This window comes from Paraburkholderia lacunae (assembly GCF_003353175.1).
Classification (GTDB): domain Bacteria; phylum Pseudomonadota; class Gammaproteobacteria; order Burkholderiales; family Burkholderiaceae; genus Paraburkholderia; species Paraburkholderia lacunae.
Window position 1 is genome coordinate 227633 of sequence record NZ_QHKS01000005.1, and the last position, 115343, is coordinate 342975.

Here is a 115343-nt window from a genome sequence, read left to right on the forward strand (position 1 = left end):
GCGAGGTCGATTCGGTTGCTTCAGCCGTTATGGACATCGCACGGAGGGGCGACGGCAGATCAAACGGGGCTGTGAATGTCGGCCACAGTGTGACACTGGCTAACGCCTATCTGAAGCTTGACGTTGTATCAGGCGTGGTTGGCGGCGCTACCCGGTTTGACTGGAATGATCGTGGTATGTGGGTGCCTGTGTTTCTCGCGCCTTCGGCGGCTACGTCGGGTGTGGATACCAGGCAACTCGCATGTCATCCCCTATTTTCAACTCCTTTTTGTTTGGATGAACGGCAGTCGTGCCTTGCGGGGTGTCTATCGGGACCACGGTGCGATTGCGCGGAGAATCGGGTCCCGGTCGGTGATGGTCGTGCTCCGGAGCATTGGGAAATTGAATCGGCGGACGCGAGGTGCGTGCGGCTGAGAACCGCAGGCACCTTGCGGAAACCGTATCACGCCACTCAGGCGTATCAGATCGACGGACCGACGCTGACGGTGACGATCGAGATCGAAAACAGGGGGCGTAGAACACTACCGTTCGGGATCGGCATTCGTCCATTTCTGGTACGTGATGCAGATACCGGACTGTGCGCGCCGGCTAGCGGCCTGTGGCTCGCGAGGGATGAGTGGGAGGCGCCGCGGCACGTTCCGACCCCGCCCGCCTGGCAATTCGGTGTGACCTATCCGCTGCCGCGGTCGCTGGTCAATCACGTGTTTACCGGTTGGGGCGGCCGCGCGCTCGTGGAGTGGCCCACGCGCCAGTTCTCGCTGACAATTTCCGCGAACACTGCCAACTACGCGCTCCATACACCACGTCAGGGGAGCTTCTTCTGCTTCCAGCCGGGTGACGGCCGGCCTGGTGCAGTGTCTCTTCCAGGGAGGGGCGGGGCAAATGGCCTGACGATGCTCGCTGCCGGCGAAAGACTGTCTCGCCGCTTCAGTTTCACTGCGGAACGTCTGGGATCGCTGGCAAAAACTGTACGACAGTGATTGGACGCCTCCTTGGGCGACCTTGCGCGGGGACGGTTCGCGCGATGCGCACGGCGTGCCACGTGGCACGCAACGAAGTTGTGCTGGACGGACGCGGCTCGTAAAGGCAGTGGGGCGGTGATTGAGGCGGTCGTGTTCTCGAATATGTTTTTGCGGAGGTGACGGTCTGTGCTGTCGAACAAGATGAATGGGGCTGGGAGGGTGAAGGTTGCCTCCTGGGGTACGTTGCCCGATGGGAGGACCGTACGGACGTTTACGCTCACGAATACGAACGGTGTGAGTGTCCGGATTAGTGATCTGGGTGCGGCGCTTGTCTCGTGGATAGCGCCGGACGGGGACGGCCTTCCAGGCGAGATCCTCTTAGGTCATGACACACCCGGTGAGTATCAGGCGTCCGGCGCGTATATGGGCGCGCTTGTCGGTCGATGGGCCAACAGGATTGAGGCAGCAAGGTTCAATCTGGACGGTGTCGAATATCCGCTGATTCCGAACGAAGGTCAGAATCTGCTGCATGGCGGGGCTAACGGATTTCACCAGATCCTGTGGGAGTCCGAACAGGATGGTGACTCGGTCATCATGCAGCTCGATTCTCCTGATGGCGACGGCGGGTTTCCAGGCAACCTGCAGGTGCAGGTCCGCTATACATTGAGTGACGATAATGCACTGGCGATTGAATACGTGGCACTCACGGATCGTGCAACCCCGGTTAACCTTACGAGTCACCCGTACTTCAACCTCGCGGCCCGGCCAGGTTGCGACATCCGCGCACACCGGATGAAGATACAGTCGGACGCCTATTTTGAGGTCGACGCAGCGCTTATCCCTCGCCAGTGCGCACCGGTGGACGGCGGGCCGTTCGATTTTCGGCACGAAGCTTCCATTGGTTCGAGGCTCGATGTTCGCCATCCCCAGCTGGAGCTCGCTCAGGGTTTCGACCACTGTTACGTGCTGCGTGACGGGGCAGACATACCGACGAATACGTTGGGCCCCGGACTCGTGGAATCATCGCGGGTGCGCCCGGTAGCAACAGTCGTCGACCCGGAAAGCCGACGCATGCTGACCGTATCGACCGACCAGGCCGGGTTGCAGTTTTACAGCGGAAACCGGCTTGGCGGAGCACAGGGACGAGCTGGTGTGCCCTATCGAAACCACGCCGGCTTTTGTCTGGAGGCAGGCGGGTTTCCGAACCAGATCAACATGCCGGACAGTCGTGCGGTCATAGCGACGAGCGAGGTCCCGTATCGTCAGGTGACGGTTTACCAGACTGGCGTGCTAGCGAGGCAGACAGAGCAGTAGGGGATCGGGCATGGCGCTCTGGCCGTGGTGTCGACTGGGGTCGGATATCACGGACTTGTTTATTCACAACAAGAACTCACCGCATTATTGCAGGTGCGGTAAACGATCCTGGCCGAGTTACACACTTTGTCGCACGATTCGCCAGGTCGCTACATAACGGGGCGAGCATGTTCAAAGGTTTGACCATTCGCGCGGGTTTGACGCTCGTGATCGCAGTATTCGTCACGATTCTCGCCGTCGAGAGCATTGCAGGTATCGGGGCGCTGAAGCTAGGCAATGACGCGCTACGTGAAATGTACGAAACCGATACGAGTGCTTTGCTCGCGCTCAAGACCAGCGATGCACTGCTTCAGCGCGCTCGCGTTTCGCTCGATAGCTACCATGCGCTATACGGGTTAGGGGATCCCGAACCCGCACTGCTCGACGCGGCACGCCTGGATATTCGCGAATCGGATCGCCAGTTCTCCAGTTTCCTTTCGTTGCAGTCCCAATATGCGGAATCACAGCCCGCCACGCAGTTGAAGACACAACGTCGCGCGGTCATCGACAAGGCGGTGCTGCCGGAATTGGAGGCGCTCGAGCACATGAACTTCGGTCGCTTCAAGGAACTGCAAGGCAAAGAAACCCAAGCGTCCGTCGATGCCTACCAGCGCACGATGAAGGAGAATGAGAATGCCGTCATTAACGGCCAGCACACGCGCTATGCACAAGCTCAGACGCGCTTCCGGATGATGGTTGCGATGCTTGCAGGAACGGCGCTCGCGGCGCTTGCGATCGGCATCTTCGCGCGGGCAATGCTGGTCGGAATTGTGGTCCGTCCCGTTGCGCAGATCATGGAGCACCTGCGGCGCATCGCGTCCGGCAACTTGAGCGGAGAGGTGCTGATTCAGCACCGCAACGAAATGGGGGCGCTGCTCGCCGACCTGAAGACGATGCAGGAGGCGCTGGTTCAGACCGTGCGAAGTGTGCGGACGAGCACCGAGTCAATCAACTGCGGCGCTCAGGAAATAGCGTCCGGTAGTGCGGATCTGTCGCGCCGCACCGAGCACCAGGCTGCCTCGCTCGAGGTTACGGCGGCACGCATGAAGCAATTGACCTCCACGGTGAAACAAAACGCGGAGAATGCTGACAAGGCGAGCAGGCAGGCGTCGAAAGCATCGCAGACGGCGTCCGCTGGCGGACAGGTCGTCGACGACGTTGTCAGAACCATGCAGGGCATTTCGGTTCATTCCAGCAAGATTGCTGAGATCGTGGGCTTGATCGACAGCATCGCATTCCAGACGAACATTCTTGCCTTGAACGCTGCTGTGGAGGCCGCGCGGGCGGGCGAGCTGGGGCGAGGGTTCGCCGTGGTCGCGAGCGAAGTCAGAAGCCTCGCCCAGCGCAGCGCCCAGGCAGCGAAGGAAATCAGACAATTGATCGATGGCACGGTTGGAAAGATCGCCGAAGGCTCGGCGCTCGCCGAGCGTGCGGGCCGTACTATGACCGACGTCTTGTCGTCGGTGACGTCAGTGAGCGAACTGATGATCGAAATATACGAATCCGCTCAGGAGCAAAGCCGAGGCATCGAAGAAGTCAGCAAGGCAGTCGTGCAGATGGATACAACGACGCAGCAAAACGCCGCGCTCGTCGAAGAGGCCAGTGCCGCTGCACAGTCGCTCGAGCAACAGGCCGTGCTGCTGAGCAGCGCCGTAGCCACGTTCAAACTGGATTCCGATGGGCATCGTCGAGAGCGCGTCCTTGATAGGGGGTGAGTGTGACGCGCGAGCAAACCAGCGCCCATGTGCAGTGTGTTGACGAACGGAGGGCCGCCGAGCGCCGCGATGCGAAGCGGACCGGCGACCCGTTGCGAGCGTTAGTGCAACCGCGGCGCGCGCCGCAGAACGATCGATACCGGAACATGCAGTTCGTGGCGATGCACGATTACCGTGATGACGTCGCGCTCGCGCCACGCACACCGGACCACGTCTTCGACGGCGTGCTCGCAGCTTCGGAACGTATGCTCGCAGCCGTCCTCGGAAAGGAGCCGGAAGCCGTCGAAGTCTCCGAAGCGATCGTAGCCGATTGAAGAGACCTTGCCGGTAAATTCGCGCGTGTGCTCGACGTGGACGTGAGCCGGCTTGGGTGGCACGCCGAGCGGCGAAGGTTCGATCGAGCCCGCGTTCCCGCCCAGTCCGTTCACTCGCCCCGCCAGGTACGAGATATAGCGTTGCAGCACCGGATACCACCGGTCGGATGGCGCCGTCTGGCTGAGGCGCCACTTCATGATCGCGAGCGTGTTCTCTTCAGGCTCGAGCAGCACGTCGTGCGTCGAGACCGGGATCGTCACCTGGAAGGTGCCGACGACGTAGCGCCAATTGAGCATCGCTTTGTCTCTGCCATCGCCGTTGACACCGACGCGCGCGCGGGTGCCCGGTTGTTGCGCGTTGACGGTCCGCTCGCTGACCTGCCGCGTGGACACGCGCCGCACGACGATCCTGAACGCCTGTCCCTTTACGACGGTAGGCGGCAGATCCACCGTGAAGAGCCCCGCGAAGTTCTGCCCGGCACCCGGGGGAATCGGCACATAGGTCGCGCCCGCCGTCACCGGACATTGCAGTGTGTGGGCGTCGCTCGCCGACAACTGGTGCACGGGATACATCCGCGTCGCCAGCTTGAGTACCTTCGCCGCATCGACCTGTGGCCAGTAGATGCTCGCCGTGCTGCCGACGGGCGTATTGCCCCAGTCGATCATCAGCTCGTCGGGCAGGTCGAGCAGTTCGCTCGAGCCTGCCAACACGGGGCGGCTCGGGCGCAGGTCGAACGTCTGCGGGATGCGGTGCGTCGCGCTTGCGCCGGGATTGTCGGAGGCCGTCACCTGCAGGTTGCGCTGAGCGAGCTTGTCGGAGTTCTCGGGGCTCATCGTAACGCCGTTCGTGTTGACGATCGGCGCGCCGTCGTAGGCGATCTCGGCGACGATGCAATGGTGCGTGCCCATCAGCCGCGACGGAACGGACTGGTTGTTGACGACGTTGTTCGTGTCGTACACGTTCAGGAAGCAGCCGAAATAGGCCCATACGTGGCCGCCCGCGCCTGCGCTCACCGGGCGGTTGTTGACGTTGAGGCCGGCGTAGTCGTTGATGGACGGATAGTTGCCGGTGGCGAAGAACGGAATCGTATCGGTCGCCGCGTCGGACACCGGCGACCCCGGACGGCCCTGCGCGTCCGGGTTGCTCGCATAGGTGGTGGTCGGCTGGAAGTCGGTGTCGTTCGACTGGGTCAGGAACATCCGGAAAAACACGCGCACGTTGGACGCCGTCGAGCCCGTCGGGCCGCCGGAGAGGCGCACGCGCGCCACCGCGAAGTTGTAGTTGATGTTGCCCGACGCATCGTGCGGCGTGACGGACGAGTCGCCCGTCAGCGCACCGCTCTGGTTCGGCAGAACCGAGGCGAATGGGTCGGTGCCGCCCGGGTCGCTGTAGCCAGAGTTCAGGTTGGTGATGAGCTGCTGGACGAATGCGTATCCGGCGTTTGCATCGAGCATCGTCGGGTTGGCGGTCGACAGCGTTGCACCGGCAACGGACGGCGGATTGGTCCCCGCGGTCAGGGTAAACACACGCAAGTCCTGGCTGAGCCAGAAGACGTTGTCCTGCGTGGGATCGACGTTGTTGAAATACGGGTCGGCCCCCGCGACCAGTTCGATGTCGGCCTGCGCCGAATAGCTCGTACCGCCAAGCAGGATATTCGCCTGGAGCAATTCGAAGAATGGGCCGGCCGATCCGGTCGGGAACGCGCTCAGTGCGGACGCGGGGAACTTGATCGTGCACGGAATCAGGATACGTTGTGGCATCCACTGGGCGGCCATGTTCTCGAACACGGGTGTGCCGGCAATGATGCCACTCGCGCCGACGATGCCTGCGAACGCGCCCGAAAACGTCGGTACGGTGCTGCCCAGCTCGCTCGGCGAGAACCCGTCCAGCACGACCCAGAACGCATCGCCGTAAGTCTTCGTTTCCTCGACTTCGTCGACGCCGAAGGTGCTCTTGTCCACCCACAACGAGCAGGTCTTCGCCAGGCGTGAGAGCCACATCACCGCGTTCACGTAGTACGCGAGCATGCCGTTGAGCGCGTCGGGCGGCAGCCCCAAGTTCGAGTTTGTCGGGCCGACGCCGGGGGTCGTGCTCGCGCTCGTCGGATCGCCGGTCACGTTGATGTCCATATAGTGATGGAACGTGGAGCCGGTCAGCACGCGTCCGACCCCGGCGTTGTAGCCGTCGTATGCGCTGATCGCGCCGATCGTCTTGGGCGGAGTGTCGGTCGCCACGCTCGTGTATGCACCGCCCTGACCGACGGTCGTGTGGCCCGGAATCTCCGTGACCGTCGCGACGACGCGCGGCGTCTCCTGATGGCCGGCGACGTTCGGGTACTCGGTGAAGCTGCGCGTGCCGAGCGTCGCGCCGTTGTACGTGATCTGGGGACCGGTGAGAAATGCCGCTGGCGCCGTGATCGCTTCGCCTTCGTGCATGTGATCGGGGAACTGCGTGATCGTGCCGCTCGGTCCCTGCAAGACGGGATGCACGGGCGCAATCGCGGTGATCGGCTGTGGCGTGGGGTCCGACTGGCCGTAGAAGTAGAACTTGCCGTCGGCACTGTCCGGGCGCAGCGTATCGGTCCTCGGCAAGAGGCGCGTTTCGCCTCCGACAATGCCGCCCGTCGACCAATTGGAGGGAAAACCCGCGCGCGGATGTTCTGCCTCGTACCACTTGCGCATGGTGCGCACGCGCGGGATGTCGCCGCACATGTACGCGCCGAGGCCGTCATGGTCGCCGACTGCGAAAACCCCGCCACCGCTTTCCATGAAATCGGCGATCGCAATCAGTTCGTCGGGCATGAGAGGCGACGAGCCCGGCTCGAGGCCGCCGTCGTTGTAGCCTTCGTCGCCGAACAGGCACATCACGTCGTAGCTCGTGAGGTCCGCAGGCGTGAACGTGAAATTGCCGGGAATCGTCACGTGCTGCTCATGGTTGGTGGCGCCTCGGCGGTGTGCCTTGGCAACGGTGAAGACCGGATCGGTGCTCGCCTGAAGCGCACCAATGAAGGCGTTGATCGTGAAGACGCCTTCGGTGGTGGTGCTGGTCGGATCGAAAGTGAAACGGTTGCCGTCGGCAACGATCAATACGTTGATGGCAGACATGTCGCCCCCTTGAAGCGGCCGCGTGATGTGACGGCCGAATGACCGACCCCGGCGAGCCTCGCGCGACGCAACGCGGATCGCCTGATGGTTTCGGTCCGGGTACGGCTCTTCGGGGTTATTCGTCTGATAGAACGAGGTGTCGCGGCGAATTTTTCAACTTCGGCTCGCGCGCTCGTTCAGGTTCGGAATGAGCTGTTGGCCAATGGCCAACAAACCACGGACACACGTTGGCGTTTATCCGGCGATTACTCGGCTGAACCGGCTCCAGGCACTTCAGCCTTGATCGCGATCCATCGTGGAATTTCCCGTCGCCACAGGTGGTTACGCTCCGGCTGGGAGAGCGCGCAGGCCACTGGCACGCTGGTTGCGATTACTTGAATGAGGAGGCGGCGTGCGCCTCATTCAAAGCCCACAAACTTTTTAGCGAGGTAAGCAACCATGTCTGACGTCAAAATCAAAGATCTGTCACCGGTCCCGTTTTTCGCGCATTTTCTGGAAGGTCAGTTCTCCAGGGAACTCACTGGGGAGGAGATGAAAGCTCTACGCGGCGGCTCAGCCGTGACGATGGCCGCCCCTTCCGACCAGGAGGGCGTGCCGATCGGGGAGTTGCCCGATATTCAGGCACTGCTCCGGAGTGGGCTTGCTCCCGTTCAGAATAACTCTCTCACGCCACACCCGGTGACGATGGCGTATCCCTCAGACGGGGAAGTCGCCCACGTCCCCCGCTAGTCTCTATGAATCCGTGGCGAGATAGAACCTGGCGTTAAGTGGCCGGCGCGATGTTCTCGCGTCGGCCACATGATCCAGTCAACTGCTCCGGTGTTAGTTGAGCATCCGAGGCAAAGTTAATCCTTTAGCGGCGGGCCTACAGTATGTCCGATCGGCATCGACGGCCGGTGATTCTGATTATCACCCATAGCAACGACAACGAGAGTATTCCGCTGGTGATGGATGCCGTAGCGGAACAAGGTGGCATCGCCTATCGGTTCGATACCGATGAATTTCCCACCAACGTTCAACTTAGCAACCGGTACAGCGGCGACCAGGAACAGCTGGTGCTCACATGCGACCGCTACGAACTGGACCTCGGCACCGTATCCGCTGTATGGTACCGGCGCGTGGCCATCGGTCAGCGCATCCCTGAGACGATGGACCCGCAACTGAGACGGGCCGCGATCGATGAATCGCGAGCCGTGGTGCAGGGTATGATCGCCAGCCTCGACGCCTTTCATCTTGATCCCGTCTACCGTCTGCGCCGCGCCGAGAACAAACAGCTCCAGTTAAAGATCGCCAGAGAGGTCGGACTGGAGATTCCACGCACCGTGATCACCAATGAGCCAGAAGCGGTGCGTCTGTTCGCACGCGAATGCAGCCAGGGAATCGTCATGAAAACCTTGTCCTCGTTTGCCATCTATGAACGAGGCGAACAGAAGGTGGTCTTTACCAACTCTGTCCAAACCAAGGACCTTGAACACCTCACCGATCTCAGTTACTGCCCGGCCACCTTTCAAGAGCACGTTCCCAAGGCCCTGGAACTCAGGACCACAATCGTCGCTGACCGGGTGTTTACCGCCGCCATCGATTCCCAGCGTTCGGAAAAATCCCGTATCGATTGGCGCCGTGATGGCTTTGGACTCATCGATCAATGGGAACCGTATCAGCTTCCGGCCAAGGTCGAGGAACGACTTCTGCATCTCATGCGGTTCTTGGGCCTCAACTATGGCGCAGCAGATTTCATCCTCACCCCCGATGGTCATCACGTCTTTCTGGAGGTCAACCCGGTAGGCGAGTTCTTCTGGCTGGAAAAATACCGAGGATTGCCGCTCTCCGGCGCGATCGCCCACCTCCTTGTTTCGAACCAAAGAGGTCGGTGACACACGCGCCTGAATGCGACCGCGAACCGTCACCGACTTGACCTCTCGCGTCCCGGGAACGGAACAAGAAATACGCAGTGGGACGACAAGTGGCTTTGTCGCGGTAAGGATCAAGGGACGAGCAGGGGCGATATGAGAAGTAGTGCCTATATTGCGAGGTCGTAGTGAGATGCTGCGTCAGCGGCACCGGCGAATGCGAGTGTCGCGTCTGCCAGCGGCGACATCAGAACCTCCAGAAGAGGAAGTGTCGATGCCGTCGCGCATGGACCGTGCGAGGTGACCGGGTCTCGGGGTCGAACTGCGCATCCGGATCAATGACTCTCGCGCGCAGCGCCATGTCGTAGAACGCGCCCACCATCGGCAAGGCACTGTGCGCGCCCTCGCCCCAATAGTCGTTGCCAAGCGTCACGCGCCCATCGTCGAAACCCACCCATGCGCCCGCGACCAGTTGCGGATGCATCAGGATGAACCAGCTATCCGTGTTGTCCTGCGTCGTGCCCGTCTTGCCAGCCACGTCGGCGCGAATCCCGAAGCGCGTCCGGATGCCCGCGCCGGTGCCCCGGCTCACGACGTCGCGCATGACGTCTACGAGCGTTTGCGCTGCGCCGGCGGGCAGCGCCTGTTCCGGCGACGCGCTCGCGAATTCGGCAAGCACCTTGCCGTCGTGATCCTCGATGCGCGTGACCATGCGCGGTTCGATATAGGCGCCGCGGTTCGCGATCGTGCTGTACGCCGACACCATTTCCTTGAGTGTGACTGGGCTCGTGCCGAGCGCGAGCGACGGCACCGCTTCGAGCGGACTCTCGCGCACGCCCATCGCGCGCGCGAGCTGTGCGACCTTCTCGGGGCGTTCTTTTTGCATGAGCTGAGCGGTGACGCGGTTGCGCGAATACACGAGCGCGTCGCGCAGCGTCATCGGTCGGTCCGTGGGCGGTTCCGCGTCGGTCGGCCGCCAGATCGCATGGCCGGTCAGCGCAATGGCGACGTTCCGGTCGACGATCGTATCGCTCGGCCGCGCGCCGTCCGCAAAGGCCGCGCCGTAGACGAACGGCTTGAACGTCGAACCCGGCTGACGCCGCGCCTGCTGCACGTGATCGAACGGTTCGTTGCTGAAGTCGCGGCTGCCGACCCATGCCTTGATATCTCCGTTGCGCGGATCGATCGCGACAAAACCCGCCTGGATCTGCGTCTTGCTCCGGCAGAGCGCGCGGACGAACGTGGGGTTCGTGCCGAGCTGCCTGAGCGCGGCCTGATCCGATTGACCAGCATCGCGTACGGCGTGGTAGTCGGGCGTCTGCCGGATGAATGTCTGGAACAGGTCGTTGCCCGGCCAGCAGCCCGTGCGTTCGTTCCATGCGTCGTTCGCGATCCGTTGCAACTGGTTCGTCTGCCAGTCCATTGCCTGCGTCGCCATCGTCTGCAGACGGGAATCGATGGTCGTGCGCACGACGAGCCCGTCGCTATAGATGTTGTAGCCGTTGCGATCGGCCCACGCGATCAGCCACTTGCGCAACTGCGCCGAGAAATGCGGCGCGGCGCCCGGCGGCGCGGTCTGCAACTCGAAATCGACGTTGAGCGGTTGGCGCTTTAACCAGCTGTAGGCGTCGGGCTCGAGCTTCCCATACTTGTTCATCTGCCCGAGCACTGTGTTTCGCCGCTGCAACGCGCGCTCGGGATTGAGCACAGGGTTGTAGGCACTGTTGGCCTTCAGCATGCCGACGAGCGTCGCGCTTTCGAGGATGTCGAGCTGATCGGCCGATTTGCCAAAGTAGGTGCGTGCGGCCATTTCCACGCCGTAGGCGTTGTACAGGAACGGCACGGTGTTCAGGTACGTCTCGAGGATCTGATCCTTGCTGTACACGGCTTCGATTTTGTACGCCGTGATCGCTTCCCTGAGTTTGCGCGTGAGGGTCGGCGCGCGGCCAATTTCGTCGGGATACAGGTTGCGCGCGAGCTGCTGCGTGATCGTCGAGCCGCCTTGCCGGTCGCCGGAGAACGTATGCAACGCGGCCGCTGCGGTGCGCTTCCAGTCGAGGCCGTGATGCTCGTAGAAGCGTCGGTCTTCGGTCGCGATCAATGCCTCCACCATGTACGGCGAGATCTGCTTGAGCGACACCCACTCGCGATTGACCGGCTTGAACTCCTCGAGCCGTTTGCCGTCGGACGACACGATCAATGCTGGCCGATCGACGCGGGCTTTGCGGATGTCGCCGATGCCCGGCGTAAACGGCACGAGCGCAAGCACGTACGCGAGGAACAGCGCCGGCAACGCGGCGAGCGCCAGCGCGATGCCGCGTCGCGTCGGGTGGCGAAGGCGGCGCAGCGCGCTGCTGAAAACGAGTCTGGCTATCGTGCTGACGGCGGCCAGCGATTGGATGCGGGCGAGCCACCGTGCGCAATGCTCACGAAACAAGGATACATATCGACGATGCACGATGGCGGAGAGCTGGCGGAAAAGGTGGGATCGTACCAAAACGGAAGGGCGCTTCTGTCGTCAAAACAGGGCTGCGGCACGCGGCATTAACAGACGATTACATTTGTTTCGTGTGGACTATGCTCGCTGCCCGTGGCCCCGGCTTGGCGGCGGCCCGATCCTGCAGCGTTTCCTTCGGCGCCGCGGCCCTGATATTCGCGTTCGTCTCCACAATGCGGCGGCCCGGCGCGCGTTATCGGCCTTCGTCTAACGGAGGCGTCACGCCGCCTGTTTGCTTGTTCGCGTCATCACCGCCCATTACGACCCTATCGCGTTCAACGCTCGGACAGTTGCCGACGATGGCCGGGGCGTCCCCCGCCCTGCGCTTCAACTGACGCGTTACCAGGCACAGGCCGACGGCGTCCGGCCGCCGCCGCTTCTGCAAACTGGCGACGGGCGTGGCGTTCGCGCCGTCGACGTCTTCAGTCCGGAAGCGAAGGCAGATATGCCGTGCGCCTCACATTCGCCGGGCAGAATATCCGGAACTCTACCGGTCCTGGCGGGGGCGCATCCTCGACCACCCCGCACGCATGCAGCACGTGCTGCAGTGCGGATATCACCTGTCCATCGGGGTCCTGGTCGATGGCGATGTCCATCGTTTGTTCCTCGATGCATTTGCGATGCAAGTCCAGCATTTCATGGCTCACCCATACGACCTGCCCGGTAGCACCGAACTTGCGTAACGCGGCTTCGATTCCGGGTGAGCCATACCCGCTGTTGTAGATGCCCACCAGATCGCCCCGCTTCAGTGCGCTGACGACAGCGCGATAACACCTGTCCGGGTCATCCTCGGTTTCCACCTCCGAGCTATCGCAGACAAGTTCAGGAAAGGATTCAGCGAGCTGTGCCCGGCAACCGCCGATCCGGTCGATATGCGCGCGATAGTCCTTGCGGCTGCACAGCAGCAGCACCCGTCCAGACCGTCTTGCAAGCCGGCCGACGAAGTAGCCCGCAGTGCGTCCGGCACACAGGTTGTCGATGCCGGCGTAATGCAAGCGCGCCACGTCGCGGACGTCGGTGACCATCGTGACGACCGGTTCGCCGCGTTCGATCACGGTGCGCAATGCATCACGCACGCGCGGCGTGTCGTGAGTCGTCACGATCAAACCCGATCGTTTGTAGCGCGGATGAAGGATGGCCTCGGTAATCACGTCGTCATCGGCTTCAGGAAGGATCGATCGGTGAATCACGACCCGCTTGTCCAGCATTTGCATCGAGCGTTGCAGGGCGAGATTCAGACGGCCAAAGAAAGGCGTGCTGTTTTGCGGCAGGAGCACGTCCACATGCATCAGTCCGTGCCGCGTATCGGGCAGCACGCGCGGCACGGCCAATTGCCGGGCCGCCGCCACGACGCGCGCGCGAGTCGCGGCCGACACGCTGCCGCGTTCATTGAGGACCCGGTCGACGGTTGCCGGACTCACGCCCGCCGCTTCCGCAATTTCGATAAAGCGTGCCGTGCGCTTGCGCCGTAACGGCTTGGCGGCGTCGGTCATGTCGTTGTCTCCGTTTCACTTATCGGTTTTGTTCTGTGTTGTCTGTGCTGCGCTCGTGCGAATGGCGCGGCGCAGCATTATTCCGTGCTTTTTTAACGCTAGGGGATTGACGAAAAAACGTCAATCTTTTCGTTGAGAGGCGTAGGGCGGTCCCTTATCTTTCAGTCATCGCTTCGCCGCGCTCGCGACCTTCGCGACCTTCGGGACAGCCGGGAGACGCGGATCTGAAAAAGAAAGGAGACACAGGTGTCGAACTCACCTTTGAACATGCCATGCACGGGCAGCCTCGCAAACGCCGGTGTCACCGGGCGAGGTGCATCCGCCGCGCATACCGAAGAGAACTGGTATCGCCCCGACATTCCACGCCAGACACTCAAGCAACTGATGAAGCGCAGCGACGCTGAAGGCCTGAAGAATTTCGGCCTGTGGATCGCGTTGCTGCTCGCATCGGGCGCGGCGGCCTTCTATGCGTGGGGCACGTGGTGGGCGATTCCGGCGTTTTTCGTCTACGGCACGATCTACTGTTCGAGCGACGCGCGCTGGCATGAACTCGCACACGGCACGCCGTTCAAGACGCCATGGCTGAATCAGGTTTTCTACCAGCTCTGTTCTTTCATGACGATCCGCGAGGCGACGCTCTGGCGCTGGAGTCACGCGCGGCATCACACGCATACGATCATGGTCGGGCGCGACCCCGAGATTCAGGTATGCCGTCCGCCGCAACTCGTCACGATCCTGCTGGATTTCTTCTATCTGATTGGCGGCACCACCGAGATCGTCAAGACCGTGCGCCATGCATGCGGATCGATCAGCCCGGAAGTCGCCGACTTCGTACCGGCGATGGAGCGCCGCAAAATGATCTGGATCAGCCGTTTCTACGTCATCGTCATCGCGGCGGTGATCGGCTGGTGCTTCGTGATTCAAAGCGTTCTGCCGCTGATGTTCGTGTGGACGCCGCGTTTTTACTGCGGCTGGTTTCACCAGACGCTCGGCCTCACGCAACACGCCGGCATGGCCATGAATGTTGCCGACCATCGGCTCAACACACGCACCGTCTACATCAATCCCGTGTTCGCGTTCCTCTACATGAACATGCAGTACCACATTGAGCATCACCTGCTGCCGATGGTGCCGTACCACGCGCTGCCGGAACTGCACGACGCGATCAAGGCGGAGACGCCGCCCGCGTATCCGGGCCTCTGGTCGGTCTACAAAGAGATGATTCCGACCTTGATCCGTCAGAGACGCGATCGCTCTCACTTTATCCGTCGCCACGTCCCGCATCGCGAGCCGATGCGCTCGGCAACCTGAAAAACGTCCGCAACCGGGAGTATCTGAAATGGTGGATCAACGTGAGTGGGTCGTCGCCTGTCAGACCGGCGACATCGATGAAGAAGACGTCGTGCGCTTCGATCACGGCAATGCAACCTTCGCCGTCTATCGCGTCGACGGCAAGTTCTACGCATCCGATGGCTGGTGTACGCATGAGAAAGCCCATCTTGCCGACGGCTTCGTATTGGGTAACGCGATCGAATGTCCGCGGCATCAGGGGCGCTTCGATATTGCGACCGGCAAGCCGCTTTGCGCGCCGGTCTGTCAACAGCTGAAAACGCATCCGGTGCGCATCGAAGGCGATGCGGTCCTGATCGGCGTGCCGACGACGGAGTGATCATGGCAGGCGACGCACACATGGTCATAGTCGGAGCCGGCCTGGCGGGCGCCCGCGCCAGCGCCGAACTGCGCGAGGCGGGTTTTGATGGGCCGATTACGCTCATTGCCGGCGAACCGCATGCACCCTACGACCGGCCGCCGCTCTCCAAGGCGGTGCTGCTTAAGGAAAAATCACCCGATGATTGTGCGCTCTTCGGCGCTACCTTCTTTGCCGATCATGCGATCGATCTGAAGCTTGCTGCCAATGCGGTCGAAATCGATCGTGCGGACCGCGCAGTTCTACTCGATAACGGTGAGCGCATCGGCTATAGCCGACTGCTGATCGCGACCGGTGCGTCGCCCAGATTGTTGAGCATCCCTGGGTCGGAATTGCCTGGCGTGGTCACACTGCGCACCGTCGGCGATGCCCGCGATCTTGCGGTGCGGCTCCACCACGGACAACATGTTGCGATCATCGGCGGCGGCTTTATCGGGCTCGAAGTGGCGGCAAGTGCTATCGCTGCCGGCTGCGGTGTCACGGTCATCGAAGCGGGCGAGCGTCTGCTGATGCGCGCTGTGCCGCCGGAAATCGCTGCACGTATCGAAGCGCGGCACCGCGACGCCGGCGTGCAGTTCCGCTTTGGGGCGCAGTTGACCGCTATCGTGGGTGAGCGTGCCGCTGAAGGGGTTCGTTTCGCCGACGGAGAAGTCATCCGCTGCGACACGGTTGTGGTCGGCATCGGCGCCGCGCCCCGTACGGCGTTAGCGCAGGCCGCGGGACTCGACGTCGCGGACGGTATCGTGGTCGACGACCGCCTGTGCACCAGCGATTCCGCCATCTTCGCCGCGGGCGATGCCTGCTCGTTCCCGCATCCGTTGTATGGCTGCCGTGTGCGCCTCGAATGCTGGAAGAACGCTGAGGATCAAGGCCGCATTGCCGCGCGCAACATGCTCGGTGAAAACCTTCGTTACCGCGAGGTGCCGTGGTTCTGGTCCGATCAGTATGAGTTGTCGATTCAGATCGCAGGGCTTCCTGCGTTCGGTCGTGAGACCGTCATGCGTGAAACGGCCGACACGCTGTTGCTGTTTCATCTGTCGGCGGACGGATCACTGGTCGCGGCGAGCGGTATCGGCCGGGCGGTCGGCCGCGATATCCGGATTGCGCAAATGCTGATTGGCCGCAATGCCCGCATCTCGGCCGAAGAACTCGCGAATCCGTCAGTGAAGCTCAAGGCGCTGCTTGTCGCCGAAGCGGCGTGAGCAGGACTCATCGCTTCATTACAAAGAAACCATGAACCCCACTCTTCACATCGGCGTCAATATCGACGGCGTGCTGCATCGCGATGACATGCCGTCCGTCGACGCTGAAACGCAATTCCGCATGATCGCCGACGCGGACGTATTCGATTACGTTGAGATGAATCCGCCTGAGGGCGTTGCACTCGAGCGCTATGTCGAGTTGAGCGAGCGCTACGCGTTGCCGGTTCGCGTGATCGGCGGCATCTTCTGTGCGGGTCGTGACGAAGCGCATCTACGGCACGTGATCGAGTGGGCGCCGCGCTTCGGCTCGAAGGTACTGAATTGCCAGCTCTTCGCGAATCATGCCGATGGACATCGGCTCACCGATGCGGAGGTCGCGAGGTTCTACGTGCAGGCATGTGAGTGGGCCGCCCCGACTGGCTGCTTCCCGAGCCTCGAAGTTCACGTCGACATGTGGAACGAAGATTTCACCCGCGTCGCCCAGGTGGGCGAACTGCTGGCACGGGATGGCATTGCACTGCGCCTCACGCTCGATCATTCGCATCTGATCTTCAAGATCGGCAATGAGGAAGAGCTCGATGCGTCACGGATACGAACGTTGGTCGAGGCGGGCGAGATCGTGCTCGATCCTGCGGCGCCCGATGCGATCTTCAAAGAGTGGATCGCGCGCGGCTGGGTTCATCACGCCCACGCGCGCAGCGTCATACCGAACAACCCGCGCAATTCCCGCATGCGCCGCCCTGACGGCAGACCAGGCCGCGGCATTCAATATCCGTTTGTGCGTCCCGCCGCGGCTCAATGGGACGGCAGCTGGGATGAGGCAGCGCTCCTGCCGTGGAAGAACGCGGTACGGCATCTGCTCAACGCGCGCGTACAGGGCAGTGTTGCCACGCCGCAGCACATCAGTTGCGAGTTCATCCCGTTTGCCGACTACGGCGGCGGTGCGGGGTATTCGATCTTCGAGAACAACGTCGCGTGTGCCGCGTGGCTGCGCAACACATGGCTCGCGCAAATCACCGGACAAACCGCCGTAACGGCATGAACCTGAAAGACAACACATCCGTTCGCTATAACTGGAGACACACATGACATTGACGAGTGACGCAGCACTGCAATTCTCCCTGAACCGCATGAGCGCACCGCGGCTGGCGTTCGCCGACTATGCCGCGCTTTGCCAGCGCCTCGCGGTCGATGCGATCGAGATCCGCAACGACCTCGAAGGCGTCGAGATCAACGACGGCACGCTTGCCAGCGATATCAAGGCGCTTAGCGCGGCGGCGGGGCTGACGATCCTGTCGATCAACGCGCTGCAACGCTTTGAACGCTTCGACGCGAAGCGCGCGAAGGAAGCACTGGCATTGTCGCGCTATGCCGCCGACTGCGGAGCTCGCGCGATTGTCCTGTGCCCGACCAACAGCCGGCAGGATCAGCGCACGGCAAACGAGCGTCACGCCGATCTGGTTAATGCGCTCAGGCAACTGAAGCCGATCCTCGACGACCACGACCTGCTCGGTCTGATCGAACCGCTCGGCTTCGAAGAATGCGCGTTGCGCCGCAAATCCGATGCGGTCAAGGCTATTTACGACGCGGCAGGCGAGCACCATTTCCGGCTTGTGCACGATACGTTTCATCACCACCTGTCGGGCGAAGACATCTTCTTTCCGGACCTCACGGGCCTCATCCACGTTTCGGGCGTCGAGGATAGCGGCCTGCCAGTCGGACAGATGCGCGACGGACATCGTGTGCTGGTCGGCGCGGCCGATCAGCTCGGCAACATCCGTCAGCTGACCACGCTGTTTGCGCGCGGCTATCGCGGCCATGTGTCGTTCGAGCCGTTCGCCGAGGAAATTGCCCGCGCTGACGACATCGAAAGCCGCTTGCGCGACAGCATCGCCTATATCCGCGCGAGCGTCGAGTCGGCACAGGCGCGCAAGGCCGCATAGCAGGCGTGCTCACGGCACGCATAGAACAAGATGGAGAACGTGACCGCCGCATGAAAGTTTGCCGCGCGGACCTTGGCATCAGACCGATAGGCCGCGCGGGTTCAATCAACTGATAGGAGACATGTCAATGAAATTTCTCACCCGATCCCTGCTCGCGTTGTCGTTCGCAACGGTGCTGCCGGTTTCCGCTATGGCAAGCACGACGATAGGCGTCTCGATGGCGCACTTCGACGACAACTTCCTGACCACGGTGCGCGACGCAATGGCGACCGAAGGTAAAGCGCACAAAGACATCAACCTTGACTTCGAGGATGCGCAAGGTGACGTGGGACGGCAGGTCAGCCAGGTCGAGAGCTTCGTGTCGCAGCGGGTGGCGGCGATCATCGTCAATCCCGCCGACGCGGCGGCGACAAAACGAATGACCGACACCGCACGCAAGGCCGGCATTCCGATCGTCTACGTCAATCGCAAGCCGGACGAGCCGATGGGCAGCGGCGCGTATTTCGTCGGTTCGGACAGTCTCGTGGCCGGGCACCTGCAAATGGATTACCTCGCGAAGCAACTCAAAGGCAAAGGCACTATCGCCATCATGCTCGGTGAGCTGTCGACCGATGCAACGCGGGACCGTACGCGCGGGGTGAAGGATATCGTCGCGAAGAATCCGGGCATCAAGATCGCCGAAGAGCAAACTGCGAATTTCGACCGCAGCCAGGGCATCAACCTGATGAGCCAGTGGCTGAGTTCCGGCAAGAAGTTCGATGCGATCGCGGCGAACAACGACGAGATGGCGCTCGGCGCGTTGATTGCGATGAAGCAGGCCGGCGTCTCGCCGAAGAGCGTGCTGGTCGGCGGGGTCGATGCGACCAAGGAAGCTTTGAACGCGATGGCCAAGGGCGATCTCGCTGTCACCGTGTTCCAGGACGCGCGAGGGCAGGGCAAGGCTGCGGTCGATACCGCGATCAAGGTGGCCGGCGGCGACAAGAGCGTGCCCAAAGAAGACTGGATCCCTTATCAACTCGTCACACCGGACAACTACAAGAGCTTTCTGAACAAATAGGCCGCATGACCTCGGGGCGCCGCCGCGCGCGCCCCGTTTCATCCACAGAGGGAGTGCCACTATGTCAGATCTCACCATGAGAGCGCTGGCCGCTCGGGCGGAACACGCCACTACGTCGGCGGCGCGCGAACCGGTTTTCGCGGCCCGCAAGATTCGCAAAGCCTTTCCCGGCGTGATCGCGCTCGACGACGTGTCGATCGACATCCACGCCGGCCGGGTGCATGCGCTGATGGGGGAAAACGGCGCCGGCAAGTCGACGATGATGAAAATTATCGCGGGTGTTTATTTTCCCGATGACGGCTCGCTGCATTTCAAAGGCAAACCGATTGCGCTGAAGTCACCGCGCGACGCGCTCGACCGCGGTATAGCGATGATTCACCAGGAGCTGAATCTGCTGCCATACATGACGGTGGCGGAGAACATCTGGATCGGCCGCGAACCGCGCAATCTGCTCGGTCTGATCGACCATCGCATGCTGAACCGGCGCACCGGCGAACTGTTCGCGCAACTCGGCATCGAGATCGATCCGCAGGTGTTAATCGGCGAGCTGAGCATTGCGAACCGCCAGATGGTGGAAATCGCCAAGGCTGTGTCCTTCGACTCCGATCTGCTGATCATGGACGAACCGACCTCGGCGATCACCGACAGGGAAGTCGAGCATCTGTTCCGGATCATCAGCGAGTTGAAGGCGCAAGGCAAGGCGATCATCTACATCACGCACAAGATGGATGAGGTGTTTCAGATCGCCGACGATATTTCGATCTTCCGGGATGGTCACCATATCGTGACGAGTACGGCGAAAGAGTTCGACAAGCAATCGCTGATTGCAGCGATGGTGGGCCGTGAACTCACGCAGGTCTTTCCCAAGATGGAAGTTTCGATCGGTGAAGTGGCGCTTGCCGTGCGCAACTTCGGCCGCCGCGGCGCCTTCTCGAACGTCAGCTTCGACCTGCGGTACGGCGAGATTCTCGGCGTGGCCGGTTTGATGGGCTCCGGGCGCACGGAGGTGATGGAGTCGATCTTCGGCATCTATCCGGCGGACGAAGGCGAATTGCTGTTCGACGGCAAGCGCCGCGCGATTCGCTCTCCGCAACAGGCCATTGCCGCTGGTGTCGCGTTTCTCACCGAGGATCGCAAGAGCACTGGCCTGTTCCTGCAGCTTTCCGTCGGCGAAAACATGCAGATTTCGGCGTTGCGCCGCAATTGTGCGCTGGGCTTCGTCCGGCAAAAGCGCGTGAACGTTTCATGCGCCGACATGTGCCGTCAGTTGAAGGTCAAGACACCCGGCCTGCACGAAATCATCGAGAACCTGAGCGGCGGCAATCAGCAGAAGGTGCTGCTCGCGCGCTGGCTGTTGAACAAACCGAAGATCCTGATCCTCGATGAACCGACGCGCGGCGTCGACGTCGGCGCGAAGGCGGAGATTCATACGCTGATCACGCAGCTCGCAAGAGAGGGTGTCGCGATCATCATGATCTCGTCGGAACTGCCCGAGGTGATGGGCATGAGCGACCGGATCGTGGTGATGCACGAGCGCACCGTCAGCGGCATTCTGCCTCGCGCGGGCGCGACGCAGGAAACCATCATGGCGCTCGCTTCCGGCGAGCAGCCTGAATTAGCGGTAACTGCAGCAACCAACTTGCATGGGACCGGAGTAACCGCTAAAGCGGTAACTCCGGTCGACACTGGAGACAATCATGCGTAACTCAGCGATCCTCACTCCCGATATCCATCGTCCCGCTCCACGCACCTGGCGCCTGCCGCAGGAGACCAGCATCGTGCTGGTGCTGCTCGGCATTGCGCTGATCTTCGAAGCACTCGGCTGGATCGAGCGCGGCCAATCGTTTCTCTACAACCCGCAGGGCCTCCTGATCATGGTGCTGCGCGTGTCCGAAATCGGGCTGATCGCGGTGGGCGTCACGATGATCATCATCGCGGGCGGCATCGATCTGTCGTCCGGGTCCGTGGTCGCGCTATCCGCGATGATTGCGGGCAGCCTCGCGCAGACATCGGGTTTCGGGCGCACGGTGTTTCCTGGGCTCGTCGATCTGCCGGTGCTCGTGCCGGTCGCGGTGGGTGTGCTGACGGGCGGCATGTGCGGCCTGATCAACGGTTCGTTGATCGTGCGCACGGGAGTGCCGCCTTTCATCGTCACGCTCGGCATGATGGTGTCGGCCCGTGGACTGGCGCGCTACTACACGCACGGCCAGCCCATCAGCATGTTCACTGACGCGTACTCCGCGATTGGCAGCGGCGCGAAACCGGTGGCGATCTTTCTGCTGGCCGCGCTCGTCTTCCACATCGTGTTGCGCTACACGCGTTTCGGTAAATGCCTGTATGCGATCGGCGGCAATGTGCAGGCGGCGCGCGTGTCGGGCATTAGCGTCGGGCGCAATCTGGTGGCCGTCTACACGATTGCAGGGCTGTTGACGGGGCTGGCCGGGGTGGTCGTGTCGGCGCGCGCGCAGACGAGCCAGTCCGGCATGGGCATGTCATATGAACTCGACGCCATTGCCGCGGCCGTGATCGGCGGCACCAGTCTCGCGGGCGGCGTGGGCCGGATCACTGGCGCGGTAATCGGCGCATTGATCCTCGGCGTGATTTCCAGCGGCTTCACCTTTCTCGGGATCGACTCGTACATCCAGGAAATCGTCAAGGGAATGATCATTGTCGCGGCCGTGATCGCCGACCAATACCGCAAGCGGCGCGCTCGCTAGGCAACGCTATCCATTCGCCCTCTATCTCGGTGCAATCGCATATGAACCATCTCACCTCCTTCGCAGCAGACCGGCCACTGGACATCGTCTGTCTGGGGCGGCTCGCCGTCGATCTCTATGCGCAGCAAATCGGCGCACGACTGGAAGACGTCACCAGCTTCTCGCGCTACCTTGGGGGCTCGTCGGCCAACATCGCGTTCGGCTGCGCCCGCCTTGGATTGAAGTCGGCCATGCTCTCGCGCATCGGTAATGACCACATGGGCCGCTTCCTCGTCGACGCGTTGGCTCAGGAAGGCTGCGACGTCAGCCACGTGAAGACCGACATGGAGCGGCTGACGGCGCTCGTGCTGCTCGGTCTGAAAGATCGCAGTACCTTCCCGCTTGTGTTTCACCGCGAAAACTGCGCGGACATGGCGATCGATGAGGCGGATTTCGACGAAGCGTTCATCGCGTCTAGCAAGGCACTGCTGATTACCGGGACGCACTTTTCGACTGAAGGGGTGCATCGCGCGAGCATGACGGCGCTCGATTACGCCCGGCGCAACGGCGTGCGCACCGTGCTCGATATCGATTATCGCCCGGTGCTGTGGGGCTTGACGGGAAAGGCTGACGGCGAGACGCGCTTTATCGCCGACGGCAGCGTGAGCGCGCATCTGCGTGGCATCTTGCCGAAGTTCGATCTGATCGTCGGCACGGAAGAGGAGTTTTGCATTGCTGGCGGCGCCGAAGATCTGCTGCAGGCACTGCGTTCGGTCCGCGCGGTGAGTGCGGCAACGCTGGTCGTCAAACGCGGGCCGCTGGGCTGCACAGTGATCGACGGCGAGATTCCGGCAGACCTTGACGGAGACCGGCATTTTCGCGGCGTTGAGGTCGAGGTAATGAATGTACTCGGTGCGGGTGACGCGTTTATCTCCGGCTTTCTCAAAGGATGGTTGACCGGCGCTGATTATGCAACGTGCTGCGCCTATGCGAATGCCTGCGGCGCGCTCGTCGTATCGCGCCACGCGTGTGCGCCAGCAATGCCGACACCGGCCGAACTGGATTACTTCCTCGCCAATGCCGCCCGTTTGCGCCGCCCCGACCAGGACGCGGCGCTCGCGCGTCTACATCGGGTGAGCGTGCCGCGCAGGCGCTGGGATGAAGTGCTCGGCTTCGCGTTCGATCATCGCAACCAGTTCTTCGAAATGGCGCAGCGCGCCGGTGCCGATGAGGCGCGCATTGCTACGCTCAAGCGGCTCTTCGTGTGGGCAGTCGAAGAAACCGAAGTGGCCGGTAGCTACGCCGGCCGGATCGCGGTGCTGATCGACGATCGCTATGGACAGGATGCCTTGAACGCAGCAACGGGCCACGGCTGGTGGATCGGCCGTCCCGTCGAGTTGCCCGGATCGAAACCGCTGGAATTCGAACATGGGCGCTCGATCGGTACGGCGCTTACGAGCTGGCCCGGTGAACACATCGTCAAATGTCTGGTTCAGTACCATCCTGACGATGAACCGCTACACCGGCTGGAACAGGAAACCCAGCTCCGCGCGCTCTATGACGCGACGCAGGCAAGTGGCCACGAACTGCTGCTCGAAGTGATTCCGACGAAGGATCGTCCGCAGACGCAGGATACGGTGCTTCGGGCGCTCAAGCGCCTCTATAACCTCGGCATTTATCCCGACTGGTGGAAGCTGGAGCCGATGAGCGCGGACGCATGGCGCGACGTCGACGCGCTGATCGAAGAGCGCGATCCGTACTGCCGCGGCGTCGTGCTGCTGGGTCTGAATGCGCCGGTTGCCCAGTTGGCTGAAGGCTTCGAGGCGGCGCGCTCGAGCACGACATGCCGCGGGTTTACCGTGGGCCGCACGATCTTCCAGGAACCGGGCCGGGCCTGGCTTGCTGGCGAGATCGACGATCGGATGCTGATCGATCAGGTGCGCAGCAACTTCGAGACGTTGATCGACCTGTGGCGGGCTTCCCGCAACCACGTCGCGCACGCCGCGCGCGAGGAGCAAGCCGCATGACGCGCACCGTCCGACTGACTACCGCTCAGGCGCTCGTCAAGTATCTGGCCGCGCTGCGTGCGCCAGCCGACGATGAGCGCGCCGCACCGGTCCCGCTGTTTGGCGGCGTATTCGCGATCTTCGGGCACGGCAACGTTGCAGGGCTCGGTGAAGCGCTGTATCAGCAGCGTGACGCATTGCACACTTTGCGTGCGCACAATGAGCAGGCCATGGCTCACGCTGCGATTGCCTATGCGAAGGCGCATATGCGGCGCCGGATGATGGCGTGCACGTCGTCGATCGGTCCAGGCGCCACCAATCTGGTTACCGCGGCGGCGCTCGCGCATGTGAATCGTTTGCCGGTACTGCTGTTGCCCGGCGATACCTTCGTGTCACGCGCGCCTGACCCAGTGTTGCAGCAGATCGAGGACTTTCACGACGCGACCCTCTCCGCGAATGATTGCCTGAAGCCAGTGTCGCGCTACTTCGACCGGATCGTCGCGCCGGAGCAATTGCTGAGCGCGTTGCCGCGGGCGGTGCGCGTGCTGACCGATCCGGCACTCTGCGGCCCGGTCACGCTGGCGTTGCCGCAGGACGTGCAGACGCATGCATACGACTATCCGGTCGAATTCTTCGAGCCGGCCGTCGTGAATTTTCGTGCACTGCCACCGGCCCAGGATCAACTGGCTGCGGCAGCCGCGGCGATACGCGCCGCGCAGCGTCCACTGATCGTGGCCGGCGGCGGCGTGCTGTACGCACGGGCCAGCGCCGCGCTGCGCGCGTTTTGTGAGCGGCACGGCGTGCCCGTGTGTGAATCGCAAGCCGGCAAAGGCGCGTTGTGCTGGGATCATCCGCTGCAACTGGGCTCGGTCGGCGTCACCGGTTCACCAGCCGCCAATACGCTTGCTCGGGAAGCGGATGTCGTGATCGCCATCGGTACGCGCTTGCAGGACTTCACCACGGGCTCCCATTCGCTGTTCGGGCAAGCGCGCGTTGTGACGATCAACGTGAATGCGTTCGATGCGGGCAAGGCGCGCGGTGTGGAACTGCTCGCCGACGCGCGGCTCGCGCTCGATGCGCTGTCGCGTGAACTGTCCGCTGCGACGCCTGAAATGAAGAGTGCATGGCGAAGCTGTGCGGCGTGGCAGGACAGGGCGTGGACAGCGGCGGACAACTGGCGCGCAACGGTCGGCGAGATCACCGCCCGGCGCGAACTCGCACCGGAACAACTGCCGTACGACGGCGACGTGATCGGCGCAGTGCAGCGTTCGCATGCCGATTCGCGGTCGCACGATATCGTCGTATGCGCGGCGGGCACGTTGCCTGCGGAGTTGCATAAGCTATGGCGCACCGCGCGGCCGGGCGGCTATCACGTGGAGTATGGCTACTCGTGCATGGGCTACGAGATCGCGGGCGGCCTGGGCGTCAAGCTGGCGCAGCCGGATCGCGACGTGATCGTGATGGTCGGCGACGGCAGCTATCTGATGATGAACAGCGAGATCGCCACGTCGGTGATGCTCGGTGCGAAGCTCATCATCGTCGTGCTCGATAACCGCGGCTATGGGTGTATCAATCGTCTGCAACAGGCGTGCGGCAGCGCACCGTTCAACAATCTTCTGGCCGACTGTGTTCAGGGGCCGCTCGGTGCGCCGCGGATCGACTTCGCCGCCCATGCCGCGTCTCTCGGCGCGCGCGCCGAACACGTGGCGAACCTCGCTGAACTCGAACCCGCGCTTGAGCGTGCACGCGATTCCGATCGCACTTACGTGATCTGTATCGACACGGACCCCGCCCGCACGACGGCCGAAGGCGGCTGCTGGTGGGAAGTCGCGGTACCCGAAGTGTCCGCACGCGACGAGGTCCGTGCGGCGCGCGCGGATTATGAACAGAACAAGCAACAGCAAAAGAGCCCGCTATGACGAACGCCTTCGACGTAAAAATCGGCATCAATCCGATCTCGTGGTTCAACGATGATCTGCCTTCGCTCGGGGGCGAGACCCCGCTCGATACCGCGCTCACCGAGGGCCGTGAAATCGGCTATCAGGGGTTCGAACTAGGCAACAAGTTTCCGCGCGAACCGCGCGCGTTGCGCGAGGTGCTGTCGCGTCATAAGCTCGAGCTGGTTTCGGGCTGGTACTCGGGGCGTCTTGCCGACCGTTGCGCCGATGAGGAAATCACAGCACTCGGTCCTCATCTCGCACTGCTTGCGCAGGGCGGCGCGAAGGTGATGGTCTACGGTGAGGCCGCCGGCTCGATTCAGGGCGAACGGAACGTTCCGCTCTTCAAACGCCCGCGGTTTTTTACCGACGAGCAGTGGCGGCGCTACGCGGACCGGTTGGATACGCTGGCGCGGTATACGCTTTCGCACGGTGTGCGTCTTGCGTATCACCATCATATGGGCGCCTATGTCGAAACACCCGAAGACGTCGACCGTTTGATGGCGCTCACCTGCGACGACGTCGGCTTGCTGTTCGATAGCGGCCATGCGGCGTTCGGCGGCAGTAAGACGGCATTCAGCGGCGCCACGCCCCTGGCTATGCTCACCCGGCATATCGCACGCGTTTGCCATGTCCATTTCAAGGACGTCCGGCCGCAGATCGTGGAGATTGCGCGCAACCGTCAATGGAGTTTCCTCGATGCGGTGATCAACGGCGCCTTCACGGTGCCGGGCGACGGAGCGATCGACTTCGCGCCCTTGATTCGGCAACTACGTGATCACGGCTATCGCGGCTGGCTCGTCGTCGAAGCCGAGCAGGACCCGGCAGTGGCGCCAAGCCTCGAGTACGCCCAAAGCGGCTACCGGCATCTGCGTGCGCAGGTTGATCGCGTCACCGCGCAACAGGAGGGCGCGTGAACTACCCCCACGCTCACATTCGTTCGCTGCCCCCCAAGGGGGCCGCTGCCTCCCTTGGGGCGGCCCGGCGGGAGGCATGATGAACGACCCCCACGCTCACATTCGTTCGCTGCCCCCCAGGGGGGCCGCTGCCTCCCTTGGGGCGGCCCGGCGGGAGGCCGCATGAGCCTGCTCGTCAAGGGAAAGCCCACGGGGTGCGAGATTGTCACAGTGACGCCTGCTAGCGCCGGTTGGCTTCACGTTGGGTTTGCCGCTCAACGCTTCGCGCGTGGCGGGCATCTGACGTTCGATACCGGCGTGACCGAAGTGTGTGTGGTCGTGCTCGCGGGTATCGTCAGCGTCGGCACCCCGCAGCAGACATGGAAAGGAATCGGCGCGCGCCGCAGCGTGTTCGAGGCGCGCTCGCCGTATGCGGTCTATGTGCCGCCGCACACCGCGGTGACGATCGATGCTCACGACGATGCCGAAATCGCGCTGGCCAGCGCGCCGGCCAAGGGACGGTACGAAGCTCGCCTGATCGAACCTGACACGATTGCCCGTTCGGTGCGCGGCAGTGGAACGAATACGCGCTACGTCTGCGACATCCTTCCTCAAACCGAACCCGCCGAGTCGTTGCTGGTAGTCGAGGTGCTGACACCGGCGGGGCACGCATCGAGCTATCCCCCGCACAAGCACGACGTCGACGACATACCGGTGGAAAGCTACTTGGAAGAAACCTATTACCACCGCCTCAATCCGCCGCAAGGCTTTGTCTTCCAGCGTGTCTATACCGACGCGCGCGACATCGATGAAGCGCTGGCAGTCGAGGATCACGACGTCGTCATGGTGCCGCGCGGCTATCACCCGGTGGTGATGCCGCATGGCTACGACGGCTATTACCTGAACGTGATGGCCGGGCCGAAGCGTGCGTGGCACTTCAAGAACGATCCTGCTCACGAGTGGATGTTGTCGCGATAGCTGGGACGCTCAGTTCCCTAGTTGATTTATCCCCCTATGTTCTAAGGATGCCTTATGGAAGCGGCAGGAATCGGTACGTCTTTTCAAGGTGGCGTGACAGTCATCGCTAATTTTATCGGCGGCAAGCATAAGTCAGGCTCGAGCGAGCGTCTGGCGCCCGTCTATAACCCCGCGACCGGTGAGATTGCTTCGCACGTCGCGCTTGCTTCAAAAACCGACGTCGACGCCGCGGTGGCAGCGGCCGCAACGGCATTCCCGGCATGGGCGGCGACACCGCCTCTCAAGCGTGCTCGCATCATGTTCCGTTTCAAGGAACTGATCGAACGCAATCTCGACCGGCTCGCCGCGACGATTACGGCAGAGCACGGCAAGGTTCTGTCCGATGCGAAAGGCGAGGTGATTCGCGGCCTCGAAGTGGTGGAGTACGCGTGCGGCATCACCGAACTGTTGAAGGGCGACTATACCGAGCAGATCGCCAAAGGCATCGACGGATGGACGATGCGACAACCGCTCGGCGTCGGCGTGGGTATCACGCCATTCAACTTTCCGGCGATGGTGCCGATGTGGATGTTTCCGATGGCCATCGCGTGTGGCAATACCTTCGTCCTGAAACCGTCCGAACGCGACCCGACAACCAGCGTGCTGCTTGCCGAACTTCTGCAGGAAGCGGGGTTGCCGGACGGTGTGTTCAACGTCGTGCAGGGTGACAAGTCAGCCGTCGATGCGCTGCTGGACCATCCGAAGGTCAAGGCGGTGAGCTTCGTCGGTTCGACGCCAATCGCCGAATACATCTACTCGCGCGGCTGCTCGAACGGCAAACGCGTGCAGGCGTTGGGCGGTGCGAAGAATCACATGGTGGTGATGCCGGACGCCGATCTGGACCGCACCGTGGATGCATTGATGGGCGCCGGCTACGGCGCGGCCGGCGAGCGTTGCATGGCGATTTCGGTGGCCGTCGCGGTGGGGTCGATCGGCGACGCACTGGTCGATAAGCTTGCGGCGCGCGTGCGCGAATTGCGCGTCGGACCCGGAACGGCGGCTGCCAGCGAAATGGGACCGGTCGTTACCGCGCAGCATCGCGAAAAGATCGTCGGCTATATCGAATCGGGCCTAGCGGAGGGCGCGCTGCTTGTCGTCGACGGACGCGAGCGGGTGGTGCCCGGTCATGAGCGGGGATTTTTCCTCGGCGGCACGCTGTTCGATCATGTCACACCCGATATGAAGATCTACCGCGAAGAAATCTTCGGGCCGGTGGTCTGCATCGTCCGCGCTGCGGATTTCGCCACGGCATTGGCGCTCGTCGATGAACACGAATACGGCAACGGCGCGGCGATTTTTACCCGCGATGGCGAGGCGGCGCGCGAGTTCAGTCATCTGGTACAGGCCGGCATGGTTGGCGTCAACGTGCCCATTCCTGTGCCGATGGCGTTCCACAGCTTTGGTGGCTGGAAGAAGAGTCTTCTTGGCGATCACCATGCGCATGGTCCGGAGGCGGTGCGTTTTTACACACGGCAAAAGGCCGTTACGCAACGCTGGCTAGGCGGTCGCGCACACGGCGCAGAGTTTGCAATGCCGACGATGTAGGTCCGACCGTCCCCCGCGTTAAAAGACAAAGCATCGCGGCATACGACGATGCGGGCGGCGGTTTTTATACAACAAACAATCATGGTTAAGGAGACACGATGAAAAATGTATTTTTGGGTGTACTGATCGGTGCATGTTCATTCGCTGGTGCGACAGCGCGAGCACAAAATTCAGTGACGCTTTATGGCGTCGCGGACGCCGGGTTCGATTTTCTCAGCCAGGTGCAGACCGGCGTTGGCACGACTGCTTCGCGTTTGCGCGCTGAAAGCAGCGATTTTGGGGCGAGCCGGTTTGGGCTGCTCGGCAAAGAGGACCTGGGCGGGGCGCTGGCAGTCATTTTCAATCTCGAATCGGGTACGAACCTGATGTCGGGAACCGCCGGCAGTAGCGGCGGGCGTCTCTTTAGCCGCAAGGCACTGGTCGGTCTCAACAGCGAGCAGTACGGGCGGCTTCAGATGGGACGCAATCTGTTCATTGCGAACGATCAGTGGGACGCGGACCCGATGGTGCAGCAGGCCTATTCGTCTACCGCACTCGTTCGAAGCCGCAATGTGCCGATCACGAGCAACAACATCGAGTATCAATCACCCTCTATTGGTGGTTTCAGTGCGCATGTGCAGTATGCACTCGGCAATCAGGCCGGCGCATTCAACAGCGGGGCGACCGGCGAAGCGGGGCGCAGCGATGGGGTGCAATTGACATACAAGAACTCGCTTTTCATGCTTCGAGGCATGTACGACGAATTGCGGGACTCGAGCGGGCGCATGAGCAACGTATTTACCAGCTCACGGGAGTTCTTCGTCGGCGCCAACCTGTATGTGAATGCGTTCACGCTGCAGGCCGCTTACACGCATCTCAGCGCGCCGGACACGCCTGCCGGTCTCGCGCGCAGCGCGGATCACTATTGGCTCGGCGGGCAATACCGGCCGACGCCTGCGCTGACGCTCAACGGCGCTGTTTACTACATTCATGTCGGGTCTGGTGCGGGAGACGCGACGCACGATCCGTCCGGCCACGCAACGATGTTCGCGACTGGTGCGACGTACAGCCTGTCGAAGCGCACGCTCCTGTATGCGACGGTTGCGCACGTGCGCAACGCGAGCGGGTCGAATTTTTCTGTGGTGAACAACAACCCCGGTCTGAATAACGACAATCTCGACAACCCATTGCCGGGGCGTTCGCAAACCGGTGGTTATATCGGCATCAACCACTCGTTCTAACCAGGTGTGTTGACGTCAGGCGCTATTTACAGCTCTTGCCCACGGGCAAGAGTTTCATTTCGACGAAATCCATTAAACGGAAGAATACGATGATTGACATTGCTTTGTTCGGAGCCGGCCGCATCGGTAAGATTCACGCAGAGAACCTCGTACGTCAGGCGGGCGTGCGGCTCAAGTATGTGGTCGACATGCACGTGCCTTCGGCGCAGGCGCTCGCGCAGATATACGGCGCGAAAGTGACGGACGTTGAAGGCGCGCTGGGTGACCCTTCGGTCGGCGCCGTTGTCATCGCGTCGAGTACGAATACCCATGCGGATCTGATTATCAGCGCGGCGAATGCAGGCAAAGCAGTGTTTTGCGAAAAGCCCGTGGACCTGACAGTCGAGCGTTCGCGTGAGAGCGCAGCGGCGGTTGCCCGCAATGGTGTGACCTGCATGATCGGCTTTCAACGCCGTTTCGATCCGACGTTCGCGGCGCTCAAGGCGCGCATCGAGCGTGGCGAGATCGGCGACCCGGAGATGCTGATCATTACGAGCCGGGATCCGGGTGCGCCGCCTGTCGACTATATCAAGAGCTCAGGTGGCATTTTCAAGGACATGCTGATCCACGATCTGGATGTGTTCCGCTGGATCTTGGGCGACGAGGCGCAAACGCTTCACGCGACCGGCAGTTGCCTGACCGATCCGGCTGTTCAGGATGCGGGCGACATTGATTCGACTGCGGTGACGATCCGCACCGAACGCGGACTCCTGTGTCAGATCAACACGTCGCGCCGGGCCGCCTATGGTTACGATCAGCGCTTCGAAGTGCTCGGCAGCAAGGGTATGCTGCAGGCAGGCAATGTGCGGCCCACCGAAGTGACTGGCTGGTCGGCCAATGCCGTGTCGGTCGACGTGCCGGAGCCGTTCTTTCTCGAGCGTTATCGGCAGGCCTATGCCGCGGAAATGGCACATTTTGTCGAGGCGCTGACCACCGGCACACCTGTGCGTACGACAATCGATGATGGCGTCAAGGCACTCGAGTTGGCTCAACTCGCTACGCTTTCGTGGCAGAGGAAAGGCGAGACGCTTCAGGTGATGTCTGAGGGAGGCGCGTAACACCCTCTGGCGCGGCATAGCGGCGTCCTCGAAGCGCGGGAGTCGTTCATCACATCAGAGCCCCAATCGATGCGTCAGAGAAAGCGCGTTCCAAAAGAAAAACGCCCCGCAGGGCGTTTTTCAAAACCTCGGGACAGCAGGGAGCTCGCGCTTCCCGCCGACAACACGCGATCAGAACTTGTGACGGATACCGACGCGGAAGGCCAGCTGGTTGTCCGCACCCGTGCCCGACGTGCTGAAGTAGCTCGTGCTCGAACCGATCTGCGCTTGCAGATCTTGCGTGCCGTTGTGGCCTGCGGCGATCTGGTAGATACCCAGTGCGTACACGTCCGTACGCTTGCTCAGCGCGTAGTCGACGCTCAGGTCCACCTGGTTCCAGTGGCCCGTGTTGGCGTTGCTCAGGTGCATGTAGGTGTAGCCTGCGCCTGCCGTCAGTGCCGGCGTGAACGCGTACTTCGCGCCAGCTTCGTATGCAGCGAACGTCGTCGTGCCGCCCGTGATCGGCTCGAAGCGCGTGTTCGTGTACAACGCCCACAGCGTCGCTGCACCGATCGAGTAACGGCCGCCGACGCCGAACGTGCGCAGATCGCGGACGCTGCCCGTCGACACATTGGCGATGGTCGTCGAGAACGAGGGCGTGGATTGGCTCGGGTAACGGATGTCCGTGTACGCCGCGCCGATGCCGAACGGGCCGTTCGCATAGTTCAGGCCGAAGCTGTATGCGCGCGACGAACCTGCGACCGGTGCCGCGACCGTGCCGCTTGCCGGCGAACCGGCGAATGCGCCAGCCTGGTTCGAGAAGCCGTACATCGCGCCGAAGGTCAGACCCGCGAAATTCGAGCTGCTGAACTTGACCGCGTTGTTGATGCGGCTCGACGTCAACTGGTCGACGTCGTTGATGTGATAAGCGTAGTTACCCGCGACGGTTTGGCCACCGGTCGAGTAGTTGCCGCCCAGGTAGTCCGTCGAAAAGGAATACTGGCGACCGAACGTCAGCGAGCCGATGTCGTTCTTCGACAGACCGACGTACGCTTGACGACCGAAGAGCGCGCCGCCCTGGCCGAGCGTGCCGTTGCCGCTGTTGAAGCCGTTTTCCAACACGAACAGCGCCTTCAGGCCGCCACCGAGGTCTTCCGTACCACGCAGGCCCCAACGGCTGCCTTGAGCAACGCCGTCGTCGTACTTGAAGAGCTTGTCGTGGCTGGTGCCCGACTTGGAGTTGTTCACGTAGCTGATACCGGCATCGATCAAACCATACAGCGTGACGCTGCTTTGCGCATGGGCGGCGCTGGCGAAGACGGCGAGAGTAGCGGCGGTCAATAGTTTCTTGTTCAAGACATTCTCCGATGAAAAATTAAGCGATCGCGACGCCGGCTCTCCGGCAAGGTCGTGCGATGGGCCGAAATTTAAGGGAATGCAGAGTAAGGTTTGTGACAGCTTTGGTTATATTTGCGACCTGTCGTGCCAGCGCGACACTCAGCGACACTCACATAGCTTCGCTATCGGAAATCACGCAGGCCGCCCGCGCATAAGCTTTTTCGGTTTCGCGCGGCTATGCGTATGAAAAATGATTGGTTTCAGGGCGCCGCGGCCGCATGCGACGATGCGCGCCTATCCATCAGAACCGCTTGTGGGGGAACGCATGCAACGCCGGACAATCATTCAGAATCTGCTCGCCATCGCCGCCGTTTCGCTGACGGCAACGTTTGCGCACGCGGACGGCAAACAACTCAGGATCGGCACGATGAGCGGCCCGGATGCACAGATCTGGTCGGTGGTGACCAAGGTCGCCGCGCGTGAAGGACTGAATGTGAAGGTCATCGAATTCAACGACTACGTGCAGCCGAATGCCGCACTGGACGCGGGCGACCTCGACGCCAACGGCTTTCAGCACCAGCCGTTTCTCGACAGCCAGATCAGGCAGCGCGGCTACAGGATCGTCAATGTCGGCCTGACCTATGTTGCGCCGATGGGCTTCTACGCGAACCAGCTCAAGTCGCTGAAGGACTTGCCCGAGGGCGCGAAGGTCGGCATCCAGAACGATCCGTCGAACGGCAACCGCGCGCTGCTGTTGCTGCAGAAGTACGGCGTGATCAAGCTGAAGCCGGGCGTCGGCACGAACGGCGTCAACGCGACGCCGCTCGACGTCGCCGACAACCCGAAGAAGATCAGGCTGGTCGAACTCGACGCCGCGCAATTGCCGCGTGCGCTCGGCGACCTCGACGCCGCGTCGATCAATACCGACTACGCGGTCAAAGCCGGCCTGCAGCCGACCAAAGACGCCATCGCGATCGAAGACCTCAAGGGTCCGTACGCGAATCTGATCGCGGTGCGTGCGCAGGACCGCAATCAGCCGTGGGTCAAGAAACTGGTGGCGGCCTATGAATCGGACGAGGTGCGCCGCTACATCGATACGCAATTCAAAGGCGCGATCATTCCGGCGTTCTGAGCGATCCGGTTTGATTAATTGCTCAACAGCGAGCCGCTTCTGAACGCCTTCGCGCCGGCAATGCGTGCGAACTCCAGGCCGGCCGTCGCGAAGCGCGTCAAATGCCGTGCGTACAACACGCCGGCCACACCGCTCTTCAAGGTCACGACGCGATCGGTCAGCGGATCGACGATATCGGCGATTTCCGTACCCGCATCGACCCAGGTGCCGACTTCGCAGCGGTACACCAGTACGCCGCTGATCGGCGCGACGAGCGGCTCGGCGCCGGCGAGCGGCGTCGCGGCGAATTCGAGCGCAGGTAGCGGGGCGGGCGTCCCTTCGATCACGCCGCGCGAGGTCAGGTACTCGATGATCGCCTGTGCATCGCGCTCGGCGTATTCGTACGACACCTCGCGCTGGCCGCGCAGTTCGATCGTCACCGAGATCGCGCCGTTCGGAATCGGGAAGCGCTCGCCGTACCGGCCGCGCAGATCCGACCAGCAGAAGCTGTGAATTTCGTCGAACGGATTGCCCACCGAATTCAGCGCGAGCAATGACGCCTTCGCGTCCAGATAGCACGCGAGAGGCTCGACTTCCGGCCACAGATCGGGGTTCGTGTAGAGGTGCATCGCGGCTTCCCAGTCGCAATGCAGATCGAGCACGACGTCGGCGTCGTAGGACAGCTTTTGCAGCGCGAGACGCTGCGATTCAAGCTCGGTATCCGGCTCTTGCTCGTCGAGCGCCTCACGCATCGCCGCGCGGATCGCGAGGCGATTGGCGTCGATGTCCCCGCTCAGGCGCGCCTCGATGCGCGGCTGTATAAGCGCCGACAGGTCGTAGAAGTTACGGTTGAAGTTCTGCGCGGTGTTGGTTTCGAAGCGGCCGCTCAGGTGGCCGAGAAAGTGCTGATTCAGGCCGATCGGATTCGCCACCGGCACGATCACGACTTCGCCGCGCACCTTGCCGACGGCTTCGAGCGCGGCGAGCTTGCGGCGCAGCGCCCAGGACACCAGCATGCCGGGCAACTCGTCGGCATGCAGCGACGACTGGATGTAAATCTTCTGCCCGCCGCCGGGACCGTAGTGAAAACTCGTCAGGTTGCGGGCGGTGCCGAGCGTCGGTGCGATCAGCGGATGGGTTCGGGTTTGCATGGTTTTCAGGTGCGCTGGCAAGTGGGGCGGCCGCGCTATGTCGTTGATTACAGGGGGAAGATTGTCTCGTGGTCGGTTTGCGGCGGGCCGTCCGCGCGGCGCCTCGATCGCACGATCTTAGCCGATATGGCGGGGCGGATGGTTTTGCGCTGTATCGTGCGGAGGGTCTTGCAAACAAAACGGGCCCCGCGTGTGGCGGGGCCCGTCCTGGTTACGTTGCCTCGCGCGGCGCGCCTTCAGACACGCCACGCTGGGTCGGCTGCCGTATTAGCCGCCGTACACGTCGAAGTCGAAGTACTTCTTCTCGAGCTTCTTGTACGTACCGTCCTTGATGATGTCGGCAATCGCCTTGTCGACCTTCGCCTTCAGATCGGTGTCTTCCTTGCGCATGCCGATGCCGGCACCGTTGCCGAGGATCTTCGGATCTTCCAGATCCTTGCCGACGAACTCGAAGCCCGCGCCGCGCGGCGTCTTCAGGAAGCCGATGTCAGCTTGCACCGCGTCTTGCAACGCTGCATCCAGACGGCCCGACAGCAAGTCGGCGTAGACCTGGTCCTGGTTCTGATACGGCACGACCTTCGCGCCCTTCGCTTCCCAGTAAGTCTTTGCGTAGGTTTCCTGGATCGTGCCCTGCTCGACGCCTACCGACTTGCCCTTGAGCGAATCGGCCGTCGGCATGATGCCCGAACCCTTCTTCGCGACGAGGCGCGTCGGCGTGTTGAACAGCTTCGACGAGAAAGCAATCTGCTCGGCGCGTTGCGGCGTCATGGACATCGACGACAGCACGCCGTCGAACTTCTTCGCCTTCAGTGCCGGGATCATGCCGTCGAAGTCGTTTTCGACCCATACGCATTTGGCCTTCAGGCGTGCGCAGATTTCATTGCCGAGGTCGATATCGAAACCAGCGAGCTTGCCGTCCGAGCCCTTCGACTCAAACGGAGGATAGCTGGCGTCAACGCCGAAACGGATAGTCGACCAATCTTTAGCGTGTGCGCCAATCGAGACGGTGGCAAGCAGAGCGACCGTCAAAGCCGCTAGCAGTTTTTTCACTGTTTTACTCCTCGGTGTAGTTCAAATTCTCCCGCATGCGGTTGTGCCGTAGCGGGACGTCCGGCACGACTTACGACCGGACCTGGTTGAGTCTGCCGGCCGGGGCGGCCGGTAGCGCGCGCCAAGCTTACCAGTTCAAAAAGATTGGGTAGCTAGTGAAACACCGGATAGCGAACGAGAATAGCTTCTAAAGCCTGAATAGGGCGGTAATTTGACTGCATCGTTGATGCGAATCGTATCGCTTGGCTTTCTATCGCTTGCTGTTTGTAAAGGTGCTGTAAAGAACTTGGCTAGTGTGTGGATTCGAAGCGGATTTCGGCGCAGACCAGCTTGACTATCAGGCTGGCTGTGAAAATCACCTTGCTATTCCCTTCGCGCTCCCTGCCTCCTGCCCGTTGCCGAACGAATCCGCGGGTTCATCCCTGGCGGTGCCATGTCAGGCGCGCCAAGGCTTGCGCTTCGACCGTTCCCTCGACCCGATCCAATTAAAGATCCAGTGCGGCCATCCGTTATACATAAGTAAGCGCGAGGCGAGCCGTTGCGTGCATCCTGCCGGTAGCCTGTTCCCGCCGGTGCCGGCGAGACCTGGCCAACAACGCCCTCCCTGGCGCTATCATCGACGCGCTGCGCGCCTGCCATACAGCGTCGACGAGCTTATCTGTCTGAACGAAGTCATTCGACACCCTGCCGGCGGCCAACTGCCGCCTTTCGGTAGACGCTCGTCGTCACGGCATTGCGCCGGGCGATGTTGATGGAATGCACACGATTTGGAGGGCAGATGAAGTGCACGGTGGCAACCCATCTTTCCAGCCGCGAATCGCAGCCGGTGCCCGGCGCCCGGATGGCCGGCCCCCGGATGCCCGGCGCCCGGATGGCCGGCCCCCGGATCCATCGCGCAACGACGCTTTTTCCCGGATTTTTGACACTGCTGCTGAGCGCCGTTTTCTGCGCTAGCCTTTTATCTGCCGCGCCGGTTGCCGCCGACGAGAAGGTTCTGCGCGTGCTGGCATGGCCGGGGTATGCGGACGGCGACGTGGTCAAAGCTTTCGAAGCGCGTTTCCATGCGAAGGTGGAAGTCACGCTGGTCGATTCCGACGAGGCGCTATGGGACCAGATGCACACCAAAGACGCGCCGCAATTCGACGTGCTGGCAGCCAATACCGCCGAAATCCAGCGCTATACCCGCGCGAATCTGCTGACGCCGCTCGATCTGGCCAGTCTGCCCAATACCCGACGACAATTGCCGCGTTTTCAGGCGCTGTCGTCGATTCCGGGATTGACGGCGGCGGGCAAGGTGTACGCCATTCCATTCACCTATTCGTCGATGGGACTGATCTATGATCGCAAGCAGATTGCCGTTGCGCCGCGCTCGATGCGCGAATTGTGGAACCCGCGTTACCGCGGCAAGGTTCTCGACTTCAACAGCGCCCAGCATAATTTCTCGTTCACGGCGCTGGCACTGGGCTATGCTCATCCCTTTCAGCTCGATGCCGCGCAGATGCGGGTAATCGCCCACAAGCTGGTCGAGTTGCGCCGCAACTTGCTGACGTATTACACCCTGCCGGAAGAGGCGACCGCGTTCTTCATTCGACACAAGGCTGCCTTGATGTTCGGCAACTATGGCACCCAGCAGGTCGCTTTGCTGCGTCGCGCCGGCGCGGACGTGGGCTATGTGATTCCCGACGAAGGCGCGCTCGCGTGGCTCGACTGCTGGTCGATGACCCGTTCGGCGGCCGATCGTCCGCTTGCGCTCGCGTGGATCAACTACATGCTCGAACCGGACGTCAGCGAGTTGTTGACCCAGCGCCAGGGGCTCGCCAACACCTTGACCGAGCCCGCGGAATACCGCGACGACGCGCGCATCGTCTGGATCGGCCCGGTAGAGGACATCCAGCGGCGCGAGGAGCTGTGGCGCAAAATCGTGTCGGGAGACCGCTCGGAGCGCTTTTGATGATGCGTCCAGGCCTGACGTTCAAGTTGTCGGTGCTGCTTGCGTGCATTGGTGTGCTGGCGTCTGGCGCGACCGGCTATTACGCGTATCGTGCCAATCGCACGATGCTGGTGAACGAAGCCGAACACAGCCTGCTGACCTCGACGGAACTGCTGGGCCAGCGCTTTTCAGCGGCGATCGACGATGCCGCTGCCGACGCACAGGTGCTCGGCAGCATTCCGTCCGCGGCCGAGGTCGCGCAGACCGACGACGGTCTTGGCCCGAATGCGCCGCGCGAAAGTCTGGCACAGGTGTTTGCCAGTTTCATGACGCACCACCCCGAATATTTGCAGATCCGTCTGATCACCCGTGAGCACTACGGGCTGGAGCTGATCCGTTTCGATCGAGACGCGAGGCATACGCTGCGCGTCGAGGGGCGCGCGTTGCAGGAGAAAGGCCAGTTCGCGTACGTGTTCGATACGCTCGCCTTGCCGCCGGAGCGCATCTACACCTCGCCGATCACGATCAATCGCGAGTACGGCGCGCATTCGGCCGAAGGCAAACCGACGCTGCGGCTCGGCACGCCGGTGGCGAACGAACGCGGCGCGGTGGTGGGCGCCGTGGTTCTCGACATCGACCTCGCCGGATTGCTCAAACGGTTGCAGAGCGACCTGCCGCGCAACTATCAGGTCTATCTCGCCAACGAGTGGGGCGATTTCCTGGTCCATCCCGATGCGTCGAAAACGTTCGGCTTCGACAAGGGGCGGCGCTTCTTGATGCAGGACAGTTTTGCCGCCACCCGGCCGCTCTTCGAGCAGTCCGAAAGCGAAGTACTTCTGAACGGTCGGGCGCGCTCGGGGCAGGACGCAGGCCAGGTGCTCGCGTTCGTTCGCCGGCCGTTCGGCGGGGCCGAAGGCAATCGCTTCATCGTGCTGGGTCTCGCCAAGCCGCTCGACGATGTGCTCTCCGGCGCCAACCTGCTGGGCGGCCGGATCATCCGGATGGTGCTGATTTCGAGCGCGCTGGCGCTTCTGCTCGCGATCCTGTTTGCCCGCGCGCTCACCAAGCCTTTGCACATTCTGTCGCACGCAGCGACCCATCTGTTTGCCGGACACTCGATGGAAACGCTGCCGCTCAAACGCACCGACGAAATCGGCGTACTGGCGCGCTGCTTCGATCGTCTGCGCCGCGAAATCAAATCGCAAATGGATGTGCTGCATAACAAGCAACATGAACTTGTTCATCTCGCCACGCACGACATGTTGACCGGTCTGCCCAACCGCATGTTGTTCATGCAGAAGCTCGAGGCGGCGATCGAGGAGGCGACGCGGCGTGACGAACGGCTGGCCGTGCTGTTCGTCGATCTGGACCGCTTCAAGCAGATCAACGATCGGTTCGGCCATTCCGTCGGCGACAAGGTGCTCGTGGCGGTGGCGCGGCGTCTGAGAAACGGGCTGAACGCCGGCGATCTCGTGGCTCGGCTGGGCGGCGACGAGTTCATCGTGCTGATCCAAGGCTCGCGGTCCGCCGATGCGGCGCCCAGGATCGCGGTGCGGATCATGGACACGCTGAATGAGGCGTTGCCGATCGACGGGCATTGCCTGACGGTGGGCGCCAGCATCGGCATCAGCCAGTTTCCGCTCGACAGCGCCACTGCCGAGGCGTTGCTGCTCAACGCCGACGCAGCGATGTACGCGGCCAAATCCGGCGGCCGTTGTGCGTATCTGAGCTACCAGGACCTGCTCGACACGCAGAAGCTCGAAGAGGAGCGCCGCGCGCAAGCGGGCGCGGAAGGTGGCGACGTCGAGCCTACCGCTGGGAGCGCCGGTCTGGCGCTGTGAGCCGGGCTGAACGCCTGACGGTCCGGACGCTCGCGGCCAGCAACGCGTTCATTGCGAAGCGGCCGTCGCGCCGCGTGCGCCGTTTTCGTGGAGCAAGTGCAGCGCGTCGTGAAGCGCGGTGGTGAAGCGCGGCTGCGCGGCGAGATGCGCCGGAAACACTTCCCGCACGGACAACAACGCGGCGAGCAGCGCCTGAGGCTCGCCACGCGCCGACGCCGCGAGCGCTGTCAACCTATCGCCAAGCGGATCACTGATTTCGTAGCGTGTGCCGTCGTCCGCATGGCCACGTAAAAACATCATCCATGCAGCGACTGCCAGCGCCAGACGCGTGAACGGCTGGCCCGCCTCGATCCTGGCTGCAATTGTGCCGAGCAGACGCGGTGGAATCTTCTGGCTGCCGTCCATGGCGATCTGCGCGCAGCGATGTTTGAGCGCCGGGTTCGCGTAACGCTCGAGCAGTGCGTCCCGGTACGCGAGCAGATCGAACGACGCGGGCACGATCAGGGTCGGCGCGATTTCGTGCGTCATCATCGCGTGAATGAGATTGCGCATGGCGGGGTCGGCGATCGCCGCGTCGATGGTACCGAAGCCGCCCAGCATCGACAGATACGCAAGCGTCGAATGCGTGCCGTTCAGCATGCGCAGCTTCGCCAGCTCGAACGGCGTGACGTCGCCGACGAGTTGCGCGCCGACCGCGTCCCACGCGGGACGTCCCCCCGGAAAACGATCTTCGATCACCCACTGCCGGAACGGCTCGCATGGCACCGGCGCGGCGTCGCGATAGCCGAGCGCGGCGGCGGCCGTGGCGCGTTCGGCGCCGGTGGTGGCCGGCACGATGCGATCGACCATCGTCGATGGAAACGCGACCTCGGCGGCGATCCAGTCGGCCAACGACGGATCGAGTTGCCGTGCGAACGAACAGACCACCTGGCGCAGCGCGGCGCCGTTATGCGCGAGGTTGTCGCATGACAGTACGGTGAACGGCTTGCCGTGCGCAGTGCCGGCATTGCCCGCACTGTCACGCCGCTCGCGCAAGGCGGCCACGAGAATGCCCGGCACCGTGCGCGGCGCGAGCCGGTGTGCCAGATCGTGTGCGACGGCGGCATCGTCGAGCGCGACCTCGCCCGTTTTCGGGTCGCGGCAATAGCCTTTTTCAGTCACCGTCAGCGAAACGATTCGCACCAGTGGATCGGCAAGCCGTGCGAACAGCGCCGCGTGATCGTGCGGCATGGCCAGCACTTCACGCAGTGCGCGCACGACCGTCACATTCGCGCCGTGCGGCCCGCGTTCGACCACGCTGTACAAACCTTGCTGCGCCATGAGCGTGTCGCGCTTGCCGAGGTCGCCTTGCAGCGTCACGCCGCAAATACCCCAATCGCCACCCGCGGCCAGCATGGCTTCTTCCGTATAGAGCGCCTGATGCGCGCGATGAAAATTGCCGATGCCCAGATGCACGATGCCGATGCGCGGCTCGCGCCACTGCGGTGACAACAGGTGGGCTCCCAGTGCGGGCAATGCGTGGCGGGCGAGGCGCGGCAGGGCGTCGGCAGATGTCATGAGCGGCGATCCAGAGAGCGGGGACGGGCTTGAAAAGGGCTTAACAAGGGCTTAACAAGGGCCTGAAAAGGGTTTGAAAAACGGTGTCGATTAGCGGGAAAACCCTGATTTGACGATTGGATATACTTGTATGGTAGCATCGTTCGCACGGCTCCGGTGATGCATGACATAGGTGCTTTCGCCGCTCGGCCACCGCTCCAGAGCCGCCACGAAAAGCTGCGAGTTGCATGCCGCCGCATGGCGCGGTCCGCAACTCGCCTCTGCAAGGAAGATGTCATGAAGATCGTTCGCGCCGACGTGATCGTCACGTGCCCAGGCCGCAATTTCGTCACACTGAAAATCGTCACTGACGAAGGCGTGCACGGTATCGGCGACGCAACGCTGAACGGCCGCGAGCTTGCGGTCGCGTCGTATCTGCAAGACCACGTGTGTCCGCTGTTGATCGGTCGCGATCCGGGCCGTATCGAAGACACCTGGCAGTACCTGTACAAAGGCGCGTACTGGCGCCGCGGTCCGGTCACGATGACGGCGATCGCTGCCGTCGACATGGCGCTGTGGGACATTCTCGGCAAGGTCACGGGCATGCCACTGTACAAGCTGCTCGGCGGAGCGTCGCGCGACGGCGTGATGGTGTACGGCCATGCCACCGGCCGCGACATTCCCGAGGCGCTCGATCGCTACGCCGAACACATCGAAGCCGGCTATCGGGCCATCCGCATTCAATGCGGCGTGCCGAATATGCGCTCGGTGTACGGCGTATCGAAAGGTAGCGGCATGTACGAGCCTGCCACCAAAGGCGCGGTCGAAGAGCAGAGCTGGTCGTCGGAAAAGTATCTCGACTTCGTGCCGAAGTTGTTCGAAGCGGTGCGCGACAAGTTCGGTTTCGATACGCATTTGCTGCATGACGTCCACCACCGTCTGACCCCGATCGAGGCGGCGCGTCTCGGCAAGTCGGTCGAGACGTATCGCCTGTTCTGGATGGAAGACCCGACGCCCGCGGAAAATCAGGCCGGCTTCAGGCTGATTCGCGAGCATACGGTCACGCCGATAGCGGTCGGTGAAGTGTTCAACAGCATCTGGGACTGCAAGCAGTTGATCGAGGAGCAACTGATCGACTACATCCGCGCGACCTTGACGCACGCAGGCGGCATTACGCATCTGCGGCGCATTGCCGATTTTGCTTCGCTATACCAGGTGCGCACCGGTTGCCACGGCCCATCCGATCTGTCGCCGGTGTGCATGGGCGCAGCGCTCCACTTCGATCTGTGGGTGCCGAATTTCGGCGTGCAGGAGTACATGGGTTTTCCGGCGGAAGCGCTCGAGGTGTTCCCGCATGCATGGCGCTTCGATCACGGCATGATGCATCCCGGCGAGGCGGCAGGGCACGGCGTCGATATCGACGAAACGGCTGCCGCGCGTTATCCGTACGACCCCGCCTATCTGCCGGTCGCGCGTCTCGAAGACGGGACGCTGTGGAACTGGTGAGCGGGTGGCACGGCACATACGTCCGGGCAAACCTTCTCGCCGTCATCTTCTTCAATAGCGCAGCCCTGAGCGCGCGACTTTTGCCCTACCGGAGTTCACCATGCTGGCAGCCGTGCTTCACGAACCCAAACTGATCCGCATCGACGAAGTCGAGCCGCCCGAACCCGGCCCCGGCCAGGTGCGCGTGCGCGTGCGCGCCGGCGGCATTTGCGGTTCGGATCTCTCTTACTACTTCAAGGGCAAGAGCGGTGACTTCGCGGTGCGCGAGCCGTTCGTGCTCGGGCATGAGGTGGCCGGCGAGATCGATTTGCTCGGCGTGGACGTCGGCGCGGACCTGAACCTGACACCCGGGCAGCGCGTCGCCGTCAATCCTGGGCTCGCCTGCGGGACGTGCCGCTTTTGCATCGGCGGCATGCCGAATCACTGCCTCAACATGCGCTTCATGGGTAGCGCATCGACGTTTCCGCATACGCAGGGCATGTTCCGTCAGTACATCGTCGTCGCGGCGCGGCAGTGCGTGCCGGTGCCGGCTGGTGTCGATTTCGCGCAGGCGTCGATGGCCGAGCCACTCGCCGTTGCGTTGCATGCGGTGAAGCAGGCAGGCTCGCTGGTCGGCGCGAGCGTCCTGCTGGTGGGCTGCGGGCCGATCGGCTGCATTCTGCTGACGGTCGCCCGCCGCGCGGGCGCGCATCGCACAGTCGCGCTCGATCTGTCGAGCCGCGCGTTGCAGGTTGCCTGGCTGCTCGGCGCGGATCAGACCGTGAACGCCGCGGACAGCGCCACGATCGATCAATGGTCCGCGCAACGCGGCACCTTCGACGTCGTCATTGAAGCGTCGGGCAGCCCCGCGGGTCTCGACACGGCGCTGCGCTCGGCGCGGGCGGGCGGCACCGTGATCCAGGTGGGCAATCTGCCGGCAGGCCAATCGCCGGTGGCGGCCAATCTCGTGATGGCCAAAGAACTCCGCTACCAGGGCTCGTTCCGTTTCACCGACGAATACGCGATCGCCGCCGATGAAATCGCCTCCGGCAAGGTCGATCTGCGGCCGCTGATGACGCATGCGTTCGCGATGAACGAGGCGAACCACGCGTTCGAAGTGGCGCTCGACCGCTCGCAGTCGATGAAGGTGCATCTGAACTTCGACTAGGCACTCGACATCCACTGACCGTGACCGGGGCGTTGCATCCGCCGCGCCACCACAATTCATTGAAACGCCCGTGACGAGGCGAACGCAAAGGAGACATCCGATGATCAAAAGCCAACGCTGGTTTGTCGTTGCGCTGCTGTTTCTGGCAGGCGTGATCAACTATCTCGACCGCTCGGCGCTGTCGATCGCCGCGCCGCTGATCCAGAAGGACCTGCACTTCTCGCATGCGCAGATGGGCATCGTGTTCAGCAGTTTTTTCGTCGGCTACGCGCTGTTCAATTTTGTCGGCGGCGTGCTCTCGGACAAGGTCGGCGCGAAGCGCGTGTTCGGCACCGCGATGGGCGTCTGGTCGGTTTTCTGCGGGGCGACCGCATTGGCGACGGGCATCGGTTCGCTGATCGTGCTGCGCGTGTTGTTCGGCATGGGCGAAGGTCCGTTCAGTTCGTCGAACAGCAAGATGGTCAATAACTGGTTTCCACGCAGGGAAGTCGCGAGCGCGATCGGCGTGATCAGTTCGGGCACGCCGCTCGGCGGCGCGCTGGCCGGCCCGGTGGTCGGCTTCATGGCGGTGCAGTTCGGCTGGCGCTGGGCCTTTGTCGCGATCATGATGCTGGGGCTCGCGTGGCTCGTAGTGTGGGCGGCGACGACCACCGAACATCCGCACGAAAATTCGCGCGTGACGTCTGACGAGATGGATCTCATCCGCGCGGGCCAGGCCGATGAACATGCCATCGCTCACTCGGCCGATGGCGAACGGTTCGGTTTGGGCCACTTCTTGCGCAAGCCGATCATTCTCGCGACCGCCTTTGCGTTCTTCTCATACAACTACGTGTTGTTCTTCTTCCTGTCGTGGTTCCCGACCTACCTGACCGAAGCACATCATCTGAGCTTGCATGACATGAGCTTCGCAACCGTGATTCCATGGGTGCTCGGCAGCATCGGGCTGGCGGCAGGCGGCTTCATCTCGGACTTCATCTTGCGTCTGACCGGCAAGCCGCTGCTCTCGCGCAAGCTCGTCCTCGGCACCTGCCTCGGCGCGGCAGCGGTGTGCGTGGCGTTGGCCGGACGCGTTGCCAGCGTGCAGGGCGCGGTTGCGCTGATGTCGGTGTCCATCTTCTTCCTGTATGTGACGGGCGCGGTCTACTGGGCCGTGATTCAGGACACGGTGCCGCGCGAACATGTGGGCGGCGTGGGCGGTTTCGTGCATTTGCTGGCGAATCTGGCCGGCGTGATCGGGCCCGCGGTGACCGGCTTCATCGTCGAGGCGACTCACGGCACTTACGGCAGTGCGTTCGTGTTGGCGGGAGCGGTCGCGGTGCTCGGCGCGGCGTGCTCGCTGGTATGGATTCGTGAGCCGCGCGCAAGCGCTCTGCGGATGAAACGTGCATGGTAGTATGGTGCGACGCGCTTGCATGGGTTCAGCGCGCGTGCCGTCCCCCTCGTATTTCATCCGCTGCTTTGTCCGATGAACAAAAACCTTCACGCTGCCGACTCGTCTTTCTCCGCCGAGATGCCGCTCGCTGCGCCGCGCGCGCGGCGGCGCGCGGCCGTGCCGACTGGCCCGCGCGCCGAACTGCCGGATCTGACCGCCAGCGTCTCGTTCGATTCTCACGAGCCGATCGGCAAACAGATTTTCCGCGCGTTGCGCCAGGCGATTTTCGTCGGGCAGATGGTGCCGGGCACGCCACTCTCGGAGAAGGAAGTGTCGGACATGTTTCAGGTGTCGCGGCAGCCGGTGCGCGAAGCGTTCATCAAGCTGGTCGAAGCAGGCGTGCTGCAGGTGCTGCCGCAGCGCGGCACCTTCGTTAAACGCATTTCGCCGCGCCAGGTGCGCGAAGGCCGCTTCATTCGGGAAGCGATCGAGACAGCCGTAGTGCGCAAGGCGGCTGTGTCGATCACCGACGAACAGTTGCAGGCGCTCGCCGACAATCTTCGCGATCAGAAGCTCGCCGCGAAATCGAACGACACGGCCGCCTTCCTCGCGCTCGACGAAGCCTTTCACTATGCGATCGCCCAGGCCATCGACTGCACGGCGGCGTGGGAGACGATTCAGGACATCAAGGCGCAGATGGATCGGGTGCGCTATCTGAGCTTGCCCGACGTTTCGCCGCTCGACTTGCTGATCAGGCAGCATGCGAAGATTCTTGCCGGGCTGCGCGCGCACGACCCCAGCGCCGCGGAAGAAGCGATGCGCCGGCATCTGCGCGAGATTCTGGTGTCGCTGGGGCCGATTGCCGAGCGCAATCCCGAGTGGTTCGAAGCGGACGAGCTGGAGCGCGTACCGCTGTCGACCTGACGTGCTCCCATACGCGGCCCGGATAAGCGCTCCGATAAGCGGCCCGCGTGCCTTCCGTCTCGCATGCGGCCTGAGCGCTTCGCAGCCTGACCCACGATTCCCCCGATTCATCCCTCCCGGCTGTGCCGCTTGTCGACACCCGCGTGTCGACACGGCTTCTCGACAGCCAATCATCAGACGATTTCACCGCCGAAAACGCGAGACAACTTTGCTTCGAACGGTGCATCGCCGAGCGCCGAAGCAATCGTTTGCGCGCATCTTGAGGTAACTATTTTTGTTTTTGCGGAGGCGTTTTCCGCCTATCAACTTTCTCCACCGGCCTGCCGAAAACCACGTTACAGCAACGAGACTGAGTGGAGATGCGCGTGAAACGACAGATGGTGTTGGTGGTGGCCGTTCTCGCGTTGGCCGGATGCGCACAGATGCCCGCGTCGACCGCTGCGCGCACGGACAAGGCGCCGAACGAAGTCATCAGTTTCGAGATTCCGCCGGACGCGCTCGGCGCGCGCGACCCGCAGCTCACCGCCGTGCTCGCCAAAGCAGGCGCGTTGGCTGCCGCGCAAAAGCAGTCCACGGTCGTTCTCGTCACCGCGCTGGGTCAGGATTTCGCGTACCTGAATCAGGCTGTATGGAAGGGCGTGCCGGCACAGCGAATGACCAAAGTGAGCTTCGAGAATCGGACCGCCGGCCTCGGTCAGCCGTATAGCGTGTCGATCAGGACGGTTCAATGAAGGAGGCCATCGAGATGTTCCGGGTGACTTTACTGACGGCGGCAACGCTGCTGAGTGCGCCGGCCTTTGCGGGGCAGCCGGGGGCCGACCTGCAGTCGGCGAGCGCTTTTCCCGCCGCGGCGGACAAGGTGTATCCGCCGCTGCCGTCGCTGGCGATGCTGCCGCCGTCGAGCGGCGACGATGACGACTTGCCGCTGAAGCCGGCGCAGCATCGAAAGAAGCCGCGTGCGCTGGTACACGTTCAGGAGATCAAGCCGCCACCGGCCCCGGTGGCGCGGCTCGTCGTATCCGACGCCTCGCACGCTTACCTCGACTCCGTGCAACGGCAGATCGATCAGGCGTCGATCAAGTAAGTCGGCCGGCGAGCCGGAGCTCACTCCTCTTTATCGCTATCAAGCGGAAGGATGAATCATGTCCTTGAAAATCTGCGTTACTGCGCTCGCATGGCTGTCGGTGTGCGGTACGGCGTACGCGGCCGACGATTGCTTCAACGAAGCCGCGGCTTATCAGGGCGTCAACCCGTGGGTGTTGCGCGCGGTTGCGTGGTACGAATCGAAGGGGGACCCGAGCGCCATCCGGCAGAATGCGAACGGTTCGATCGACGTCGGGCAGTTGCAGATCAATTCGATCCATTTCAGCGACCTCAAGCGCGAAGGCGTACCGCATCGCGCGCTGACCGACCCGTGCGTCAACGTCTACGTGGCCGCCTGGCTGCTCAAACAGAAGATGGTCAAGCACGGCAATACCTGGCGCGCGATCGGCGCCTACCATTCGGAATCGCCGAAACGGCGCGACGCCTACGCACGCGGCATTCAGCAGGTACTGGTCGCATGGGGGCAGTTGCCGTCCGCCCGCTAGGCACGTCCGGCACGAGCGAGCCGCCCGCGCAGGGCATCGGCGTGGGCCGGGTGCCGGCGTGCGCGCCGCCGTCACGAAAACGCAGCGTTGATCGACTATCATGAGGCGCCCGAGGGCCTCGCTTTCACGACGCGCGACGCGGCGCCATGCATGCCACATCGTGCGAATCAAGCGGCGCCTTGCCAACCGCGCCTGCTGAGGCTTCCCCGTGATCGGATCACATACGCGTAAAGCGGCAGTGCTAGTGGCGCTTGCCGGTATCGGCCTCGCCATCGGCGCGCCTTTCGTCCTCAATTCGCACGCGGCGCTCGCCGGGCTGCGCGACGTCTCCTTGTATGTCTTCGTTGCTCTTGTCGCGAGTGCCGCGCTCAGCGCGATGGCCAAGGCCGGCAAGCTGCATCTGATGCAAACCGCGCTCGGCTTTCGTGTGAGCTTCCTGCGCACTTTCGCCATCACGCTGGCCACCGATTTCGCGTTTCTGGCCTCTCCGCTGGGCGCGGCAGGCTACGGGGTCAATCTGGGCTTGCTGCAGCGCGCCGGCGCATCCTGGGCGCTGGCGACAACCGTCGTCGGCGCGGATCAGGCGCTCGACCTGGCGTTTTTCGCGAGCGCCGTGCCGATTTCCCTTCTGTTTTCATTCGGGCCGCTGACCCGGGTGATGCCACGCGAAACTGCGCCGCCCGTATTCGCCGTGTTGGCCTGCGGCGCGTTGTTAGCCTGCGTCGTCTGGTTCAACCGCCGGCGTGTCGCGGCGGCATTGGATGCCACCGGCCAGCGGGTTCGTTGGCTGAACGAGCGGCGAGCGAGGTGGAGCCGGTTTTGCCGCAGCGTTCGCGCGCAATGGCTGCAACTGGTGGCCGTACCCAGGTGGCGGCTTGCCGCATTGTTGTTGCTGACGACGCTGCAATGGCTGCTTCGCTATGGCGCTCTCTGGTTTATCTTGTGCGAACTCGGCTACCGCCTGCCGTTGGGTTTCGTGCTGGCCGTGCAGGCGGTCGCGCTGCATGCTGCGCTATGGACCGGTGTACCCGCTGGCGGTGGCACCGGCGATCTGGCGCTGGCGGCCGCGTTCGCGAGCTGGGTGCCCCGTGCGGGCATCGCGACGGCATTGGTGCAGTGGCGCTTCGCGACGCTCTACTGTCCGCTGATGCTGGGCGCGGCAGGTTTCGTTGCGCTTGCAACGAGGAGCGGCGGCACGCTCCCCGCAGCCGAATGAGTCACACGGCTAAAGCCAACCGAACGGCTCGGTGAACACGCTTCACTGCGAGTTGTCCGGCGCCTTTCTGATGCGCGCCGAAAAACGCGCGCGTGGACCGTGGTCGACGCGTAAGCAAAGCAGTTGAAAGGTCTGTGAAATCAACGCGAGCGGATAGGCCACCTTCAGGAGGTCGGCGATCATGCGCCATTCCGCACGTAGGCCCTTCCAGTAGCCGAGCTTCTCGGTCTTGCGAGCCTGCGTGACGTTCGGCCAATGAGAGACCGCAATGGGCAGGCGGCGCTCGATGATCCGGCGGTTCATGAACACCTCGACGCCGAAGCGTGGCAGGCCGTGAACCTCCTGCAACACTTCTCCCAGCAGCGTTTTTTTGACCACCCGCTCGCCCGAGACGAAATCGAGGCCAATGGCGCGAAACGCCAACAGACTGTTCTGGCGCAAGCTCAGGCTCACTTGCGCGCTGCCTTGCAAAACGGGTCGGGCGAGCGCGCTGATGTACTCGGCGTTCAGACCTTTCAGATCGGCATCCAGCAGCATGATCAGCTCGCCTTGCGCGGCTGCGATCCCGGCCGCCATGGCGGCGCTTTTGCCGCGGTTTTCGCCGCACCGGATCAATTGCACCGGCTTGAAGCGCTCGACGATCTCGGCGGTGCCGTCGGTCGAGCCGTCGTCCACGACAATGACTTCGGCGAACAAAGGGTGCGCGGCGGCCACGGCCAGCACCCTGCCGATGCGTGGCGCTTCGTTGTAAGCACAGATGACACAGGAAATTCGTGGGGGATGACTCAGTGGGGAGCGAGCAGTCATGGATTAGGCGGTCACGAAGAGGGGATGCCGTGCTGCACGCGCTGGGCCGCGGCCGAACCGCTGCCGCCCACGCCCAGCGAGGCTTGAAAGCATCTTCAAACGATCCGCGCGCCGGCCCGGTAAGTTGCGCGCGGCACCGGCAGCGTGTCGAGCATCGTCACACGCACGAAGTCGCCACGCAAGCCCGGCACGATCGCGCCACGGTCATGCAGACCGGCCGTGCGGGCCGGCTCGGCGGAGACGGTCGCCATGGCGCGCGGCAAACTCCAGCCGGCCTTGTCGACCAGTTCGAACACGGCGGTCAGCAAACTGGACGGCACGTAATCCGACGACAGGATATCGAGCAGGTCCGCTCCGGCCAGTTCGAGCGCCGACACGTTGCCCGAGTGCGAGCCGCCGCGCACGATATTCGGCGCGCCCATGATGGTCGAAATGCCGTGCTCGCGCGCCGTCTCGGCCGCGATGCGGGTGGTCGGAAATTCCGCCAGCACGATGCCCTCGGCCTTGGCCTGTTGGACGTGTTCGATCAGCGTGTCGTCGTGGCTCGCGACCGGGACGCCGAGCCGGTTGCAACGCTCGACGATCGCGCGCCGGTGCACGTCGGCGTAGCGCTGCTGTTCGTCGGTGAGCTCGGCCAGCGCCGTGGCGACGTGCTCGTCGCTCAGCTTGCCGTTGCGTTCCTGGAAGCGGCGCCATTGATCGCGGTCGTGCCATTGACGCTGGCCGGGCGTGTGGTCCATCACCGAGGCAAGCCGCAGTAATGGATGCGTGCACAACGAGTCGAATACTTCCACTACGTCGGCGGTAGCGATTTCGCAGCGCAGATGCAGGAAGTGTTCGGCGCGCAGCAGCTCGCGCTCGGAAAAGCGCGTGAGCGCTGCGGCGCATTGCGTTTGCAGATCGCGGCCACGCAGGCCGACATTCGATCGCGAGCCGATCGCGAGCGCATCGAACACCGTGGTGATGCCGGCCGCCGCCACCTGCGCGTCGTGGATCACGAAGGCGGCGTCGGTGTTCCATTGCACGCCGGGACGCGGCGCGAGGTGCTTTTCGAGATTGTCCGTGTGAAGTTCGATCAGGCCCGGCAACAGATAGTCGCCGTCCCAGTCTTCTGCCTCGCGCGCTGACGTCGTGCCGCGCTCGACGTCGCGGATCACGCCGTCTTCGATATGGACCACGCCGGTGAATACTTCATCTCGCGTCACGATGCGAGCGTTTTTGATCAACATCGATTTGCTCCGTAGTCAGTCGGATCCGAGCGCCTGGCTCAGTGTTCAGTTTAGTGCCGTCCCGTGTCGATCGACGACGTCAGTGACGTCAGTGACGAGAGGGCGGCTGGAGTTCGAGACGGCGTGTCGCCACCTTGTTGCGCGTATCTTCATCATGAAAGATACCGACTATCGCCGCGCCGCGCTCGCGCGCTTCGACGATCAGATCGGCGACGACGTCGCGATTTTCCGCGTCGAGCGAGGCCGTGGGTTCGTCGAGCAGCAACAGCGGATGTCCCGCGATCAAGCCGCGCGCGATGTTCACGCGCTGCTGCTCGCCGCCGGAAAATGTGGCGGGCGCCAGCTTCCACAATCGTTCCGGCACATTGAGGCGGGCCAGCAGCGCAGCGGCGCGCGCCGAGGCTTGCTCTTCCTCCACGCCGCGCGACAGAAGCGGCTCGGCCACGAGCGTGAGCGTCGGCACCCGTGGAATGACACGCAGAAACTGGCTGACGTAGCCCACCACGCTGCGGCGCAGGCGCAACACGTCGCGTGGTTCGGCGCCGGTGATCGACACCGGCCGCGCATCGCCCGCCGCGTCGCGGATGGAGATCGAACCCGCGCTCGCGAGGTAGTTGCCATACAGACATCGCAGCAGCGTGCTCTTGCCCGCGCCGGACGGCCCGACCAGCACCACGCACTCGCCGCGTTCGACGTCGAGCGAGACATCGGCGAGCGCTTCGATCTGCACGCCGCCCTGGCCGTGCAGCGTGAAGGTCTTGCCGATCTTGACCGCGCGCAGCATCAGCGCGGCGTTGTCGATAAACGCGCGATCGGCTGCGCGTGATTCGATGCCTGTTTCAATGGATCGCATTGTGAGCCTCAAACCGGCAGAACCGAGGAAACCAGCGTTTGCGTGTACGGATGCTGCGGATCGTCGAGCACCTGATCGGTCAGACCCGCCTCGACCACCACGCCGCCTTGCATGACCATCAGGCGATGCGCGAGCAACCGCGCCACACCGATATCGTGCGTCACGATCAGCACCGACAGATGCAGGGTGGACGTCAAGGTGCGCAGCAGATCGAGCAGGCGCGCCTGCACCGATACGTCGAGACCGGCGGTGGGCTCGTCCATGAAAACGAGGCGTGGGCTCGTGACGAGATTGCGCGCGATCTGCAAACGCTGTTGCATGCCGCCGGAAAACGCGGACGGAAATTCGTCGATGCGCGTTGAATCCAGTTCGACGCGCTCCATCCATTGCGTTGCCGTATGGCGAATGTCGCCGTAATGACGCGCGCCGACCGCCATCAAAGGCTCGCCGATGTTGGCGCCGGCGGATACGCCGCTGCGCAGGCCGTCGCGCGGATTCTGCTGCACGAAGCCCCACTCGGTGCGCATCAACAGACGCCGGCGCGGTTCGGACAAAGCCAGCAGATCGAGCATCTCCCCATGCGCCGCCGCGTAACGCAGCGAACCGCTGTCGGCTTCGGTCTTCAAGGCGAGCGTATTCAGCAGCGTGGTCTTGCCCGAGCCGGATTCGCCGACGATGCACAGCACCTCGCCCGGATAGAGATCGAAGCTGACATCCATGCAGCCGTTGCGGCCGCCGTATTGTTTGGTGAGCGAACGGGCGCTCAGCAGTGGCGTCATGCTGCCTCCCGCCGGGCCGCCCCAAGGGAGGCAGCGGCCCCCTTGGGGGGCAGCGAACGAATGTGAGCGTGGGGGTGGTTCATCATACTGCCGCTCCCTTGCGCTGCCGGTCCGGCGGCAGCTCGATTTCCAGATCGCCGCGGCGTTCGTGGCAGTAGTCGCTATCGGAGCAGACGAACATCCGCTTGCCCGCATCGTCGACGATCATTTCGTCGAGGAAGCTTTCCGTCGATCCGCACAGGGCACACGCGTGCTGCCACTTCTGTATCTCGAACGGATGATCGTCGAAGTCGAGACTGCGTACCGGCGTGTACGGCGGAATCGCATAAATGCGGCGCTCGCGGCCGGCGCCGAACAATTGCAGCGCGGGGTTCATATGCATCTTCGGATTGTCGAACTTCGGAATCGGCGACGGCGAACTCAGATAGCGGTGGTTGACGATCACCGGATAGTCGTAGGTGGTGGCGATGCTGCCGTGATGGACGATGTCCTCGTATAGCTTCACGCTGATCAGGCCATAGTCGGCCAGCGCGTGCATCTTCTTGCATTCGACGACGCGCGGTTCCAGTTTGTATAGCGGCTCGGGCATCGGCACCTGGTAGACGAGAATCTGCCTGTCGGTGAGCGGCGTTTCGGGAATCCGGTGACGTGTCTGGATGATCGTCGCCTCCACCGTGCGCTGCGTGGTCGCCACACCGGCCGTACGGGCGAAGAAGCGGCGGATGTTGACCGCGTTGGTGGTTTCGTCGGAGCCCTGATCGATGACCTTCAGCGTATCGCTCTTGCCGATGATCGCCGCGGTGACCTGAATGCCGCCGGTGCCCCACCCGAACGGCAACGGCATTTCGCGCGACGCGAACGGCACCTGATAGCCCGGCACCGCAACGGCTTTGAGCAACGCGCGGCGCAACATGCGCTTGGTTTGCTCGTCGAGGTAAGCGAAGTTGTACCCGTCTGCGGCGCTGTCGTATGAAGCGGCGGCGCGGGAAGTATCGGGCGCGTTCATGCAGCTTGCTCCTGAGCCTGAACTGCGGTTGAGTCCGGGTTCCTGTTCGGCGTTTCATGTTGCGCACGCAGGCGCCGCACGAGTTCGAGTTCGGACTGGAAGTCGACGTAGTGGGGCAATTTCAGATGCTGGACGAAGCCGGACGCTTCGACGTTATCGCTGTGCGACAGCATGAATTCGATGTCCTGGGTCGGCGAACCCAGCGTCTCGCCGAGTTCTTCCGCGCGCAACGCGCGGTCCACCAGCGCCATCGCCATCGCCTTGCGCTCCGAGTGACCGAACGCGAGGCCGTAGCCTTGCGTGAAAGCCGTCGGCACGTCGCCGCTGCCGGCGAACTGATTGATCATCTGGCATTCGGTGATGTCGAGCTCGCCGATTTCAACTGTTTCGCCCAGTTCATCGAGTTCCATTTCGACCGCGATCGTGCCGAAGCGGATCTCGCCGGCAAACGGGTGCGAATGCGCGTAGCCGCGCTGCGTCGCATAGCCCATGGCGAGCAGAAAGCCTTCGTCGCCGCGCGCGAGGTTCTGTAGACGCGTCGCGCGGCTCGCGGGGAAGGCGAGCGGTTCGCGCGACAAATCGCCGGGTTCCGGCGCATCGGGCCTCGGACGTTCCTGTTCGATCAGGCCTTCCCGGTCGAGCAGCGTGACGACACGCGGCATAGGTTCGGCTTCGGACGGCGCGGGTTGGGTTGCAGATGCCGTTGCGACGGCATCGGTTCCCGTGCCTCCTTCAGCCAGCAACGTGAAATCCAGCAGACGCTGCGTGTAATCGTAAGTCGCGCCGAGCAACTGACCGCCGGGCACGTCCTTGAACGTCGCGGAAATACGGCGCTCGACCTGCATCGCTTCCGTATCGATCGGTTGCGTGTAGCCGAAACGCGGCAACGTGGTGCGATACGCGCGTAGCAAAAAGATCGCTTCGACCAGATCGCCGGCCGCCTGCTTGATGGCCAGCGCGGCCAGTTCTTCGTCGTAGACCGAACCTTCGGTCATCACTCGCGCGACGGCGAGGCGCAATTGTTCGCGAATCTGCGCGACGCTGAGTTCGGCAAGCCGCGTATCGCCGCGGCGCGCCTTGTCGAGAAGACGCCACGATGCTTCGATCGCGCGCTCTCCACCCTTGACGGCAACGTACATCAGTTCACCTTCGCTTCGGTTGTGCGCGGCAGGCCGATCAGCGCGCGGCCGCAGACGAGATAGCAGTCGATGCCGCATGGAAAGAGCGGCGCAAGGGCGGCGCGTTCGCGCCAGAAACGCTCGGGCAAGCCGAGCGGTGCAATCGTTGCCGTGTGCTGGATGCCGGGGCCGCTCAACACGACCGGCGTGCCGCCAGTGAGCGCTTCCACGCGGATCAGAAGGGTCACCGATTGTTCCGGCGATTCCGCTTCGCCGAGCCTGAAACTTTCCAGCGGCGGCAGCGCGAGCGCGTCGTGGATATAGGCGAACGCGGCCTGGCCGGGTTCGTCGACGAGCGGCGCGCCGGTATGAAAGCGCAGCGCCGAAGCGAGAGCCGCATCGGGTTGCGCGAGCCATACGGGCGTGGCGTAGTCGCATAGCGTCAGCAGCGCGGCGAATGCAGCCAGCTCGGCGCGCGTCGCTCGCACTTCGGGCAACACGTTTTCGACGACGCCGACCGTGCCCGGCCGCGACAGCGCGGCGAGCAGCGCGCGGAACACCCCTTGGGTGTCATGGACCGGATCGGCGAAACCCGGCGTTAACGTTGTCAATGAAGTTGACAACGAAGTCGGCAACGAAGTCGACAATGCAATCTGCGAGTTTTCCATCAGTCGCCCCGGACCATCGTGAAGAATTCGACGCGTGTCGCCGCCGCGTCCTGGCGGCGCTCGGCGCGTTGGGCGGCTTGCTGCGCCGCAAACGGCTCGATCAGCTGCCGATGCAGTACGGCGTGATGCTCGGGCATTTGCAGCAGCGCGTCCGCCAGTGCGGCCAGTTCGGCGCGGCGGCGGTCGCGGCCCAGATGACAGGCGACGCCGACCGCGGTTCGCGTGTCACTGGCGCCGCGCAACCGCAAGGTGGCGCGCGTCACGGTGGCTTCACCGAGATTGAACGGATCGCCGCTGCCGCCGACGCGGCCGCGCACCATCGCGAGGCCGATTTCAGGCGGCCTGAGCCAGTCATAAGCAGGGGCGGGAATGTCTTGCAGCGCGCGCTCGAGCGCGGCTTCCAGATCGGCGCGCGGCGTACGCGCAAGCACGGCCAACCATGCGCGCCGCGTGGCGGAGGAAGGCGAGGCGGAAGTGGCACTCATCGAAACTCCTGTTGATCCAGCGAGCGATCATTTGACCATCTATTCGTCTAAACGTCTAGACGTTTAAAGATATACTCGTCGAGCGTTGCTGCACGTGCGGGCTAATTCACATTTCCATCACGGCTCGCGCACTACAATGCACGACATAGCGAATATTTGAACCTAGGGGAATGACAGCACCATGACATCGAACGACAACGCGACGCCGGGCACGCTGCTCGAACGCGGCGCGGGCGTTGCCGTGTGGCGGCAGATCGAGCAGATTCTCGCCGCGGAAATTGCGGCGAGCGGTTTCGGCGAGGAGGGCCGCTTGCCCAGCGAGGGTGAACTGGCCAGGCGCTTCGACGTGAACCGGCATACCGTGCGCCGGGCGATGCTGGGTCTCGCCGCGCTTGGTCTTGTCAGCGTCGAACAGGGACGCGGCACGTTCGTGCAACCCGGTGCCATCGACTACACGATCGGCCGCCGCACGCGGTTTACAGAAAACTTGCGGCAGCAGCATCACGCGGCTGCCGGCACGATGCTGTCGGCCGCGCGCGTGAAAGCCGAGCCGAATGTCGCCAAGGCGCTCGGCCTGCGGGCGGGCGCGTCCGTCTATCGGATCGAATCGCTGCACGAATCGGACGGCGTGCCGCTCACGTTCGCGCGCAACTGGTATCCGGCGGCGCGCTTCGCGGATCTGCCGGAGGTGCTGGAGCGTACCGGCAGCATCACGAAGTCGATGGCGGAATACGGCGTGAACGATTACCTGCGCAAATGGAGCCGTATCGGCAGCGTATTGCCTGAGCCGGAAGTGGCGCGGCGTTTGAATATCAACCGGCAGCAGCCGGTGCTGTGGGTCGAAAACGTCGACGTCGATCTGGAGGGTACGCCGATCAAGTACGGCTTCACGCATTTCGCCGCCGACCGTGTGCAACTGCTCGTTGAGCACGACGTATGAGCGGCGCCGTCTGGGGCGCCGAGGCACGTTTTGCCGTGTATTACGCGCCGTCGCGTGATTCGGCATGGTGGCGGGCAGGGTCCGGCTGGCTGGGCCGCGATGCGGAAAGCGGCGAGGTGTGCGCGCCGCCGCAACCGGACGGCTTGAAGCGTCCCTTGGTGGACCTGACTGAGGCGCCCCGTCGCTACGGATGGCACGGCACGCTGGTTGCTCCGTTTCGTTTGGCGGGCGGCGCGACCCAGCACGACGTGCTGCAAACGGCGCTCGAATGGGCGCATTCGCAGGCCGCGTTTACGTTGCCGGTCGAAGCGGCGACACTCGGCGATTTTGTTGCGCTGCGTCCTGCGGATGAGACCGGCGAAACGACTATCCGCGCCGTCGCTGCAAGCGCGTTGCAATCGTTCGCTGCACTGCGCGCGCGGCCGTCCGCCGCCGATCTCGCAAGCCGTCTCGCGGCGCCGCTGACTGAACGGCAACGCGCGTTGCTGGTCGAATGGGGTTATCCGTATGTGTTCGACGAATTCCGTTTTCACATGACGGTATCCAATTCGCTCGCGGATGCCGATGAGCGCGCGATGCTGGTCGCCTGGTGGCGGGCGCAAACGCCCGGGCTCGGGCCGCTCGTCGTCGACCACGCCGCGCTTTTTGTCGAACCCGCACCGGGCGCGCCGTTCGTGTTGTGGCGGCGCGTGCCGTTTCAGACACGGGAGGTGAAGTAACGATGGCAGGTCGTTTGATCTATGTAATGGGGCCGTCCGGCGCGGGCAAGGATTCGTTGCTGGGTTTTGCGCGCAGGCGCTTGGTGGGCGAGCCGATTCTATTCGCCCATCGTTACATCACGCGGCCGAGCGGCAATGGTGAGGAGCATGTCGCGCTGAGCGCCGAAGAATTTGCGGCGCGTTCCGTGCTCGGTCTGTTCGCGTTGGAGTGGTCCAGCCACTCGCTGCGTTATGGCATCGGTATCGAACTCGATACGTGGCTGGCGCGGGGTTGCGCGGTCGTCGTCAACGGTTCGCGTCAGTATTTACAGCAGACGCTGGGGCGTTATCCGCAAACGGAAGTGGTGCACGTGGACGCTGCGCCGCACATTCTCGAAGCGCGACTCGACGCGCGGGCGCGTGAGTCGGCGGAGCAGGTCGCGGCAAGGCTTGCACGGCGTGCGCCGTTTTCGTTGCCTGACGGAGTTCGCTGCACCACCATCGATAACTCGGGCGAACTCGAAGACGCAGGGCATGCGTTGATTGCGTTTTTGAAGGCACGTTCTTGCTGAACACCGCGATTAAGCGCGGCAAACTCTCGATCGCCGTTAGAAGGTGGCCCCCGTCGCGCGCACGAGAGGATGCTCTGCGATCGACTTCTGCCTGTTGGCAGCAGGCGGGATGACGCACCAACTGCCGTCGTCGTGCCTGAAGAAGAACAATGCGCGCGCTCCGGCTGGTGACGACGTTTCGACGCACACGTAGCGTCCCCCATTCCACCCGGCGCGACTGAATCGGGTCACATGAACGGGCGTCGCGGGAGCCGGCGCGAGCCACTTTTCGACCTGCGAACGCAGGGACTGCCCATTCATGTTTTTCATGTTCGGCTCCAGCAGGTTTGCCGTCCAGGTAACGGGACGGTTTCTCACCATTCATCTCCTTAACGCCGCAGACGCGCACCATGTTGACCAAGATGTTGTGAGTTCTGAAACCGAATATTTCGAGGTGAGTGGGCTTCGGAAAACTGCCCCTATCTATCCGCTACTGGCCAAATCCGCCAGACGGCTGGCGTTCAAACCAGGACTGGCGTAAAAAGCCGCTTGCGAGTTCGCTAACGACGCTCGACGCGAATCTTCACTACCGCTGCGGCACTCCGCGCCCTATAACCTATTTGCAGGGCGATTATTACGTGTCGAGGGTCCACAAAATCCGTTGACACTGCCAGTTCGCACGCCATCTTGCGCCTCGGAGCCTCGGCTCGGCGCACTGCTCTCCCAGTTTTCCCAATGACCTGGAACTTCCGCCTCGGGCATTTGGCCCGCACGCGCGAAGGACGCTTTGCGTGCCCAGCAATCGGGTGAGGATGTCAACTTCGGGCACGCGAATGACGCATCGCATGATTGGAACTCAACGCAATTCAAGGAGCTAACGTGAAATCGATATTGATGATCGCTTCTGCCACCGGGTTGCTTGTTATGGCAGGGCTCGCTCATTCTCAAGGCATGCCCGAGACGCCACAACCCGCCCCGCAGGAAAATGCCGCGACTCAGGATGCTGCGCCCGCTACCGGGACGCAGGCATACGGAGGTACGCCCGACACGAAGATGCAAAGCGGCACGCAACATGCCAGGCCCTGTAGCACGAACCCACAATGCAACATCTTTTTCGGGGGGAGCTAACAACTAGCTGGGTGATGGACGGGACCACAACAGAAAACACGAGATGACCCCACCGGGCGGAGTGACCGACTTTGTTCGTATTGCGACCGCTGTCGTTCGCCGCCCGGTCCGAATCGGTGTCCGAAGACGCGGCCGCATATCGATGCGATGGAGAGGGGAAAGCCCCAGCGACATCCTTTACCTCAAGACACCGTTGCGTCAGGTATCCTTGTCAAGCAAAGGTAACGATCAACGCTCAGTATTCACTGGCCTTTGGGAAGTCACTGGAGCGACTGGAAAATTCAAAGGACTAATAGGCGCCGGCACACTGAGAATCAACCAGTTATCCGAAAGTGAGCGCCAATGGATTTTAGATGGGGAGATGAGCCAGCCATAGCTTATCGAGGCAATAGAGGGTCGAATTGCGCTGGTGTTGATTCTCATGCCCACGCCCATATGTGCCGATGTTACGGAACCACAGTGGACAAGCCGACAAGTATGACCAAACCTGAATTTACAGAGCCCGACAGCGCACGCCCCGACTTGCTGTGTTTCCTCGTGGCGATTGCGGCGGCATCGTACGCGTTGACTTACGAATGGCGCGTGGATCATGTTGTTGAGTGCTGCCGTCAATGGCTGAAGAAGAACCAGCTGACGATGCACTGGCTCGACCGGGTCCGCATTGGGCAACTTGCCCTTAAGATTGCCAGTCAAGACTTGTTGGAGGCCGGCGTCGCAGTTCGACTGTCTAGCGTGCAGGCTCTGTTCACCAGTGAGATGGAACTCAACGGGGCAAGCACAATGGTCCAGCGGATGATGGCGCTTTGTCACGAAGCGCTCTGAGCACGACGCGCGCCGCTATCGATCTCAACCGCGCCGCGCCACCATCTCCGACACCGTCTGCGCCGCATGCTGCAGCGGTTCCAGAAACGCCTTCACCATCTGTTTGGCCGAATTGCGCTGGGCGTTGCCGCTGATATTCATCGCCGCGATCACGCGCCCCTGGCGATTGCGAATCGGCGCGGACAGCGAAATCAGACCGCCTTCCAGTTCCTGATCGACGATCGCCCAGCCCTGGCGGCGCACCTGCGCGATCAGTTTCTTCAGCTCTTCCTTGTCGGTGACCGTACGCGGCGTATGTGCGTAGAGCGGCGCCGAACTCAGGGTCGCGTCGAGCGTCTCGTCGTCGAGCGCGGCGAGCAGCACGCGGCCCATCGACGTGCAATACGCCGGCAAGCGGCTGCCGATCGACAGATTGATCGTCATGATCTTGTGGGTCGGCACGCGCAGCACATAGACGATTTCAGTGCGATCGAGCACGGCCGCCGAGCAGCTTTCGTGCACCTGTGCCGACAGTTGTTCCATCACCGGTTCGGCGAGGTTCCAGAACGGCATCGAGGTCAGATACGCGAAGCCGAGATCGAGGATTTTCGGCGTGAGGCGGAACAGCCGGCCTTCGGCTTCCACATAGCCGAGCGTCTGCAAGGTGAGCAGGATGCGGCGCGCGCCGGCGCGCGTCAGGCCGGTGGCGGCGGCCACGTCGGTCAGCGTCTGTTCGGGGCGCGTGGCGTCGAACGCGCGGATCACCGCCAGGCCGCGCGCGAACGACTGCACATACGAATCACCCGGTTTGTCCGGGGCCGGTTCGGCACTGACAGGAACGGCGGAAGACGGCGGCAGGGCTTTGCTCATGGGCCTTTGCAAAAAGCGTTCGAAGAGGGCATATACCGGTCGCGCGCCACGCAGCGCAACCGGACACAAGCCTGGGCGGCGCGATGTCGCGGGAAGCCGTGACGATAGCTTAAGCCTTGATTTTCGCCAACCTCGCAGGTTTTTGGGCTGCCAGCCCAGGGTTTGCATGGATGCGCTCGGCAATCAAAATTTGTATGATGACCAGATAACATGATCAATCGAGGCATTCGATGTTCGACAAGATTCCTGCCCGGGCACTGAGCGACACGGTCGCGCAGCAGCTTCTCAAGCAGATCGACAAAGGCGCCTTCGAGCGCGGCGGCAAGCTGCCGACGGAGGCCGTACTGGCGCAGCAGTTCGGCGTGAGCCGCACGGTGATCCGTGAGGCGATTTCGCGGCTGAAGAACGAAGGCGTGGTCGAGCCGCGCCAGGGCAGCGGCGTGTTCGTTGCCGCGCACGGCGCGATCCGGCCGCTGCGCATCGATTACGCGGAAGCCGTCGAGGCGGGCTCGGTGCTGCAAATCCTCGCGCTGCGGCGGGCGATCGAAGCGGAAGTCGCATCGGAAGCCGCCATGCGCCGCAGCGACGCCGACATGGTGTCGATCGACGCCGCGCTCGCGAAGATCGACGCAGCGGTGGCCGAAGGCGAAGACGGCGTCGCTGAAGACGTCGCATTTCATCGCGCTATCGCCGCGGCCACCGGCAATCCGTATTTCCTCAAGACGCTCACGTTCCTGAACCAGTACCTCGAAGCGGGCACCGTGGTGACGCGGCGCAATGAAGCACTGCGCGAGGACTTTTCCCGTCAGGTGCGCGAAGAGCATGCGGCGATCGCCGCCGCGATTCGTGCGGGCGACCCGATGGCGGCGCGCAATGCGGCGCGCACGCATATGTACAACGCGGCACGGCGGCTCGCGGAAGCGGGTATTTGCTGAGCGCTTTCGAGCGCCAACTGCTAATGAAGTATTCTCAGAGGTCAAGCATGGTCAGAAATGTCGGTGTCATCGGTCTTGGTGCAATGGGCCTGGGTGTCGCGCGCTCGCTGTTGCGCGCGGGTTTTCGGGTTCACGCGTGCGATTTGCGCAACGAGGTCCTGCAAGGGTTCGTCCAGGAAGGCGGAGTGGCTTGCGCTTCGCCCGCGGAGCTCGGGGCGCAATGCGAAGTGGTCATCACGCTCGTGGTCAACGCGGCGCAGACCGAAGCGGTGCTGTTCGGCGAGCGGGGCGCCGTGCCGGCGATGAAGCCAGGCGGCGTCGTGATCGCCAGTGCGACTGTCGCGCCTGACTTCGCCATCGAACTCGGCAAGAGGATCGAGGCCGCCGGTTTGCAGATGCTCGATGCGCCGGTGTCGGGTGGCGCGGCGCGTGCCGCCTCCGGTGAAATGACGATGATGACGTCCGGCCCGGACGCGGCCTATGCCGCGTGCGAGGACGTGCTGGCCGCGATGGCCGGCAAGGTGTATCGCCTCGGCTCGGCGCATGGCGCCGGGTCGAAAGTGAAGATCATCAATCAGTTGCTGGCCGGCGTGCATATCGCGGTGGCCGCCGAGGCGATGGCGCTCGGTCTGCGCGAAGGCGTGGATCCTGAGGCGCTGTACGAGGTCATCACGCATAGCGCGGGCAATTCGTGGATGTTCGAGAACCGCGTGCCGCATATCCTGAAAGGCGATTACACGCCGCTGTCGGCGGTCGATATCTTCGTCAAGGATCTCGGCCTCGTGCTCGATACCGCGCGCCGTTCGAAGTTTCCCTTGCCGCTTTCGGCGGCGGCGCATCAGATGTTCATGATGGCGTCGAGCGCCGGTCACGGCGGTGAAGACGATTCTGCAGTAGTCAAGATTTTCCCCGGCATCGACGTGCCGGCGGCGAAATAAGCGCGGGAGTTCGTCATGACCATCCCGTCCCAACGCGCGCTGCTCGGCTGTATCGCCGACGATTTCACCGGCGCCACCGACCTCGCCAACATGCTGGTGCGCGGCGGCATGCGCACCGTGCAGACCATCGGCGTGCCGGCGTCGAATGAAGCGATCGAGGCCGACGCGCTGGTTGTCGCGCTGAAATCGCGCACGATTCCCGCCGCCGACGCGGTCGCGCAATCGCTCGCCGCGCTCGACTGGTTGCGCGCGCAAGGTTGCCGGCAGTTCTTCTTCAAATATTGCTCGACGTTCGATTCGACCGACGCGGGCAACATCGGCCCAGTCACGGATGCGTTGCTCGACGCGTTGTCGGCGCACGCCGGCGCAACGGCTTTTACGATCGCGTGCCCGGCGTTTCCCGAGAATGGCCGCACGATCTATCGCGGTCATCTGTTCGTCGGCGATACCTTGCTCAACGAGTCGGGCATGGAAAACCATCCGCTCACGCCCATGCGCGATGCGAACCTCGTACGCGTGCTGCAACGGCAGACTGAATCGAAAGTCGGGCTGGTGCGGTATGACGCCGTCGCCAAAGGCGTTTCCCAGGTACGCGAATCGTTCGACGCCTTGCGCCGCGACGGCGTGCGGATGGCGATCGCCGATGCGGTGTCGGACGCGGACCTCCACGTGCTCGGGCAAGCGTGCGCCGACCTCGTGCTGATTACGGGGGGCTCGGGTGTCGCGCTGGGCTTGCCCGGCAACTTCCGCCGCGCGGGTTGGCTCGCGGAGCAAACCGACGCCGCGCAATTGCCGCGCGTGGAAGGGTTGTCGGTCGTGCTGGCCGGCAGCGCGTCGAAAGCGACCAACGCGCAGGTGGCGGCCTGGCGCGAAACGCGGCCTGCGTTCCGCATCGATCCGTTGGCGGTGGCGCGCGGCGAACCGGTTGCCGAGCAGGCGCTGGCATTCGCCCAGGCGCACTTCGATAAAGCCGAGCCGGTGCTGATCTACGCCACCGCCACGCCCGACGAAGTCAAAGCGGTGCAGCGCGAACTCGGCGTCAGCGAAGCGGGGCTCCTGGTCGAAACGGCCCTCGCGTCGATTGCACGCGGCCTGCGCGAGCGTGGCGTACGCAAGTTCGTCGTGGCGGGCGGCGAGACGTCGGGCGCGGTGGTGCAGGCGCTCGACGTGCACACGCTGCGCATCGGCGCGCAGATCGATCCCGGCGTGCCGGCCACCGCGACGACCGGTGCCGAGCCGCTTGCCCTGGCGTTGAAGTCCGGCAACTTCGGCACGACGGATTTCTTCGAAAAGGCGCTGCGCCATCTCGACGGGGTGGTGCAATGACCGGCACGCCCGCACTTCATACGACGAACGAAGCCAGGGTCCGCGAAGAAATCTGCGTGACCGGCGCGAGCCTCTATCTACGCGGCTACACCGTGGGCACCGCCGGCAACATCAGCGCGCGCCTCGACGACGGCTGGCTGATCACGCCGACCGACGCATGCCTCGGCCGCCTCGACCCTGCCGACATCGCCAGAGTCGATCTGGCCGGCAACGTGCTGTCTGGCGGCAAGCCGTCGAAGACGCTGGCGCTGCATCGCGGCATCTACGCGTGCAACGGCGAGGCGCGCGGCATCGTCCACACGCATTCGACGCATCTGGTCGCGTTGACGCTTGCGGGCGTATGGAACGACAACGACGTGCTGCCGCCGATCACCCCGTACTACGTGATGAAAGTGGGACACGTCCCCCTGATTCGTTACAGGCGACCCGGCGATCCGCAAGTCGCGCAGCAGATCGCCGCGCTTGCCGGGAGCGTACGCGCAGTCCTGCTCGAGCGTCTCGGCCCGGTAGTGTGGGAGCGCTCGGTTGCGCAGGCCTCGTATGCGCTCGAAGAATTCGAAGAGACCGCGCGCCTGTGGCTGATGACGACCCCGCGGCCCGTGCCGCTCGACGAAGCCGCACTCGAGGAATTGCGCACCACGTTCGGCGTGCGCTGGTAGAAGAAGCCGACATCAACAAAGCCCGGCGTCGCAAAGCAACGCATCAGGCTATCCATGGAAGGAGACAATGCATGAGTACCTATCAGACGGCATCGAGCCGCCCGATCGCAGCCGCCGCGGGAGAACCCGGCGCCGCCGAAGTCGAGCGCACCTATAAGAAAGTGTTCTGGCGCATCGTGCCGTTTCTGATGCTGTGCTATGTGGTGGCGTATCTGGACCGCGTGAATGTCGGCTTCGCGAAACTGCAGATGTCGCAACAACTTGCGTTCAGCGAGACCGTGTTCGGTCTCGGCGCCGGCGTGTTCTTTATCGGCTACTTCCTGTTCGAGTTGCCGAGCAACATCCTGATGCATAAGCTCGGCGCGCGTATCTGGATCGCGCGGATCATGATCACGTGGGGCCTGCTGTCCGCGCTCTTCGTATTCGTGAAGACGCCGATGCAGTTCTACATCTTGCGCTTCCTTCTGGGTCTCGCCGAGGCCGGTTTCTATCCCGGCGTGATTCTGTATCTGACGTACTGGTTTCCGTCGCATCGGCGCGCGAAGATCATCGCGGTGTTCATGTCGGCGATTCCGGTCTCGGGGATTTTCGGTAATCCGCTGTCGGGCTGGATCATGCAGACGTTCCACAACAGCTCGGGTTTTGCGGGCTGGCAATGGATGTTCCTGATCGAAGCGATCCCCGCGATTGCGATCGGTATCGCGACGATCCTCTATCTCGACAACGGCATTTCCAGCGCGAAATGGCTGAGCGATGGCGAAAAACGCCTGCTCGCCGATGAAATCGCCGCCGCGCAGCCCCAGCAGAAAACGCAGGCGCACTCGCTCGGCGAGGTGTTCCGCGATCCGCGCACGTGGTGGATGTCGCTGATCTATTTTGCGTTCGTCACCGGGCAATACGGCCTGACGTTCTGGATGCCGACGCTCGTCAAATCGACCGGCGTGAGCGGCGCATTCGAAATCGGCCTCCTGAGCGCGATTCCGTTCCTGTGCGCGATCGTCGTGATGAACCTGATGGGTCATAGCGCGGACAAGCGCCGCGAGCGTCGCTGGCATCTGATCGTGCCGGCGCTGTTCGGCGCGATCGGCTTCACGGTCGCCGCTTCGTTCGCGGACAACACGGTGGTGTCGATCGCGTTTCTCTCGCTGGCCGCGGCAGGCGTGCTGACCTGCGCGCCGCTATTCTGGTCGTTGCCGACTGCGTTCATGTCGGGCGCGACCGCCGCCGCCGGCATTGCGATCATCAATTCGATCGGCAATCTCGCGGGCTTTGCGAGTCCCTACATGATCGGTTATCTGAAGGATCTCACGCATAGCACGCAGACCGGCATGTATGTGCTGGCCGGCATGCTGGTGATCGGCGCGATCGCCACGTGGCTGACGCCGGCCAGGCTGGTCAATCGCTGAATCGGGCGTCGCGCGCCGGGCGCTGCTTGCGGCGATCGCGGCGCGCTGAATTAACTGTTTTCAAGGAGTTGCTGCCATGCCTCGCTTCGCCGCCAACCTGTCCATGATGTACAACGAGCACGCTTTCCTCGACCGTTTCGCCGCTGCGGCAAAAGACGGCTTCAAGGCGGTCGAGTTCCTGTTCCCCTACGATTTCCCTGAAGCGGATATCAAGGCGCGGCTCGACGACAACGGCCTGACCCAGGCGCTCTTCAATGCGCCGCCCGGCGACTGGGCCGAGGGCGAACGCGGCATTGCCTCGCTGCCGGGCCGCGAAGACGAGTTCCATCGCAGCGTCGAAACCGCGCTCGATTACGCGCGTGTACTCGGCAATCGCAAGCTGCATGTGATGGCTGGACTGATCGGCGCGGATCAACCGCGCGCGCGGCATCGCGAGGTGTATCTGAAGAATCTTGCGTATGCCGCCAAGGCCGCGCAAGCCGAAGGCATCACTGTCGTGATCGAGCCGATCAATACGCGCGATATTCCGGGATTTTTTCTGAACCGCCAGGACGACGCGCAGGCCATTTGCGCGGAGGTGGGTGCGCCGAATCTCAAGGTGCAATTCGATTGCTATCACTGCCAGATCGTCGAAGGCGATCTGGCGGTGAAGCTCAAACGCGATTTGGCGGGCATCGGTCATATTCAGATCGCCGGCGTACCGGAACGCCATGAACCGGATATCGGTGAACTGAACTATCCTTACCTGTTCGATCTGATCGACACGCTCGGCTATGACGGCTACATCGGTTGCGAATACCGGCCGCGTGCGGGCACCTCGGCAGGCTTGGGCTGGATCAAGCCCTATCTGAACAACGTTCGCCAGGAAGGAAGAACGACCTCATGAAAGTACTGATTACAGGCGGCGCGGGTTTTCTCGGCCAGCGCCTCGCGCGCGAGCTGCTGGCGCGCGGTTCGTTGAAAGACGCGCACGGCAAGCCGCAAGCCATCACCGAGCTGGTGCTGCTCGACGTGGTGCGCGCAGGCGATTTCGGCGACAGCCGCGTGCGCACGGAAGTGGGTGACATCGCCGAGCGCAGCGTGCTCGAAAGCGTGATCGACGAGAAGACCGCAGCGATTTTCCATCTCGCCGCGATCGTCAGCGGGCAGGCCGAGGCGGATTTCGATCTCGGCATGCGCATCAATCTGGACGCATCGCGCCTGCTGCTCGAAACGTGCCGGCAACGCGGACACAAACCGCGCGTGCTGTTCACGAGTTCGGTGGCGGTCTATGGCGGCGATCTGCCGGATGTCGTGCAGAACGATACCGCGCTGAATCCACAATCGTCGTATGGCGCGCAGAAGGCGATCGCCGAGTTGTTGCTGAACGATTACGCGCGGCGTGGTTTCGTCGACGGCCGCGTGCTGCGTCTGCCCACCATCAGCGTGCGACCGGGTAAGCCGAATGCGGCGGCGTCGTCGTTTGCGAGCGGAATCATTCGCGAGCCGTTGAACGGCGAAGCGGCGGTGTGTCCGGTAGCGGGCGCCACGCGTTTGTGGCTGCTGTCGCCGCGCAAGGCGATCGAAAGCCTGATCGCCGGACTCGAAATCGATGCGGCCGCGCTCGGCAACCAGCGTGTGCTGAATCTGCCGGGCATCTCGGTGAGCGTCGACGAGATGGTCGCGGCGCTACGCGAGGTCGCCGGCGACGAGGCCGCGCAGCGTATCGTCTGGGAACCGGACGCGCGCGTGGAGAAGATTGTCGGCAGCTGGCCGGGACGGTGGGATACGTCGCGCGCCGAGCGGCTCGGCCTGAGTGGCGAGCGCAGCTTCGCCGACGTGATTCGCGCCTATATCGAAGACGAGCGGATTCAGGTCCGCTGAAAAACACGCCCCAAGCCTCGTGCCGGCGGTTCCTGCTGGACCGTCAGGCTGATCTGACCGGCACGAGCGCGTCATTTGTCTGATGCATTGCGCCGGCCGCGAGGCTGCGCGTATTCCCTGGTAACGGTGTCGCTTTGCTTGACACGGTTTCGGCCGCACGCCTATTATCGAGCCTTAATGTTCGATATATGACCTATTGTTCGTGTAAAGAACAAATGCGGGCAGTATCGAACCCGTGGTTCATCATCCTGCGCTAAGCTGATTTGGAGTGACGGCCGCCCATGCAGTTGTTGCTCGTCAGTTTCGCCGTTGTTCGGCGCGCTCGCCGGGTCAATGCCTTTGCGCAAGCGGCCTGCGCCGCTACCCGATGCCGGCACAGCGCACGCAGCACACCAACTGGAGACATCACATGACCGAAGCATTCCTGTGCGACGCGATTCGCACCCCGATCGGCCGCTATGCGGGCTCGTTGTCGTCGGTTCGCGCAGACGACCTGGGCGCGGTGCCGCTCAAGGCGCTGATGGAGCGCAACAAGGACGTCGACTGGAACGCGATCGACGACGTGATCTACGGCTGCGCGAACCAGGCCGGTGAAGACAACCGCAACGTCGCGCGCATGTCGCTGTTGCTGGCCGGTTTGCCGCAAGGCGTGCCGGGCTCGACGGTGAACCGCCTGTGCGGATCGGGCATGGATGCGGTCGGCATTGCGGCGCGCGCGATCAAATCGGGCGAGGCCGCGTTGATGGTGGCCGGTGGCGTCGAAAGCATGAGCCGCGCGCCGTTCGTGATGGGCAAGGCAACCAGCGCGTTTTCGCGCCAGGCGGACATCTTCGACACGACGATCGGCTGGCGTTTCGTCAACCCGCTGATGAAGCAACTCTACGGCGTCGATTCGATGCCGGAAACCGGCGAGAACGTTGCGACCGACTACCACGTGAGCCGTGCCGACCAGGACGCATTCGCACTGCGCAGTCAGCAGAAGGCCGCACGCGCGCAACGCGACGGTACGCTCGCGCAGGAGATCGTCGGCGTGACGATTGCGCAGAAGAAGGGCGATCCGATCACCGTCATGCAAGACGAACATCCGCGCGAAACCAGCCTTGAAGCGTTGGCGAAACTCAAGGGCGTGGTGCGCGCGGACGGCACGGTGACCGCGGGCAACGCATCGGGTGTGAACGACGGCGCCGCTGCGCTGCTGCTCGCGAACGAAGCCACCGCGAAGCGCTTCGGCCTCACGCCGCGCGCGCGCGTGCTGGGTATCGCAACGGCCGGCGTGGCGCCGCGCGTGATGGGCATCGGACCGGCGCCCGCCACGCAAAAGCTGCTGGCGCGCCTGAACATGACCATCGACCAGTTCGACGTGATCGAGTTGAACGAAGCATTCGCATCGCAAGGGCTTGCTGTGCTGCGTGCGCTAGGTGTCGCGGACGACGACGCGCGCGTGAACCCGAACGGCGGCGCGATTGCGCTCGGTCACCCGCTCGGCATGAGCGGCGCACGTCTGGTGACGACGGCCATGTATCAATTGCAACGCACGCAAGGCCGCTTTGCGCTGTGCACGATGTGTATCGGCGTTGGCCAGGGCATCGCGATCGCCATCGAACGCGTGTGAAGTGTCTGGCGACGCGTAGCGGATGCCGACGCGTCGTCGGACGCGAACCGCCGCGCGTAGCGCTCCGGTAAGTCCTGTGGCAGTGTCCTGAACAGCCCCATTCGCTCACGCGATGGGGCTGTTTCTTTTCGTGCCGCGTACGTGCCGCGCATGGATTGGCGGCTCATTGAATTTGCATGTAATGAGTGGCAACGGCGCCCGGCAATTGCCGCACGCATAGGGCCGCCAGTGAAAACAATAGCTTCAACCTTTGCGTTGCGGCGTGTCATGCTAACGCAGCGTCGGCGCGCCCAGGTTCAACCATGCCAGCCGCGCCAGCCAGCGGCCCACCAGACCGCGGCGTGCGGGCAGCGCGCTAGTCAACGACACATGCGCCGCGATCTCGCCATCCGTGCTGAGCCACACGCGTTCGCCGCGTTGCAGGCGGAACTCGTTGCCGGGTTGGAGCCAATGATCGTAAGGTGAATTGACGCGTGTGAGCCATACGCGCGAGCTTTGCACGCTGAGCGCGCTGTCGGCATCGACACGCCATGTCAGCGTGGCGCCGGGCATCACGGAAAAATGCACTACCACCTTCGGGAGACGCTCATCCTGCTGATACGCGTACTGGCTCGAGTCGTCATCCATGCACTGCGGGCTTGCCTGATCCATCTTGCTCTCCGTCATCGTGCCGGTGGACGGAGGCGCCCACAAAACAAAAGGCCCCTTCCGTTACCGGCGGGGCCTTTGGGGTCTTGTTTTGCAGATTCAGACTGCTAACGCGCACATGCTCCCATAGGCCAGCCGATGATGGCTCGCGTTGGGTTTTTAATCGCTACTGCGATGAAGGTGTGCGTCAACATGAGATCGAGTGTGCCGTTTTGTCGCATGCCTTGTCAATAAAAAACTGCAAGAGCCGGATCAGCTGCGATGCGGTCCGACGATGCCCAGCTTGGCAATGCGCCGGTACAAGGTCGCGCGCGAAATACCTAGAGCCCGAGCGGCAGCGTTTGGCCGCCATTGATGGCGCGTGAGCGCCTCGACAATGCGTGCGCGCTCGTCGCTCGGGTCGTCGTGCGGCGTGTCATACGGGGTGGCGTGCGCGTTGGCGTGCATCAGCGTGCGTTGATTCGCAGCCTCTGGCTCGAGCACCGCTGCGATATCGGGCGCGACATGCCGCAACTCCACGCGCGCGGAATCGCAGATCGCACACGCATAGCGCAGTACGTTGCGCAGTTGGCGAATGTTGCCCGGCCAGCTGAACGCGGCGAGACGCTCGGCGAGGCGGGTGTCGAGTGTGAGAACGTGGCCGGCCATTTGCGCTTCTTCGTCGAACACCGCCTCGATCACGTCGCGGATATCCGCGCGCTCGCGCAACGGCGGCATCGGCAAGCTCGCGCCGCTCAGCCGGTAGTAGAGATCTTCGCGGAACGAACTCTCGGCCACCATTTGCGCAAGATCCCGGTGGGTTGCGCAGATCACGTCGATATCCACGCGCACGGGTGCATCGCCGCCGAGCGGCATGACCTCGCCTTCGGCCAGCACGCGCAGCAGTCGCGTTTGCAGATTGAGCGGCATGTCGCCGATTTCATCCAGAAACAGCGTGCCGGTATGCGCTTGCGCGATCTTGCCGCGCGCGCCGCGGCTGCGCGCGCCGGTGAAGGCGCCCGGCGCGTAGCCGAACAGTTCGCTCTCGATCAGCGACTCCGGAATCGCGCCGCAATTCACCGCAATGAACGGCCGGGTGCGCCGCGCGCCCGCATCGTGCACGGCATGCGCGAACACCTCTTTGCCGACGCCGGTTTCACCGAGAATCAGAATAGGCAGCCGCTTGCCGACGATGCGCAACGCCACCGCCGCGTTGTGCGCAATGCGCTTGTCCGCGCTGTGCAGGAAGCGGCCGAGCGCGCCGAGTTGCAGAGTGCGTTGCGAATCCGTTTGCTGTGCACGGGCAATGCTGTCGGTCACGCCGGCCGTGCTGCGCGAAGTCCGCTTGAGCGGCGCACGGATGCGCGCGTACAGCGTCGCGCCGGTCGCGCGCAGACGTAAGCCGACAATCGCATCGGTGCGCGCGATGTCGTGCAGATGCACGTCGGACGTATCGAATACATCGTCGATGTGGCGTGGGCCGTTCAAGCCCGGAATACACTCGCGCGCCTTGCGATTGGCGGCGACCAGGTTGCCGCACTCGTCGAAAGCGATCAGCACTTCGGGCTGCGCTTCGACGAAGTTGCGGCTCGAATGGCCAAACAGATTCCAGTGCTGCGTGGTTTGATTGAGGAAATAGCCGTCTTCGATCAGACCGGCGCTTTGCCGCACCAGTTGAAACACCAGCCGCTGACTGTCGCGGTTATCCGGCGACTGCACCGCGGACGCGTCGAGCACGCCGATCATCTCGCCGGTCGGCGCGAAAATCGGCGCGGCGCTGCAGGTGAGTGTCGTGAAAGCCGCGCGGAAATGGTCGGTCTTGTGCACCGTGATCGGCGCGAGATCAGTCAGCACGTTGGCAACGCCACAGGTGCCTTCCTCGCGTTCCGACCAGCATGAGCCGATATACAGCCCCGCGTGCTTGAAATCGCTGCGGCGCTCGCGGTCGATCCGGTAGTCGATCGTGACGCCGTGCGCGTCGGTGAGCATCACGCAATAGTCGGCCACGCGAATCATGTCGTGCAAGCGTGTCAGGCACTGGCCCGACGCGCGCAAAAAGGCTTCTTCCTTGCCTTGCACCTCGCGTAATTCGGCCGACGTAAGGACGCGCGGCCCGATCACGGCGCCCGGGTCGAGCCGGTACTGTTCGAACGAACGCTGCCACGACGACACGAGGCGCGCCGAATCGGCGGGCGCCGGCAGCCGTCCTTCGATGGCGCCGCGTATGCGGTCAATATGCTGGGTCTGCGAAACGTAAGGCATGGTCGGCTCCAGTCGAGCGACGCACAGTGAGTTCAGGCTGTTCTTGTAGCACATCCGGCTTCAGCAATCACATTGCAATGCAGCACACGAGACGCGTGAGACGTTCGTCTCATGCGCGCCTGAGATCGCATTGAGACGGCTTGTCTCACCCCTGAAATTCAGGCCCGAAAAGGCATTGCGCCTGTTCTTCGAGTACTGGATCCGCACGCGGAACGTCGTACACGGTGCGCCTGAGACGCCGCGCAGGTTGCGTCGCACGGCGTGTGCGGGCGGCTGCATGCCCGCCGTTTATTCTCCAGAGCCCTTGAAACAAGGCACTTCGCGATCGGTCCGCGACTGTTCGAGCAAATTGGCACACCCTTTGCAGTGTCCTGCGCATGACAAAGCGCCGTTGCGAATAGCGAATGCGGCGCCCCACAATGAGTCCGCGCACCGCGCGGGCAGGAGACAAGCACAGTGCCATCGCCTATCACCGTCGGTGTGATCGCGAATCCGGCCTCGGGTCGCGACATTCGCCGCCTCACCACGTATGCGTCGGTGTTTCCGACCGCTGAAAAAGCCAACATGGTCGTGCGTCTGCTGGCCGGGCTCGGCGTGCTGGGTGTGGATCGCGTGCTGACGTTGCGCGATCGAACCGGCGTCGCCGCGTTGTTGCTGCGCGCGCTCGACACGCATGCGGCGGTCGCCGCGCAACAGCGCTGGCCGGCAGTCGATTTCATCGATCAGCCGATTACCGACAGCGTGACCGATACCCACGCCGGAGTCGCCGCGATGCTGCAAGCGGGCGTCGAACTGATCGCGGTGTTGGGCGGCGACGGCACGCACCGCGCGGTTGCCGCGCATTGCGGCAAGGTGCCGTTGCTGACCTTGTCCACCGGCACCAACAACGCGTTTCCCGATCTGCGCGAGGCGACGGTCGCCGGCCTCGCCGGCGCGCTGGTCGCGTCCGGCGCGGTGCCGCCGGACGTGGCGCTCACGCGCAACAAGCGTCTCGTGGTGCGTTGCGTCGGCGGGCCGAATCGGGGCCGCGAGGAGATCGCGCTGGTCGATGTGTGCGTGAGCCGGCAACGCTTCGTCGGTGCACGCGCGGTGTCGGATCCGGCCGACATCGAAACGCTTTTTCTCACTTTCGCTTCGCCCGACGGGATCGGCCTGTCGTCGATCGGCGGCGCATGGGCGCCGGTCGAACGCACCGCCTCGCATGGCTTGCATCTGCGCTTCGCCCGCCCCGGCGAATCCGGCGTGCCGCTGGTCGCGCCGATTGCGCCGGGCCGCGTCGAGCGTGTGCTCATGCGCACCTGCGAGCGTTTCGAAGTCGGCCGCTGGACGCCGCTCGATACCGAACACGGCACGCTCGCTTTCGATGGCGAGCGCGAAATCGAACTGGAGCGGGGCGATCGCTACGAGATCGCGCTCGATTGGGAAGGGCCGCTTTCCGTCGATGTCGAACGCACGCTGCGCTTCTCGGCATCGCGGCAACTCGTGCGGGAGGTGGCGAACGTGGTTGCGCATCAGAAGTAGTGTTGCTGGTTGGTCGGAGCAAGTAGTGCATTCATTCCAAGGAGACACACCATGTCGGTTTCAAGTGATCTGAGCAAGGACGAACTGCTGAAGGCGTATCGAATGATGCGCACGATCCGCGAGTTCGAGGAGCGCCTGCATGTCGAATTCGCGACCGGCGAAATCCCCGGTTTCGTGCATCTGTATGCGGGTGAAGAAGCATCGGCGGTGGGCACGATGTTGCATCTGAACGACGCGGATTACGTGGCGACCACGCACCGCGGTCACGGCCATTGCATCGCCAAGGGCGTCGACGTGCGCGGCATGATGGCCGAGATCTACGGTCGCAGGACGGGCGTGTGCCACGGCAAGGGCGGCTCGATGCATATCGCCGATCTGTCGAAGGGGATGCTCGGCGCGAACGGCATCGTCGGCGCGGGCGGGCCGCTGATTTGCGGCGCGGCGCTCGCGGCGAAGTACAAGAAGTCCGGTGGCGTAGGCGTGTGCTTTTTCGGCGACGGCGCGTCGAATCAGGGCGTGATTTTCGAATCGATGAATCTGGCCTCGGTATGGCGCCTGCCGGCGATTTTCGTCGCGGAGAACAACGGCTATGCGGAAGCGACTTCTTCGACGTGGTCGGTGGCGACCGACAACATCGCCGATCGCGCGAGCGGCTTCGGCATGCCGGGTGTGATCGTCGACGGTTTCGATTTTTTCGCGGTGCATGAAGCATTGGGCGAAGCGATCGAGCGAGCGCGCCACGGCGGCGGTCCGACGCTCGTCGAAGTGAAATTCTCCCGCTATTTCGGCCACTTCGAAGGCGACGCGCAAACCTATCGCGCGCCAGGCGAAGTGCAAAAGCTGCGCGACGAAAAAGACTGCCTGAAGCGCTTCGAGGAGCGCGTGGTGCGCGCGGAAATCCTCACGCTGGATAAGTTGCGCGGTATCGATGCCGAGGTCAAGACGCTGATCGACAGTGCTGTGACCGAAGCCAAGGCCGCGCCGCTGCCGACCGCTGAAGACCTGTTGAGCGACGTCTACGTGTCCTATCCGTAACGCACGCGTGGCAAACCTAAACGATTTGGAAACTATCTTTCATGGGACCGGAGTAAGTGCTCTGCATGGGACCAGAGTAGCGCGCTAAAGCGCGAACTCTGGTCGACAGCTGAAGCGCTAACTCCGGTCGACACAGGAGACAGACATGGCACGCAAGATCACATTCTCTCAGGCAATCAACGAAGCGCTGAGTCAGGAAATGGCCCGCGATGAAACCGTCATCGTGATGGGCGAGGACAACGCGGGCGGCGCGGGCTCGCCCGGCGAGCAGGACGCGTGGGGCGGCGTACTCGGCGTGACGAAGGGGCTGTTCCACAAGTATCCGGGCCGCGTGCTCGATACGCCGCTCTCGGAAGGCGGCTATATCGGCGCGGCGGTGGGCGCGGCCGCGTGCGGCATGCGGCCGGTCGCGGAGCTGATGTTCATCGATTTCATGGGGGTGTGCTTCGACCAGATCTTCAATCAGGCCGCCAAGTTTCGCTACATGTTCGGCGGCAAAGCGGTGACGCCGGTCGTGATTCGCGCGATGCAGGGCGCCGGCCTGCGCGCGGCAGCCCAGCATTCGCAGATGCTGACTTCGTTGTTCACTCACATACCTGGCCTGAAAGTGGTGTGTCCCTCGACGCCGTACGACGCGAAAGGTCTATTGATTCAGGCGATCCGCGACAACGATCCGGTGATTTTCTGCGAACACAAACTGCTGTACAGCCGCGAAGGCGAGGTGCCGGAAGAGTCGTATGCGATTCCGTTCGGGGAGGCGAACGTGGTGCGCGACGGCGACGACGCCACCATCGTCACCTACGGACGCATGGTGCATTACGCCACGGATGCCGCGGAGAAGCTTGCGAAAAACGGCGTGCAGGTCGACGTGATCGACCTGCGCACCACCTCGCCGCTCGACGAGGAAACGATTCTCGAAAGCGCGGAGCGGACCGGCCGCGTGGTGGTGGTCGACGAAGCGAATCCGCGCTGCTCGATGGCCACCGATATCTCCGCGCTGATCGCCCGAAGCGCGTTTCACTCGCTGAAGGCGCCTATCGAACTCGTGACGGCGCCGCATACGCCGACGCCGTTTTCCGGCGTGCTCGAAGACATGTACATTCCGTCGGCGCAGCAGATCGCCGAAGCCGTTCTGAAAGTGAGAGGTTGAGCGATGCCGATTCATATGATTACGATGCCCAAGTGGGGCCTGTCGATGGAGCAGGGGCAAGTCAACGGTTGGCTCAAAGCCGTCGGCGACAAGGTCGCCAAGGGCGACGAAGTGCTCGACGTGGAGACGGACAAGATCTCGTCAGGCGTGGAATGCGCGTTCGACGGCATCTTGCGCCGGCAGATCGCGCAGGAGGGCGACACGCTGCCGATCGGCGCATTGCTGGCGGTGGTGGCCGACGCGGAAACGCCGGACGCGGAAATCGGTGCCGCGGTCGAAGCGTTCCAGCGCGACTTCGTGCCGGCCAGTGCGGACGCGGGTGAAAGCGGCCCGCAACCGGAGAAAGCGCAGATCGGCGGGCGTACCGTGCGCTATCTGAAGCTCGGCGAGGGCGGCACACCGGCGGTGCTGATTCACGGCTTCGGCGGCGACCTGAACAACTGGCTGTTCAATCATGCCGAGCTCGCCGCGCATCGCACCGTGTGGGCGCTCGATCTGCCGGGTCACGGCGAGTCCGGCAAAGCGGTCGAAACCGGCAGCGCCGATGAACTGGCGGACAGCGTGATCGCGTTCCTCGACGATCGCGGCATCGGCAGCGCGCATCTGATCGGACATTCGATGGGCGCGCTGGTGGCGATGACGGTCGCGGCGAAAGCGCCGGGGCGGGTTGCTTCGCTAGCGTTGATTTCGGGGGCGGGCCTGGGCGAGGAGATTAACGGCGAGTACATCGGCGGCTTTGTGGAGGGCAGCAGCCGTAACACGCTCAAGCCGCATCTGGCTAAACTCTTCGCCGACCCGGCGCTGGTGACACGTCAACTGGTCGAAGACATCGTCAAGTACAAGCGGCTCGAAGGCGTGAACGATGCGCTGCGCAAGATTGCGTCGTCGGCGTTCGACGGCAATGTGCAGCGCAGCGGCTATCGCGAACGGCTCGCTCAGCTTGCGCCGCGCACGCTGGTGATCTGGGGCGCGCAGGACCAGATCATTCCCGCCGCGCATGCGCAGGGCCTGCCTGGCGACATTCGCGTCCACCTGCTCGAAGGAAAGGGGCATATGGTGCAGATGGAAGCGGCCTCGGAGGTCAATCGCCTGCTCAACGATTTTATGGGGCGTTGAGATGGACGCCGCCCTGCATGGCGATAGCGTCACCGCGCTCGGTCAGCATGGCAAGCGCAGCGCCGACAAGCTTGCGCGGATTCCGGTGAAGATCGTGCCGGTTTCCGGCGGCGAGGCGTTGCCGAAGCCTGCGTGGCTGCGCGCCAGGCCGATGATGAGCGAAACGGTTGCCGGCATCGCGGCGATCCTGCGCGAACACCGCCTGCATTCGGTCTGCGAGGAGGCGATGTGTCCGAACATCGGCGAGTGTTTCGCGCAACGCACGGCCACCTTCATGATCATGGGCGGCATCTGTACGCGGCGCTGCGCGTTCTGTGACGTCGCGCATGGCCGCCCGGAGCCGCTGGATGACGAGGAGCCGCGGTGGCTCGCCGAGGCGGTGGCGGCGCTGGCCTTGCGCTACGTCGTCGTCACGTCGGTGGATCGCGACGATCTGCGCGACGGCGGCGCCGCGCATTTTGCCCGCTGCGTTGCGTTGCTGCGCGAGCGTGTGCCGGGGATTCGCGTCGAAGTGCTGACGCCGGACTTTCGTGGCCGCGTCGAGCGGGCTTTGCTTGCCTTGTCGCAAGCGTGGCCGGATGTCTTCAATCACAACATCGAAACGGTGCCGTCGCTGTATCGGGCGGCGCGCGCCGGGGCGGATTATCGCGGCTCGCTGGAATTGCTGGCGCGCGTCAAGGAAGCGAATGACACAGTGCTGACGAAGTCAGGTTTGATGGTCGGCCTTGGAGAAGCGGACGACGAACTGGTCGACACGATGCGCGATTTGCGCGCGCATCGTGTCGATATCCTGACGATCGGCCAGTACCTCGCGCCGTCGCGTTTTCACATCCCGGTGCGCCGGTATGTGGCGCTGGAGCAGTTTGCTTCATGGCGTGACGAGGGGTTGAAGATGGGCTTTCGCGAGGTGGTGGCCGGTCCGCTGGTACGGTCTTCGTATCATGCGGACCGGGTGGCGGATGCGGCCATGGAGTCCGCGCGCATGCCCTTGTGATAGCGTCGTAAAGGGTGAAGAGGACCTAGCCGCGGGACCTGGCCGCGGGAGACTAGCTGCGGTAATCGGATTGCGGGTCGTCGATGAGCCGTAGCGCCGCGCGCCATGCCACGTCCACAATTTCCGCCGAGTCCTCGCGATCGAACTGGGCGGCGGTCAACTCGCATACTTCACGCGGCGGAATGCGCAGCGCGGTGCCGCCGGCCAGTGCCTGAATCTGCGCCTGGCAGGCCCGCTCGAGAAAATAGATCTCGTGAAAGGCTTCGGCAGCCGTCGCGCCTGCCGCGAGCAATCCGTGATTGCGCAAGATCATCGCCTTGCAGGAACCGAGATCCCGCACCAGCCGTTCGCGCTCGCCGAGTTCGAGCGCGATGCCTTCGTAGTCGTGGTAAGCGAGCTTGCCGTAGAACTTCAGCGCATGCTGGCTGATCGGCAGCAGCCCATGCTCCTGCGCCGACACCGCGGTTCCGGCGGCCGTATGCGTGTGGATCACGAAATGCAGATCGTCGCGCGCTGCGTGGATGGCCGAATGAATCGTGAAACCCGCGGCATTCACCCGGAACAGTTCCGGCTCACTGTGCGCGCGTTCGTCGATGACATTGCCGTGGTGATCGATCTTCACCAGATCCGACGCGCGCATCTCGTGAAAAAGCACACCGTAGCGGTTGATTAAAAAGGCCGGCGCCTCGCCCGACCGGTCCGGCAAACGTGCCGTGATGTGCGTGTCGATCATGTCCGTCATGCGGAAGTGAGCGGCGAGGCGGTAGAGCGCCGCCAGTTCCTCCCGTACGTGCTGTTCGGTACCGGCGTGGGCTTCGATTCTGGCGCCGAGCGGCGCGGACTTGCCGATCATGGGATCGGGCGATTGCTTCGTTTGCATTTCAAAAGACTCCAGGTTCGCACGTGTTGTCATGCACGTAGTGTTCGCTGGCGTGGAGGGCTCGTCAACCTTATTGTTCTAATTCTGATCATTAGCCGCTTGAATACTGGGCGGCATGAATCATTGCAGGACATCGCGAACCGGTTCTTTCGCGTCGAGACGCGTGAGTATCGCGGGTTCCGCCTGATCGGACGCGAGCGCCGTGTCGATCACAGCGGCGAGGGTCGGCGCATCGCTGAACAGCACGCCGTCGTCGTCGGCCGGCACGATATCGCCTGGCCGCACCATGACGCCTGCGCAAACAACCGGCTCGTTGAACGCGCTTGAAGCGGTGTCGCGTTTTTTCGTCGTCAGCAAGGAGGTGCTGCGCGCGAAGACGGGGAGCCCCGTGCGCTGCAGTTCGAGTCGTTGGCGGACGCATCGGCGGGGCGTAACGAAGTCATGGGCTTTTCCTTGGGGCATGGCGGTTTCGGGTTCAGGTGATGAACACAGCCATTGCGCTATGGCCTGGCGCCTTTATCGGAAGCCAAGAACAATAAGTAAAAGTCTGTTTTCTAATCCTTTGTATTAATGGTGCGAATGGTAGAGCGCTTCGTGATGCGTTTGCCGTACTCGTTTGCCATTCCGTTGCGCTCGTAAAAACTCATAGATTGCGACCTTAAGACAAATCCTATCGACTGTGGTCGGGTCTCGATATATGAATGAGAGTTTCGCACTCCATTCATTCCAAGGAGCCGTTGCAATGTCCCACGTCGATGCGCAAGAGAACGCCAAACCCGATTCAACTATGTCCCGCAGACGCTAACCAGGGGATGCTCTTGAGTCCAAATACCGCCTACGTCGACACGCCCGCGCGCACAGACCGCGCCACGCACCGGCACTACCATCTCGACGTGCCACAGGCCCGCAGTTCGGCTCTCGCCGACGTGTTTGCCTTCGACGGTGAGCGCGCCATCAGCGTGCCAACGAAGTACGTGGTCAGCTTTACCCATCCGCAGCACGACCTGTCCCGTACCGAGTACCTGAACAAGCCCGCAAAGTTCGTCATCCAGCCGCCTTTCGATCCAAACAGGATGCGCGAGCCGGAACCCCCGCGACGGGTGCAGGGCGTCATCACCGGCTTTGGCCAGCTTGCCAGCAGCCGCGATGAAACGACCTACGAGGTCGTGCTGGAATCGCGCCTCGCGCTGCTGCGCAATGCGCCCAAATGCCGGTTCTTCCTCGAACAGAGCTTTCCGGAAATCATTGAGCAGATCCTGCGCGAGCACGGCTTTGACAGGATCCTTGGCAGCTTCGAGTTCAACCTGTATCGCGAATACGGCAAGCGCGCTTTCGTGATGCAGTGGGAAGAGGATGACCTGACCTTCATCACGCGCCTGTGCCGCCGCTCGGGAATCTGGTTCGTCTGCGAGGAGGGCGAGCATTGCGAGGCGGTGCGCTTTGGCGACGACTTCACCCACTATCGCCGCCACCCGAACCTGAGCGTGCCTTACCGCGAATACAGCGGCCTCGCGAGCAGCGGCGCGGAGTCGGTCGATACGCTGGAGATGCACGCCAGGACCGTGCCTGCCCGCTACATGGTGCGCTCGTACAACCACCTGCGTGCGCCCGAGCCGATCGACGCGACCAACGTGATTCATGATGACCGCACCACGTATGGCGAAACCTATACCTGGGGTACGCCGTATCTCACCGACGACGAGGCGCAGCGCGAAGCGCTCCTGCGACGCGAGGCCGCGCTGGCCGCACAGATCGGGTATCACGGCACCTGCGACATGCTGGACCTTGCCCCCGGCTGCGTGCTCAAGCTCTCGAACCGCGCATTGCCCGACGCTAAACACGGGCTGCTTGCCGTGTCGGTGAAGTGCAGCGCCTCGCGCAGCAAGCCGTACCGGGTTGAATTCACCGCGATCCCTTCCGACCGGCTTTACCGCCTGCCGCTGCTTGAACATACGTGGCCGAGGATTCACGGCACGATTACCGGGCGGATCGCCTCGCCCGGTGAGTATGCCCAGCCCTACATTGACGAACGCGGCGACTATATCGTCAACCTTCATCTGGATCGCGACAGCCGTACACCGGGTCTGAACAGCTGTCCGATGCGCCTGGCCAAACCCTTCGCCGGCGCAAACCAGAGCGGCCTGCATTTCGGGCTGGTGGACGGCACCGAGGTCACGGTGGGCTTCCATCACGGCAATCCCGACCTTCCCTACATCAGTCAGGTACTCCACAACGCGCGCGAGCCGGACCCGATCGTCAGCGGCAGACGATGGAACAGCCGCAGCACGATTCACACGCGCTCGAACAACACGATCGAGTTCGAGGACTTCCCGCGCGAAGAACACATCAAGGTCGCCACCGAGCAGGGCAAGTCACAGCTCAATCTCGGCCATACGGTGGATCGCAACCTCAAGTTGCGTGGCAACGGCTTCGAGCTGCGCACGGACCTGAAAGGCGCGGTGCGCGCCGGCGGTGGTCTGCTGGTGTCGGCGGACATGCAGCCGCGCGCGACCGGTGAGCAGACGGACATGAGCGCCGCGCTCGACCAGATGCGCACGACGCAGGCCGCTGCGCAGGAGTTGGCCGATGTGGCGCGCGCAGCCCAGGCGGAGGTTGCCAACGTGAAGGCCGAAAACCAGTGGCTCAAGGACGAACTGGCCGGCCTGAAGCAGGCCGTTATCGCCCTGTCCGCGCCGCACGGCATCGGCCTGTCAACGCCCGACCGTGTGCTGGTGTCGGCCGGCAAGGATGTGAGCGTGGCGACTTCAGCGGGCTTCAATGTCAGCGCCCTGAAAAACGTTGTCGTGGCCGCCGGCGATGTGCTGTCGCTGTTCGCCCACCGGCTCGGTATCAAGCTGTTCGCCGCGCGTGGCAAGGTGCAGATCCAGGCGCAGAACGATGAGATCAACATCGCTTCGGAAAAAGACACCACCATCACCAGCTCAAACGGGCGTGTCGTCATCGAGGCGAAAACGGAACTGCTGTTCAAGTGCGGTGGCTCGTATTTCCGCATGACCAGTACCGGCATCGAGGATGCGACACCGGGCGATCGCAAGTGGAAGGCCGCAGCCTACGACCGCCAGGGACCGGCCAGCATGCCGGCCGAGCTTCCCGTGTTGCCGAAGCCTGCCGACACGGAATGCGCATTGCGTGCCGGCCGCTCTGGCGTGCCGTTCGCGCGTTTCTAGCACCTTGCCGCTACACGGACAGTACCCCCATGTCACCTGAAAGAACCAACCCGCTGCTGGAGCGTTTCAGTAGCCAGTACGCAACCCTGAAGGCGGCGCATCCGCAGGTGCGACTGTGCGCCCTGGTCGATTTCGCCCCCATGTCCGGCATCTGGCAGCGTCAGTTATCGGACACCCTGAAGGCCGTGCCGCGCTTTGCGCTGTACAGCGATACCGGGCTTGATGACCTGTCGGAAACCGGCCCGTTCCTGATCGCCTGCCCTGAGCCGGAAGGCGTCGAAACGCGTGCCCTGTACAACGCGCTGAACAGTCTGACCCGACGCGATCATCGGTTCGTGTCGTGGTTATGGACGACACACGATATCGAACCGCTCATCGGCCATCTGCAAACGCTGCTGCACGCGCGGCTAGGTCCCGATGACGGTGATGCGTGGTTCTTCTTCCATCAGCCGGCCTACCTGCCTGTCCTGCATCGCGAGTTGCCCGAACCATCGCGTCGCTACATGTTCGGGCCGTGCCTTGCGTGGTGGTGTCTCGATCCGCGCGGGGAGCTGGTCGAGCTGGCCGGCGAAAACCTGCCGCTGCCCGCCGCGTGGGACGCGTTCCCCGTGCCCGAAGAAGTGGTCAACGCCCTGCATCGGGCCGGCGCACCGGCTCAGGTGTGCGCCTGGCTAAAAAAAACCATGCCGGGCATGCTCGATCGCACCGACGCCAATGCGCAGTTCCAGCAGATTGCGCCGCTCGTTGACCAGGCCTTTGCGTATGGCATCACCGGAAAGAGCGATCTCGGCGTGTATGCCGCCTACGGCCTGCAATACGGCGCGCAGTACGACGATCATCCCGCCCTGCAAGGGGTGCTCACGCAGTTTCGTACCGGTGGCGCGGCACTGATCGACGCCTATGCCGCGCTGGGTAGCGGCGTGTGGAAGGAAGTGCAGGAAACGGCCCGGCAGCGAGGCGGCGGAGCCGCCGCGCAGGCGCATCAGGACAAGTTGCGCAAATACGGCTATGCCAGGGTGCGGACACGGATCATCAACCGCACGGAGCACCGCGGATGGAAGGTCCGGTTGGTCATGGAGCGCGGCAACATCATTTCTGAGTCGGCATTGACTGACGAATTGCCGGGTGGGGTGTTTTCGGATGCGGAGCTTGACGTGCCGGCCGTGAACATTCCGATACCCGGCACCCAGGCCGTGATGAAGTGGACGGGCCAGGCCGGGTGGGAAAACTCCGACGAGGTCGTCGTGACGGGGGAGCTGCCCCGCGCCGAAGGCGAGGGGCTGGTGATCGTGCAGTTCGCACGCGACTTCCGCGTCTATGTGCGCATGTATGCCGAGGAGCCGAAACCGGCGCGGCAATGGTAACGAACACTGGGGAGAAGATGAATGATTTGCGAAGCCTTCTTGGGGTACTTGCGTTATGAGGGTGATGTTTCGAATGCTCGTGGTTGCGGTGATTATTCTGCCGCTAAGTGGTTGTATGACGACAGCATTGGTGGTCTGGTGCCAGACGAAAGTAATGTCTGATCCGGACTTTAACTGCTGGAAATAGGCCACCAATCCAGACGACAGGAATAGTCACCCATTGTTTGTTAAGCCTTAGGACCAGAATGAAACGGATCATGATATTACTGGTATCGATCGCGGTACTGATTAGCGCGTGTGCGAGGGCACAGCCTCGCGGTTATGTGGACGCAACAGCATGGAGTGCGAACTACACGGAAGACTACATCCATGAGTTCCACATTCAAACGGCGTCCGGCCAGGACACGGGACTGGAAGGCATCCAGGTTGGGGAGTTTTCGAAAGGCGGAAAGGGGGGCAGTGAGTGCTGTTCGCTCATCCCTGGCGTGGGCCAGACGATCCGGGTCGTCTGGACTGTCGCTAACACCGACGACAAGGCACAGTGGAAAACCTACAGCAGGGATGTCGTCGTGATTGGCTCGATGCCAATGGAGAAAGATGCATACAACATTCTGATGGTCAGATTCTTCCCGGACCATCAAGTGGAAGCGGAGTTGATACCTGACCGTGGGAAAACCGGTTTGCCTAGCCTTCGCGTCGATAAATTGTTTTCTGGCCAGCGCGTGATGCGCAAGATGGGGGAATAGCGATGCAGGACTGGATTACCGATAACCACGATACGTTTCACCAGGCGCTCAAGACCGCCACGGAACTGCACGCCGAGGAATTCATGACCTGCGCGACCTGCGAACAGCGGGGCGGGGTGTTTTCGGATGCGGAGCTTGACGTCGCGAGCGTAAACATCCCGATACCCGGAACCCAGGCCGCGATGAAGTGGACCGGCCAGGCCGCGTGGGCAAACTCCGATGAGGTCGTCGTGACGGGGGGAGCTGCCCCGCGCCGAAGGCGAGGGGCTGGCGATCGTCCAGTTCGCACGCGACTTCCGCGTCTATGTGCGCATGTATGCCGAGGAGCCGAAACCGGCGCGGCAATGGCAATAACACACGGGAAAAGGTCAGGCATCCGGATGAAAAAAATAACGATATTGCTGGTATCGATTGCGTTGATGGTTAGCGCGTGTGCGGCATCTTCTCTTGGGCAAGGTATAGCAGACGCTTCCGTTATGGGGGCCAACTATACGAACGACTACATCAACTTTACGTTGATGTCTCCATCGGGAAAGAACCTTGGCATGGGAGGGGACGCAAAACCGTTTTCAGACGGCGGAGCAGGAGGCACGGCTTGCTGCGCGCTACTTCCCGGCGTCGGTCAGACTGTCCGCGTGGAATTTAGAGTCGGTGGATTCAACGATGCAGCCGACCAGTACAAAACCTACATTCGAGATGTGGTCGTAAAGGGAGTTACATCGAATGACCCTGACTCGATGAATTATTTGATCGTCCGTTTTTTTCCAGATCACAACGTGGAAGCTGAATTCATAACGGAGTCTCTGAAATCTGGTGCTCCCGTTAGCCCTCGGGTTGACGAATTATTTTACGGACGGCGTGTTATGCGTCACTTGGGAGAGTAACCATGCAGGACTGGATCACCGATAACCACGATACGTTCCACCAGGCGCTCAAGACCGCCACGCAGCTGCACGCCGAGGAGTTCATGACCTGCACGACCTGCGAGCAGCAGCCGTGGTTCAGCTTTTTCTTCGATGGCACCGGGAACAACAAATTCCAGGACGCTGCTTTGCAAAAGCTGTCAAACGTCGCCCGCCTTTACGAGGGACACGACGAAGAACGACCGCTAATCTCGCGCTTTTATTATGCCGGGGTCGGCACGCCGCTTGATGCCAGTGATCCGGGGTGGTGGGAGAAGATCCGCGACAGCGAGGCGCTGGGTGGCGGAGTCGCACTCGGTTCCGATGTACGACTAGCCAAGGCTGAAGGTGAATTTAAACTTGAGCTGCGACGTAATCACAAAGTCAGCCGGATCGACGTTGCCGTGTTCGGTTTCTCGCGTGGCGCGGCACTCGCGCGTGCGTTCGTGAACCGGCTGCTGAAGAAGTGCGAGATGAAGGACGGCGTGCCCTGCTGGCCGTGCCCCACGGCGCTCGATGGCGAGTCCGCGCCGCTGCACTTCCGTTTCCTTGGCCTGTTCGATACGGTGGAGTCGGTCGGGCTGCCCGCGTATGACCTGAACAGCGGCATGCTGATGCATGTGCCCGATCAGGTCGAGCGGTGCTTTCACATCGCGGCTGGTCACGAACTGCGCGCCTGCTTTCCGCTGACGCCGGTGCGCAACGGCAGCGCGTCCTGCGAACAGCTAGTGTGGCCGGGCGTGCATTCCGATATCGGCGGCGGTTATCGTCCCGACGAACAGGCCCGCTCCGACCAGCTTGCACGCCTCGCGCTGAACCGCATGCGCCTGGAGGGTGCCATCAGCGGTGTGCCGTTCACCGCACCGTCGCTCGCCACCAAGGACGTGCATGACCTGTTCGAGTACGACGAGGAGGTGAAGGCCTTGTTCGATGAATACATGGGCAAGGTCGGCACCGGCGGCACGCTGGAGGCGCAGATTTTCGCGCACATGCGCCTCTACTATGGCTGGCTGAAGGTGCGTTTCGGGCAGAAGCCGTGTGACCTCTACAAGGGCGTGTGCTCGGCCGACCCGGAAGTGAATGCGCAACTGCAACGCATCCAGCAGTTCCATGACCGCCTGAAGATCGACGCGGACACGATGAACTGGCGCAAGTACCTGACGGATCTGTGGAAGACCGACCGGAGCGAATACGATCGCACGATCGCAACCGCCGGCGGCCCTGGCGGGATGAACCGGTTGCTGTCGGACGAGGAAGCCGCCTACTGGGATGCCTGGCTGAATCCGCCCACGCTGTCGCCGGATCTGGTGCGCTTCTTCGACCAGTACGTGCACGACTCGCGCGCGGGGTTCCTGCGCATCGACAGCAGCGGCTACCTGAGGTCGCGTCAGATCATCGAGCCGTCCGGCACGCTGAAGACCGTCGCGCAGCCCGTGGCCGCGCCTCAACTGGCGTTGTCCTGATCATGCAGCCGTCTGACACTTACCCGGAGCGCGATGGCTTTACGCTCTCGCCATTCTTCGCGGAACTGCCCGCCTATGTCATGACGTTTCACGACGAGGAGGGCGACTTGCGCGTCGTGACGGAAAAAGTCGAGCTGGGGCGCGCGATGACCTGCTACCTCTCGCCCGTGGACGCGTTGATCGAAGTGCTGCAATTGAACCAGATGCTCGGAACGCAGTACGGGGTCATGCCGGCGCAACTGGTCCCAGCGGAGCGGTGGCGCGATGCGGACGGCCGGGGGCTGATCGCCAATGTCCACCTGGGCTGGCCGGTCCAGAATGGCCGGCTGCTGCTGCGTCCCGCCGGCGCGCTCGGGGGCTACGGCAGGATGATGCATCACTGGGCGCGTGAACCGCTGCGCTTCGAATTCGATGAGACCGTGCTGGCCGAGGTAACCCGCCTGCACGAATGGGCGGGCCTGTTCGCCTGGCGCGAAACGCTGGAGGAGGTGCGCGCATGGAAGCCGGAGCGGGTTGCCCGCGTGGTCGCGCGGGCGCTGGCTTCAATCGGGGTGGCAAGGGGCGACGTGACGCAGTGCAGGCAGGTCGCGCTGTTTGATCCGGAGTCGGGCCAGTGGCATTTTGTGCCACGGGCCGGTTCATCGACGTAACGTCATGCATGCAGGGAGATCAATTTGAACGCTCGCTACGATATTCGCCACGGCGATAGCACGACGGCCGACGGGCGGGTCATCGCCACGTCGCCCGGTGACACGCTGGACGGCGTGGCAGTTGCGTATGAAGGTGACGCGGTGTGGTGCCCGAAATGCAGGACGACCGGGAAAATCGTCTGCGTGGGTGAGCGCCTGCCCGACCGGGGGCCGGGCGGCCGTCAGTCGGCGCTGGGTGGTGACTGGTGTCTGTGCAAATGCCGGCCATGCCCGTTGCTGATTCCCTCGCAATGCCGCTGTGGTACGGGCGTATGGGCTGTGTGCTGAGTGGTTGGGAGGAGTTCATGAACTGCGCGACCTGCGAACAGCGGGGCGGGGTGTTTTCGGATGCGGAGCTTGACGTCGCGAGCGTAAACATCCCGATACCCGGAACCCAGGCCGCGATGAAGTGGACCGGCCAGGCCGCGTGGGCAAACTCCGATGAGGTCGTCGTGACGGGGGGAGCTGCCCCGCGCCGAAGGCGAGGGGCTGGTGATTGTGCAGTTCGCACGCGACTACCGCGTCTACGTGCGCATGTATGCCGAGGAACCGAAGCCGCCCGTGCGGCAGTGGTAACTGGGCAGAAACGCAGATCGTGAGTGAAAAAATTGAGACTTATCGCCGCTCTGACATTGAGTGTGGTGCTGTGTAGGCGAAACGGACGATTCAATTGATCGTAGGCGTGCTCATCATGCTACCGCGCGGCTGCTGCTTTACGCTTTGGTGCGCGACGCAGCGGATGTCAGAGCCGGACTTTAATTGCTGGAAGTGGTGGATCAATCACGGAGGGACGGGTGTCATTCAGGCCGGAGCAAAACGATACAGCACAGGGATTTTTCAGGAGCCCACCTGCGTGGGTTCTTACCTTCCGCGACGGGGAAGGATTTGAGTGCATTGGCAAGGAGCGGACCCAGGCCGGACTCGCGGTGAGCTGCTACCTGTCGCCATTGGATGCAGCAATCGAGGCGGCATGCCTCACGAAAGCAGGACGCCCGCATCGCTCGATGGCCGCGTCGGCCCTGGACCTGGGCGCGTTTCTGGGTGAACGCGACAGTGAGCTCGTCGCGGCCATGCATGTGGGCTGGCCCGCACATAACGGCGTCCTGCTGCGGCACTCCGACGGCAGACCGGGACGCTGCTGCAGGCTGATGCGACAGCCTCTCGGGATACCGACGACGTTCGAGGTGGACGCGCGGACGCTTGCAGCGTACAGCGCTTCCCGCGAGCGTGCCGGACTGTTCGCCTGGGCGGAGACGGTGCGGGAGGTGCGGACATGGCCTGCGACCCGGATCCGCCACGTCGCGACGAAGGCAGTTGCCGCGATCACCTCACGATGCGAGGCCGATCACTGGAAAACAGCGACCCAGCTCGCGGCATTCGACCCGGAGTTCGGGCAGTGGCATTTCGTACCGTTTTCGTCCGGCGGCGAGGCGCTGTAAAGCGCGGAATGACGCTGGTTATCAGACACGAGGAGAAGCAGTCAGCCCTCGCGTCGACAAATTTTTTTATGGCCGGTTGAGCGCGCGGAAATGTGCACGTGGTGTCCCAGCATCCTGCAAGTCGCGCCGCCGTTCAAAGGGCGCATGGCGGTGCTGAAGCTGAAGGAGGCGTTCGAGCCGCGACAACTCAGCATCGTCACCCGGCGCAACAGCACGCTTGGAAGCGCGGCCCTTGGTTTTATCGAGTGCCTTTTGCAGGTCATTCGCCTGCATGCGCGGTCGGCAAAGAAAGAAGATCTTGCGTTGTTCGATACGCTGACCTTGCTCGTTTGATCGCCACGCAGAACTGGTATCGCCGCGCTCAAGCTACCGGCGTAGCCGGCGCACCCGCCGTATATCTCCGCAGTCGCTGGGAAATCAGATGTGAAGGCCTTTCGATCATCCGGTAGAACGCATAGCTGATGGCGAACGCCAAGGCCACTTGCACGAACCATGCTAAGCGGGATGTGCCGTCGAACCCGGTCATTTCCAGCAGGGCAAGCGCCATCTTGTGGCACAGATAGAGGCTATAGGACCACGCCCCGAAAGCAGCCAGTCGGGACCAGATCCCAGCGTTGGACGGCGTGGCGGTCTCCGTCGCGATCCAGATCGCCGCAAGAAACTGGAATAGCGGCAGCGTGATATCAGGTGTAATCAGCGGCACGAGCGCCGGTTTGAGATTCGACTCGGACAGCAGAATCATGACTGCCGCCCCGGCTGCGACAACCGTCACTCGCAGCGCAACCAGATGGTTTGCGAGGTAGCGAGTGCTCCGATCGAGGCCGCGCTTGATCATCATGGTGAGCGGCGAATACGCGCCACGCATCTGAAACTGCTGTGCATTGCGCTGGGTTTCCGCGATCAGGCAGCCGAAAATCCATCCAGCCGCATACAGTAAAGCCGTACCCGGCACCCGATAGGTCTCGTAGACGCAGCCGTGGCACGCAGGGTGCCCAAACAGACGAACCGCCGCCACCATTACGCCGGCTGCCATCGCGCTGCCGACGATCATTTCACCGATGTAGCGAAACCGGAGCCGCAAGATCGGATAAACGGCGTAATACACCATCTCGCAGTAGAGCGACCAAAGCACGGATTCCAGATAATTTTGCCCGGTCGGCAACGGCTGGATGAGGCATAGCAGGATGACCAGCGGCAAGCCGATGCGAATGAATCTGGATGCGTAATAGTTGATCGGCTTGAGCGTGACATCCTTCTGATAAGCGTTGTGGATGCAATAGCCGGAAATGACAAAGAACACGATGACGGCGGCGGGCCCCGCAAACAGCGCTGTCGATGCGGACCACAACGCGCCGCCGAGGAAGGCCAATTGATGCGGGAGCAGTTCTTTGAATGCGGGCGGTTTGAAGTGATACATCAAGACCCAGAAAGCCGCGAGGAATCGAATGGCGTCGATCTTTAACGATTTATTCAAATTCGCGGACGCTGACAGATTCAAGGTGATCGCCACTCGCTGCCCCTTTTATATTCAGGCTGCGACGATCTTACCTTTGCGCTCGATGACAAAAATCGAAAAAAAATCGCGAAATTAATGTCCATCCGGACGCCCTCCGCCGTCGTCGAACACGAACTCCGCGGTATGTCGCTCGGTATGTCCTTTGGTTGGAAAGTGGCGGCGGGGGCTGCGCGGAATATGCGCACTTTACGCAGTAGTTTCAACTGCTTTGAGCGCTGCTCCTCGCGTTACGCGGCGAGCGTGCGGCGCGCGGTTTCTTTTTGGGTTCAGCGGATTGCGGCCACTGGTCTTCGTCGAGCAGCCGATCGAACAAACGTCCGCGCTCCTTTTCGGAAAGCGGGCAGAGGCCAAGCAGGGCGGTAAACACCAGGCCTCTGGCTGCTGCCCAGCGCAGGAGCGCCGTATCCGGGTCGGCGGCCTCGGCCTTGATATGTTTGACCTTCTGCGCGGTGTTCTCGCGCGTGGCGGACAGCAGCGAGGGATCTTCGACCAGAGCGGCAAGGATGGAAAAACCCGCGGAATGGGGATTGTCCATGGCTTCGCGCATGGTGGCGATCTCTGCTGCGAGATGGGGTTCGGCCTTCGTCTCGCCGTTCGCAGCAAGGTAGTTGCGCGCGAAATTCTCGAAGTACTCGATCTCATGCTCGAGCAACGCCTTCAGCACATCCCCTTTGGTGCGGAACTGATGCATCAGTCCGCCCTTGCTGATACCGCTTTCTCGAGCGATCGCGTCAAACGTGAGCTGACCCGGACCATCGCGAGCGACGATGGTGAGCGCCGCCTGGAGCGCCGCTCGGCGGGAGCGTTCCGAACGGGTGGGATTATCCATGGCGCCTCCGGAGCGTGAGTGCGAGTTCGCGCGATGTCACTACCGCCGGGAATCCGGAATGGCTCGCTTGTCGAGGCGCGTCGGGCTGGTGTGGGTGATGCCTGGTTTGCATGGTCGAAAGAGGTCGGGTGAAGCTGCATTTTACAAGCATCGACCTGCTCACGACCATTTGGACTGCGGCGCCCCCGGGAACGGGCGCCGGACCGGCTGCGCAACCGGGTTTTCGAATCAGAAGTTCCAGTTCCAGATCGGCACGTCGTTCCACGCGGCGGCTTGCATGGCTGCTTCAGGAAGTGCGCAGCAGCGTTTGCCCAGTCGACGTATTGTGCTCCGCAGGCTCCTGCTCAAACCCATAGAGGGCATGCGGGGTGGCGCATAGTATCGAGTCGGCGATAGCCGGGTCCAGACCAGGGTCCAGCAGCGCCGATAGCGACTGGCCGTAGTCCGTCACATGTTCATACTGCGTGTGCGGCCAGTCGCTTCCCCACATCAGACGCTCAGGGCCGAAGTGTTCGAGGAGCTGGTTCGTCGCGTCGCGGACAAAGCTGGAACCGGGAGCCGTACAGCGGTACGCACCCGAGACTTTCACCCAAACCCGCGCTGTGTTGCCAAAGCCGAGCAGCGCCTGGAATCCGGGATCGCTCGTACCCTTGTCTGGGTCGGGCCGCCCGAAATGGTCGACGACGACCGGCAATCCCGCCTCCAGAAGACAGTCGATCAGCGGCGCCAGGTCACGCGCTTGCCGGTGCAATTCGACATGCCAGCCGAGTCGCGCCAATCGGTGCAGCAGCGTTGCCCACGATTTCCCGCGCAGCTCGGGTAATGCCTGCTCTATCAAGTTAAGCCGTACGCCCGTAATGCCCTGATCATGCAGGTGAACTAACTCTGCTTCGGAGATGTCGGTCGCGACGACTGCCACGCCCTTCAAGCGGCGGGCGTCACGCGAGAGCGCCTGCAGCAGATACCGGTTGTCGGTGCCGAGAAAGCTCGGTTGCACGAGAACGGCCCGGCCGATGTCGTGGGTGTCCAGAAGCTGCAGATAAGCGGCGAGCGTCGCATCGTAGCCCGGCGCATAGCGCCTTCCGTCTGCCAGTGGCAAGCCTCGCTCGAAGACGTGCGCGTGAGTGTCCACGCGGCAGAGGCGCGATGGTGCGGTGAGTCCTTGAGCGCTCATGGTCATCCCCGCGGAGGGTTCAAGGTGAACCGCGCGTCGTCGGCGGCATCGGCGGCGAGTTCCGGCGCGGCCGCGCGCAGCCGCTTGCCGCGCGTCTCGGGAAGGAGCAGAACGGCGACCATCGCCAGTCCGTATGCCACCGCGGCGTCGATGCCGATTGCCGCGCCGAGCGACATCGAATGACTCATGTAGCCGACGAGAACTGGGAAGCTTGCCGAGGCAATGCGCCCGAAGTTGTAGCAGAATCCAACGCCGGTGCCGCGCATGTCGGCCGGATAAAGTTCGTTGAAGAGCGGCCCCAGGCTGGCCGGAATGCCCGCGGCGAACAAGCCGAGCGGGAAGCCGAGAACGAGCATTTCCGTGTTGGTCAGCGGCAGCATCACGTAGGCGAGCACGGTGACGATGCAGCAGAACGCGAACAGTGCAACGTTGCGGCGGCGGCCGATGCGGTCGAGCAGATGAGCGCTCGCCATGCAGCCGCACCAGAAGGCGACGATGACCACCGCGAGATAGCCGCCGGTGTTCAGCACCGAGAGGTGCCGCTCCTTGGCAAGGAAGGTCGGCAGCCACGTCATGATGGCGTAGTACCCGCCGTGAGCGCCGGTACCCAACACGGCGCCAATGATCGTGGTCCTGATGACCCGTGGCTGGAAGACCTGCGTGATTTGCCGTAGCGCGGAGACCTTGGGTTCCGCGCCGGCCGGAGCGGGACGCACGGGTTCCTTGAGCTTGCGCCGCACGAAGAGAACCAGGCCGGCCGGCAACAGGCCGACAGCGAACATCGTTCGCCACGCCATGTCCGACGGCAACCAGGAAAAGGCCGCGGCATAGAGCAGGACCGCGCCGCCCCATCCGATCGCCCAGGCGCTTTGCACGGCGCCCATGGCCTTGCCGCGGTGTTCGGTCCGGATGGTTTCGGCCATCAGCACCGCGCCCGCCGCCCATTCGCCGCCGAATCCGAACCCTTGCAGCGCCTTGAGGACAAGGAGCTGAGGGAAGTTTTGAGCGAACGCGCAAAGAAACGTAAAGCTGGCGAACCAGAGAATCGTCATTTGCAGTGTTCGGACGCGCCCAAAGCGATCCGACAGCGCCCCGGCGAGCCAGCCGCCGAGCGCCGAAGACACGAGCGTCACGCTGCTGATCGCGCCGGCCTGCGTGTGGTCGATGCCATAAGCCGCGATGATGGCGGGAATCGCCAGGGTGAACATCTGCACGTCGAGCGCATCGAGTCCCCAGCCTGCGAAGCACCCCCAAAAGGTGTTGCGCTCGAGGGGCGTGCCTTGCTTATACCAGCTGAACATGCCTATCTCCGTTCATGCACGTCATGCAGTCATATATATGACTGTATGACAAGTCTAAATCGCCGGACGGGGATGTGCATTCGGGATTAACCCTTGATGGCTCGGCCGGTTTCGGATGCGGTACAGTGGTAGCTCCTCTGAACAACTATATGAATCATGAACGCGCTTTCTGTCACGACCAGGCCGGACGATCGATTGCCCCGGTATCAGCAATTGCGCGACGATCTTGTCAGCCGGATTGCCGCGGGGGAATGGGCACCTGAGGAAGCCATCGCCACCGAGGCGGAGCTTGGCCAGTTCTATAACGTATCCACGGGTACGGTGCGCAAGGCAATCGATTTGCTGGTCGTCGACGGTGTGCTCACGCGCAGCCAGGGCAAGGGAACGTTCGTTCGCCGGCCGCGTTTTGATTCGTCGCTGTTTCGCTTCTTCCGTTTCAAGTCGCGTACGGGTGAGCCGGTTCGGCCGACCGCGCGCGTGCTCAAACGTGAAGTGGTCAAGCCGGGCGAAGAGATCCGCGCGAAGTTGGGAATGAAAGCCTCCGAGAAGGCGATCCACCTGTCACGCGTCCGGCTGATCGAAGGGCAAGCCGTCCTGTCTGAAGAAATCTGGCTGCCCCGTGCCCGCTTCGAGCCGCTGGCAAGCCTGGCGCTCGAGGATTTCGAGGACCTGCTGTACCCCTTGTACGAGCGGCTGTGCCGGCAGATCGTAGCGTCCGCCACGGAAATTCTCAATGTGGAACAAGCGACCGCCGACGATGAAGCGCTTCTGGGCGTGCCGCTCGGCAGCCCCGTGATTCTTGTGCACCGAGTCGCGTCGGACTTCGCCGGGACACCGTTCGAATGGCGCAGCACGCGCGGCGGCGCCGCAACCTTCCAGTACGAGGTCGAAATCCGCTGAGCGGCAAAAGCGGGCGGCAGAGCCGTCCGACAGGCGAGGGCGGCATCCCGCGGCTACGCGGCTGCGCGGTTTCGCCCCGGGTGCGGGTATCACCTCATGGCGCGTATTCCAAATTCATACAATCATATATATGACTACATCAATTTGGCTGACTGCGCCGAGGTAGCGACTGCCGGTCTATGACGCGATGGTCGAAGGCGGCCAGCAAGGAAACTGGAGCGGACCATGTCTACAACGGCAGGATTTGAGCAGCAGGTAATGAAGAAGATGGCGTGGCGGCTGATGCCGTTGCTGATCGTCATGTTTCTCATCTCGTTTATCGATCGCCAGAACGTCGGCTTTGCCAAGCTGGAGATGGTGCATGCCCTCGGCATGACGGAGGCGTCATACGGTCTTGGCGCGTCGTTATTCTTCATTGGTTATCTCCTTTTCGAGGTGCCCAGCACGCTTGCGCTTCATCGCTTCGGCGCGCGGACGTGGCTCGCGAGAATCATGATTACCTGGGGCGTCGTCACGGTTCTGATGGCATTCACCCGCTCGCTGCCCGTCTTCTATTCGTTTCGCTTCGCATTGGGTGTGGCCGAGGCCGGCTTTTATCCCGGCGTCATTTACTATCTCACCCAGTGGTTTCCGCAGAGTTACCGCACCCGGGTGCTCGGCTTCTTCACGCTGGGCAGTTCGCTCGCGAACATGCTCGGCTCGCTGATCGGCGGTCTGCTGCTCACCCTTGGCGGGACGTGGGGCTTCGCGGGCTGGCAATGGGTGTTCATCGCGACGGGCATTCCGGCCATCCTGATCGCCTTTGTCGCGCTCAGATTCCTGCCGGATTCGGTCAGGAACGCGGCTTTCCTTTCACAAGCGGAGAAGGACGTAGTGATCGCCGCGCTGAAGCGCGAAGCGTCAACCGAGGCGAAGGCGACGCGGCCTTGGGGCGCGCTGCTCGATCCGAAGGTGCTGATGTTCGCGCTGACTTACATGCTGATGTCGACTTCGCTGTACGGCGTGACCTACTGGATGCCGACGCTGCTTAAAAGCTATGGCGTGTCGTCGTCGCTCAATGGCTTGCTGAACATGATTCCCTGGGCGCTCGCCACGCTGCTTCTGCTCTGGCTTCCAGGCAAGCTCAAACGTGAGCGCGTCGTTCTGAAGGCGATGAGCGTGGTGGCAGGTATCGGGGTGATCGGTTTCGCGTCGAGCCTCGTCCTGCCGGGCGCGTCGATGCGCTTCGCGGCCCTGTGTCTGGGGGGAGCATGCATCCCGTTGCTGTACCCGTGCTTCTGGTCGCTTCCCCCGCGGTTCTTCTCGGGCGCGAGAGCGGCAGCGAGCGTTGCGGCGATCAACGCAATCGGCAACCTCGGAGGCTTCGCCGGCCAGAACCTGATGCCTTATGTCGGCAAGGTCGCGCATAGCCAGGTCGCGCCGATGCTGGTGCCCACCGCCTGCCTGTTCGTGTTGGGGATTGGAACCGCTGTCGCGGCGCTGGCCAGCGCGCGCCGCAGAATGGCGCTGGAGTCGGCGACGGTTCGCTCGCTGTAGTGCGCGCCCGGCTGCCGGGACCGTGAAACGGGGAGGGTTGCTCCGTATCACGGCTTTGTCCCGGCGTGTTCAGCAAAGGATATACGCTGGTACGTGCCTTGCGGCCTACAAGGCGAGCTTGTCCAGTTCGCCATAGGTGCGGTTCAGCCACACCTTGACGCGCTGCCGTTCCAGCATGCCGAGTCCGTTGGCCGGGCGGTCGGGGTGATTGACCGCGGCCCAGAAGCTCGCGCCTTGCTGATCGATCTTCTGCATCGTCGTATCAGGCAAGCGGCGTAGCGAGATGACGCTGGCGCCAAGCGCTTCGGCACGAGCGCGTTCGCCGGACGCATCCAGAATCTGGAAACGCTCGCCGCGGATTTCATTCAGAACGAGCACAAGCCTGATTCGTCCGCCGAACTGGTCGAGCCACTCCCGGAGCAAATCGACCGAATCGCGTCCTGCGTCCATGACGTGCCACCAGGTCAGCGTCAGGCCATGCTCTTCGGCGAGCGCGATCACGTCCGCGTCGTCCAGCCATTTGCTCAAAGGCTGCTGGGTCTGCGCGGCGAGATCGACCAGAACGCGCCGCTCGGGCTCCTCGAGCGCGTGTTCGAGGATGGGATCGAGACTGTCGTGCCGATCGAGCACGGCCGGAGCGGCAAAGTCGGCATAGAACCGCAATAAGGCGCCATGCGATTTATCGGTGTCGAAGCCGATGAACGGCGTGCTCCGGTCGATAAAATGCTGGGCCAGCACGCGGGCGACGAGCGATTTGCCGACGCCGCCTTTTTCGCCGCCAATGAAGTGGATGTGGCTCATTTCTGCAGATCCTGTGTGGTGATGCGGCCTAAGTCAGAAAGGACCGTACCAGACTTCGGTGACGTATCCGCGAAATAGGCTACACGGAACAGAAATGAGCGGCGGCAATACGATGCATTCGTCTTAGTCGTCGTGGCGATGGTGCTTGCGGTGGTGCCTTTCGCCGTAGTGGCGTTGACCGTAGTCGTTCGAATACGCATTGCGCGACATGTTGCCGCCTAGCGCCGCACCCGCGCCGCCGCCAACGGCCGCGCCGACCAGGCCGCCGGTGCGCCCGCCCATCGCATTGCCCGCCGCAGTGCCGGCTCCGCCGCCCAGCGCTCCGCCGATGATCGCGCCCGTGCGCTCGTGACCGTGCGACGTCACCGCGCCACCCGCGCCGCCACCCACCGCACCGCCGAGCACGGCGCCCGTGCTGCCCCCGAGTGCGCCGCCCACCGCCGCGCCGGCGACCCCGCCGAGCGCGCCGCCGACGGCGTTGTTCATGTCGCCGGCAAAAACCGGCAAGGACGTCGCTGCTGCAAGTGCCCCGATGGCAATGATCTGGGTGATTTTCTTCGACATATGCAAACCTTTTCTTTGTTCGAAAGACGTCAGCCGAACGCGTATCGGCTGGTGTCCAATTACTGTTGTAGTTGTGAACCTTGACGAGCCGTGTTCGCCCATTGACCGGACCTCGCGCTGACTCGCGCATCGGCGCTGATTGTGCCGATGGCACCGATTGCGTGGCGTGGTAAAGCGTGTCTCATCCGGTTTTCGGGCCGAAGGATAGCATCTCTTATCGCCGACTCCATCCAGGAATCTGGTAACAAACGGCGGGGATCTGGTAACAGACTGTTAAGAAAAGCCCGTCCCGTTCGTCGCATATCCAGTGGGCGGCGATGCTGCTGGTCCTGCTGTGCAGAGGCGGGGGAAAGTGGTCCGTAGACCACCTCGTTCGGCAAAAGTGGCTCAACGTCTGCTGATGTTCGTCTCACGCACTGGGGGGCTACATCGAAGCACCTGGCTATCTCCTGCCGACTCCTGACGAATCCAAAGACTTCGATAACAGCGATGCCACGGTCGACAGCGTCTCGATCGAACGATAGGCGTAGTGCAACGGCGGGTCACCTGCTCGACTCCGCCGTTGCCTTGTGTGGGTTTTCAGGTTGGCGGATCGATTTTCCGTAATGCGCCGCTCCGCAGAGCATGCGGGATTAATCACGCGGAGGGATTTTGTCGATTTTGAAACCGTCCATTAATCCGATGATTGGTTTAAATAAAAGATCTGACGAAAGGCGATATGAACGGCTATCTATGCTTCGTTTAATTCGTGCCGCATCATCCGGCCACCGTCGCAGATTTATCAAATGCATTTATTTATATTAATAATATGAAAAACCGCTAAATGTCGTTTGCTCCTGCTAAGTTGCTGTCATCCAATGAAAAAATTAACATTTCCCTTTTCTGCGCCAACTGAGGCAGGGCTCTTCGTTTTTCCTATTTTTTGAAAACCGTTGGGCATGTGCCGCGGAATATTCTTATAATTATTACTTATTATATCCGGCCGCCGCCACGTTACACAGATGATACGTTTATAATTCATCTGCCAAAAACGTTTGCAACTAATACCGAGTCCGCGCCCAAGCTTTATCGATGCAGTAAGAATTGCATTGATAGGAGTTATACCGCGTTGGAGAAGGATTTCTTGTGCGAAACGCCTGGCGAGTGAGTCTGGCGCCTCGAGCGCTATCTGCAGGATCCTTCGCCGGTGTTGGACTGCCGGACCTGGACGTGGCCCAATGAATTTCGAGTTCCGAACCTGCTCGGCAGGTGACGGACTTGCCTCGACTGTCGGGTCACCGGGTTCGTATCGGCATCGGGCCGTCAAGAGTGAAAGAAGGCGGATTCGATCGAGCTGTCAGTTGTCCTCAATTTCCTGATTGCACGTGCCGAGCGAACGTCTGTTTGTCACAACTAAGGGTGCGCGGTACTACCGGCGCGCTCCCTACCGGGTGTTAAAGGTTTCATCGTCGGCACGCCATAACCCCTTGTGTCGCTTTTTTTGGCGTGTGTTCGGCGGGTCGTTTCAACCTGGCTGCCTAGTCGACTGAACTGTTCACGCAGGTGCGTACGGTCGAGTCTCGCGACATGCTGCGCTGGATGCCTCGCGTTGCAGATCCAGGGAGGTAGTCACTGATAGCACATCGTTGGATAAGACATTGTCAGTCTATTGGTAAGGAATACGTAATTTGAATGGATTGATTGATGCGAGGTCAGAAATTCTGAACGCGCCGTAGTCTGGCAGCGGTCAGCTCACGGGCGGATGTCTAACCGTATCTGCCAGCGGATAACGTCACATCGAAGCGCCAGCTTCATCAGCAATGAACGCGATCAGCGCGTTCTCCGGTTTACCTCTCTCTGTACTCAATAACGCCAAAGCGGGACGGCTTAGATCGATCTTGCTGAATCCTCGGGGACAACCTGCTTTTTAGCGATTCATACGGACAATGACGAGTAATCTAAAACTACTGGGCGTTGCGACCGCAACAGTGTTGGCATCGTTTGCTGCGCAAAATGCGCAGGCTCAGGCCAGCACCATCACCGTCGCAGGCCTGCAATACAAGTTGTGCGGCGTGGAGAATGGCAACTGCTCATTCCTCGGAACAGGTTCGGTGGTGTTCGGTGCGGTTCCGCCCGACGCGCCATCGGTGATGTTGACCGATCCGAGTACCTTTAGTAATGGGGTCGGTTGTTATGTCGGCGCTGTTTCGCAGACAGATCCCGCATTCGGCTACGGCAAGGCATGCTGGGTGAGGGCGGTTGCCGCTAGCCCGACGCCGACGCCGACCCCGACGCCGACCCCGACGCCGACCCCGACGCCGACCCCGACGCCGACCCCGACGCCGACGCCGACGCCGACCCCGACGCCGACCCCGACGCCAACCCCGACGCCAACCCCGACGCCGACGCCAACCCCGACGCCAACCCCGACGCCCACACCTACGCCCACACCGACGCCCACCCCTGGCAGTTCAACCATGTCGTGCGGCTCGCCGACACAAACAGCCGGCGGAACGGCTAACGGAACGATCAGCGCCGACACGCCCACCACCGACGGCCTGCGCGTTTTCCAGAACAACGCACCGTTCAAGCTCTCGATTACGACGAACGCTCAGAGCGCGGATACAGTCATCTGGTCCGTAGCGGACTCGAACGGCGCGATCAAGACGCAGGGCAGTTTCGCGGTTAATGCCGGCGTGCAAACCAGCACGATTCCGTGCACGTCGACGTGGTCCGGCTATGGTGCGCTTACCGCGACACTGCGCTCGAATGGCGGCACGTTGCCGAGCAGCGGAACGCGTCCGATGGGCATTGCGACGTTCGGTGTGTTGCCGAACCTCACGTCGGTGCTGGGCACCGTCACGTATGCACATCAGGATCAGCACCGCTTCGGCATGCAGGGCTTCAACGGCAACATCGCTGCGCTGCATGCGCTGGGAATCTCGTGGACGATCGACGACCGTCAGGTCTCGGCCATGGAACCCAATGGCCCCAACACTTACACGCCGAACGTGAACGACCTCGATCCGTTCTATAAGGCCCATCCGGATCAGATGCGCATTGTGCGCCTCGATGGACTGCCTGCCTGGGATTCGAAGACGGGTCAGTTCAACGACAGCTATTACGCACCGTCGAACATGGCCGAGTTCCAGAGCTTCATGGGCAGGGTCGGTACCGATACGAGCCAGATTCGCGCGGCCAACTACCCGAACCAGCAAAAGAACTATTACCAGGTGACGTGGGAACCGAGCCTTGGGTGGGCGGATAGCGACGCAAACTTCGTCGCCATGTACAAGGCCGCTTACGAAGGCATTCACTCGACCGATCCGAATGCAGTCGTGATGGGCACGGGCAACCCGTTCGCCGCGAATTGCGACACCTGCACCACCGGCTATCTGCAGAAGTTCGGTGCGCTTGGCCTGTGGAATTACATCGATGCAGTCTCGACGCATGGGTACTGGAATGCCGGCACCTATCCGGCTCACCCGCCTGAATTGCAGGACTCGGATCCCGATCCGGCGAACCAGGCCAACGCGCTCGACAACCAGATGACGCAGTTGCGTTCGGTGATGCAGGCGGGCAAGCCGAACATGAAGCTCTTCTTCACCGAAGCAGGCGCGAGCTACGATCCGGGCCTGAGCTACGGCCCCACGGTGCCGTCGCAGAACCAGTTGTTCGCCCATGCCGCGATTGGCGTGCGGGCGCACATCATCGTGCTTGGCGGTGGCGCGCAGGTCACGACGCTTTTCTATGGTCCTGACTATCCGGGCGAAGTGGGATACGGCTCGTTCTTCGACCTGAATGACGCACAAGGCGCGTTCGGTGCAACGAACCTCTCGCCGAAACCCGAAGCGATGGCCTTCGCCACGATGACGCGCGTCCTCGACGGTACGAACACCTTGGGTCGCGTCAAGGGCACGCCGTCCGGAACCTTTGCGTATTCGTTCCAGCAACTCGGCAACGGCAAGGTCGTGACCGCCGCATGGGCCCACAGCAATGCGCAGTGGCCGACGAGCAACGGTGTTTATAGCCAGACCTACTCGACCAGCTATTCGCTTCAGGTCGACAATGCCGGTACGTCGGGCAATGTGACGAAGATCGATGGTTACGGCAATGTCAGCACGCTTGCCTACACCAACGGCAAAGTCACGCTGACCCTCACCGAGGTGCCGCAGTACATCGTGTCGAACAACGCGACGGTTGCAAAGGGCAATGCGACTGTTCCGCTCGGCTATACGGGCCAGTAAGGGCTGAGCGTTGTTGACGCGCCGCTGCGAAAGCAGCGGAGCATCGCTCACCGGTTGGCTGGGACCCCACCCTGGCCAACCGGTTGACTGATCACCATAAAGCCTGCCCGAAGCTCACCAGCGCTACCCATTAGCGCAGGCGAGTTGACGCTCGTCGAAATTGACGAAGAAGGGTTGCCAGTCTCGCGAATCCGGAAAATCGCCCTATCGCGTTGAGACAACAAGTCGAAGCTGGCGTGTCGTCACGCCGCGATCGCGCGGGTTATCCCTGACCGTGCGCGGAGGCCATTCGAAAGACTGAAATGCCCTCCATCGGGTCCAGTGTTTCGCGCCAGGGTGCACGTTCCAGTAAGCGGGTGGTGTCTTCATAACCTGCTGCCCAGCGCCGCTCGATGCCGCTCGACGAAAAATCGATATCCCTGTTCAGGTCGTCGCCGTCGAATGCTGGCGCGTCGAGTTCCAATACCTGCATCGTCGTGCCACAGCCCCAGCCGAGAAGCTCCTGAACTTCCGGGGCATTGCGCCGCTCTTCGGGGATGTACTGGCCGAGTTCGCGAATGACATGACGCAGCCGGTGAATCTGCTTCTGTCGATCGAGATGGCTTTCCGCGCGGCTCGAATACTGAATGTCGCGCTGCCGGCTCATGACCTGCAAAATCGATTCAGGTTCCGGACCGCTCGAGGGCCACAATTGCACGGAAAAAATCACCGAGTCGCTGCGCGGCCGGTCGTCGAGCACGGCTTCGAGCGGCGTGTTCGAATAGATGCCGCCATCCCAGTACGATTCGCCTTCCAGTCGCACCGAAGGGAAGCCGGGTGGGAAAGCGGCGGATGCCATCACATGCTCGACGTTCATCGGCGCGTCGCGATTAGTGAAATACCGCATACGTCCGCTACGGACATTGACCGTACCAACGGTCAGCCGCGTTGCCTTCCTGTTCAGGTAATCGAAATCGACCAGTGAAGACAAGTTCTCACGCAGTGGCCCTGTCGAATAGAATGCCGCCCGTTCGGCGCCGACGCGCGTTTGAATACTCGCCCAGGACTCCAGCTGCGGGGTGAAGAACGACGGCACGCCTTGCGTGACGATCGCAAGATCGCGCGACCAGTTTGCGAGCCCCGGCAACCAGCTTGCGGCATCGATGCCTCGACGTGCCACACCGTTCCAGAACTGGGTCAATCGGGCAATTCGGTTCTCGGGCGGATTGCCGGCGATGATCGCGCCGTTGATCGCACCAATCGACGTGCCGATCACCCAGTCGGGTTTGATCTTGCCGTCATGAAGCGCCTGATAAACCCCGGCCTGGTACGCGCCGAGGGCACCGCCTCCCTGAAAGACCAGCACAACTTGTCCGGGAATGTCCGGCGCGGCGCCCGACCGGCCGGCCAGGTCGGCACCGCGTTCGCCGTGCGTCTTGTTGCCCTTTGTCGTCATTGTCAGTCCCTCGAACGGATGCTGCGATGCCGGTGATTCTGCCACGTGCAGGGTCGACGTAGCGTGAGATCGGCGTGCCGGCCACTATGCTTCAGTGCACAACTCATCCAGTTGGGCTAGTTCGATAAACTGATGAATACCGCACGACGGACGAGCTCAGCGGCAATTTCATCGTGAGATTGGAACCACGACGAACGTTGCGCAGATATCCAGAATCAACTGACGTCGGGACGCTCGAGGTACGACTCAGTCGTCACAACTCGAAGGAGGACAACAGTCGATTGAAGGACGCTGATGCGAGCGTGCGCAGATCCACTCGATTATCCTGAGCGCCGCACCGGTATCTGCCTTGCTTGCACGCGGCTCGACAGCGCGGCCAAATGTGCGCTTTGCAGCGCGATGGAACAATGCGCCGGCGATGGATGGCGGTCCTAAGCGCCGGCGCCTGCTTCAGCGAGGCGAGTGAGAGGCTACAAGCCGTGCCCGAAAGTGCGCAGAAAATCGCTGGCCGACGTCGGCGTATTGATCGCATTGATGATATCGGTGAGGAACCAAGGCAGGATCAGCCGCGTGTCGGGATCGCTCACGCCGACGCTAAGGACCGGCGCTTTCTTGGGCGGCGCAGCATGTCGCTGGTCATTCGCGGCAGCCGGGGTGGGTGGAGGCGTATCGGTTTGCGCGGTTTGCGCCGTTGGCGCGGGGCGAAAACCGGCATTCGGCCATGCCGGCGAACATCCTGCAGTGAGCAGGACGAGCAGCGCGGCAAATCGAAGGGCAGCCATCATGCGATCTCCAGAAAAGGCTCAGGATTCGATTGCCACCGGACGATTGCCGGCATTCGCTGTCCGAAGGCGCGCGCCGGTAGGCGACTGCGCGACGATCGGAATACGGCGCCGCCGAACGGGTGCAAGAACGGGGGTAATACCGATGACACATCTGATGTCGGGGTTGTTTTCAAGCACCTCGGCGGTTCCGTTCAAGACCAGCATATCGATCTGCGCGTCGGGCCAATGCGCTTTTAGCGAACGCACCGCAGGCGTGCTGAGCAACACATCGCCGATACGGCCGGCACAGATCACGAGAATCGAGCGGGGCGCGGCGGCGTCGGGAAGAAGTGTGGCCATGTAGCGCTCTATGGGTGGGTCTGCACGACGGTGCCGGCCGGTAGCTATTACAGATTCTAGTAGACCGCGGGCATGCCTGCCGGCCGATGTTTGAAGCGGCTGTGGACCCAGTAGTACTGTTCTGGAAGGCGCGGAATTTGGCTTTCGAGAACCGCATTCATCGTACCTGCGTCAAGTTCTTCGTTGCCGGTGGGATAGTTTTCGAGCGGTGTTCTCTTACGTCGGCGGCTTCAGGCGCCGGGCCGCGCGCTTGTGCGGCCTCCTGTCGGAGCGTTTGTCAAAACGCATGGCGCGTCGCAGCGTGAGCTAGGGTGCAGTAAGGCGCCTTGAGGAGGTCCTGTTTCGGCGGTGCTGTCGATAGTCAGTCAATAGTCACTTCAGGTTGCCCGTCATTGTTTGAGTAAGTAGCGAGTAAGTCAGTCGCTCTTAAAGTCGATCCCGTCCGATCCCTCCACTTTAGGAACGACTGTGAAAAAAACTTTTCGTCGTGAGTACCGTGTGTTGCTGTCCGCTGCCTTTGCACTCCTTTATGCGGGCAGCGTATGGGCAGACAGCGGCGGCGAAGATTCAGCCGGAGCCGACGATTCCGGCTTCACCGTGCTGAGCAATGCCACCAATGTGACTCACTGGGGTCTGGGCGTGGGAGCCGGTGTCGCGGCGTCGCCGTACAAGAACGGCAAGACAAAATTCTCGCCGATCCCGCTGATTACTTTCGACAATAAATGGGTCCACGCCCTTGGCACGACCGTCGACCTGAAGATTGGGAAGTGGCAGAACGTGAGTGTCGCGCTGCGCGGCGTTTTCGCAATCGGCGACGGCTATAACAACTCTGACGCACCGATCCTGAATGGCATGGAGAACCGCCGCGGCGCGTTCTGGTATGGCCCAGCGCTCGCCTGGAAAACGGCATTCGGCACCTTGTCGGGCGACTATCTGCTGGGGGGAAATAAGGGCCAACGAGCCAAAATCGACTTCAGCAAATCCTTCGATTACGGCAATTTCTCATTCGAGCCGCACGCCGGTGTCGAATGGCTGAGCAGCAAATACGTCAATTACTACTACGGCGTGCGGCCGTCGGAAGTGCGCGCGGGGCGTCCTGCGTACACCGGCCGGGCGGCCTACGAGATGTCGATCGGCACGCGCGTCGACTATAAGTTCACGCCTCATCAAATGGTGATTCTCGACGTGGGCGTGGCGCACTTCAGCAGCGGCATCACCAATAGCCCAATCGTAGGACGGCAATATATTCCGGAGGCCAGGATCGGTTACGTTTATCAATTCAAATGAGCACGGCGTCGTGGCGCTGGTCGCGATTGTCGAGGATCGTGAGCGTGTGGTGCTGCAGGTTCGTCCGCGGTGAAACCGGCTCGACGCGATCTCCGGAAATCCGCTTACCTACCGGCGCCCAAGCAGCGGCGGCGGCCTACCGCTACTTGTTCGACGTGCTCAATCACTGGATTCGAAATCTGTCCGTCGACACGGGGCAAGCTCATATTCCTCCGGGTTTGTCAAAGAATCTGCAGATCTGGCTACTACCTTCGCTGTCAGCGGGCTGCCATGACCGGCTACAGCGGGTAGGAAGCTCCGCAATGGCGTTAGCTTGCTGACGTGTTGGCGAACTCCAGTAAGGGGCTTAGTCCGTTACTCGGTCAATGTGTCTTTCGAGGCCGAGCTACGAGGAGCAGTGGGCGTTCGTCTACCACGGGACACTCCATCCGTTTCGGAAAGAGATTTAACGATGCATATCGTACGCTACGCATTCTTATTTGGCCTCTTTTCATCAACCGGTAGTTGACCCTGCGACGGCATACGTCGCGAGATAGAACCAATACGCATAACAGAAATGCGCCTTCGATAATCAGTATTGCCTGTCCGACCACCTTCGAAGACTGGCACGTCTCCTAGACGTCTGCCCGCAGAAGAGGCTAATTGCGCTGCGCAAAATTGGTGCGCAATTTTATCCAATACACCGCAGAGCGATAACCTGACACTGACCTCGCTTATCGCTCTGCATGATCGCTGTGGCAGCGCAGGCACACTGCACAAGCCTCATGTGCATCACGCTTCAAACCAGTTCTTACGTTTGTTCATTTTTTGAAAGCTATAAAAAATATTCAACCCGGAGCCAGTTAGCTCCGGGTAAATACGTTGTGTCATTGAGGAGCCGTGCCTGTTATTTGAATCTTTTCGAAATAGGAGCCGAAGATGTCAGTTAAAGTCGACAGTCTTGTCAGCAAGATCAAAAACCACCGCTGCTACACACATCCGGTATTTCTCAACTGGGCTAAGGCGAATCCTGAACCTGAAGTCATCGGCGCTCTATTCCATCAGATCCAGAACTTCTGCGCGGCCACGCGTCCTGGTTGGAACTTCCCTGCTGCACTCAAGGAGCACGGACTACAGGAGCAAAGCACCTTGATGCTGGAAATCGTCGAAAGCGAAGGAGGGCATGGTCCCGAACTGGCCACCATGGCAGGGTTCATCGTGAATCAGGCTGCAGGAAACCCGATTTTCGCGGAGCTGTACGACCAGAAGGCGACCGAAGCGAAGCTGAAGGAGTTTTCCGACCAGATATTGGGAACGCTACCCGGCTATGACCGCGCCACCGGACTGACCAGCCAGGTTCGGCGCGCGATTGCGGTGTTCGACGGCCGCAAGGACACAGATATCGCCGCAACGTACCGCAATCTAGGCGTCGCACTAGCGCTGGAAATGATTTCGAACCGCCAACTCATTCCGGGCGAAAAACACTGCCTGGTCGACAGCGGCCTATACCGTACCGACCTCGATGCCCCCGAAATGCACTATTTGCTCGAGCATTGGGGCGAGGTGGGCGCCGAGGAGCAGCACGAGCGCAACGCGCGCGCCGCCGTAGCGCCCGCTCTTGAAAGCGAATACGCCGCGCTGGTCGTTGAAGGTGCTGAGGATTTCCTCGACTCGCTGGCGAGCATGTGGGATCTCCTCGATTCGTCGCTGTTGCAGTCCGGATACCGCGACAACCGCATCGCCGCGTAACCGCATTTCCGGCAACGGAGGAAGCGCCATGTTCCTGGAGCACAGTACGGATACCGTAGCCGGACGCTTGAAGGAGTCCATCCCGGTCACCGCAGCGATCAATCCTCGAGAGAGCATGCGAGCGCTGCCACGCTTCGCTCAACCTTTCTTAACGTGGTTGACCGGGATGCCCTTGATCGACGAGAAGCCACTGGTGGTGTGGACACCGGTTGGACGTTCGCTCGCGGCCTTCGCCATCGTCATATCTGGACTGCTGCTCGGTTGCCTTATCTTGCGCTTCAGCAACTGGTGGTTGTTTGGACTACCAGTGTCATGGCTGATAACCGCAAACGGCATACGTGACCTTTACACCGTCACGGAGCATTACTGCATCCACGACACATATTCGGAGGTGCACTGGGTGGACGTCCTCGTAGGCGAGGTGATATCGACCGTGCTACTTGCCGCGCCGGTTGATCTGTTTCGCGCCGACCATCTCAAGCACCACGCAGTTCCCCGACTCGATAGCGACCCCGACGTCCTATTCCTGAAGTCGACAGGCTTCCACCGAGGAATGACGAGGCAGGAGTTTCGCGCTTACATCGCGCGGACCTGTGTTTCGCCGGTCTATCACGGAAGGTATCTCTGGTCACGAATCGTCTCGAATCTAACCGCACCGGCCCACCGGGTCGCGATGACAATCGTGTACGTGGTGATCCTTTGTTGCGCGCTCACCTTGTTCCACGGCTGGACAGTTTGGACAGTCATATGGACCGTACCCGCCGTTTTTCTCTTCCAGGTCGCCTCGCTAGTGAACTATCACTCCGAGCATCTCTGGGATGATGTTTCGGGCGCGACCGGGCGCGAAGCCATCGCGAGGGTTTGCGTCGGGCGCTTCTGCGGGGAGCCGGTTCCTGCGACGGACGGTCGAGGCACATTTGCGCGACTCGGCCTGTGGGCAATCTGGTGGGTACGCATTTTCGCAGTGCATCTGCCGCACCGCCTGTTGATCCTGCCTGGTGATCAATCTCAGCACGATTTGCATCATCGACGCCCGCGTTCCGATTGGGCAAACGCCGCATTTGTCCGGCGGGATGACGTGCTCGCAGGCGCACCGGGATGGCCGATAGGGTACATCGACGTTTGGGGCAGCCTTGTAGATCACCTTGATGCCTGCGTTGACCCGTACGGGTCTAAAAAAATCGTCCGTCACGCACCAACTGCTTACCGTGCACCTCTGCGCTGAACCATCTCATCTCGTTGCCGGTTACTGACCACGTGATTCATTCTGAGGCTAATATGGAACTGCTATTTCGCGGCAAGAAGCTGGACCTTTCTTCCGGAAAATTCGGCTCAATGCGTTCGTCAAACGATATCCTCAATCACCTCGAAGCACAAAAGCAGCGTATGAAAGAGGATGGGTATCTATTGTTCAGGAAGCTGATTCCCGAGCACACCGTTCTCGAAGCGCGCCGGGAAATAATGCTTAAGTACGCCGTCGTTGGAGAGATCGACTCGATCAATTACGACGTTATGGACGCGATTCAGCAAATGCCCTCTTTCATCGACCAGATCAACCTTCTCGCTTTCACCGAGAGCATTCGGACAGGAAAGGCCTATAACGATGTGATCATGTCGGCAAATCTGATTGGATTTTTCGAACGCTTCCTGGGTGGCAAGGTTGCTACGTTCGACTTCAAGTGGCCCCGGTTCGTGAGGCCGGGCGAGGGCACCGGCATTCACTCGGACATCGTTTATATCGGGCGCGGAACGAAAAACCTCTGGTCGGCATGGATTCCAATCGGTGGCGTCGCATTGGAAGAGGGGCCACTGATCATCCTCGAGGGGAGCCATCTGTCGACTAAACTGGACCGATACTGGGCCGCCGACGCTGACCGCGACAAGATCGGGTGGTTGAGCGACGATCCCCTATCCATCCAGGAAGAACTGGGCGGCAGATGGCTCACCACGGAGTTCGGTGCTGGTGACGTTATCTGCTTTGACACCCGACTGGTCCACGGGTCGCTGGACAACGTGTCGCCGAAGCGACGTTGCCGGCTGACGTCCGACACCCGCTACCAACTGGCGCGGGACCCCCTGGATGACCGATGGAACGGCGATATATCCAATCCGCATGGAGGCAGACAAAAGGCATTCGTGCCCGGCATAATGAAAGCGACGGGCAACGAAGAATTTGAGGAAGAATGGAAACCCGTGGACGAGCGCGGTCGCCTTGCATCATCGCTGCTTGGCGAGGAGTCCGTCTGAGTGAGACTGCCATCTCTCGTCTGGGCGGCATAGTGTTCACTTCGCAGGCGAAGCGCCGCACGTTACAGACCATTTAGCATGGAAGATCACTATGAACGTTCTAGGCGCGCGACAGGGTCATCCCGGCTCACTCTATGGTGCGACGCTTCTGATGATCGTCGCGACGTCACTTTGGGGGGTATCGTTCGTTGCACCTTTGATCCTCAGCGCGTATTCGCCGATGCAGATCACGTTTGGGCGATTTTTCTTTTACGGAATCGTTTCAATTGCAATTCTGCTTTCGACATATAGTGGCAGGCCTCTCGGCGTGCGTGCGTGGATCCGGGCAGGGGCGTATGGCTTGGCCGGCAATATCCTTTTTTCGATTCTGGTCAGCTTCGGAATCCAGGATACGGGTGCGGAGGTGTGCATTCCAATGATCGGCCTCTTGCCAATCTGCGTTTCGATTGCGGGTAACCGTCACCTACCGACCGCGACATGGCGCCGTCTTCTTGTGCCGTTTGCAATGATCACGGTGGGTCTCGGAGTTGTCGTGGTGGTCCAGAGCGGCCTTCTGGTGCATTCATTGCGTTTTTCCTGGCCAGGCGTCGCCGCTATAGCGGTGACGGTGATCGTGTGGACTTGGTATGCAATCTCAAACTCGCGGTTCCTGCGCGACAATCCCGGCATTTCGAGCGGACACTGGTCCAGCGCGATTGGCGTCGCAACATTCGCTCTGGCGGCTGCGATAGCTGGTTTTAAAGCTACCCAAATAGGCAATTTGATGCCCGTGGCGTCGGCGTCCCACCCCCATGAACTTTTCCTGTTCGTTGCCGTTACACTGGTTCTCGGTGTGGGCGCGTCCTGGCTTGCAACGATTCTCTTCAACAGGGCGTCGCATGCGCTTCCTATGACGCTCGTTGGCCAGTTGATTGTCCTCGAGACAATTTTCGGTATCGCCTATGTGTGCCTTTATCAGCGTTCGCTGCCTCCATTGAGCCAGGCCTGCGGTATGGCGCTCTCGATTGCGGGGATCTGGCTTTCAGCCCGCGAGCTACTAAAAGGCTGAGGGCAGAAGAAGGAGGGAGCCAAACGAAGTTCAACGCTTTCCGGCACGAGGGGGGGCCTTTAGGGGCTATCACGTAGTGGGCCGACCTTGCAGGGACCGTGCTATCCCGCGGCCTCTGAAGCCGCCCGTTCCAACGGGTGCCCGCGGTCCCAAAACAAATGCAGAGGTTCGTTAATCATGGCACGCAAGAACGTTCAAAATAGCTCGGAATTCTGGTCACTCCCTTCTTGCGCCGGTATCGAATTCCTGCATGCACACTACAACACTCATACGTTCCCGCGGCATGTGCATGATCAGTTGGTGATTGGCATGACCGAGCACGGCGCGGGCTACTTCACATCGAACAATCGGAATCATGTCGCCACGCGCAACACGCTTATCGTATTCAATCCGGACGAGCCGCACTCGGGCGGCGTTGCGCCCGGGACGCAATGGCGCTATCGGGCGCTCTATCTCAGCCCTTCTGAAATATCGCGGCTGAGCCTGGAGATCACAGAAAGCAGCAAGGTGCGCTACTTCAGGAACAACAACGTCGCGGACCCGGCTCTGGCCGCATACGCCGCACGGATCCACTGCTCGTCGCGTAGCAGTGCTGGGAGGCTGGCGCTGGAGTCGAGGCTGGTGAGTCTGCTCGCACAGATCATTCATCGCCACGGCGATCCCGCTCCACGGATTCCGAAATGCGGGAACGAGCACTCTGCCGTCAAGCGGATCAAGGACTACATCCGCGGTTACTTCCCAACTGACATTGCACTTGGCGATCTGGCAGCGCTCACCCGTATGTCTGAATACCAGGTTCTTCGCGCATTTAAGAAGGAGACCGGACTCACACCGCACGCGTACCTCAATCAAGTCCGGCTTTCTAACTCGAAACGACTGATTTCCGCCGGGTTGACACTAACCGACGTCGCAAATGACGTGGGTTTTTTTGACCAAAGCCACCTGATAAGGCTCTTCAAGCAGAGTTACGGTTTTACGCCCGGTCAATACGCTCGCGCTGCTGCAGTCCGCGCTGTGTAGAAACATAGGGCGTCCGGCACGAGCAGGCGTTCTATTACGTTCAGACCGCAACGAGTAAGCGTCTCAACGAAGCCATGATCAATGTGAAGATCGCACCGATGCCGGACATCGTCCGGATCACGTTCTTTGTTGCGACGATCATTTTCGGGCTGACGCTGACTTTCACGCTGCGGCGGGTACTCGAGCCGCTCACGCAAGCGTCGCGCGCCGCTGTGCTGATCACACCGCGCAATCGGACGACACGCCTTTCTTCCGAGGGCATCCCAAGTGAGATCAAGCCGCTGATCGGCGCCTTCAACGAGGCGCTCGGCAGACTCGAAAACGGTTTTACCGTGCAGCAGCAGTTTCTTGCTTCCGCCGCGCACGAGCTGCAAACGCCGCTTACGCTGATCCGCGGCCAGATCGAACTGCAGCCCGAGATCGAGAGCAAGGAGCTACTGTTCCGCGAGATCGGGCGCGCGAAAGATAGACCGTATCGCCGCTTTCACCGCGGGACCGCCGTCAGCTGCCGCAGTTGCTCCAGCAGTTTGACCGCAGGGCTCGGCAAGATACCCTGACGCCGCCGGAACGCCGTCAATGTGCGGCGTGCCACCAGCCCAGGAATCGGCAATGTATCGAACACGCCGGCCGCGCTTTCGGTGTCGTACATCGGCGTGGCCATCCAGCTCAGAAAGCCTGCGCGCGTGACGAGACTCTTCAGCACGGTAATCGAGCGGGTTTCGACCGCGATGCTGGGCATGCCCAGTCCATGCTCGGCGAACACGTGCTGCATATGCTCGAAGGGGCCGGTACCGCGAGGCGGCACGCACCACTGCTGATCGAGCGTGTCGGCAAGACATAGATCCGCTTTGCTTCTCAGCGGATGATCGAGCGCGGCGACCACATAACTCGTGTCCTCCCAGCGGCAGTCGGCGATCGCCATGATCTCGTCCGTGTCGGGCACCGCCATGCTTAGCGCGAGATCGATCTCGTGTTTCATCAGACTGTCGGCGAGCCGGTCCCACACGCCTTCCATGATCTCCACCCGCAGATTCGGCCAGCGCGCGAGCACGCCGCTCACCGCAAGCGGCAGCACGAGCGTCGCGATGCTCGCCACCGCGCCGACGCGGATCGTGCCTTTCGCGAGGCCGCGCATCGCGTCGATTTCCTCGCGGGCATGGTCGGCTTCGCGTTGCAGCAAGGCGGCGTGCGGCAGCAACGCACTACCGATCGCAGTGAGCTGCATGCCCTTCGAGTGCCTCTCGAACAGCGGCGCGCCCACCTGATCCTCGAGCCGCTTGATGGTGCGGCTCAGCGCCGGCTGGGTGACGTGCAGCACCTCCGCCGCACGTGGCGACGCAGGAACCGTGCGGGCCGGTGTTGGTGTCGATTCCCGTCGACGACTGGGACCGGCCCGCCGAGCCGGTGCCGGCGCGCGGCCGGCTTTCGTGGTGGGCGGCGCGGTCGACCGGGCCGGCGGCTGGGACGAGGTGGTCAGCCTCGCCGAGCGCCACCATGCCCGCGTGTTTGTCGCGCCGATGTCGGGCCGCTGCGCGTTCCCCGAAGACCATCGCCTGTTTGCCGGTTTTCTGCCGGCCATGCGCGAGACGATCGTCGAGTTGCTCGGCGGCCACGACCTGATCTTCGTGATCGGCGCGCCGGCCTTCACGTATCACGTGGAAGGCCACGGGCCGCATCTGCCGGCCGGCGCGACGCTGTATCAATTGATCGACGACCCGGCTATCGCGGCGTGGTCGCCGGCCGGCACCGCCGTGGTCGGCAATATCCGCCGTGGCGTGGCCGATCTGCTGACGCGGCCGGCGCCGAAACAGCGCCCGTTGCCCGCGCCGCGCACGGCACGTCCGCGCGCCGAGCCGTCCGCGTTGATGTCGGTTGCGTTCGCTTTGCAGACCCTGGCGGAAGTGCGTGAAGCGAGCGATATCGTAGTCGAGGAAGCGCCGAGTTCGCGGCCCGTGATGCAGAACTATCTGCCGTTCACGCAGAGCGGCACCTTCTACACGATGGACAGCGGCGGGCTCGGCTACGGCATGCCGGCCGCCGTCGGCGTGGCGCTGGCAAAACCGGGCACGCGCGTGATCGGCCTGATCGGCGACGGTTCGAGCATGTATTCGCTCCAGGCCATCTATAGCGCCGTGCGGATGAAGCTGCCGATTACATTCGTGATCCTGAACAACTCGCGCTACGCGGCGTTGCAGGACTTCGCGCCGGAGTTCGGTTTCGGTCCGGACGATCCGGTGCAGGGCACCGATCTGCCGGGACTCGACTTCGTGGCGCTGGCTGCGGGCATGGGTTGCCGGGGCACGCGCGTGACGCAGGCCGAACGCTTGCATGACGTTTTGCGCGAAGCGTTGGCCTCGTCCGGGCCGAGACTGGTCGAAGTCGTCGTGGCCTGAGCACGCGCTACGTGCGCACCGATAAAACTTTCCGCAGGAGACAAACACGATGCAGACCATTTCAATGCTGATCAACGGCGCAGCGGTGCAAGCCAGCAACGGCGCCACCTTCGAGCGCCGCAATCCGCTCGACGGCGAAGTGGCGACACGCGCGCCCGCGGCGAGCGTCGCCGATGCGGTAGCTGCCGCCGATGCCGCCGCCGCGGCGTTTCCGGCCTGGTCCGCGATGGGGCCGGGTGAACGCCGCGCGTTGCTGATGAAGGCGGCGCATGCATTGGAAGCGCGCAGAGCAGCATTCGCCGCGCTGATGGCGGCGGAGACGGGGGCGTCCGCGATGTGGGCCGGCTTCAACGTCCACCTCGCGGCAGGCGGTTTGATGGAAGCGGCGGCGCTGACCAAGCAGATCGGCGGTGAGCTGATTCCGTCCGACGTGCCCGGCAGTCTCGCGATGGGGGTGCGCCAACCCGCCGGCGTCGTGCTCGGCATTGCGCCGTGGAATGCGCCGGTGATCCTCGCGGTGCGCGCCATCGCCTTGCCGCTCGCGTGCGGCAATACGGTCGTGCTGAAAGGCTCGGAGGTCTGCCCGGGCACCCACGGCCTGATTGTCGAAGTGCTGCAGGAGGCGGGCTTGGCGAAGGGCGTGGTGAACTTCGTCACCAATGCGCCGGCCGATGCGGGCGCGGTGGTCGAAGCGCTGATCGCTCATCCGAAAGTGCGGCGCGTCAATTTCACCGGCTCCACCCATGTCGGCAAGATCCTCGCGGCAACTTGCGCGCGCTATCTGAAGCCGTCGGTATTGGAGCTGGGCGGCAAGGCGCCGTTGATCGTGCTCGACGACGCCGATCTCGATGCCGCCGTCGACG

The 115343-nt window shown here is 62.4% G+C and carries 98 protein-coding genes and 5 pseudogenes (1 of these 103 cut by a window edge); 70 read left to right on the forward strand and 33 right to left on the reverse strand.

The features are described 5' to 3' along the window. Positions 1 to 428 precede the first annotated feature (428 nt). The 3 genes from DLM46_RS09535 to DLM46_RS09545 all read left to right on the forward strand — a co-directional run bounded on the left by DLM46_RS09535 (position 429) and on the right by DLM46_RS09545 (position 4030). Positions 429 to 980 carry an aldose epimerase family protein gene (locus tag DLM46_RS09535; RefSeq protein WP_208866254.1) on the forward strand — a complete coding sequence of 184 codons (552 nt, stop codon included), beginning with the start codon at positions 429 to 431 and terminating at the stop codon, positions 978 to 980. A 183-nt stretch (positions 981 to 1163) separates the two neighbouring features. Continuing rightward, positions 1164 to 2276: an aldose epimerase family protein gene (locus tag DLM46_RS40145; protein ID WP_115100516.1), complete on the forward strand. Its 1113-nt coding sequence runs from the start codon at positions 1164 to 1166 to the stop codon at positions 2274 to 2276. Positions 2277 to 2443: 167 nt separating this feature from the next. Beyond that, positions 2444 to 4030 (forward strand): methyl-accepting chemotaxis protein, encoded by a 1587-nt coding sequence (locus DLM46_RS09545; RefSeq protein ID WP_115100517.1) that lies wholly within the window; start codon positions 2444 to 2446, stop codon positions 4028 to 4030. Between the two features lie 101 nt (positions 4031 to 4131). Here the strand turns inward: DLM46_RS09545 and DLM46_RS09550 are convergent, their stop codons facing one another. Then, positions 4132 to 7449, reverse strand: coding sequence for a hypothetical protein (locus tag DLM46_RS09550; protein WP_115100518.1), 3318 nt, complete (start codon positions 7447 to 7449; stop codon positions 4132 to 4134). Between the two features lie 438 nt (positions 7450 to 7887). Here DLM46_RS09550 and DLM46_RS09555 point away from each other — a divergent pair, with 438 nt between their 5' ends. Together DLM46_RS09555 and DLM46_RS09560 are read left to right on the forward strand one after the other, a co-directional pair. Continuing rightward, positions 7888 to 8178 carry a microviridin/marinostatin family tricyclic proteinase inhibitor gene (locus DLM46_RS09555; RefSeq protein ID WP_115100519.1) on the forward strand — a complete coding sequence of 97 codons (291 nt, stop codon included), beginning with the start codon at positions 7888 to 7890 and terminating at the stop codon, positions 8176 to 8178. A gap of 167 nt (positions 8179 to 8345) precedes the next feature. After that, positions 8346 to 9323, forward strand: a complete 978-nt coding sequence (locus tag DLM46_RS09560) for an MvdD family ATP-grasp ribosomal peptide maturase (RefSeq protein ID WP_208866255.1) — start codon at positions 8346 to 8348, stop codon at positions 9321 to 9323. Positions 9324 to 9546: 223 nt separating this feature from the next. On the opposite strand, the gene DLM46_RS09565 is transcribed toward DLM46_RS09560, so the two are convergent. Together DLM46_RS09565 and DLM46_RS09570 are read right to left on the reverse strand one after the other, a co-directional pair. Next, positions 9547 to 11736 carry a penicillin-binding protein 1A gene (locus DLM46_RS09565; protein WP_244306016.1) on the reverse strand — a complete coding sequence of 730 codons (2190 nt, stop codon included), beginning with the start codon at positions 11734 to 11736 and terminating at the stop codon, positions 9547 to 9549. Positions 11737 to 12218: 482 nt separating this feature from the next. Then, entirely contained in the window at positions 12219 to 13289 is a 1071-nt protein-coding gene (locus DLM46_RS09570) for a LacI family DNA-binding transcriptional regulator (protein ID WP_115100522.1), read from the reverse strand. Between the two features lie 246 nt (positions 13290 to 13535). Between DLM46_RS09570 and DLM46_RS09575 the strand changes: the two genes are divergently transcribed. The 15 genes from DLM46_RS09575 (at position 13536) to iolG (ending at position 31613) form a co-directional block, all read left to right on the forward strand. Continuing rightward, entirely contained in the window at positions 13536 to 14600 is a 1065-nt protein-coding gene (locus DLM46_RS09575) for a fatty acid desaturase (protein WP_244306019.1), read from the forward strand. 28 nt (positions 14601 to 14628) lie between these two features. Further along, positions 14629 to 14958, forward strand: coding sequence for a non-heme iron oxygenase ferredoxin subunit (locus tag DLM46_RS09580; RefSeq protein ID WP_115100524.1), 330 nt, complete (start codon positions 14629 to 14631; stop codon positions 14956 to 14958). Positions 14959 to 14960: 2 nt separating this feature from the next. Further along, on the forward strand, positions 14961 to 16199 hold the full coding sequence (locus DLM46_RS09585; RefSeq protein ID WP_165847941.1) for an NAD(P)/FAD-dependent oxidoreductase: 1239 nt from the start codon (positions 14961 to 14963) through the stop codon (positions 16197 to 16199). Positions 16200 to 16230: 31 nt separating this feature from the next. Continuing rightward, positions 16231 to 17241, forward strand: a complete 1011-nt coding sequence (locus DLM46_RS09590; RefSeq protein ID WP_115100629.1) for a xylose isomerase — start codon at positions 16231 to 16233, stop codon at positions 17239 to 17241. A 43-nt stretch (positions 17242 to 17284) separates the two neighbouring features. Continuing rightward, positions 17285 to 18142, forward strand: a complete 858-nt coding sequence (locus DLM46_RS09595; RefSeq protein WP_115100525.1) for a TIM barrel protein — start codon at positions 17285 to 17287, stop codon at positions 18140 to 18142. Positions 18143 to 18269: 127 nt separating this feature from the next. Continuing rightward, complete coding sequence (locus DLM46_RS09600) at positions 18270 to 19199, forward strand: sugar ABC transporter substrate-binding protein (RefSeq protein ID WP_208866256.1); 930 nt, start codon at positions 18270 to 18272, stop codon at positions 19197 to 19199. A gap of 61 nt (positions 19200 to 19260) precedes the next feature. Continuing rightward, positions 19261 to 20904 carry a sugar ABC transporter ATP-binding protein gene (locus DLM46_RS09605; protein WP_115100527.1) on the forward strand — a complete coding sequence of 548 codons (1644 nt, stop codon included), beginning with the start codon at positions 19261 to 19263 and terminating at the stop codon, positions 20902 to 20904. Beyond that, positions 20897 to 21916, forward strand: a complete 1020-nt coding sequence (locus tag DLM46_RS09610) for an ABC transporter permease (protein WP_115100528.1) — start codon at positions 20897 to 20899, stop codon at positions 21914 to 21916. The genes DLM46_RS09605 and DLM46_RS09610 overlap by 8 nt, the downstream gene beginning before the upstream one ends. 41 nt (positions 21917 to 21957) lie before the next feature. After that, on the forward strand, positions 21958 to 23922 hold the full coding sequence (locus DLM46_RS09615) for a bifunctional 5-dehydro-2-deoxygluconokinase/5-dehydro-2-deoxyphosphogluconate aldolase (RefSeq protein ID WP_115100529.1): 1965 nt from the start codon (positions 21958 to 21960) through the stop codon (positions 23920 to 23922). After that, on the forward strand, positions 23919 to 25820 hold the full coding sequence (iolD, locus tag DLM46_RS09620) for a 3D-(3,5/4)-trihydroxycyclohexane-1,2-dione acylhydrolase (decyclizing) (protein ID WP_115100530.1): 1902 nt from the start codon (positions 23919 to 23921) through the stop codon (positions 25818 to 25820). Before DLM46_RS09615 ends, iolD begins: the two co-directional genes overlap by 4 nt. Beyond that, the gene (gene iolE, locus DLM46_RS09625) at positions 25817 to 26755 is read left to right on the forward strand and encodes a myo-inosose-2 dehydratase (RefSeq protein WP_115100531.1); all 939 of its coding nucleotides are present in this window, start codon (positions 25817 to 25819) and stop codon (positions 26753 to 26755) included. The genes iolD and iolE overlap by 4 nt, the downstream gene beginning before the upstream one ends. Before the next feature lie 162 nt (positions 26756 to 26917). After that, positions 26918 to 27712: a 5-deoxy-glucuronate isomerase gene (gene iolB, locus DLM46_RS09630; protein WP_115100532.1), complete on the forward strand. Its 795-nt coding sequence runs from the start codon at positions 26918 to 26920 to the stop codon at positions 27710 to 27712. Between the two features lie 54 nt (positions 27713 to 27766). Continuing rightward, complete coding sequence (locus DLM46_RS09635; protein ID WP_115100533.1) at positions 27767 to 29296, forward strand: CoA-acylating methylmalonate-semialdehyde dehydrogenase; 1530 nt, start codon at positions 27767 to 27769, stop codon at positions 29294 to 29296. A gap of 98 nt (positions 29297 to 29394) precedes the next feature. Next, positions 29395 to 30516, forward strand: a complete 1122-nt coding sequence (locus tag DLM46_RS09640; RefSeq protein WP_115100534.1) for a porin — start codon at positions 29395 to 29397, stop codon at positions 30514 to 30516. A gap of 89 nt (positions 30517 to 30605) precedes the next feature. Continuing rightward, positions 30606 to 31613, forward strand: a complete 1008-nt coding sequence (gene iolG, locus DLM46_RS09645; RefSeq protein ID WP_115100535.1) for an inositol 2-dehydrogenase — start codon at positions 30606 to 30608, stop codon at positions 31611 to 31613. A gap of 171 nt (positions 31614 to 31784) precedes the next feature. Here iolG and DLM46_RS09650 read toward each other — a convergent pair whose 3' ends face one another. After that, entirely contained in the window at positions 31785 to 32948 is a 1164-nt protein-coding gene (locus DLM46_RS09650; protein WP_115100536.1) for a porin, read from the reverse strand. A gap of 307 nt (positions 32949 to 33255) precedes the next feature. On the opposite strand from DLM46_RS09650, the gene DLM46_RS09655 reads away from it, so the two are divergent. Continuing rightward, positions 33256 to 34062: a MetQ/NlpA family ABC transporter substrate-binding protein gene (locus DLM46_RS09655; RefSeq protein WP_115100630.1), complete on the forward strand. Its 807-nt coding sequence runs from the start codon at positions 33256 to 33258 to the stop codon at positions 34060 to 34062. A gap of 14 nt (positions 34063 to 34076) precedes the next feature. On the opposite strand, the gene DLM46_RS09660 is transcribed toward DLM46_RS09655, so the two are convergent. Then, entirely contained in the window at positions 34077 to 35192 is a 1116-nt protein-coding gene (locus DLM46_RS09660) for a succinylglutamate desuccinylase/aspartoacylase family protein (RefSeq protein ID WP_115100537.1), read from the reverse strand. A gap of 267 nt (positions 35193 to 35459) precedes the next feature. After that, positions 35460 to 36242 (reverse strand): ABC transporter substrate-binding protein, encoded by a 783-nt coding sequence (locus DLM46_RS09665; protein WP_115100538.1) that lies wholly within the window; start codon positions 36240 to 36242, stop codon positions 35460 to 35462. Positions 36243 to 37113: 871 nt separating this feature from the next. Between DLM46_RS09665 and DLM46_RS09670 the strand changes: the two genes are divergently transcribed. Together DLM46_RS09670 and DLM46_RS09675 are read left to right on the forward strand one after the other, a co-directional pair. After that, positions 37114 to 38193, forward strand: a complete 1080-nt coding sequence (locus tag DLM46_RS09670; RefSeq protein WP_244306042.1) for an ABC transporter substrate-binding protein — start codon at positions 37114 to 37116, stop codon at positions 38191 to 38193. Continuing rightward, complete coding sequence (locus DLM46_RS09675) at positions 38193 to 40013, forward strand: diguanylate cyclase domain-containing protein (protein WP_115100539.1); 1821 nt, start codon at positions 38193 to 38195, stop codon at positions 40011 to 40013. The genes DLM46_RS09670 and DLM46_RS09675 overlap by 1 nt, the downstream gene beginning before the upstream one ends. Before the next feature lie 48 nt (positions 40014 to 40061). On the opposite strand, the gene DLM46_RS09680 is transcribed toward DLM46_RS09675, so the two are convergent. Next, the gene (locus DLM46_RS09680; RefSeq protein ID WP_115100540.1) at positions 40062 to 41570 is read right to left on the reverse strand and encodes a mannitol dehydrogenase family protein; all 1509 of its coding nucleotides are present in this window, start codon (positions 41568 to 41570) and stop codon (positions 40062 to 40064) included. 276 nt (positions 41571 to 41846) lie between these two features. On the opposite strand from DLM46_RS09680, the gene manD reads away from it, so the two are divergent. The 8 genes from manD (at position 41847) to DLM46_RS09720 (ending at position 49303) form a co-directional block, all read left to right on the forward strand. After that, on the forward strand, positions 41847 to 43055 hold the full coding sequence (gene manD, locus DLM46_RS09685) for a D-mannonate dehydratase ManD (protein ID WP_115100541.1): 1209 nt from the start codon (positions 41847 to 41849) through the stop codon (positions 43053 to 43055). Positions 43056 to 43155: 100 nt separating this feature from the next. After that, positions 43156 to 44202, forward strand: coding sequence for an L-idonate 5-dehydrogenase (locus tag DLM46_RS09690; RefSeq protein WP_115100542.1), 1047 nt, complete (start codon positions 43156 to 43158; stop codon positions 44200 to 44202). A gap of 100 nt (positions 44203 to 44302) precedes the next feature. Continuing rightward, positions 44303 to 45595 (forward strand): MFS transporter, encoded by a 1293-nt coding sequence (locus DLM46_RS09695; RefSeq protein ID WP_115100543.1) that lies wholly within the window; start codon positions 44303 to 44305, stop codon positions 45593 to 45595. Positions 45596 to 45667: 72 nt separating this feature from the next. Beyond that, complete coding sequence (locus DLM46_RS09700; protein ID WP_115100544.1) at positions 45668 to 46498, forward strand: GntR family transcriptional regulator; 831 nt, start codon at positions 45668 to 45670, stop codon at positions 46496 to 46498. Positions 46499 to 46857: 359 nt separating this feature from the next. Next, complete coding sequence (locus tag DLM46_RS09705) at positions 46858 to 47229, forward strand: hypothetical protein (RefSeq protein WP_425273971.1); 372 nt, start codon at positions 46858 to 46860, stop codon at positions 47227 to 47229. Then, positions 47226 to 47582: a hypothetical protein gene (locus DLM46_RS09710; protein ID WP_208866257.1), complete on the forward strand. Its 357-nt coding sequence runs from the start codon at positions 47226 to 47228 to the stop codon at positions 47580 to 47582. The genes DLM46_RS09705 and DLM46_RS09710 overlap by 4 nt, the downstream gene beginning before the upstream one ends. Positions 47583 to 47640: 58 nt before the next feature. Continuing rightward, the gene (locus DLM46_RS09715) at positions 47641 to 48087 is read left to right on the forward strand and encodes a lytic transglycosylase domain-containing protein (RefSeq protein WP_115100545.1); all 447 of its coding nucleotides are present in this window, start codon (positions 47641 to 47643) and stop codon (positions 48085 to 48087) included. A gap of 208 nt (positions 48088 to 48295) precedes the next feature. Then, positions 48296 to 49303, forward strand: coding sequence for a lysylphosphatidylglycerol synthase transmembrane domain-containing protein (locus DLM46_RS09720; protein ID WP_115100546.1), 1008 nt, complete (start codon positions 48296 to 48298; stop codon positions 49301 to 49303). A 42-nt stretch (positions 49304 to 49345) separates the two neighbouring features. Here the strand turns inward: DLM46_RS09720 and DLM46_RS09725 are convergent, their stop codons facing one another. The 8 genes from DLM46_RS09725 to phnG form a co-directional block, all read right to left on the reverse strand. Continuing rightward, entirely contained in the window at positions 49346 to 50110 is a 765-nt protein-coding gene (locus DLM46_RS09725; protein WP_115100547.1) for a glycosyltransferase family 2 protein, read from the reverse strand. Between the two features lie 95 nt (positions 50111 to 50205). Continuing rightward, positions 50206 to 51339, reverse strand: coding sequence for an alpha-D-ribose 1-methylphosphonate 5-triphosphate diphosphatase (locus DLM46_RS09730; RefSeq protein ID WP_115100548.1), 1134 nt, complete (start codon positions 51337 to 51339; stop codon positions 50206 to 50208). Between the two features lie 88 nt (positions 51340 to 51427). Then, a complete protein-coding gene (gene phnL / locus DLM46_RS09735; protein ID WP_115100549.1) occupies positions 51428 to 52192 on the reverse strand; it encodes a phosphonate C-P lyase system protein PhnL in 765 nt (254 codons plus the stop codon). Between the two features lie 8 nt (positions 52193 to 52200). Further along, entirely contained in the window at positions 52201 to 52971 is a 771-nt protein-coding gene (gene phnK, locus DLM46_RS09740; RefSeq protein ID WP_115100550.1) for a phosphonate C-P lyase system protein PhnK, read from the reverse strand. A gap of 82 nt (positions 52972 to 53053) precedes the next feature. Beyond that, positions 53054 to 53977, reverse strand: a complete 924-nt coding sequence (locus DLM46_RS09745) for an alpha-D-ribose 1-methylphosphonate 5-phosphate C-P-lyase PhnJ (protein ID WP_115100551.1) — start codon at positions 53975 to 53977, stop codon at positions 53054 to 53056. Further along, complete coding sequence (locus tag DLM46_RS09750) at positions 53974 to 55116, reverse strand: carbon-phosphorus lyase complex subunit (RefSeq protein WP_115100552.1); 1143 nt, start codon at positions 55114 to 55116, stop codon at positions 53974 to 53976. The genes DLM46_RS09745 and DLM46_RS09750 overlap by 4 nt, the downstream gene beginning before the upstream one ends. After that, the gene (gene phnH, locus DLM46_RS09755; protein WP_115100553.1) at positions 55116 to 55763 is read right to left on the reverse strand and encodes a phosphonate C-P lyase system protein PhnH; all 648 of its coding nucleotides are present in this window, start codon (positions 55761 to 55763) and stop codon (positions 55116 to 55118) included. Before phnH ends, DLM46_RS09750 begins: the two co-directional genes overlap by 1 nt. Beyond that, a complete protein-coding gene (phnG, locus tag DLM46_RS09760; RefSeq protein ID WP_115100554.1) occupies positions 55763 to 56248 on the reverse strand; it encodes a phosphonate C-P lyase system protein PhnG in 486 nt (161 codons plus the stop codon). Before phnG ends, phnH begins: the two co-directional genes overlap by 1 nt. A gap of 181 nt (positions 56249 to 56429) precedes the next feature. Here phnG and phnF point away from each other — a divergent pair, with 181 nt between their 5' ends. From phnF to phnN, 3 genes are read left to right on the forward strand one after another with little or no spacing between them, the layout of a single operon-like run. Then, positions 56430 to 57188 (forward strand): phosphonate metabolism transcriptional regulator PhnF, encoded by a 759-nt coding sequence (gene phnF, locus DLM46_RS09765; protein ID WP_115100555.1) that lies wholly within the window; start codon positions 56430 to 56432, stop codon positions 57186 to 57188. Next, entirely contained in the window at positions 57185 to 57907 is a 723-nt protein-coding gene (locus DLM46_RS09770; RefSeq protein WP_115100556.1) for a DUF1045 domain-containing protein, read from the forward strand. Before phnF ends, DLM46_RS09770 begins: the two co-directional genes overlap by 4 nt. Before the next feature lie 2 nt (positions 57908 to 57909). Continuing rightward, the gene (phnN, locus tag DLM46_RS09775; protein WP_115100557.1) at positions 57910 to 58458 is read left to right on the forward strand and encodes a phosphonate metabolism protein/1,5-bisphosphokinase (PRPP-forming) PhnN; all 549 of its coding nucleotides are present in this window, start codon (positions 57910 to 57912) and stop codon (positions 58456 to 58458) included. 36 nt (positions 58459 to 58494) lie between these two features. Here phnN and DLM46_RS09780 read toward each other — a convergent pair whose 3' ends face one another. After that, a complete protein-coding gene (locus DLM46_RS09780; protein ID WP_115100634.1) occupies positions 58495 to 58767 on the reverse strand; it encodes a hypothetical protein in 273 nt (90 codons plus the stop codon). 1275 nt (positions 58768 to 60042) lie between these two features. On the opposite strand from DLM46_RS09780, the gene DLM46_RS09790 reads away from it, so the two are divergent. Beyond that, entirely contained in the window at positions 60043 to 60387 is a 345-nt protein-coding gene (locus DLM46_RS09790) for a hypothetical protein (RefSeq protein WP_115100635.1), read from the forward strand. Positions 60388 to 60411: 24 nt separating this feature from the next. Here DLM46_RS09790 and DLM46_RS09795 read toward each other — a convergent pair whose 3' ends face one another. Then, positions 60412 to 61236: an IclR family transcriptional regulator gene (locus DLM46_RS09795; protein ID WP_115100559.1), complete on the reverse strand. Its 825-nt coding sequence runs from the start codon at positions 61234 to 61236 to the stop codon at positions 60412 to 60414. 230 nt (positions 61237 to 61466) lie between these two features. Here DLM46_RS09795 and DLM46_RS09800 point away from each other — a divergent pair, with 230 nt between their 5' ends. The 8 genes from DLM46_RS09800 to pcaF all read left to right on the forward strand — a co-directional run bounded on the left by DLM46_RS09800 (position 61467) and on the right by pcaF (position 69975). Next, positions 61467 to 62171, forward strand: a complete 705-nt coding sequence (locus tag DLM46_RS09800; RefSeq protein ID WP_115100560.1) for a FadR/GntR family transcriptional regulator — start codon at positions 61467 to 61469, stop codon at positions 62169 to 62171. A 47-nt stretch (positions 62172 to 62218) separates the two neighbouring features. Continuing rightward, positions 62219 to 63109, forward strand: coding sequence for an L-threonate dehydrogenase (ltnD, locus tag DLM46_RS09805; RefSeq protein WP_115100561.1), 891 nt, complete (start codon positions 62219 to 62221; stop codon positions 63107 to 63109). 15 nt (positions 63110 to 63124) lie between these two features. After that, positions 63125 to 64435, forward strand: a complete 1311-nt coding sequence (otnK, locus tag DLM46_RS09810) for a 3-oxo-tetronate kinase (protein WP_115100562.1) — start codon at positions 63125 to 63127, stop codon at positions 64433 to 64435. After that, complete coding sequence (gene otnC / locus DLM46_RS09815; protein ID WP_115100563.1) at positions 64432 to 65094, forward strand: 3-oxo-tetronate 4-phosphate decarboxylase; 663 nt, start codon at positions 64432 to 64434, stop codon at positions 65092 to 65094. The genes otnK and otnC overlap by 4 nt, the downstream gene beginning before the upstream one ends. A 71-nt stretch (positions 65095 to 65165) precedes the next feature. Continuing rightward, on the forward strand, positions 65166 to 66500 hold the full coding sequence (locus DLM46_RS09820; RefSeq protein ID WP_115100564.1) for an MFS transporter: 1335 nt from the start codon (positions 65166 to 65168) through the stop codon (positions 66498 to 66500). Positions 66501 to 66576: 76 nt separating this feature from the next. Next, entirely contained in the window at positions 66577 to 67386 is an 810-nt protein-coding gene (gene otnI / locus DLM46_RS09825; RefSeq protein WP_115100565.1) for a 2-oxo-tetronate isomerase, read from the forward strand. After that, the gene (gene denD, locus DLM46_RS09830; RefSeq protein ID WP_115100566.1) at positions 67383 to 68363 is read left to right on the forward strand and encodes a D-erythronate dehydrogenase; all 981 of its coding nucleotides are present in this window, start codon (positions 67383 to 67385) and stop codon (positions 68361 to 68363) included. Before otnI ends, denD begins: the two co-directional genes overlap by 4 nt. 409 nt (positions 68364 to 68772) lie before the next feature. Beyond that, positions 68773 to 69975: a 3-oxoadipyl-CoA thiolase gene (gene pcaF, locus DLM46_RS09835; RefSeq protein ID WP_115100636.1), complete on the forward strand. Its 1203-nt coding sequence runs from the start codon at positions 68773 to 68775 to the stop codon at positions 69973 to 69975. 270 nt (positions 69976 to 70245) lie between these two features. Here pcaF and DLM46_RS09840 read toward each other — a convergent pair whose 3' ends face one another. Beyond that, positions 70246 to 70626: a DUF2917 domain-containing protein gene (locus DLM46_RS09840; RefSeq protein WP_115100637.1), complete on the reverse strand. Its 381-nt coding sequence runs from the start codon at positions 70624 to 70626 to the stop codon at positions 70246 to 70248. A gap of 249 nt (positions 70627 to 70875) precedes the next feature. Then, entirely contained in the window at positions 70876 to 72864 is a 1989-nt protein-coding gene (locus tag DLM46_RS09845) for a sigma-54-dependent Fis family transcriptional regulator (RefSeq protein ID WP_115100638.1), read from the reverse strand. Between the two features lie 456 nt (positions 72865 to 73320). On the opposite strand from DLM46_RS09845, the gene DLM46_RS09850 reads away from it, so the two are divergent. The 5 genes from DLM46_RS09850 (at position 73321) to lipA (ending at position 78680) form a co-directional block, all read left to right on the forward strand. Then, positions 73321 to 74385, forward strand: coding sequence for an ATP-NAD kinase family protein (locus DLM46_RS09850; RefSeq protein WP_115100567.1), 1065 nt, complete (start codon positions 73321 to 73323; stop codon positions 74383 to 74385). Between the two features lie 51 nt (positions 74386 to 74436). Beyond that, positions 74437 to 75420, forward strand: a complete 984-nt coding sequence (locus DLM46_RS09855; RefSeq protein WP_115100568.1) for a thiamine pyrophosphate-dependent dehydrogenase E1 component subunit alpha — start codon at positions 74437 to 74439, stop codon at positions 75418 to 75420. A gap of 145 nt (positions 75421 to 75565) precedes the next feature. Then, the gene (locus DLM46_RS09860) at positions 75566 to 76570 is read left to right on the forward strand and encodes an alpha-ketoacid dehydrogenase subunit beta (protein ID WP_115100569.1); all 1005 of its coding nucleotides are present in this window, start codon (positions 75566 to 75568) and stop codon (positions 76568 to 76570) included. 3 nt (positions 76571 to 76573) lie between these two features. Then, complete coding sequence (locus tag DLM46_RS09865) at positions 76574 to 77686, forward strand: acetoin dehydrogenase dihydrolipoyllysine-residue acetyltransferase subunit (protein ID WP_115100570.1); 1113 nt, start codon at positions 76574 to 76576, stop codon at positions 77684 to 77686. A gap of 1 nt (position 77687) precedes the next feature. Further along, complete coding sequence (lipA, locus tag DLM46_RS09870) at positions 77688 to 78680, forward strand: lipoyl synthase (protein ID WP_115100571.1); 993 nt, start codon at positions 77688 to 77690, stop codon at positions 78678 to 78680. Positions 78681 to 78732: 52 nt separating this feature from the next. Here the strand turns inward: lipA and DLM46_RS09875 are convergent, their stop codons facing one another. Together DLM46_RS09875 and DLM46_RS09880 are read right to left on the reverse strand one after the other, a co-directional pair. Further along, the gene (locus DLM46_RS09875) at positions 78733 to 79533 is read right to left on the reverse strand and encodes a class II aldolase/adducin family protein (protein WP_244306049.1); all 801 of its coding nucleotides are present in this window, start codon (positions 79531 to 79533) and stop codon (positions 78733 to 78735) included. A gap of 147 nt (positions 79534 to 79680) precedes the next feature. Further along, entirely contained in the window at positions 79681 to 80022 is a 342-nt protein-coding gene (locus DLM46_RS09880) for an RraA family protein (RefSeq protein WP_115100572.1), read from the reverse strand. A 356-nt stretch (positions 80023 to 80378) separates the two neighbouring features. Here DLM46_RS09880 and DLM46_RS09885 point away from each other — a divergent pair, with 356 nt between their 5' ends. The 9 genes from DLM46_RS09885 to DLM46_RS09925 all read left to right on the forward strand — a co-directional run bounded on the left by DLM46_RS09885 (position 80379) and on the right by DLM46_RS09925 (position 89684). Further along, positions 80379 to 82748 carry a type VI secretion system Vgr family protein gene (locus DLM46_RS09885; RefSeq protein WP_244306023.1) on the forward strand — a complete coding sequence of 790 codons (2370 nt, stop codon included), beginning with the start codon at positions 80379 to 80381 and terminating at the stop codon, positions 82746 to 82748. Between the two features lie 29 nt (positions 82749 to 82777). After that, on the forward strand, positions 82778 to 84112 hold the full coding sequence (locus DLM46_RS09890) for a DUF4123 domain-containing protein (protein WP_115100574.1): 1335 nt from the start codon (positions 82778 to 82780) through the stop codon (positions 84110 to 84112). 245 nt (positions 84113 to 84357) lie between these two features. Next, positions 84358 to 84858: a DUF3304 domain-containing protein gene (locus DLM46_RS09895; protein ID WP_115100575.1), complete on the forward strand. Its 501-nt coding sequence runs from the start codon at positions 84358 to 84360 to the stop codon at positions 84856 to 84858. 2 nt (positions 84859 to 84860) lie between these two features. Further along, on the forward strand, positions 84861 to 85742 hold the full coding sequence (locus tag DLM46_RS40150; RefSeq protein ID WP_244306026.1) for a DUF3304 domain-containing protein: 882 nt from the start codon (positions 84861 to 84863) through the stop codon (positions 85740 to 85742). A 2-nt stretch (positions 85743 to 85744) separates the two neighbouring features. Next, positions 85745 to 87223, forward strand: a complete 1479-nt coding sequence (locus DLM46_RS09905) for a T6SS phospholipase effector Tle1-like catalytic domain-containing protein (protein ID WP_115100576.1) — start codon at positions 85745 to 85747, stop codon at positions 87221 to 87223. A gap of 2 nt (positions 87224 to 87225) precedes the next feature. Continuing rightward, a complete protein-coding gene (locus DLM46_RS09910) occupies positions 87226 to 87873 on the forward strand; it encodes a hypothetical protein (RefSeq protein ID WP_115100577.1) in 648 nt (215 codons plus the stop codon). 24 nt (positions 87874 to 87897) lie between these two features. After that, the gene (locus DLM46_RS09915; RefSeq protein ID WP_115100578.1) at positions 87898 to 88200 is read left to right on the forward strand and encodes a PAAR domain-containing protein; all 303 of its coding nucleotides are present in this window, start codon (positions 87898 to 87900) and stop codon (positions 88198 to 88200) included. Between the two features lie 638 nt (positions 88201 to 88838). Next, complete coding sequence (locus tag DLM46_RS09920) at positions 88839 to 89351, forward strand: hypothetical protein (protein ID WP_115100579.1); 513 nt, start codon at positions 88839 to 88841, stop codon at positions 89349 to 89351. 144 nt (positions 89352 to 89495) lie between these two features. Next, complete coding sequence (locus DLM46_RS09925; RefSeq protein WP_244306028.1) at positions 89496 to 89684, forward strand: LysR family transcriptional regulator; 189 nt, start codon at positions 89496 to 89498, stop codon at positions 89682 to 89684. Between the two features lie 28 nt (positions 89685 to 89712). Here the strand turns inward: DLM46_RS09925 and DLM46_RS09930 are convergent, their stop codons facing one another. From DLM46_RS09930 to DLM46_RS09945, 4 genes are all read right to left on the reverse strand, one after another. After that, a complete protein-coding gene (locus tag DLM46_RS09930) occupies positions 89713 to 90825 on the reverse strand; it encodes an acyltransferase family protein (RefSeq protein ID WP_244306030.1) in 1113 nt (370 codons plus the stop codon). A gap of 241 nt (positions 90826 to 91066) precedes the next feature. Continuing rightward, positions 91067 to 91696: a TetR/AcrR family transcriptional regulator gene (locus tag DLM46_RS09935; protein ID WP_115100581.1), complete on the reverse strand. Its 630-nt coding sequence runs from the start codon at positions 91694 to 91696 to the stop codon at positions 91067 to 91069. 286 nt (positions 91697 to 91982) lie between these two features. After that, on the reverse strand, positions 91983 to 92870 hold the full coding sequence (locus DLM46_RS09940; protein ID WP_115100582.1) for an amidohydrolase family protein: 888 nt from the start codon (positions 92868 to 92870) through the stop codon (positions 91983 to 91985). Positions 92871 to 92872: 2 nt separating this feature from the next. Beyond that, the gene (locus tag DLM46_RS09945) at positions 92873 to 94171 is read right to left on the reverse strand and encodes an MFS transporter (RefSeq protein ID WP_115100583.1); all 1299 of its coding nucleotides are present in this window, start codon (positions 94169 to 94171) and stop codon (positions 92873 to 92875) included. Between the two features lie 156 nt (positions 94172 to 94327). Between DLM46_RS09945 and DLM46_RS09950 the strand changes: the two genes are divergently transcribed. Together DLM46_RS09950 and DLM46_RS09955 are read left to right on the forward strand one after the other, a co-directional pair. Then, entirely contained in the window at positions 94328 to 95071 is a 744-nt protein-coding gene (locus DLM46_RS09950; protein ID WP_115100584.1) for a GntR family transcriptional regulator, read from the forward strand. Positions 95072 to 95296: 225 nt separating this feature from the next. Then, on the forward strand, positions 95297 to 96607 hold the full coding sequence (locus DLM46_RS09955) for an MFS transporter (protein ID WP_115100585.1): 1311 nt from the start codon (positions 95297 to 95299) through the stop codon (positions 96605 to 96607). A 105-nt stretch (positions 96608 to 96712) separates the two neighbouring features. Here DLM46_RS09955 and DLM46_RS09960 read toward each other — a convergent pair whose 3' ends face one another. Both DLM46_RS09960 and DLM46_RS09965 read right to left on the reverse strand, forming a co-directional pair. Continuing rightward, positions 96713 to 97408 (reverse strand): P-loop NTPase family protein, encoded by a 696-nt coding sequence (locus DLM46_RS09960; RefSeq protein WP_115100586.1) that lies wholly within the window; start codon positions 97406 to 97408, stop codon positions 96713 to 96715. Positions 97409 to 97531: 123 nt separating this feature from the next. Continuing rightward, positions 97532 to 97972 (reverse strand): hypothetical protein, encoded by a 441-nt coding sequence (locus tag DLM46_RS09965; RefSeq protein ID WP_115100587.1) that lies wholly within the window; start codon positions 97970 to 97972, stop codon positions 97532 to 97534. A 296-nt stretch (positions 97973 to 98268) separates the two neighbouring features. Between DLM46_RS09965 and DLM46_RS40155 the strand changes: the two are divergent. Continuing rightward, positions 98269 to 98373: pseudogene (locus DLM46_RS40155) on the forward strand (DoxX family protein); the annotation flags it as partial. 1808 nt (positions 98374 to 100181) lie between these two features. On the opposite strand, the gene DLM46_RS40160 reads toward DLM46_RS40155, so the two are convergent. Beyond that, positions 100182 to 100430 carry a hypothetical protein gene (locus DLM46_RS40160; RefSeq protein WP_244306032.1) on the reverse strand — a complete coding sequence of 83 codons (249 nt, stop codon included), beginning with the start codon at positions 100428 to 100430 and terminating at the stop codon, positions 100182 to 100184. Between DLM46_RS40160 and DLM46_RS09975 the strand changes: the two genes are divergently transcribed. After that, the gene (locus DLM46_RS09975; RefSeq protein ID WP_244306034.1) at positions 100429 to 102198 is read left to right on the forward strand and encodes a hypothetical protein; all 1770 of its coding nucleotides are present in this window, start codon (positions 100429 to 100431) and stop codon (positions 102196 to 102198) included. The genes DLM46_RS40160 and DLM46_RS09975 overlap by 2 nt on opposite strands. 262 nt (positions 102199 to 102460) lie before the next feature. Here DLM46_RS09975 and DLM46_RS09980 read toward each other — a convergent pair whose 3' ends face one another. The 4 genes and pseudogenes from DLM46_RS09980 to DLM46_RS09995 all read right to left on the reverse strand — a co-directional run. Further along, entirely contained in the window at positions 102461 to 103633 is a 1173-nt protein-coding gene (locus tag DLM46_RS09980; protein ID WP_115100589.1) for a patatin-like phospholipase family protein, read from the reverse strand. Positions 103634 to 104103: 470 nt separating this feature from the next. Further along, positions 104104 to 104418 carry a hypothetical protein gene (locus tag DLM46_RS09985; protein WP_115100590.1) on the reverse strand — a complete coding sequence of 105 codons (315 nt, stop codon included), beginning with the start codon at positions 104416 to 104418 and terminating at the stop codon, positions 104104 to 104106. 108 nt (positions 104419 to 104526) lie between these two features. Then, a pseudogene (locus DLM46_RS09990) lies at positions 104527 to 104757 on the reverse strand (glycosyltransferase family 9 protein); the annotation flags it as partial. A 56-nt stretch (positions 104758 to 104813) separates the two neighbouring features. Further along, positions 104814 to 104966, reverse strand: a pseudogene (locus DLM46_RS09995) (LpxL/LpxP family acyltransferase); the annotation flags it as partial. 259 nt (positions 104967 to 105225) lie between these two features. Between DLM46_RS09995 and DLM46_RS10000 the strand changes: the two are divergent. The 7 genes from DLM46_RS10000 (at position 105226) to DLM46_RS10030 (ending at position 112644) form a co-directional block, all read left to right on the forward strand. Further along, a complete protein-coding gene (locus DLM46_RS10000) occupies positions 105226 to 106044 on the forward strand; it encodes a MipA/OmpV family protein (protein ID WP_115100592.1) in 819 nt (272 codons plus the stop codon). A gap of 918 nt (positions 106045 to 106962) precedes the next feature. Then, positions 106963 to 107772, forward strand: a complete 810-nt coding sequence (locus DLM46_RS10005) for a heme oxygenase-like domain-containing protein (RefSeq protein ID WP_115100593.1) — start codon at positions 106963 to 106965, stop codon at positions 107770 to 107772. 28 nt (positions 107773 to 107800) lie between these two features. Further along, entirely contained in the window at positions 107801 to 108997 is a 1197-nt protein-coding gene (locus tag DLM46_RS10010) for a fatty acid desaturase (RefSeq protein WP_115100594.1), read from the forward strand. Positions 108998 to 109050: 53 nt separating this feature from the next. Then, on the forward strand, positions 109051 to 110019 hold the full coding sequence (locus tag DLM46_RS10015; RefSeq protein ID WP_115100595.1) for a phytanoyl-CoA dioxygenase family protein: 969 nt from the start codon (positions 109051 to 109053) through the stop codon (positions 110017 to 110019). Positions 110020 to 110110: 91 nt separating this feature from the next. Further along, positions 110111 to 111067 (forward strand): DMT family transporter, encoded by a 957-nt coding sequence (locus DLM46_RS10020; RefSeq protein WP_115100596.1) that lies wholly within the window; start codon positions 110111 to 110113, stop codon positions 111065 to 111067. A 177-nt stretch (positions 111068 to 111244) separates the two neighbouring features. Beyond that, complete coding sequence (locus tag DLM46_RS10025; protein ID WP_115100597.1) at positions 111245 to 112087, forward strand: AraC family transcriptional regulator; 843 nt, start codon at positions 111245 to 111247, stop codon at positions 112085 to 112087. Positions 112088 to 112161: 74 nt separating this feature from the next. Further along, on the forward strand, positions 112162 to 112644 hold the full coding sequence (locus tag DLM46_RS10030) for a histidine kinase dimerization/phospho-acceptor domain-containing protein (RefSeq protein WP_341868582.1): 483 nt from the start codon (positions 112162 to 112164) through the stop codon (positions 112642 to 112644). Here the strand turns inward: DLM46_RS10030 and DLM46_RS10035 are convergent. Next, positions 112572 to 113417, reverse strand: a pseudogene (locus tag DLM46_RS10035) (LysR family transcriptional regulator); the annotation flags it as partial. The gene DLM46_RS10030 and the pseudogene DLM46_RS10035 overlap by 73 nt on opposite strands. On the opposite strand from DLM46_RS10035, the pseudogene DLM46_RS10040 reads away from it, so the two are divergent. Beyond that, positions 113414 to 114480: pseudogene (locus DLM46_RS10040) on the forward strand (thiamine pyrophosphate-dependent enzyme); the annotation flags it as partial. The pseudogenes DLM46_RS10035 and DLM46_RS10040 sit on opposite strands and share 4 nt — an antisense overlap. Positions 114481 to 114529: 49 nt before the next feature. Beyond that, positions 114530 to 115343: the 5' portion of an aldehyde dehydrogenase gene (locus DLM46_RS10045; RefSeq protein WP_115100599.1), read on the forward strand. Its footprint extends 638 nt past the window's final position; the window shows 814 of its 1452 coding nt (coding positions 1–814); it begins with the start codon at positions 114530 to 114532; its stop codon lies off the right edge, out of view.

Excerpts from the sequence above, each read along its gene's own strand:
- DLM46_RS40145 (WP_115100516.1), top strand. The coding sequence starts at position 1,164 with ATGAATGGGGCTGGGAGGGTGAAGGTTGCCTCCTGGGGTACGTTGCCC.
- DLM46_RS09545 (WP_115100517.1), top strand. The coding sequence starts at position 2,444 with ATGTTCAAAGGTTTGACCATTCGCGCGGGTTTGACGCTCGTGATCGCA.
- DLM46_RS09550 (WP_115100518.1), bottom strand. The coding sequence starts at position 7,449 with ATGTCTGCCATCAACGTATTGATCGTTGCCGACGGCAACCGTTTCACT.
- DLM46_RS09555 (WP_115100519.1), top strand. The coding sequence starts at position 7,888 with ATGTCTGACGTCAAAATCAAAGATCTGTCACCGGTCCCGTTTTTCGCG.
- DLM46_RS09570 (WP_115100522.1), bottom strand. The coding sequence starts at position 13,289 with ATGACCGACGCCGCCAAGCCGTTACGGCGCAAGCGCACGGCACGCTTT.
- DLM46_RS09580 (WP_115100524.1), top strand. The coding sequence starts at position 14,629 with ATGGTGGATCAACGTGAGTGGGTCGTCGCCTGTCAGACCGGCGACATC.
- DLM46_RS09585 (WP_165847941.1), top strand. The coding sequence starts at position 14,961 with ATGGCAGGCGACGCACACATGGTCATAGTCGGAGCCGGCCTGGCGGGC.
- DLM46_RS09590 (WP_115100629.1), top strand. The coding sequence starts at position 16,231 with ATGAACCCCACTCTTCACATCGGCGTCAATATCGACGGCGTGCTGCAT.
- DLM46_RS09595 (WP_115100525.1), top strand. The coding sequence starts at position 17,285 with ATGACATTGACGAGTGACGCAGCACTGCAATTCTCCCTGAACCGCATG.
- DLM46_RS09600 (WP_208866256.1), top strand. The coding sequence starts at position 18,270 with ATGAAATTTCTCACCCGATCCCTGCTCGCGTTGTCGTTCGCAACGGTG.
- DLM46_RS09605 (WP_115100527.1), top strand. The coding sequence starts at position 19,261 with ATGTCAGATCTCACCATGAGAGCGCTGGCCGCTCGGGCGGAACACGCC.
- DLM46_RS09610 (WP_115100528.1), top strand. The coding sequence starts at position 20,897 with ATGCGTAACTCAGCGATCCTCACTCCCGATATCCATCGTCCCGCTCCA.
- DLM46_RS09615 (WP_115100529.1), top strand. The coding sequence starts at position 21,958 with ATGAACCATCTCACCTCCTTCGCAGCAGACCGGCCACTGGACATCGTC.
- iolD (WP_115100530.1), top strand. The coding sequence starts at position 23,919 with ATGACGCGCACCGTCCGACTGACTACCGCTCAGGCGCTCGTCAAGTAT.
- iolE (WP_115100531.1), top strand. The coding sequence starts at position 25,817 with ATGACGAACGCCTTCGACGTAAAAATCGGCATCAATCCGATCTCGTGG.
- iolB (WP_115100532.1), top strand. The coding sequence starts at position 26,918 with ATGAGCCTGCTCGTCAAGGGAAAGCCCACGGGGTGCGAGATTGTCACA.
- DLM46_RS09635 (WP_115100533.1), top strand. The coding sequence starts at position 27,767 with ATGGAAGCGGCAGGAATCGGTACGTCTTTTCAAGGTGGCGTGACAGTC.
- DLM46_RS09640 (WP_115100534.1), top strand. The coding sequence starts at position 29,395 with ATGAAAAATGTATTTTTGGGTGTACTGATCGGTGCATGTTCATTCGCT.
- iolG (WP_115100535.1), top strand. The coding sequence starts at position 30,606 with ATGATTGACATTGCTTTGTTCGGAGCCGGCCGCATCGGTAAGATTCAC.
- DLM46_RS09655 (WP_115100630.1), top strand. The coding sequence starts at position 33,256 with ATGCAACGCCGGACAATCATTCAGAATCTGCTCGCCATCGCCGCCGTT.
- DLM46_RS09660 (WP_115100537.1), bottom strand. The coding sequence starts at position 35,192 with ATGCAAACCCGAACCCATCCGCTGATCGCACCGACGCTCGGCACCGCC.
- DLM46_RS09670 (WP_244306042.1), top strand. The coding sequence starts at position 37,114 with ATGGCCGGCCCCCGGATCCATCGCGCAACGACGCTTTTTCCCGGATTT.
- DLM46_RS09675 (WP_115100539.1), top strand. The coding sequence starts at position 38,193 with ATGATGCGTCCAGGCCTGACGTTCAAGTTGTCGGTGCTGCTTGCGTGC.
- DLM46_RS09680 (WP_115100540.1), bottom strand. The coding sequence starts at position 41,570 with ATGACATCTGCCGACGCCCTGCCGCGCCTCGCCCGCCACGCATTGCCC.
- manD (WP_115100541.1), top strand. The coding sequence starts at position 41,847 with ATGAAGATCGTTCGCGCCGACGTGATCGTCACGTGCCCAGGCCGCAAT.
- DLM46_RS09690 (WP_115100542.1), top strand. The coding sequence starts at position 43,156 with ATGCTGGCAGCCGTGCTTCACGAACCCAAACTGATCCGCATCGACGAA.
- DLM46_RS09695 (WP_115100543.1), top strand. The coding sequence starts at position 44,303 with ATGATCAAAAGCCAACGCTGGTTTGTCGTTGCGCTGCTGTTTCTGGCA.
- DLM46_RS09700 (WP_115100544.1), top strand. The coding sequence starts at position 45,668 with ATGAACAAAAACCTTCACGCTGCCGACTCGTCTTTCTCCGCCGAGATG.
- DLM46_RS09705 (WP_425273971.1), top strand. The coding sequence starts at position 46,858 with ATGCGCGTGAAACGACAGATGGTGTTGGTGGTGGCCGTTCTCGCGTTG.
- DLM46_RS09710 (WP_208866257.1), top strand. The coding sequence starts at position 47,226 with ATGAAGGAGGCCATCGAGATGTTCCGGGTGACTTTACTGACGGCGGCA.
- DLM46_RS09715 (WP_115100545.1), top strand. The coding sequence starts at position 47,641 with ATGTCCTTGAAAATCTGCGTTACTGCGCTCGCATGGCTGTCGGTGTGC.
- DLM46_RS09725 (WP_115100547.1), bottom strand. The coding sequence starts at position 50,110 with ATGACTGCTCGCTCCCCACTGAGTCATCCCCCACGAATTTCCTGTGTC.
- DLM46_RS09730 (WP_115100548.1), bottom strand. The coding sequence starts at position 51,339 with ATGTTGATCAAAAACGCTCGCATCGTGACGCGAGATGAAGTATTCACC.
- phnL (WP_115100549.1), bottom strand. The coding sequence starts at position 52,192 with ATGCGATCCATTGAAACAGGCATCGAATCACGCGCAGCCGATCGCGCG.
- phnK (WP_115100550.1), bottom strand. The coding sequence starts at position 52,971 with ATGACGCCACTGCTGAGCGCCCGTTCGCTCACCAAACAATACGGCGGC.
- DLM46_RS09745 (WP_115100551.1), bottom strand. The coding sequence starts at position 53,977 with ATGAACGCGCCCGATACTTCCCGCGCCGCCGCTTCATACGACAGCGCC.
- DLM46_RS09750 (WP_115100552.1), bottom strand. The coding sequence starts at position 55,116 with ATGTACGTTGCCGTCAAGGGTGGAGAGCGCGCGATCGAAGCATCGTGG.
- phnH (WP_115100553.1), bottom strand. The coding sequence starts at position 55,763 with ATGGAAAACTCGCAGATTGCATTGTCGACTTCGTTGCCGACTTCGTTG.
- phnG (WP_115100554.1), bottom strand. The coding sequence starts at position 56,248 with ATGAGTGCCACTTCCGCCTCGCCTTCCTCCGCCACGCGGCGCGCATGG.
- phnF (WP_115100555.1), top strand. The coding sequence starts at position 56,430 with ATGACATCGAACGACAACGCGACGCCGGGCACGCTGCTCGAACGCGGC.
- DLM46_RS09770 (WP_115100556.1), top strand. The coding sequence starts at position 57,185 with ATGAGCGGCGCCGTCTGGGGCGCCGAGGCACGTTTTGCCGTGTATTAC.
- phnN (WP_115100557.1), top strand. The coding sequence starts at position 57,910 with ATGGCAGGTCGTTTGATCTATGTAATGGGGCCGTCCGGCGCGGGCAAG.
- DLM46_RS09780 (WP_115100634.1), bottom strand. The coding sequence starts at position 58,767 with ATGAAAAACATGAATGGGCAGTCCCTGCGTTCGCAGGTCGAAAAGTGG.
- DLM46_RS09790 (WP_115100635.1), top strand. The coding sequence starts at position 60,043 with ATGACCAAACCTGAATTTACAGAGCCCGACAGCGCACGCCCCGACTTG.
- DLM46_RS09795 (WP_115100559.1), bottom strand. The coding sequence starts at position 61,236 with ATGAGCAAAGCCCTGCCGCCGTCTTCCGCCGTTCCTGTCAGTGCCGAA.
- DLM46_RS09800 (WP_115100560.1), top strand. The coding sequence starts at position 61,467 with ATGTTCGACAAGATTCCTGCCCGGGCACTGAGCGACACGGTCGCGCAG.
- ltnD (WP_115100561.1), top strand. The coding sequence starts at position 62,219 with ATGGTCAGAAATGTCGGTGTCATCGGTCTTGGTGCAATGGGCCTGGGT.
- otnK (WP_115100562.1), top strand. The coding sequence starts at position 63,125 with ATGACCATCCCGTCCCAACGCGCGCTGCTCGGCTGTATCGCCGACGAT.
- otnC (WP_115100563.1), top strand. The coding sequence starts at position 64,432 with ATGACCGGCACGCCCGCACTTCATACGACGAACGAAGCCAGGGTCCGC.
- DLM46_RS09820 (WP_115100564.1), top strand. The coding sequence starts at position 65,166 with ATGAGTACCTATCAGACGGCATCGAGCCGCCCGATCGCAGCCGCCGCG.
- otnI (WP_115100565.1), top strand. The coding sequence starts at position 66,577 with ATGCCTCGCTTCGCCGCCAACCTGTCCATGATGTACAACGAGCACGCT.
- denD (WP_115100566.1), top strand. The coding sequence starts at position 67,383 with ATGAAAGTACTGATTACAGGCGGCGCGGGTTTTCTCGGCCAGCGCCTC.
- pcaF (WP_115100636.1), top strand. The coding sequence starts at position 68,773 with ATGACCGAAGCATTCCTGTGCGACGCGATTCGCACCCCGATCGGCCGC.
- DLM46_RS09840 (WP_115100637.1), bottom strand. The coding sequence starts at position 70,626 with ATGGATCAGGCAAGCCCGCAGTGCATGGATGACGACTCGAGCCAGTAC.
- DLM46_RS09845 (WP_115100638.1), bottom strand. The coding sequence starts at position 72,864 with ATGCCTTACGTTTCGCAGACCCAGCATATTGACCGCATACGCGGCGCC.
- DLM46_RS09855 (WP_115100568.1), top strand. The coding sequence starts at position 74,437 with ATGTCGGTTTCAAGTGATCTGAGCAAGGACGAACTGCTGAAGGCGTAT.
- DLM46_RS09860 (WP_115100569.1), top strand. The coding sequence starts at position 75,566 with ATGGCACGCAAGATCACATTCTCTCAGGCAATCAACGAAGCGCTGAGT.
- DLM46_RS09865 (WP_115100570.1), top strand. The coding sequence starts at position 76,574 with ATGCCGATTCATATGATTACGATGCCCAAGTGGGGCCTGTCGATGGAG.
- lipA (WP_115100571.1), top strand. The coding sequence starts at position 77,688 with ATGGACGCCGCCCTGCATGGCGATAGCGTCACCGCGCTCGGTCAGCAT.
- DLM46_RS09875 (WP_244306049.1), bottom strand. The coding sequence starts at position 79,533 with ATGATCGGCAAGTCCGCGCCGCTCGGCGCCAGAATCGAAGCCCACGCC.
- DLM46_RS09880 (WP_115100572.1), bottom strand. The coding sequence starts at position 80,022 with ATGCCCCAAGGAAAAGCCCATGACTTCGTTACGCCCCGCCGATGCGTC.
- DLM46_RS09890 (WP_115100574.1), top strand. The coding sequence starts at position 82,778 with ATGTCACCTGAAAGAACCAACCCGCTGCTGGAGCGTTTCAGTAGCCAG.
- DLM46_RS09895 (WP_115100575.1), top strand. The coding sequence starts at position 84,358 with ATGAAACGGATCATGATATTACTGGTATCGATCGCGGTACTGATTAGC.
- DLM46_RS40150 (WP_244306026.1), top strand. The coding sequence starts at position 84,861 with ATGCAGGACTGGATTACCGATAACCACGATACGTTTCACCAGGCGCTC.
- DLM46_RS09905 (WP_115100576.1), top strand. The coding sequence starts at position 85,745 with ATGCAGGACTGGATCACCGATAACCACGATACGTTCCACCAGGCGCTC.
- DLM46_RS09910 (WP_115100577.1), top strand. The coding sequence starts at position 87,226 with ATGCAGCCGTCTGACACTTACCCGGAGCGCGATGGCTTTACGCTCTCG.
- DLM46_RS09925 (WP_244306028.1), top strand. The coding sequence starts at position 89,496 with ATGGCGGTGCTGAAGCTGAAGGAGGCGTTCGAGCCGCGACAACTCAGC.
- DLM46_RS09935 (WP_115100581.1), bottom strand. The coding sequence starts at position 91,696 with ATGGATAATCCCACCCGTTCGGAACGCTCCCGCCGAGCGGCGCTCCAG.
- DLM46_RS09940 (WP_115100582.1), bottom strand. The coding sequence starts at position 92,870 with ATGAGCGCTCAAGGACTCACCGCACCATCGCGCCTCTGCCGCGTGGAC.
- DLM46_RS09945 (WP_115100583.1), bottom strand. The coding sequence starts at position 94,171 with ATGTTCAGCTGGTATAAGCAAGGCACGCCCCTCGAGCGCAACACCTTT.
- DLM46_RS09950 (WP_115100584.1), top strand. The coding sequence starts at position 94,328 with ATGAACGCGCTTTCTGTCACGACCAGGCCGGACGATCGATTGCCCCGG.
- DLM46_RS09955 (WP_115100585.1), top strand. The coding sequence starts at position 95,297 with ATGTCTACAACGGCAGGATTTGAGCAGCAGGTAATGAAGAAGATGGCG.
- DLM46_RS09960 (WP_115100586.1), bottom strand. The coding sequence starts at position 97,408 with ATGAGCCACATCCACTTCATTGGCGGCGAAAAAGGCGGCGTCGGCAAA.
- DLM46_RS09965 (WP_115100587.1), bottom strand. The coding sequence starts at position 97,972 with ATGTCGAAGAAAATCACCCAGATCATTGCCATCGGGGCACTTGCAGCA.
- DLM46_RS09975 (WP_244306034.1), top strand. The coding sequence starts at position 100,429 with ATGTCGTGCGGCTCGCCGACACAAACAGCCGGCGGAACGGCTAACGGA.
- DLM46_RS40160 (WP_244306032.1), bottom strand. The coding sequence starts at position 100,430 with ATGGTTGAACTGCCAGGGGTGGGCGTCGGTGTGGGCGTAGGTGTGGGC.
- DLM46_RS09980 (WP_115100589.1), bottom strand. The coding sequence starts at position 103,633 with ATGACGACAAAGGGCAACAAGACGCACGGCGAACGCGGTGCCGACCTG.
- DLM46_RS09985 (WP_115100590.1), bottom strand. The coding sequence starts at position 104,418 with ATGATGGCTGCCCTTCGATTTGCCGCGCTGCTCGTCCTGCTCACTGCA.
- DLM46_RS10005 (WP_115100593.1), top strand. The coding sequence starts at position 106,963 with ATGTCAGTTAAAGTCGACAGTCTTGTCAGCAAGATCAAAAACCACCGC.
- DLM46_RS10010 (WP_115100594.1), top strand. The coding sequence starts at position 107,801 with ATGTTCCTGGAGCACAGTACGGATACCGTAGCCGGACGCTTGAAGGAG.
- DLM46_RS10015 (WP_115100595.1), top strand. The coding sequence starts at position 109,051 with ATGGAACTGCTATTTCGCGGCAAGAAGCTGGACCTTTCTTCCGGAAAA.
- DLM46_RS10020 (WP_115100596.1), top strand. The coding sequence starts at position 110,111 with ATGAACGTTCTAGGCGCGCGACAGGGTCATCCCGGCTCACTCTATGGT.
- DLM46_RS10025 (WP_115100597.1), top strand. The coding sequence starts at position 111,245 with ATGGCACGCAAGAACGTTCAAAATAGCTCGGAATTCTGGTCACTCCCT.
- DLM46_RS10030 (WP_341868582.1), top strand. The coding sequence starts at position 112,162 with ATGATCAATGTGAAGATCGCACCGATGCCGGACATCGTCCGGATCACG.